Below are 115,343 nucleotides of genomic sequence, written 5' to 3'. Positions count from 1 at the left end.
AACAGCAGAAACACCGCATAGACCAGCACCGCTGGCAGAACATAGAGAAAATTACGCCAACCGCTTAAATTCAACATAACCGTACTCGTGGCTCAGAACGACGCTCAGGCCCGGCGGTGCGCCGGGCCACCGGCTTAGTGTTTCAGGGTTTTCAGGTAACGCTGATAGTTGTTATCGAAATTGGCGACCATCTGATCGGCAGTCTGACGCCCGGCCAGCAGCAACTGCACGTTCTGGTTCAGTTCGGCATTCATGGTCGGCGTCGCCCAGTCAACGTAGTGGCCTAAACCGTCATAGTCATTCAGCGTCAGCCACACCTGATACGCCTCCGCCAGCAGCGGATTGTCCGCCGGCATTTTGGCGGCTTTGTTGGTGCTGGCGGGCAGGAAGCCCACCTTCAGCCAGCGGTCTGCCATCGCATCCGACACCATATAGTTGATGAATTTTGCCGCCGCATCCTGCTGCTCTTTGCTCTTCGCGGTACTGGTCACCGAGAAAGCCAGATCGGTACCGCCGACCATCAGCGGTTGTTTCACGCCCTCACCCGCTGGCATCGCGGCAAAATGGATATCTTTGTTATCTTTAAACTGGCCGAGATACCAGGTACCGCTCACCAGGAACGCCGCCTGATTGTTCTGGAACAGCGTGGCGGCATCATCGTGTCCGATGCCCTGGAAGCCAGGGAAGAAGTAGCCATTATCGGTCCAGCTCTTCATCATGCTGGCGGCCTTAACCAGTTTGTCATCTTTGAAGCTGCCGCCGACGTCGTAGATCAGGTTATCCAGCGTCTTGCGGTCATGGCTTTCAATCTGCGCCTGCCACAGGGTGCTAAGCAGTTGCTGGCCCATGTTGCCATCCAGCAGGCCGAGCATCATCGGCGCGGTGCCCTGCTGCTTCAGCTTCGCCATCGCGCGCTCGAGTTCAGCCAGGGTTTTCGGTACCGCAATGCCGGCTTTATCCAGCAACGCTTTGTTGTAGTAGAGTCCGACCATTTCGCCGAGGCTGGCAACGCCGTACAGTTTGCCGCTGCCGAACTCGCCGCTGTCTGACCAGCGGTTGCGTTTGAGGATCGAGTCGGGGAAGCGGGTAGTCCAGCCATCTGCGCTGGCGTAACTATCCAGCGGCACCAGCAGCTTATCTTTGACCAGCGATCCCATATCGCCACCGCCCTGATTCACTTGGGCGATCTGGGGACCGTCGCCTGCGGTCAGTGCCAGCTTGAGCGGAATACGCGTATCTTCAAACGAGTGAACCGAGCGGTTGATCACGATGCCCGGATTCTGCTGCGTGAACGCTTTGATACCCTCATCCACTGCCGCGGTCTGCTGCGGATAGTTATAGATATCCCACTCATTCAGGGTAACGGCGGCCTGCGCGGCGTGGGCAACGCTGCCCGCCAGCAAGCCCGCCGCCAAAAGCCGACCCAGACTGCAAACCCGGAACAAACCAACTGAGGAAACAGACATTATGCTCACCTTCTCCAGACCAGGATCGGCATCCCTTCATCTCACCGCCTGCCATCCCGCAGACTGAAGCCGCATAGAAAATGCACTCACTCATACTTACTTTAATAAAAAAATAAAGTCAAACAGCCGGCCGGTGAAATTGCAACCCTGTGAGCGCGCGCAAATAAACAGCAGTCTGCGCGTAAAATCAGCCGTTTGCGCTGGCCGGGTGAAGGATTGCCACGTTGAGTGCCGCTGAAGAAGCCTTGACGCAGCATGATATACCAGGGCCATGCTGACAAAATAACTGACTGATAAAGCATATGAAAATCCTATCACGCTCACAGTTTACTGTTTTTTTCAGCCGTCGGCGCACAGACAAGCGCCGTGCACCGGGCGTGTTGGCGATCACAGTTGTGAAGCGAGAAACGGGTAAAGTTTGCTGAACCAGGGGGGTTAGTGCGATAAGGTAATTATTCTATCTTGAAAACTAAGTCCACTTTCATTAACGTAACTTTCATCGGCGGGCAGCCTCTGTCACTGTCCCCTTCATCCACTCATGAGAACTCACCATGGCGAATCAAGGTGTCATTCGTCCGGCGACCCCGGCGGACTATCCGGCGCTCTACCGCATCTGCCTGGAAACCGCGGATGCGGGCGGAGATGCCCGGGCGCTCTACTCCGATCCCGACTATCCCGGCCAGCGGTTTGCCGTGCCCTATGCGCGCTTCGCACCCGATTTTGCATTTGTGCTGGAGATCGGCGGTGAGGTGCGGGGCTATGTGGTCGCCGCGCCCGATACCCGCGCCTTCGAGGCGCAGCTGGAGGCGCAATGGTGGCCGCTGCTACAGCAGCATTATCAGCAACGCCACGCCGATGCCCCGCTCGACGGCAAAATACTCGACGCCATTCGCCATCCCGATCGCGCGGCTGACGCGCTGGTCACTCAGTGGCCTGCTCACCTGCATATCAATCTGTTACCGGCGGCGCAAAAAGGCGGCTGGGGCCGCAAAATGATTGAGCATCAACTGGCGGCGCTGCGGGCAGCGGGCGTCAGCGGCGTACATCTTGGCGTCAGCCTGCAAAACGAGCAGGTCTGCGCCTTCTATCAGCGCATGGGATTCACCCCGATTATGCGCAGCAATGCCATCTACATGGGCCAGTTACTCTGAGTGAGGTAGCCGATGACCAGCCTGCGCTTGCAGAATGTGAAGAAGTCTTACGAACACGTTAATGTGATTCATGGCATCGATCTGACGATCAACAGCGGGGAGTTTGTGGTCTTTGTCGGGCCATCCGGCTGCGGTAAATCGACGCTGCTGCGGATGATCGCCGGGCTGGAAGAGATCAGCAGCGGGCAGTTGCTGATTGAGGAAAAAGACATGACGCAACAGCCCGCCACCGAGCGCGGCATTGCGATGGTGTTTCAGTCCTATGCGCTCTACCCCAACATGACGGTGCGCGGTAACCTGGCCTATCCGCTTGAGGTGATGAAGAAATCAAAGGCGGAGATTAACCAGGCCATTGAGCAGACCGCCGCCCGTCTGCACCTGACCGAACTGCTTGACCGGCTGCCCCGCGCCCTCTCCGGCGGGCAGCGCCAGCGCGTGGCGATTGGCCGGGCGATTATTCGTCATCCGCGCATCTTCCTGTTCGATGAACCGCTCTCAAATCTTGATGCCGAGCTGCGTCTGCAGATGCGGATTGAGATCGCCCGGCTGCACGCCTCGCTGGGTAATACCATGATCTATGTGACTCACGACCAGCTGGAAGCGATGACGCTGGCGGACCGGATCGTGGTGCTGCGGCAGGGCCGGATTGAGCAGGTTGGCGCGCCGCTGACGCTCTATCATGATCCGGATAACCTGTTTGTCGCCGGTTTTATCGGCTCGCCGAAGATGAACTTCCTGTCGGCGGAGATCGCGGCGGTCGGAGACGGTAAAGTGCAGCTGCGGCTGCCGGAACTGAAGCTGGATGGCCTGGTGCTGAACATCGCCGCGCCGTGCCAGGAAGGGCAAATCGTGACGCTCGGCATCCGTCCGGAACACTTTCAGCCCGCCGCGCAGACGCCGGATGCACACCGCTTTCACGGCGAGCTGGCCTATGGCGAGAGGCTGGGACACACCAACTATCTCTATCTCGATATTGGCCGGGAACAGATGCTGGTGGTGGAAGAGCGTGAGGCGCATCAGCGTGAACTGGGGGCGCAGGTTGAACTGGGGATTTCCGCCGCGCACTGCCTGCTGTTTGATCAGCAGGGATTACGCCTGCGTTAAGGCGAACAGGTTGCAATCAGCGGGCGCTTCGGCGCCCGTTTTGCTGGCAGGCCATCTCAGGTGACCGGCTCTTCATCCGCCTGGGCGGCCAGCAGGTCCAGCAGACGATTCACCGCAAAGCCGGCTGCGCCGAGTGCCCACATCCGGTTTGATTCGGTGAGAAACTGCAGCGGCGTCATGTGCGGCGTCAGTTTCAGCCGGTAAGCCTGAAAGCTCTGGGTGATGTGATCGAGCAGAATGCGTGACGCCATATGCGGCTCCATCGCCAGATAGACCACATCCGGATCGTAGGCCACCGACAGGTTCGCCAGCGAAATCCCTAATTCGCGTCCCGCCTCTTCCAGCGCCGCCAGTACCTCAGGCGTCGGGCGCTGATCCAGCGCCTGTAAGGTCAGCGTGGTCAGTTCGTCTTCCGCTACCCGTTGTAAAATCGCGCGTGAGGAGGCCACATCTTCCAGCAGGCGCAGCGAGCCATCCCCGACCAGCCCGTTACCGATCTCGCCCGCTTTGCCGTGGCGACCGCGATAGAGCTGGCGATTGAGGATGATCCCGGCACCAATTCCTTTGCCGTAAGTGGCGATTACCGCCGACTGGGCAGTGCCAAGCTGGCCAAACACCAGTGCCGCCATTGCCATCGCATTGGCATCATTCTCGATAAACACCGGCAGCGAGAAGCGTTCCTCCAGCTGGCGGGCAATCGGAACGTTATCCCAGTCGAGCACCTTCGAGCGGATGCAGTAGCCATTTTCGGCGTCCACCAGTCCCGATAACGCCAGCCCGATGGCCCCGACCCGCTTCTCTTCCACCCCGCGCAGAAATTTCGCCAGCGCATCACCGAGCTGGCGTGGCGTCATAGTGCCCGGCGGCATCTGCTGTTCACCCAGTAAATTGCCACTGAGATCGGTCATGACGATCAGGTTACGCTCCGCGTTGAGCTGGATACCGATGACGCTGGCCCGATCGGGATTGAGTCCGAGCAGCGTCTTTGGCCGCCCCATCGACACGCGACGCAGTCCCAGCTCCTGCACAATCTCTTGTGCCAGCAGGCGATTGGTCGCTTGCGAAACCGTCGACATGCTCAGCCCGCTGCGGACTTTCAGGTCGGACTGGCTAATCGGCGCGTTTTCAACAATCAACCGCAGGATGCGTGCAGTCACGTTGGGAGCGGTCATAAATTCCTCGGATTGACGCACTGACGCTGGGGAACCGGCTTCAGGTCAGTGATGGGATAAAGGGAGCGGGCTGGTCGCCGGCAGCCTGCGTCCGGGCGAGCGTTAAGGCTCCGCTCAGCGCGTCACCCAGCGGCGTGACCAGCCGGGTCTGAATATCGGTCGCCAGCCAGCGGTGAACCGGCACGGCCAGGCCGCCCATCAGTGCGACCCGTCCATTGCTCAGCGCGGTGAGACGACGCACCATCATGCCGATATCGGCCGCAGTCTGCTGCAGCAACGCCTGCGCATGGTCATCACCGGCACTGGCCGCCGCAAAAATCTGCGGGACCACGTGCGCCCAGTCGGCAGGCGCGGCGGTACGGGTCCACAGCAGCATGGCTTCCGGACTGTGATCAAACTGTGCCATCAGCTGCTGCGTCAGGGCGCTGTGTTCAACCATCGCCTCATGGGCCAGCAGTGCCAGACGCAGCGCCCGGCGACCCAGCTCCGCGCCGGAACCCTGATCGGAAAGCGCAAAGCCCCAGCCACCCAGCAGCGTGAAGCGCTCGCCATCCCAGGCGGCGCCCTGACTGCCGGTGCCGATAATAAACACCGCGCCAGGCTGCCCGGCGTGCGCGCCCGCACAGGCGATTTCCACATCGCTGACCACCTGCAATGCGGCACAGGCAGGCTGCCAGCCGGAGAGGCGCGCCTGTACCGACGCGACGTTAGCACCGGCTAATCCGGCTACCAGTGAGGTCTGTGCCAGCGCCTGCGGCGTTAATCCGGCCAGCGAAAATATCCGGTCAATCAGCTGTTCAACGCAGGCCAGCGCCGCCTCATACTGCGACCAGACGTTGGCGGGTCCGCCCGTGGCTTCCGCCAGCACCGTACCCTGAAGGTCGGTTAACCGCGCACGGCACTGGGTGCCGCCGCCATCAATACCAAGGAGATAGTGTGATTGCACGCGCTTCCTCCCGCCTCCACTGATTAAGAGTTGTTGCCATCATCAGCGAACGATAGGGTAAAAAAACTTAAATCGCAATAACAAATAAATATGGCAATAAAATTCTGGATGTTTTTTGTTAATTTACATAAAGATAACAAAAAACCACCTCGCAAAACGCGCAGGCAGATATTGACATTAGTTTTTCTGTCGTAATAAGTTGATGGTCAGATTATCAACAGCCGCGCCGGGCGACGGGCGGGCTCTGCGTCATCCGAATTCAGCATCAGGGGTTTAACATGAAAGTAGGCATTATCGGTCTCGGCTTTCGTCTGTCCCACGTGATTAAAGAGTTTAACAACGCCGACGACGCCTTCTCGGTAGTGGGTTATTACGACCCGGCACCTGCCGGACTGCCTAATCTGCACAGCTTCGCTATCAATCCTGGCCAGTCGTTTGACTCGATTGAGGCACTGTTGCAGCACGGCGGAATGGATGTAGTGCTGGTCGGCTCACCCAATTTTCTGCACCTTGAGCATGTCGGCCAGGCGCTGGCAGCGGGCTACACCGTGTTTACTGAAAAGCCGGTGGTGATCAACGAACAGCAGACCATGGAGATGGCGAAGCTGGTGCGGCAGTATGGCGAGGCGCGCATTCTGGTCGGTCTGGTGCTGCGCTATTCCCCGCTCTATCACGATCTGCTGGCGGCGCGTGACGCCGGCCGGCTGGGCGAGATCACTTCGATTGAAGCCACGGAACATATCAAGCCGTATCACGGTGCCTTCTTCCAGCGCGACTGGCGGCGGCTGGAAAAGTACGCTGGCCCCTATATTCTGGAAAAATGCTGCCACGACATCGACCTCTATCAGGGCTTAATGCAGCAGCGTCCGGTGCGGGTCGCCAGCTTTGGTGGCCGCAAATCCTTTACGCCGGCCCATGCGCCACAGGGTGCGGTAACCGCCGACGCAGAGGTTTACCACATCAAGCCCAGTGGCTGGTCCAGCACCGATGCGGTATTCGACAGTGATGCCGACATTGTCGATTACCAGACCGCGCTGATTGAATATGCCGGCGGTGCCACCCTCGCCTTTCACGCCAACCTCAACGTGCCGGATGAGTTCCGCCGTTTCTGCGTGATCGGCACTGACGGCATGGCAGAAGGTGATTTCGTCCGTAACTACTTCCGCGTTCACAACGCGCGCAGCGGCGAGAAAGAGATCGATACCGCCTACAGCGGCAATGCTTACGATGGCCACTACGGCGCTGACGCGCTGATGGCGGAAGAGATCGTCAAACACATTAAACAGGGAACACCGCTGAAAGTTTCAGTGGTGGACGCGCTGGAAGCGGGCCTCACCGCCATAAAAATCGATGAGGCGCGCAAAACCCGCAGCGTAGTGGACATGCGTGAAAGCTGGCAAACATTTGACGCCAACCTGGGAAAAACCGGGGCCTGATGGCCCCACCTGCGGGTCGGCCTCCCCCGTCGCCCCACAGGCTGTGACTAGTGGTATGACTGGATCCAGATTGTAACCGGCCTTTGGGCCGGTTTTTTTATGCCGGATCGACCTCGTTCTCCAGCTTCTGACGCCGCCGTAAATGCGGAAACAGCTTCATCCACAGCGCCACCACCACCAGCGTACCGATGCCGCCAATCGCTACTGCCGGTACCGCACCCAGCCAGGCCGCCAGCAGCCCCGACTCAAACTCCCCCAGCTGATTGGAAGTGTTGATGAAAATGGCGTTCACCGCATTGACCCGCCCGCGCATCGCATCCGGCGTATCGAGCTGCACCAGCGCGCCGCGAATCACCATGCTGACCATATCAAACCCGCCCAGCGCGGCCAGCGCCAGCAGCGATAGCCAGAGCTGGCTGGAGAGTGCGAACACCAGCGTCGCGACACCAAAACCGGCCACCGATCCGAACATAATCATGCCGACATGCTTGTCCAGTTTGTGACGACTCAGCCAGATACCCACCAGCAGCGCGCCCACCGACGGCGCACCGCGCAGCATCCCTAATCCCCAGGGGCCGGTGTGCAGAATATCTTTTGCAAAGATCGGCAGCAGCGCAGTGGCGCCGCCCAGCAGCACCGCAAACAGGTCAAGCGAGATTACCCCCAGCACATCTTTGCGCTCACGGATGAAGTGAATCCCGGCAAACAGGTTCTTCATATTCATCGGCAGCCGTGGCTGGCTGGGTCGCTGATAGCGCAGCAGGGCGACCAGCGTCAGCGAGATAAAATAGAACAGCCCGGAGACGCCATAGACCACCTCAGGACCGGCCACGTAGAGCAGTCCGCCAAGGGTCGGTCCGACAATCACCGCCGCCTGCCCGCCTACCGAGTTCATTGCCATCGCGCGCGCCAGAATCGACGGCGGCACCAGTGATGGCAGCATCGAGGACATGGCGGGCCACTCCAGCGCTTTGGCGACCGCAATCATAAACACCAGCCCCCACAAGGCGGTTTTATCGACCGAATGAAACAGCGTCAGTACCACCAGCCCCAGTAACGCGGCAAACTCCACCAGCTGACCGAGCAGCACGATACGCCGCCGATCGTATTGATCAGCCAGATGTCCGGCCGGCAGTGCCAGCAACACTGAGGGAAGAAATTGCATCAAACCGATCATGCCTAACGCCAGCGCACTGTTGGTCAGTGCGTAAATCTGCCAGCTGATCGCTACTGAAAACATCTGAAACCCAAACGACGAGCAGGTGCGTGCCAGCCAGAATGCGACAAACGTCCGGTGTCGCCACAGCGACTCTTCTGCTGCCGGTGCCATCAATCCCATGTTCTATCCCATATTAAGTGATGATTCCCGCGTTGTTGCGCGGTGTTACTGGTGCAGTCTGACGGCATGATGAGGGTCAGGATGCGCGAACCGGCCGTGCCAGCCTTGCCTGCCCACACGGCCAGCGGGTCTCATCGGGATCTGCCCTGATAATTACCAGCCTATTGGTCCTTACTGTTGAATGTATTCCAGGTGATCATCAGATGCCAAAGGAATAATTTTCTCTTTTATATCGGCTTTATTTACTTTTTCCGGCAACAAAGGGGTGATTTGGAATAAGCAGTTGATCTATATTTATTCACGCATTCAGAAAAATGCGACTTTTTATATCAATAATTATCAACATCACCTTTTATATTGCATTTCATAGAGATAATGAAAAACAGTTTATATAACCCCTATGTGACTGAACCTATCCATCATGTTGAGCGGCAAGTCGCTGGCATTTGCTATAGTGTTCCCTATCTTCAACACACTCAGGACAGCAGTAATATACTTAATACACACAACATTATTTCACTACACAATCACATTGCTACTGAAGCAGCATTAATGATTATTCCGGTTGAGGATATTCGTTTACAGGGAATGATTGCCCTGCCGGAGGCCTATATGCATTTACAGGACCCGCGTGTACGGGTAGGGATTAACTATCGCAGTTTAGTGGCGCACGGCGCGTCACTGCTTGAATTAACCGAGAAATTTAATTTCTGGCTGTATGATTTCGCCCCCCCCGGTGCCGACTGGCGATTACTGGAATCGTTCCCCTTTTCCGGTATTGTTTTAAGCGAACCGTTCTTTAAAGATAATTATCAAAAATTCACCTTCCCTTATTTTATGGCTTCGTTTCGGGCAAAAGGGGCAGAAGTCATTGTACGCAGTCAGTCGCCGGGTTTAACGGCGGAGCAATTCGCTGAGATTAATATCAGCGGCTGGCAACAACAACGCTCGGATGGCGAACTTATTAGCTGCTGATTCACTAATCCTGCCTTCCGGCGTTAAGGGCACATGGTGGTGCGCTTAACGTCTCATAACCCCCCATAAAATGTCGTATGGCTTCGTATGTAAAGCGATTTAAGCTAAAAAAGTCAAACCTTGATCTAATTTTGCTATAACATTTAACACAAAGGGATCGTCTGACTTAGCGGAAGAGAGATTTAAGAACACCCTTCATCATTTGTACTTGATAACTGAAGACAACCTATCTGGTTGTTTTCGTGTGTTTTATGGCAACGAAACGAGGTCGATATTATGGGGAAAAACTCCTCATCTTTTGGCGTAATTCGTTTCCTGACGGTACTGTTCGCAGTGCTGACGGGTGCGTTTATGCTGATTGGCGGTATTTGGTTAGCCGCCATTGGTGGTTCCTGGTATTACATCGTCGGCGGGGCAGCAATGCTGATCACCGCTTTCCTGCTGTGGCGTCGTAACAGCGCCGCGCTGGTGGTATACGCTTTGCTGCTGCTGGCTACGCTGGCATGGGGCGTCTGGGAAGTCGGTACTGACTTCTGGGCGCTGGCACCGCGTACCGATGTGCTGGTGATCTTTGGCGTCTGGCTGGTACTGCCTTTTGTCTGGCGCAGCCTGCACAATGTTGGCAAGGGTCCGCTGGGTGCTATGGCCGTGGCGCTGATCGCCAGCGCGGTGGTACTGGCTTACGCCGTGTTCAACGATCCGCAGGTCATCAACGGGACGCTGCCGGAAACCGCTGACAATGCCCCGCAGGCACAACCGCTGAGCAACATTCCTGACGGTGACTGGCCGGCTTATGCACGCGATCAGCAGGGAACCCGCTTCTCTCCGCTCAAGCAGATTAATCATCAGAACGTTAAAGAGCTGCAGGTTGCCTGGCAGTTCCAGACCGGTGATTTAAAAACCGCCAACGATCCGGGTGAAATCACCGATGAAGTGACGCCAATTAAAATCCGCGACACCCTCTACCTCTGCTCGCCACACCAGATCCTGTTTGCACTGGACGCGGCCACCGGCAAACAGAAGTGGAAATTTGATCCGGGCATGAAGGTCAATCCAACCTTCCAGCACGTCACCTGTCGCGGCGTCTCTTATCATGAAGTGCCGGCCGCGGCCGATGCAGCCAACAGCCAGCCTGCGCTCTGCTCACGTCGCATCTACCTGCCGGTCAACGATGGTCGTCTGTTTGCGCTGGATGCGGAAACCGGCGAACGCTGCCCGTCATTCGGCGTCAACGGCGAGCTGGATCTGCAACACAAACAACCCGTGACCACGCCTGGTCAGTATGAGCCGACTTCACCGCCGGTGATTACCAACACCACTATCGTGATGGCGGGTGCGGTGACCGATAACTACTCAACCCGCGAGCCGTCAGGCGTGATTCGTGGTTTTGATGTGAATACCGGTAAACTGCTGTGGGTGTTCGATCCGGGCGCGAAAGATCCTAACGCGATTCCGGCCGATGAACACACCTTCACCATGAATTCCCCGAACTCATGGGCACCGGCGGTCTACGATCCGAAACTGGATACGGTCTATCTGCCGATGGGTGTTACTACGCCAGATATCTGGGGCGGTAACCGCACGCCAGAACAGGAACGTTATGCCAGCAGCGTGCTGGCGCTGAACGCCACGACCGGCAAGCTGGTCTGGGCCTATCAGACCGTTCACCACGATCTGTGGGATATGGACCTGCCGTCACAGCCGACGCTGGCTGATATCACCGACAAAGAGGGCAATACCGTACCGGTGATTTATGCGCCGGCGAAAACCGGTAACATCTTTGTGCTGGATCGTCGTACCGGCAAGCCAGTGGTTCCGGCTCCTGAAACGCCTGTTCCGCAGGGTGCGGCGAAAGGTGATCACGTATCCGCCACACAGCCCTACTCTGAGCTGACCTTCCGTCCGAAACAGAACCTGACGGATAAGGATATGTGGGGCGCGACGATGTACGATCAGCTGGTGTGCCGCGTGATCTTCAAGCGTCTGCGCTATGAAGGTCCGTTCACCCCGCCATCTGAGCAGGGTACGCTGGTGTTCCCGGGTAACCTCGGTATGTTCGAATGGGGCGGCATCGCCGTCGATCCACATCGTCAGATCGCGATTGCTAACCCAATGGCGCTGCCGTTTGTCTCGAAGCTGATTCCCCGTGGTCCAGGCAACCCGATTGAGCCGCCGAAAGGCGCTGAAGGCGGATCCGGCACCGAAACCGGTATTCAGCCGCAGTATGGCGTACCTTACGGTGTTGAATTGAACCCGTTCCTGTCACCGTTTGGTCTGCCGTGTAAACAGCCAGCGTGGGGTTACGTCTCTGCGGTGGATCTGAAGACCAACAACGTGGTGTGGAAACAGCGTATTGGTACCACCCGCGACAGCGCGCCAGTACCGGTACCGTTCAAAATGGGTATGCCGATGCTGGGCGGTCCGATCACCACCGCCGGTAAAGTGTTCTTTATCGGTGCGACTGCCGATAACTACCTGCGTGCTTACAGCACCGATACCGGTGAGCTGTTGTGGCAGGCACGTCTGCCAGCCGGTGGTCAGGCGACGCCAATGACCTATGAAGCGAATGGCAAGCAGTACGTTGTCATCGCGGCCGGTGGTCACGGCTCGTTTGGCACCAAACTGGGCGATTATGTGATTGCTTACGCGCTGCCAGACCAGAAATAACCCTGTCATCAGCGGTTAACATCAGGCGGACTCCGGTCCGCCTTTTTTGATCGCGCTATTTTTCATCGCCCGCCCGTTCAGCCATCCGCACAGCAGCATCACCACGCTGGTCGCCAGAAACACCGGCCGCATCCCAAACGTTCCCCCGACCAGACCGCCGAACAGCGGGCCCGTCACCTGGCCGATATACTGGGCCGACGTCGAATAGCCCAGCATCCGTCCGACCTGCGAGCCCGGCACGCTGTGCCGGATAATGGCGGTGATGCACGGCAACAGTCCGCCCAGCGCCATTCCCATCAGAAAACGCAGCAACACCAGTTGCCAGGCGGCGGTAATAAAAGCCTGCGGGATCAGCAGCAGCGCACTCACCACTAAACCCGCCGTCAGCACCCGCCAGTGACCAATGCGGTCAGCCAGCCGTCCAAGCCGCGGCGCGGCGATCACCGTCCCCAGCGCGGCAGCCGACATCACCAGCCCGGCGACCTGCGTTATCTGGTGGTTACCCGAGACAAACTCGCCGACATAAAGGGTGATAATCGGTTCAATCGACATCGTGGCGAAGATCAGCAACATGCCCGACAGCCACATCAGCCGGACCCGCCGCTGATTGACCGGAGTTGCGGCTGGCGCTGGGGCAGAATCTTCCCGTGGCGAGGCAGCGGCGCGTGGCTGCTCTTTCAGCAGAAAAGTGGTCGCCAGGAAGGCGATAAAAATCACCGCGCCGGTTAACCAGAAGGTCTGGCGAATACCGATCAGCGGCGGCAGCACGCCGCCCAGCAGCGGACCGACCACGTTGCCCGCCATAATACCAGAGGATAATACCCCCAGCGCCCAGCCGGTCTGGCCTTTGGGCGTTTGCGCCGCCACCAGAATGGTCGAACCGGAGGCGTAACCGCCCAGCAAACCCGCCAGCAGACGCAGCGCCACCAGCTGCCAGGGCGCGGTCGCCATGCCGATCAGTGACATAGCGATAGCCATCCCGAGGCTGGCGCGGATCAGCATCAGCTTACGACCATAACGGTCAGCCAGTCTGCCCCAGAGTGGCGCGGTCAGCGCCGCGCTGAAAAACGTGGCACCATAGGCCAGCCCCGACCAGCGCGCAATGGCGGCGGGTTGCTGCACGCCAAGCTGCTGGACATAGAGCGGTAAAAACGGCAGCAGCAGCGTCATCGCCACGATGGTGCTGAACGAGCCCAGCACACAGACCCATAAGTTGCGCTTCCAGTGCTGAAATTCTGCTTTTTCTGCTGGCTGTTGCATAAAGATATCCCGTCATTGATCAGGGATACAGGCTAACCAGGCGCGTCAGATAACAACAGTAGCGGTGCGATAGTTACTTTGTGGCGCTGACTGTTGCGATACAGCAACAATCAGCCGCTGACCAGCGCGGCGATCAGCGTGTCGCATAATAAGCTGACCGGTGAAGCGGGCTGCAGCGTGTCATGCAGCAACAAATAGCTCTGCAGCCGATCCATCTGCCACTCCGGCAGCAGTTGCTGAATATCACCACGGGCGACCGCCTCCTGCGCCATATAGGAGGGCAGATAGGCGATGCCGCTGCCCGCCAGTGCCGCGTTCAGCAGCGCCATGCTGTTATTGGCACGAAAACGGCTGCGGACATCCAGTGCCAGCCGCTGCTTGTCGCGGCGAAACGGCAGCGCGGCGGTGTGCGCCGGTCCATGAAACAGCAGCAGGTCATGGCGAGGCAGCATCTCAGGATGATCGATAGCAGGCCGCTGCGCCAGATAACCCGGTGCCGCATACAATCCCCACTCAATGTCGCTTATCACCCGAAAATGCCCCTGCTGCGGTGGCCGGGATCGAATCACGATGGCCACATCCACCTGCTCATCCAGCCGATCGTGGTTACGGTCGGTCAGTTCGAGGTCGACGTTAATGTGCAGATGGCGGCGCAGAAAGCGATTAAGCACCGGCACCACGCACTGACAGCCGTAGGTCACCGGAGCCTGCAGACGTACATTGCCGGCCGGTTGCTGATGCAGTTGCTGGACAAAGGCATCTGCCCGCTGCACTTCCGCCAGCATCCGGACGCAATAGGGATAGTAAGCCTGACCGAGCTCCGTCAGCGCCAGTCGCCGGGTGGTGCGCTGCAACAGCCGGATGCCGAGTCGCAGCTCAAGACGGGAGATTTCCCGGCTGACGTGGGATTTAGACCAGCCGAGCGCCCGCGCTGCTTCACTGAAACTCTGGAGTTCCACCACCCGCGCAAACACCAGCATGGCGGTTAAATTAGCACTGTTTTCCATGCGTTACCGCTCCGATACCCTGAGGATTCTGGCATCAAACTAGCATGTTCGGGGCAGCTTACGGCGGCAGATCAGCAAAAAGAGGGGACTGAATCAGACAACGGAGCAGTACGTATCGTACCTTCCCGCACTTTTCTCTGGCGGGAAGGCCATCACAGGCATCAACTGGCCATGGCCAGCGGAAACAGTAACCGATCCGGCTCGACCCGGCGCTGGCGGCGTAACTGGCCTGGCGTCATCATAAAATAGTTTTTAAAGGTGCGGGTGTAGGCTTGTTGGGTGTCGAACCCGTAGTTCATGGCGACCTGCAATATCGCTTCATTGCTGCTCAGCAACGACAGCGCAGATTCGGTTAACCTTCGCTGCCGGATATATTCCGCCAGTGAAAATCCGGTATGCTGGCGAAACAGCCGTTGCAGATGCCAGCGGGAATAGCCAGAGCGACGTGCCACCTCATCCAGATGCAGATCGTGTCCCAGATTGTTTTCTATCCATTCCAGCAAACTCCGAATAAACTCGCGCTGATTCATGGGTTCCTCCTGATATACGCTGATGTGCAGTGAACCCACTTTACCCGGTTAAATTTATCCCTTAATTAGCAGAAAATTAGCGCAGAATTAGCAACCGCCAGATTCAGGCCTGCGGCCCCCTTAATCGGTCAGATAACGGCAGCAACTTACCTGAATAATAAGCATTAAGTGATCCCGGCAGTCCGGTAAAATAATTTGCGTTAAGTCCCTGGCAAATCCGCCAGGCTAATTTGTGTTAAGTAACACCCGATTCGCCAAAATAATGCGTGCTACAGCAAGGCGGCGAGTCGCAGCCAACGCCGCTGTAGTACGAAGTATGACGGCGGAATGACGGCGGATAATTCTGGCCTAACAATTGATGGATAAACTCTCTCCCATCTTTACGAAGGAGATCAGCCATGCGGGTATTATTGGTTGAAGATGATGAAATGATCGGCGCAAACCTGCAGCAGGCTTTAGAGGGCGCGGGCTGGTCGGTGGATTGGGTACGCGATGGCGTTTATGCCCATAACGCCTGGAGCGAAGGCGGCTACAGCTGCGTATTGCTGGATCTCGGCTTACCGCGTGATGACGGATTACAGGTGTTGCGCCGGGCACGCGGGCGCGGCGATTCTACGCCGGTGCTGATCCTGACTGCGCGCGATACGGTGGCGCAGCGGATACAGGGGCTCGACAGCGGCGCTGACGATTACCTGCTTAAACCTTTTGATCTGCAGGAAGTGCTGGCGCGGATGCGGGCGATTACCCGACGTCGCCACGGCGCGGCGGATTCGGTGCTGGGCAGCGGCGATGTGCAACTGGATATGATGACGCGCGAAGTGCTCTATAAGGGCCAGCGCGAACAGCTGACCGCGCGCGAATACGCTCTGCTTTATGCCTTACTGGAGCGTCCCGGCGCGATTCTGTCTCGCGAACAGCTGGAGAATCGCATCTACGGCTGGGGCGATGAGGTGAGCAGTAACGCGGTTGATGTGCTGATCCACGGGATGCGCCGCAAGCTGGATAACGACGCGATTCGCAATGTGCGCGGGCTGGGCTGGCGGGTGCCGGCGATATGACACCTTTCCCCTTTATGCGTTCATTACGCAACAAATTACTCAGTACGCTGCTGATTATTCATCTGCTGATGATTGGCGGCGTCACCTGGTATTTCTTCAGCTGCTATGGCGATATGGTTGGCACCATGAAAGACGATCAGCTGTCGAAAATTGCTGATGCCTGGTCGACTAATAAGCAGATGCCGGCATTGATGCCGATGCTCATTCCGCCTGACAAGGCGAAGAGCGATTTTGTGGTGCAGCTGTGGGACAACCAGGGCCGGCTGCGTGCCAGCTCGTGGCCGGAGCTGCACGCGCCGCTGCAAGCCCAGCGCGGTTACCGTGATGTCGATGTGGGACATTGTGATGACTGCGAATGGCGTATCTACACCCGACCGGGTCAGCCTGGCAGTGAGATCAAGACCATTCAGGTGATGCACAACCTCAGCTACATGAAAGCACTGATGGTGAAACGGGCGCTGTCGGCGATCATTCCGTTGATCCTGATGATGCCGCTGTCGCTGCTGGTGATCTGGCTGGTGGTGCGGAAGATCACCCGCGATCTGCAGGTCGCCTCGCGGCAGATCGCGGCGCAGGAGACGCATCATCCGCACAATGTCTCACCGGAAGGCTTGCCGGATGAGATCCTGCCGCTGGTCGCCGCTTATAACTCGTTGCTGAATAAGCTGCGCGAGGCCTGGTCATCCCAGCGGCAGTTCCTGGAGGATGCCGCTCACGAACTGCGTACCCCGGTCACCGCTGTCACGCTGCAGCTGGAGAATCTGCGTCAGCATATTCAGCCGGGCGAGGCCAGCCGGCAGTTCAGTCAGCTCGAAGCGGGCGTGACGCGTACCCGTCATCTGGTGACCCAGTTGCTGAACGTCTCCCGTCAGGAGGATCAAAGCGTGGTGGCCAGCATTGAGCAGATTGAACTGGAAGATCTGCTGAAAGAGAGCATTGAGCAGTTAATGGTGGTGGCGGATAAACGCGGCATCGATATCGGCTTTAACGGCTCGACCCAGTACCGGCTGCAGGCCAGCCGCTCTGAACTGCGTAGCCTGTTCGACAACCTGATTGGTAATGCCATGTTGCACACGCCGGAAGGGAGCCTGGTGGATGTTCTGCTGCATCGGGTCGCAGGCCAGACGGTAGTGGATATCGTCGATAACGGACCGGGTATGCCGGAATCCTTTATTGAACGCGCCTTTGACCGTTTCACCCGTTCACCGGATGTAAAAGCGCAGGGCAGCGGTCTGGGTTTATCGATTGTGCGCAGCGTTGCGCAGAAGCATCAGATTCATGTTGCCCTTTCCAACTGCCTGACGCCACAGGGTGCTATCTGTGGTTTGCAGGTCCGCGTCACTTTTCCCTGATCCCACACGTTTGATCGCGAACCAGACAACGTAAACGGTTGCCTGGTTCCGTTCGATCACCGCCATTATTGTGAAGTGCATCACATTTTCACTGAATTGTAATGCAACACTTTTTGACAAACGTGAGCAAAATCTATTTTCTATCGCTATGTTGCAGGCACGCTACGCGAGCTGAAAACTGGCTGTTATGTCCTGAATAACTCACTCCCCTCCCCGGGATCGACTTCTCTCTGACTGCGCCTGCTGTGCAGCGGTCAAAAGCATGTGGTTAATGATAATGAAATTCAAAACGTTGATAGCAGGTGCCGTACTGGCATGTTCCTGGACGGGTGTTGCGCAAGCCGCTGATAGCGATCCGCAATATCTGTCCGACTGGTGGCATCAGAGCGTAAACGTGGTGGGCAGCTACCACACGCGCTTCGGGCCGCAGTTTAACAACGACGTTTATCTGGAATATGAAGCGTTTGCCAAAAAAGACTGGTTCGATTTCTACGGTTATCTCGATCTGACCAACTTCTTCGGCGCGGGTAACAGCAACGCCAACGGTATCTTTGACCACGGTTCCCCGATGTTTATGGAGATTGAACCGCGCTTCTCCATCGACAAACTGACCGGCACCAGTCTGGCGTTTGGTCCGTTCAAAGAGTGGTATTTCGCCAACAACTACATCTACGACATGGGCCGCAACAGCGACAACCGCCAGAATACCTGGTATATGGGTCTGGGCACCGATATCGATACCCACAGCGATGTAGGCCTGTCACTGAACGTCTATGCCAAATACCAGTGGGAAAACTACGGTGCGGCGAATGAGAACAGCTGGGATGGCTATCGCTTCAAGGTGAAATACTTTGTGCCGATCACCACACTGTGGGGCGGTAACCTTGGCTATGTCGGCTTCACCAACTTTGACTGGGGTTCCGATCTCAACGAGAAAGGCGGTTCGTCGCGCACCAGCAACTCTATCGCCTCCAGCCATATTCTGTCGCTGGGTTACGATCACTGGCACTTCTCAGCCGTGGCGCGTTACTTCCACAATGGCGGTCAGTGGGCGGATGGGCAGGAGCTGAACTTCGGTAACGGTCCGTTTGAAGTGAAATCGACCGGCTGGGGTTACTACCTGGTGGCGGGTTACAACTTCTGATAAGCGGGCGGCTGGCTGCAAGGCTGGCCGTGCTCAGACGACGAATAAAATGGCGCCGCAATGACCGGCGCCGATCCTGCATCCTGCCTTTATTCCTGCGGCTTCACTACGTTAATGCGCCATGGAATGCCGAACTGATCGATAAACATCGCAAATCCATTCGACCAGAACGTCTCCTGCCACGGGGTCGTCACTTTGCCGCCCACTGACAGTTTCTCAAACCAGGTTTTGCCCTGCTCTGCATCCGTGGTGGCGAGACTCACCGCATAGCCAGCATGATCAGAGGCGGGCGGCTTCTGCGTGTTGCCGTCGCTCAGCATCAACTCTCCCTGACCGATACGCAGATGTGCGTGCATGATTTTTTCCGGCGGCTGTGGCGGCGCGGATTGATCGCCAACCTGCTCGCCCTGCTCTGGCATATCGCCAAAGGTCATTTTCTCCAGCAGTTTCCCGCCTGTGGCCTGCAGGTAAAACTCGATTGCCTCTTCACAGCGACCATAGAGAAACAGATATGGACAGACTTGCATCGTCACCTCCGATTGTGGGTTGAACTCACATTTACGCGAATACACCAAGTGTAGACGATGAGAGAACGCTGCCCGTCAGCACTGACAATAACGGCGAAATAACTGCGCCATGTAACTGCTCATCGGCGTCAGTGCAGTGTCCTTACGCTGAATCAGATAAAAGATCGCTTTCGGCAGCGGCTCGTCCAGCGACAGCGACACCAGCGAGCGGCCGAGAATCGGATCGTCGATCACATCCACCGATAAAATACTGATGAAATCGCTTTGCGCCACCAGACTGGTGCAGGCCATAAAGGTTTCGCAGGTCACCACAATTTTCGGTGCCATGCCGCGCTCGTCAAACAGATCGTGCAGTAAACGATAGTAGCTGCCTTTGGGGGTCGGCATGGTCCAGTCCGCCTGCTGTAACTCGGCCAGCGAGCGGGCTTTCTCCAGCGGATGGCCCTTGCGCACCACCACTTTGTACTCGCGCTCCATCATTCGCTCATACATCAGCTCCTGATCGAGATGACTTTGATCGTAGGTATTGATGGTGAAATCGAGCGCGCCCTGCCGCAACTCATGCACCATCGACACCAGTTGCCCTTCGACAATGCGCACCTTCACCAGCGGGTATTCACGATGAAACTGGTTAATCACCTGCGGCATGATGGTGCGCGCCACGCTGCCGCCGACGCCGATGTTCACCTGACCACCGCCCAGCCCCAGCCGCTGCTGGATATCTTCCTGCGCCACCCGCAGCTCTGCCAGCACCAGGCTGGCATGTCGAAAAAAGTTATCACCGATATCGGTTAAGACCACGCCCTGCTGACGGCGGATAAACAATCGCGCGCCGAGTTCACGCTCCAGTTCCTGAATCGATTTGGTTAATGCTGGCTGCGAAAGCCCGGAAAGACGGCTCGCGGCCCGGATACTGCCCTGGCGCGCCACGTCAACAAAGGCGCGCAACTGGTGAAGTTTGAGGTTGGCCGTCATAGATTTTGTGATAACCGTTGTTTATCAGTCACAAGATATTCGCATCTTATGCCGGCTAATACCATTGTGTAGATTCGAGGCAGTGCATAAAAAACCAACAGTAAGGACAGTGCCGATGAACACCCTTTCCGACCTTATCAGCGCCCGGCTGGCGCAGCTCAAAAGCTGGCGCCGGGAGTTCCATCACTATGCAGAATCTGGCTGGCTGGAGTTCCGCACCGCCACCCGGGTAGCCGACGAACTGCATAAGCTGGGTTATCAGTTGCAGCTGGGCCGTGAGGTGATCGATGCCGATGCGCGTATGGGCTTACCCAGCGAGACCGTGCTGAAGCAGCAGGAGGCGCGGGCGCTGCAGCAGGGCGCGTTACCGCAGTGGATCAGCCACTTCTCCGGCGGTTTTTGCGGCATCGTCGCCACGCTGGAGACCGGCCGTCCCGGCCCGGTGATCGGCTTCCGTGTCGATATGGACGCGCTCGATCTCAATGAGAGTCAGGCGGAAGATCACCTGCCACAGCGTGAAGGCTTTGCCTCCTGCAATCCCGGCATGATGCACGCCTGCGGCCACGACGGCCACACCACCATCGGCCTCGGCCTCGCCTCGGTGCTGATGGCGATGAAAGACCAGCTGAGCGGCACGATTAAAATCATTTTCCAGCCCGCCGAAGAGGGCGTGCGCGGTGCCAGAGCGATGGTGGCGGCTGGCGTGGTGGATGATGTTGACCTGTTCACCGCCATTCATCTCGGCACCGGCGTGCCGGCGGGCGAACTGGTGTGCGGCAGCGACAGTTTCCTCGCCACCACCAAACTCGACGTCAATTTTACTGGCGTCGGCGCCCATGCCGGTGGCCGGCCGGAAGAGGGTCGCAATGCCCTGCTGGCGGCGGCTCAGGCAACGCTGGCGCTGCACGGTCTTACCCAGCACAGCGGCGGTGTGGCGCGCGTTAACGTTGGCGTACTGCAGGCCGGTACCGGGCGTAACGTGGTGCCCGACTGTGCGCTGCTGAAAGTCGAAACCCGTGGCGTCACCAATCAGGTTAACGATGACATCTATCAGCAGGCGCTGCGGGTCATCGCTGGCGCGGCGGCGATGTATGGCGTTGAACATCAGGTCACGCTGATGGGCGCCGCCCGCAGCTGCACCCCAACCCAGCCCTGGGTCGATTTTATCCATCAGCAGGCGGAGGCGCTGGGGGTCTTCGATTCGGTGGTTGATCGTAAGGCTCAGGCGGCCGGTTCGGAAGATGCCACTTACATGATGGAGCGGGTGAAACAGCGAGGCGGTCAGGCTTCCTATGCCATTTTCGGCTGCGATCTGGCGGCGGGACACCATAACGCGAAGTTCGACTTTGATGAGCAGGTGATGCCGGTGGCGATCGCGATGCTGGCAACTCTGGCGCTGAATCAGGCGCAGTTTGGCGGTGACCAATGATGGAAGCGTTCATTGCAGAGTATATCGACCGTCATCAGGCGCGCTTCAGCGCCCTGAGTGATGCTATCTGGGATACACCGGAGACCCGCTTTGCCGAGATCCGATCGTCCGCACTGCTGGCCGATGCGCTGGCGGAGGAGGGCTTCACGGTAGAACGCGGCGTGGGCGGCCTGGATACCGCCTTTATCGCCAGCTTCGGCAGCGGTAAACCGGTGATTGCCATTCTTGGCGAGTTTGATGCGCTGGCGGGCCTGAGCCAGCAGGCGGGATGCGCCCGCCCCCAACCGCTGGAAGCCAACGGCAATGGTCACGGCTGCGGCCATAACCTGCTCGGTACCGCAGGCGTGGCGGCGGCCAGTGCGGTAAAAGCCTGGATGCAGCAACATCATACCGGCGGAACGGTGCGCTTTTACGGCTGTCCCGGTGAAGAAGGTGGCTCCGGCAAAACCTTTATGGTGCGCGAAGGGCTGTTTGACGATGTCGATGCTGCGGTAACCTGGCATCCCGAAGGCTTCAGCGGGATGTTTAATCTGCGCACCCTCGCCAATATCCAGGCGGCGTTCAGCTTCAAAGGGATCGCGGCACATGCCGCTAACTCACCGCACCTCGGTCGCAGCGCACTGGATGCGGTTACCCTGATGAACACCGGGGCCAACTTTCTGCGTGAACACATCGTACAGGAAGCGCGGCTGCACTATGCAGTCACTAACAGCGGCGGCGTCTCGCCGAATGTGGTGCAGGCTGATGCGGAAGTACTCTACCTGATCCGCGCGCCGGAACTGCAGCAGGCGCAGGATATTTACCAGCGGGTGATCAATATCGCCCGCGGCGCGGCGCTGATGACCGACACCACTCTGACGGTGCGTTTTGACAAAGCCTGCTCTGACTACGTGCCCAATCGCGCGCTGGAAGCGGTGATGGAGCGTTATTTGCATCAGTTTGGTCTGCCCGACTACAGCGACGAGGAGCGGGCATTCGCGGCAGAGATACGTGCCACCCTGACCGACGACGATCTGCGCAATGCGCGGCTCAACGCAGCCCGAACCGGCGGCGAAGCAGGCCAGGCCTGGGTTGAGCAGCTGGGTGACAGGCTGTTTATGGATCAGGTCGCGCCCTATGCAGTGACCCGCGAGCTGCTGTATGGCTCCACGGATGTCGGGGATGTCAGCTGGGTGACGCCGACCGCCCAGTGCTTTGCACCCTGCTTCACCTTCGGTACGCCACTGCATACCTGGCAGCTGGTGGCGCAGGGTCGCACCAGCATCGGGCATAAGGGGATGTTTCTGGCGGGCAAAGTGATGGCCGCCACCGTCGTTACGCTGTTGCAGGATCCGGCGGCGCTGGCCCGCTGTCAGGCAGAGTTCGACCGGGTTCGCGCCTCACAGCCCTATCACTGCCCGATCCCGGCGGGGATCACACCCACAAAACTGGCCGAATGAGCCAACGGCCGCGTCACCGGCGCGGACCGCTATAAAAAATATTATTGCAAACACCTTCCCGGATTCCGCTGTGCCGTTTGTAACCTATCGCCGGACGTCTCACTCAGCGACCGGCGACAGCGAACGCGACCACGGATGACGGGACACAAGACGAGACCAGAAACTATGGAAGCAACATCAGAGAACCGCAGCCCCGGGCGAATTTTTAGCTGGGTTGAGCGGGTGGGAAATAAAGTTCCTAATCCGTTTTTACTGTTTGTCTATTTGATTGTGGTGCTGATGGTCGCCACTGCCATTATCAGTGCGCTGGATCTGGCGGTTAAAAACCCCAGCAACGGTGAAATAGTGCGGGTGAATAACCTGCTGAGCGTCGCCGGTATTCAGTGGATCCTGCCCAACATCATTAAAAACTTCAGCAGCTTTACCCCGCTGGGATCGATTCTGGCGCTGGTGATTGGTGCCGGTCTGGCGGAAAAAGTGGGCTTATTGCAGTCGCTGATGGTGAAGATGGCGTCGCGCGTCAACCGTCGCTACGCCAGTTACATGGTGCTGTTTATCGCCTTTTTCAGTCATATCTCTTCCGACGCGGCGCTGGTGGTGATGCCGCCGCTGGGCGCGCTGATCTTCCTGGCGGTCGGCCGTCATCCGGTGGCGGGATTGCTGGCGGCGATTGCCGGTGTCGCATCGGGCTTTACCGCCAATCTACTGATCGTGACCACCGACGTGCTGCTTTCCGGCATCAGTACCGAAGCGGCCAAAGCGGTCAGCGACACGGTGCATGTCAGCGTCATCGATAACTGGTTTTTTATGGCGACCTCGGTGATTGTACTGACCTTTGTCGGGGCGCTGCTGACCGATAAATTTGTTGAGCCGCGCCTGCCGCAGTGGCAGGGCAGCGGTGAAAAGCTGGCCGCCCTTACGCCGCTGGAGAACCGTGGCCTGCGGGCCGCCGGGATTGCTGCGCTGCTGTTCATCGCTCTGATGGCGCTGCTGGTGGTACCGGAGAATGCGCCGCTGCGTAATCCCACCAGCGGGGCCATTATTCCCTCGCCGTTTATTCAGGGTATCGTGCCGATCATCATCCTGTTTTTCTTTGTGGTGGCGATTGCCTATGGCGTGGTGACCCGTCAGATCCGCCGTCCGGACGATATTCCCCAGTTGCTGGTCGATCCGATGAAGGGGATGGCAGGCTTTATCGTGATGGTGTTTCCGCTGTCGCAGTTCGTGGCGTTCTTTAACTGGAGCAACATGGGCAAGTTTATGGCGATCGGCCTGACCGACGTGCTGGAAAGCGCAGGCATCAGCGGTGCGCCCGCCTTTCTCGGGCTGATGTTCCTGTCGGCGTTTCTCTGCATGTTTATCGCCAGCGGCTCGGCGATCTGGTCAATTCTGGCACCGGTATTTGTGCCGATGTTTATGCTGCTCGGCTTTCATCCCGCCTTTGCGCAGATGATTTTCCGTATTGCCGATTCAGCGGTGCTGCCGCTGGCGCCGATGTCGCCGTTCCTGCCGCTGTTCCTCGCCTTTTTGCAGCGATACCAGAAAGATGCGCAGCTCGGCACCTACTATGTGCTGATCTTCCCCTATCCGCTGGTGTTCTTTATCAGCTGGATTGCGCTGCTGGTAGTGTGGTACTGGCTGGGACTGCCGATCGGACCGGGCATCTATCCGCATCTGCCGTAATGCATAACGCCACCGATGGAGGCTTCATCGGTGGCGCGTATTAGATTTTCTGTGGCACCAGTACTCTTTGAACGGCTCCGCCTGTCTTTTAACAGCGCTTCAGTGCGCCGCCAGTTCCTGAAAAAATTCCGGGTTTGCCTGAATAGCCGCCAGCACCTTCGCTGCCAGTCCGGTCGGATAACGGCGTCCGGTTTCCCAGCTCTTTATGGTATCAAGGCTGGTTCCCAGTGCCGCCGCCATCTCGCTCTGTGAGACGTTCAGCTGTGCCCTGATAGCCTTCACATCAGCCAGCGTGTGGCGGGTAACGCGGGCGGGCTCTCTGATACCGTTTTTGATCTCTACGGCTTCTTCCAGCGATGCTTTCAGCTCGTCAAAAAAACTCATCGTTCACCTCATTTTTCAGTCGTTGTGTCAGCTTCTTCAGCTCGGCTTTTTCCGCGTCAGTGAGACTGTCTTTGATGCTCTTCGGGTAAGCCATCACCAGGTAAATCACCTCAGCGGTGGCCAGAAAGTAAATCACCCTCGCGCTGCCGCTTTTCCCCTGATGACCCGTCGCCATCCTGATTTTACGCAGCCCGCCGGTTTTCTGGATGAGATCACCTTTATCTGGTGACGCAATAAGCACCTTCTGAAGCTCCCGGAGTTCTTCATCCGTAGCAATCTGATTGATTTGCCGGGTAAACATCGGGGTCTCGATAAATTCAATCGCCTGACTCATCCTGTACTCCTCTCTTCCATGAGGAGTACATAGTACACCATAATTAGTGCCGGAAAAATAGGCAACAAAAAGTAGCTGGGAGCGCGTATCTCTTTTTTGCAGCCGGACGGGTCATGTTACAGCGTTACCAGAAAGAGATATCGCCGGAACTTACCGCATGCCGATCGTACCCTGGCCGCATCTGCCGTAAGGCACAACGCCACGGACGGCGAAAAGTGCAACGTACGTTGCTAAAAACTCACCAACATGCCTCTCGGCAACCGCCGGCGAATTGATTATTCTGCTATTTCTTCGCGTGCTAAGGGTTAACTATTTTAATAAACATCTGCCCTGCGATTCCTGCAAACACTGCCCGAGGTCTGCCCTGACATGACAACCACTGTTACCACCGGGATCACGCCGATGCCTGCCGCATCGGCCTCCCGTTCCAGCTTAGCTGGCCGTATTGATGCACTGCCCTCGTCCGCCGGATTATGGCGCTTTATCACCCTGCTGGCGCTGGGCGGATTTTTCGAACTCTACGATCTGTTTGAAACCGGCTATATCAGCTCCGGCCTGCTGGCGGCCGGACTGTTTCATACCGGCGGCGCTGGCGTGTTCGGATTCTCCGATCAGGCAGCGTTTGCTTCTGCCACCTTTCTCGGTCTGTTTATCGGTGCCAGCCTGCTGGCTCCTTACGCTGACCGTTTTGGCCGCCGTCTGACTTTTATGTGCGCGCTGTTGTGGTACGGCCTGTTTTCACTGCTGATGGCGTTTCAGCAGAGCGCAGAGATGATTATCCTGTTCCGCCTGCTGGTGGGTATCGGCCTTGGGGTCGAGCTGGTCACCATCGACACCTATCTGTCAGAGTGGGTGCCCAGTCATCTGCGCAGCCGGGCGTTCGCCTTCGCCTTTTTCGTGCAGTTTCTGTCGGTGCCGGCTGTGGCGCTGATGTCCTGGTGGCTGGTGCCACAAACGCTGCTCAGCCTCGAAGGCTGGCGCTGGGTGGTGATCGCCGGTGCGGTCTGTTCACTGGTGATCTGGCTGATCCGCAAAAACCTGCCGGAATCGGCGCGCTGGCTGGCGCAACAGGGCCGTCATCAGCAGGCACACCAGGTGCTTTCTACCATGGAGCAACGCTGCGGCCTGACGCCCGGTGCGCCCTTTCCGCCCGATGACGCCGCCGCACAGCTGCCAAAGCAGGGGCGTTTCCGTGAAATCTGGTCACCCGCCTGGCGCCAGCGCACCCTGATGCTGGTGGTGATGAACTTCTTCCAGGCGATCGGCTTTTTTGGTTTTGGTAACTGGCTGCCTGCGCTGCTGTCGGGCAGCGGCACCACGGTGACCCACAGTCTGCTGTACGCCTTTTTTATCACCCTGGCCTATCCGCTCGGTTCGCTGATCTCCAGCCGCTACGCGGATAAGCTGGAGAATAAATGGCAGATCGTGTTGTCGTCGCTGATGACCGTGGTGTTCGGCACGCTGTTCGCCTTCCAGACCCAGCCGCTGATGCTGATCGCCTGTGGTTTTCTGATCACCTGGTCCAACGCCTGGCTGACCTTCAGCTATCACGCCTATCAGACCGAGATCTTCCCGACCCACATTCGCGCCCGTGCTGTTGGCTTCTGCTATTCATTCAGCCGTCTCTCTACCGTATTCAGCAGTATTCTGATCGGCGTGATTTTGCAGTACGCCGGTACCCCTGGCGTGATCGCCTTTATCGTACTGAGTATGTTGATTGTGATGCTGTCGGTGGGCGTGTACGGACCGAAGACCCGCGGCATTGATCTGGAGAATATTTAGCGGAAAAGAAGCGGCCGGTACTTCAGGGTACCGGCCCGCTTTATTGCAGTTTACTTGCCTTCCAGTACCCGGATATCGGCACTGCCCAGGCGATCTTTCTCATCTTTACGCAGCTCTGCGACCTGCTTTGCGCTGACCGGTTCAGACGCCTTGTTGCCCCAGCTGTTCCGCACGAAGTTCACCACGTCAGCAACCTGCTGATCGTCGAGCCGCCAGCCGAACGCCGGCATGGTAATGGTCGACGGTGCGCCCTTCACGCCAGGCAGTTGTCCACCCACCAGCACGATATGGATCAGCGAGGTCGGATCATCGGCCTGCACCACCGGATTGCCACGTAGCGCCGGGAAGAAGCGCTGATAGCCGCTGCCGTCGGTTTTATGACAGGCGGCGCAGCTGTCGACATAGACCGACGCGCCGGTTGCGCTGTCGTCGCCTTTCCACAGCGCTTTGGCGGTAGCGTCATCAACGCTGAAGACGGTCTGGTGTGGATCTTTCGCGCCCAGCGACTTCAGATAGCGCGCAATGGCGGTGATATCCGCGTCACTCAGATGCTGCAGGCTGTGCTCAACCACCTCGGTCATACCACCAAAGGCGGCGGTCTGATCGTTACGGCCATAGCGCAGGAACTGGCGCAAATCCTCCTCACTCCAGCGGCCCAGGCCGTCGCGGTTATCGCCACGCAGGTTGCTGGCGGTCCAGCCATCAATCGGCGCGCTGCTGCCGGCCAGATAGTCACTGCCTTCCTCGTTGGTCAGCGCCTTCTCCTGCATGGTGATGCTGCGCGGCGTGTGGCAGGCGCCACAGTGGCCCAGACCTTCCACCAGGTAACGACCCCGCGCCAGCACCGGATCTTCCTGTTCCGCGGGCTGGAACGCCTTCACTTCCGGCGCAAATACCGTACGCCAGATCGCCAGCGGCCAGCGCATCGACAGCGGCCACGGAATGTCGCTCTCTTTATTCGGCTGCTTCACCGCCGCCACGCCGTGCATGAAGTAGGCATACAGCGCCTTCATGTCTTCATCGCTGACCACCGCGTAAGAGGGAAACGGCATCGCCGGATAGAGCGTATCGCCATTTTTCGCCACGCCGTGACGTACCGCCTTCTGGAAGTCGTCGTAGCTGTAGTCGCCAATGCCGGTCGCCGCATCGGGCGTGATATTGGTGGAGTAGATAGTGCCAATCGGCGTCGCCATCGGCAGGCCGCCCGCAAACGCCGCGCCGTCTTTCGCAGTGTGACAGGCCACACAGTCACCGGCTCGCGCCAGATACTCGCCCCGCTTCACCAGCTCGTCCTGGTTGTCATCCGCCAGTGCGGCGAAGGTCAGGGTGCCCAGAATCAGGGCCAGAATGCCATTTTTCATCGCCATGTTCCTTATGCCTGCACCAGTGGACCTGGGTTTTTCAGGTACTGCTCACGAATCGCTCTGGCTGACCAGTAAGTCAGCGCTGCCACCATACCGGTCGGGTTGTAGCCCAGTCCCTGCGGGAACGCGGAAGCCCCTGGCACGAACACATTTGGCACATCCCAGCTTTGCAGGTAGCGGTTGACCGCACTGGTTTTCGGGTCCTCGCCCATGATCGCGCCACCGCTGATGTGGGTGGTCTGATAGACGGTAGTGTCGAAATGGGCACCTGGCTTTTTCGCGCCGCCAATGATCATTTTCGGGTTCATCGCTTCGGCGATTTTATGCATCTTGCCGACCATGAACTGCGCCATTTTGATGTCGTTCTCCTGCCAGTCAAAGGTCATGCGCAGCAGCGGCTGGCCATAGGCATCTTTGTAGTTCGGATCGAGATCAAGGTAGTTCGCGCGATAGGACTGGTGCGCACCGTGGGCATCCATCGACAGGTGATGGGTGTAGGTATCTGCCACCGCGGCTTTCCACTGGCTGCCCCAGCCCGGCGTACCCGTTGGCACCGGCAGGCCGGAGACCGGTTTGGTGCCCGCCTGGTTGACCCAGAATGGCGAACCGCCGACAAAGCCATGCGGACCGTGATCGAAGTTATCGGCGTTGAAATCATCAATGCCGACGCCCGCGCCACCCGCACCGATAAACGGATTAGTGGTGGTGTTTTTGTCGAACAGCGCTTTCAGCGTCGAGAGGTTCTGATAGGCGAAGTTACGGCCGACGGTACCTTCGTTGGTGATCGGGTTGTAAGGCTTGCCGATACCCGACAGCAGCATCAGATGCACATTGTGGAACTGGAAGGCGGAGAGGATCACCAGATCTGCCGGCTGCACCTGCTCGCGACCCTGGCCATCAACATAGGTCACGCCGGTGGCGCGCTTTTTGTCGTCGGTGAGGTTAACGCGCAGCACATAGGCATTGTTGCGCAGCTCAAACTTCGGTTCCTGGCGCAGCGCGGGCAGAATATTGACGTTCGGCGAGGCTTTGGAATACATGTAGCAGGCATAGCCACTGCAAAAACCGCAGAAGTTGCACGGGCCCATCTGCGCGCCATACGGATTGGTGTAAGGGCCGGAGGTGTTCGCCGACGGCAGATCGTAAGGGTGATAGCCCACTGATTCCGCCGCCTGAGCGAACAGCTGCGCCGAATACGTGCGCTTCTGCGCGGGCAGCGGGAAATTATCTGAGCGATCGGGCGCAAACGGGTTACCGCCCTTCTCTTTCCCCACCACTTTACCTTTGATGCTCCAGGCGCTGCCTGAAGTACCAAACACCTTTTCCGCCTTGTCGAAGAACGGCTCCAGTTCGTCGTAGCTGACGCCGAAGTCCTGAATCGTCATGCCTTCCGGAATGAAGTTCTTGCCGTAGCGCTCTTCGTAATGGCTGCGCATCTGCAGTTCAATCGGATCGACGCGGAAATGGACGCCGGACCAGTGCAGGCCCGCACCGCCGGTGCCGGTACCCGGCAGAAACGCCGCCAGCTGGCGATAAGGGACCGCGGTCTGCGAAGCATCATGTCGGATAGTGACGGTGCTCTTAGAGAGGTCCTGGAACAGTTTTTTGCGAACGTTATAGGTCAGCTCGTCAATTGACTGCGGATAAGCGCCGTCAGGATAGGTATCGCGATGCGGTCCGCGCTCCAGCGCCAGCACGTTGAGGCCCGCCTCGGTCAGCTCTTTCGCCATGATCGCGCCTGCCCAGCCGAAGCCGACAATTACCGCATCCACTTTTTTCATTTCGTTTGCCATGCTTACGCTCTCTCCCCGCGAATCGACACTGACGGGAACGGATAACGTTCACCGCGCTCTACCCAGTCCATAAAGTCGGCGCGTGCGCCAGGGAAGTTGATCAGTTTCCAGCCCACCATCCCCTGATTGCCGCCGTGGATGGGATCGCTGAAGAAGCCTTCGCGGGTGTTTTGCAGCAGAAACGCAAAGAAGGTGTTGGCCGGTAACTGGCTGAATTGCGCGCTGCCGCTTTCCATCGCCTGCAGTAAGGCATCCTGCTGCTCGCCGCTGAGCTGTGCGAACACCTTGCCGTGCTGCTGTTGGCTGTAGCGATCGGCGTCAGCAATGCCGAGGCGATAGATCTGCTGCGGTACCAGCGGCAGCTGGTAGCCCAGCTCTTTGGGCAGGTCGGGATTAAACGGTCCCTGCATATACCAGTTGGAGCCGGTGGCGTACGGGGTGTTCATCTGACGATCGATAAACTCAGGTACGCCAGCCTCCAGCGCGCCAGGACCGCGTTCATCGTTTGGGATCAGACGCGCAACGGCAGCGGTGATAAACGCAAACTCTTCGGCGGTGAACCAGGCTGGCTGGTAGTCCCGTGCCTGTTGCGGCGCGACCGGGGTCTCAGCCGCCTGTGCCGCCAGCGGCAGCGACAGTGCGCCCATCGCCGTGGTGCCTACCGCCATTGCTGGCGCCAGGGTAATAGTCTTCAGCAAAAAATCCCTGCGTGAATGACCCTTTTTTTGTTCTGACATGACATTGCCTCATTCCCGCCGTTTAAGCGGTATGAAAGGATAAATGGTTGCGTTGTTATGGTTTTTATTAGCGGATTAAGGGTTACAGCTTCATTGTTACCGGTAACAGTGGGCGCTAGTGTAACACTGCTATCGAGAAAGATTTAGGTCTCCGAAACAAAACCGCACAATTTCATTAACATCCATCTCCTTACTGAAATGAGCAGAAACAACAGACTGCAGACATCAGGCAGGCAAAACGTTATAACAGGCAACACACAACAGCGGAGTGCCTATGTTTAAGTCTTTTTTTCCGCGGCCAGCGCTGTTTTTCAGCTCAGCGGCCATCTGGAGTTTGTTAGCGATTTTTGCCTGGTTTGGCTTTGCCGCGCATTTGCCTGGTATGTGGCCGACGTTAGAAGCTGCAATGAAACAGCCATTGCCGACCACTGCCACGCGGTTTATCGCCGCCAGCCAGCTGTGGTTTTATCTTTATTACTGGGTAATGGTGACCCTTTTTGCCCTCGCCTGGCGGCTGATTGATAATCATCCGTGGCAGCGCTGGTCGGTGTGGGGCTCGGCGCTGATTATCTTTGTCACCTGGTTTGGCGTGCAGGTCGGCGTAGCGGTCAACGCCTGGTATGGTCCATTTTATGATCTGATTCAGAAAGCGCTGACCAAGGCGGGTTCGGTGCAAATTGCCGAGTTTTATCATGAAGTTCGGGCATTTCTCGGCATTGCGCTGATTGCTGTGGTGATTGGGGTGCTCAACTCCTTCTTTGTCAGCCACTGGGTTTTCCGCTGGCGTACCGCCATGAACAATTACTACATGCACAACTGGCAGCGGTTGCGTCACGTTGAAGGGGCCGCCCAGCGTGTGCAGGAAGACACTATGCGGTTCGCCTCCACGCTGGAGGACTGGGGTGTCAGCTTTATTCAGGCGATCATGACGCTGGTGGCCTTTTTACCGGTGCTGGTGGCGCTGTCACACCATGTCAAAGATATACCGTTCCTCGGTAACATTCCTTATGCGCTGGTGATTGCGGCGGTGTTGTGGTCGGTGTTTGGTACCGGATTACTGGCAATCGTCGGGATTAAATTACCCGGACTGGAGTTTCGTAATCAGCGGGTGGAGGCGGCTTACCGTAAAGAGCTGGTGTATGGTGAAGATAATGCTGACCGTGCCCGGCCACAGACGGTGCAGGAGCTGTTCAGCCGGGTACGGGTTAACTACTTCCGTCTCTACTTCCACTACCTTTACTTCAATATCACCCGCATCCTTTACCTGCAGGTCGATAATGTGTTTGGTCTGTTTCTGCTGTTTCCATCGATTGTGGCGGGCACCATCACGCTGGGCCTGCTGAACCAGATCACCAACGTGTTTGACCAGGTACGCGGCTCATTCCAGTACCTGATCGCTTCATGGTCAACGCTGGTTGAACTGATGTCGATCTACAAGCGTCTGCGCAGTTTTGAGCAGATTCTGGATGATATCCCGCACGATGAGATGATGCGCGAAGCGTCAGAAGAGGTCTGATCGATTAAGGATAGCGACACTGTAGCTAGCGTGATCGGCTTCACGCCTCGGTCGGGAATAACCTCAGCTTCTGGCCCGCGTCAGCGGGCTTTTTTATAGCAAAAAGCTATCCGGCAGGATGATTAGCTGGCTTGCATTTATAAGCTACAGCTTATATTGTTTAACGCATACGTCATGACGCATACAGGGAGGTATGTCATGTGGACGGTACTTTTAAGCCAGCGGTTTGAAATCTGGTTAAGCGAGCAAGAGCAAGCGCTACAGGAAAAGATGTTAGCGGACCTGGGAAAGTTAAAAGTCTACGGTCCTGACTTGCCTCGGCCCTATGCCGATACGCTGAAAGGCTCCCGGTACAGGAATATGAAGGAACTGCGTGTCCAGTTTTCAGGTAAGCCGATCCGTGCATTTTATGCCTTTGATCCGATCCGCCAGGCTATCGTGCTGTGTGCAGGCGATAAAACGCAGAACAAACACTTCTATAACAGAATGATACGCATCGCTGATGATGAATTCTCAGCCTGGCTCGCTGAACAGGAGAAGGAAAGTAAAAAATGAGAACCCTGGATGAGATTATTGCTGACTTCTCACCGGAGAGTCAGGCCCGAATCAAAAAAATGTCTGATGAGATGGTGTTAGAAGTCGGGCTGCAGATGATACGTGAAGAGCTTCAGTTATCGCAAAAGACCCTTGCCGAGGCAATGGGTGTGCGTCAGCCGGCAATTGCTCAGATTGAGCAGCGCGGCAACGAAATTAAGGTTGCCACGCTTAAACGCTACATTGAGTCAATGGGAGGAAAACTCAGTCTGAGTGTGGAACTGCCGACCGGAAAAAGCGTTGCCTTTCGCATCTGAACAGTCAAGCCCGCAACTGCGGGCTTTTTTACGGCAAAAAGCCACTCGTCAGAGTGGCTTCAGAGTACACAACGCCGGGGTTAAACGGCTTCTCCGTGCCGATAAGCGGCGATCACCTTTTACAGTGCAATCCGCATTACGCTGTCAGGATCTTTTGGTGGCGCTTTACGCGAACCCGGCTGCTTCACGCTGACATACAACGCTTTGCCGTCAGCAGAGAGCGCCAGGCTGTTGGGTAAACCGGGGGTTTTCACGCTGCGCTTCACATTGTAGCTGCTGGCATCGATGATGCTGACTTCACCCGCTTTACGATGGGTGACATAGAGCTCATTACGATCCGGATTGAACAGCACCGCCAGCGACTCCGGCACAGCGATCCGCTGGATCACCTGCTGTGTGCGTAGATCCACCACCAGCACCTGCGCCTGCTTCGAATCGCTGAGGAAGGCACGCTGACCGCGCGTATCCAGCGCAATGTTCAGGAAAAAGTGCGCTTTATCGCCATCGATCTTCTGCTTTTTCTCCACGGCATGGGTGCGGGCGTTGATGGTGACCAGTTCACCGTCGCCGTTGGTCACGTAGACTTTCTGCGCCGCCGAATCGACCGCCAGACCGGTTCCCATTTTGCCGGTATTCGGCACGGTGCTGATCAATTGCAGGGTACTGCCATCCACCACCCAGACCACACTCTGCGGTCCCAGCCCGGTAACATAGACGCGATTGGTTTTGACATCGACCGCCACCTGACGCGGCTGGAGCGGACGCACCGTTTCACTGCGCTTACGGCTATCCAGTACCAGAGTGTTCAGCACTTTTCCGCTGCTGGCATCGATGGCGGTCAGCGAACCCTCAACGGTGTTGCCGACGTAAAGCACATTTGTCTGCGGATTGATCGCCGCGCCAAATGCCTTTAGTTCGGTATTGATCGACTGCTGTACCGCCAGCGTGGTGGGATCGAGACGGAACACTGTGCCGCCGTTGCCGCTGCTGTTCTGCGATGAGGCGACAAACAGGGCGTTATCCTTTGGACTGACGGCCAGTTCATATACGCCTTTGCCGATCGGCTGATTGATATCGTCTGCCTGCGCGATCACTAATCCTGACGCAGAAAACAGCGCGGTTGCCAACATCAGAGGACGCAACGCCCAGCGGGTATTGATTAACGCTTTCATAACTTCTCCATAGTTAATTCACCGCAAACGCGATGAAAAGAAAGCCCGACAGTGCAACCAGAAAGCATCTGAACGATCAGATGAGAATGTTTTTGAGAATAATAATTATTTCGGAGGGAAAGAGACAGGATTATTATTGATCAGCGGACAACGCCGCCAGGACGCCCGGGGGCGTCCTGTCAGCACAAGAGGGTAACGCGCAGTTTATTTCAGCAGCTCAGCGGTCATGTGAACGCCGTTGTTGGTGTAAGCTTCGGTGATTTTATACGAAGCACCATGTTCCTGCGCCTGAGCAGCGATTTTCGCTTCAGCACCGTCGAGCGTAGAGTCGATAGCGGTCACAGACTGGGCGAAGCTGGCGAATGGAAGAACAGAGAGCGCGATAACTGCTGCAAAAGTTTTGATAGATTTCATGGTCAATTCCTCGATTAAGTTTTATCTGATAAGGCATGCTGCCTTGTTGATAGATATACTAGGCCGAATCTTGATCAGTAAAAAGCGGAGACTTTTGCTCATCTCATTCAATAAAACTGATGATAAAAAGCACGTATCGCACAGTTATCGCTCAAAAGGTTAATAATCCACTATGAAAAATAAAGGCAGCATAAAACGCTGCCTTATGCTGATTAGCCGTGGTGCCGTACCCGGCTGAAGATCGTCAGCGCCGCCAGCAGCATCAGTACCCCGCTGGCGAGGAACACTCCGCCTGCGCCGCGCAGGTCAAACATCCAGCCGCCTGCCGCTGCCCCAACGGTGATCGCCAGCTGGATGGTTGCCACCAGTAAGCCGCCGCCGGATTCGGCATCATCCGGCACCGCGCGTGAAATCCAGGTCGACCAGCCGGTCGGCATCGAACCAAACGCCATGCCCCATACCGCCACACCGACGCCAACCAGCCAGCTGACGTCGCCGAAGCTCACCAGCAACAGCGCGGTGAGGCTCATCAGCAGCGCCATGCCGCTCAGGGTCAGCGATACGCTGCGGGTCACCAGATAGCCGGCCAGCGAGGTGCCAAAAAAGTTCGCCACGCCAAAGGCCAGCAGCGCCAGCGACAGCTGGTTGAGATTCAGCTGGGCAACGCTTTCCAGGAACGGACGCAGATAGGTAAAGAAGGCGAAGTGACCGGTAAACATCATGATGACGGCCAGCATACCCCAGCGCATCACGCCGATCCGCAGCAGATCCAGTACCCCGCCACTGCGTGCCTTGTTCTCTGCCGGCATCGCGGGCAGGGTAAAGAACTGCCACAGCAGCGCCACCGCGCCTAAGCCGGCGGTCAGCATAAAGATGTTACGCCAGCCGACCAGACCACCGAGGTAACTGCCGAGCGGCGTTGCAATGATCGTTGCCAGCGAGATGCCGCTGAAGACAATCGATAACGCACGCGGCACCTGATCGGCCGGTACCAGTCGCATGGTAATGGCAGTCGATAGCGTCCAGAAGCCGCCAATCGCCATCCCCAGCAGCACGCGCGCCAGCAGGATCGTCGTCAGGTCACCGGCCAGCGCCACCATCAGCGCTGAAGCGATCAGCAGCAGCGAAAACACCAGCATCACGATGCGGCGGTCAATCCGTCGGGTGACGCTGGCGGTGATCAGACTGGTGAACAGCGCAACCAGCGCGGTGATGGTGACGGTCTGGCCCGCCTGGCCTTCGGAGACGCCGAGGCTGTGGGCCATTGGCGTCAGTAAACTGACCGGTAAAAATTCGGCGGTAATCAGGCTGAATACGCCAAACGCCATAGCAAATACCGCGCCCCACGCGGGGCGGGCGGGCGAGGAAACCTCATCAGCCACTTCGGTTGTCAGACTCATGCTGCTTCTCCGGATGGAAAAAAAAGTAAGTGTGAGCATAGAGGGCAGACGCAAGACGATCTATGATGCTTACACCGTCATTTTTGATAATTCGTCTGGATTCACATGAGCCATTATGAAGATCTGACCAGTGAACTGCTGATGGGAATGCGGCTGTACGGCGTGAACTATCAGCGCATCGCGGTCAGCGCCCCGTTTGGATTGCGCTTCGAAAATTCGCCAGGCCGGGCGCAGTTTCACTTTGTCGGACGCGGCTCGCTGCTGGTGCGCAGCGCCTCAGGCGAGGTGTTTCAGCTTAATAGTGGCGATGCGCTGCTGGTGCCACACGGTAAACCGCATAGCCTGATCTCCAGCGAAGAGGCGGATTGCCAGTGCATCGCCTCTATGACCAGCAAGCCGATCTGCGACAGCGTCTGCGCCATTAATGCGCCAGCCGATGCCGGCGACGATGCGCACAGCGTGCTGCTGTTCAGTGCCTGTATGGCGTTTGAACTCGGAGGGATGCAGCCGCTGATCAATACCATGCCGGATGTGATGCTGGTCAGCACCCTGCTGTCGCAATATCCGGAGATCCGGCCGATTCTGGAAGCGATGGAGCGCGAGTCGCGTACCCGCCAGGCGGGCTTTGCCGGCATCCTTTCGCGGCTGGCGGACGTGGTGGCGGCGCTGATTGTGCGCGGCTGGGTGGAAAACGGCTGCGGCAAAAGTAGCGGGCTGGTACAGGCGATGCGCGACCCACGGCTCAGTCAGGCCATTGCCGCCATGCACCGCGAACCGGGTGAGAACTGGACGGTAGCGCGACTGGCGCGCGTGGCGGGCTGCTCGCGTTCGGTGTTTGCCGAACGCTTTCTTAACGCCACGGGCATGACGCCGCTGCGTTACCTGACCGAGTTGCGGATGCGGCTGGCGGTGCAGCGCATTGTGAATAACGGTGAAGCGGTGGAAGCTGTCGCCTTTCATCTCGGCTACGGCTCGATTGCCGCCTTCAGTCGCGCCTTTAAGCGTATCGTCGGTCAGTCACCGGGTGCGCTGCGCGCCGGACGCGAGAACGCCCAGGCGCTGGCCTCTTAGCGAAAGACGCTGATCGCCTCCACCAGGCGGTTAGCCTGATGCGTCATCCGGCCAGAGGCTTCAGCGCTTTCGGCCACGCGGGCGGCGTTCTGGTGGGTGATGTCATCGAGATCTTCTACCGCGCTGCTGACTTCGCTCAACGCCGTCGCCTGTTCAGCGGTGGCCGCGCTGATCTGTGCAATCAGTGCCGTGACGTTCTGCACCTGCGACACGATATCCTCCATGGTCCGGCCGGCCTCACTGGCGTGATCATTACCGGATTGCACCCGGCTGGCGCTGGTTTCCACCAGGGATTTAATTTCACTGGCGGCTTTGGCGCTGCGCTGCGCCAGGCTACGCACTTCACCTGCCACCACCGCAAACCCTTTGCCCTGCTCACCAGCGCGCGCCGCTTCAACCGCCGCGTTAAGTGCCAGGATATTAGTCTGGAAGGCAATGCCGTCGATCACGCTGGTAATGTTGGCGATACGCTTTGAGCTGTCAGCAATTTCGCCCATCATCTCCATCATCTCTTTCATCACATCGCCGCCTTTCATCGCCGCGCTGCTGGTATCTGACGACAGGGTATTCACTTCATGAGCGGTTTCGGTGTTGCTTTTCACCGTCGCGGTCATTTCATTCATGGTGGCGGCGGTTTGCTGCACGTTGGCCGCCGCCTGCTCAGTGCGGCGACTCAGTTCGTTATTGCTGCGGGCAATAGCATCGCTGGCGCTGAGCACGTTGATGGCCTGTCCGCTGACGTCATCGACCAGCCAGCGGAACATAAGTCCGAGCTGGCCGATGGCGCGCAGCGTCACGCCGACTTCATCCACCCGATCCATCTGCTCGACTTTATGACTGGCACCGGTTGCCACGCTCAGCGCCTGTTTGCACATTCGCTCGATAGGCCGCGAGATCTGCTGCTCCAGCCACAGGCTGGCTAGCGCCAGCAGCGCCGCCATGCCTGCGGTGAAGCCGCCCAGCGCGGTCGGCGTCACGCCCAGCGCCCAGACCCCTGCCACCGACAGCGGCAATAAGGTCAACAGCGTGCTGCGGATGCGCCAGCGAAGCGGCAGGGTTTTCAGGAGTGAGGCGGGACGACGCCAGCCGCTGCGCACCACCAGACCCTTGTAAAAACGTCGCCCTTTCGCGCGTCCTGCCTGAAAATCCTGATACAACGCTTCGGCCTGACGTACCTCGTCCGCGCCCGGTTTGGTGCGTACCGACATATAGCCCTGCACACTGCCGTCACGGACCACCGGAATGGCGTTGGCGCGTACCCAATAGTGATCGCCATTTTTACGGCGGTTTTTCACCAGCGCGGTCCAGGGCTCGCCCTGTTTCAGGGTCGCCCACATATCGGCAAAAGCCTCGGGCGGCATATCGGGGTGACGCACCATATTATGTGGCTGACCATTGATCTCTTCGGTGGTAAATCCGCTCGCCTCAATAAACGCATCATTGGCATAGGTGATGTAGCTGTTGAGATCGGTGGTCGACATCAGGGTCGCATGATCATCGAACAGATATTCACGCTGGGAAACGGGCTGGTTGTTACGCATCACAAGAGTCCTTGAGTACCCATGCCCTGCACGCTGCCAGTCAATGCCAGCGTGGAAAGATTGGGGAGAGAAATAACGATTATCTTTTTTTATGTTTTCGGCACGCCTCATCACTCTCTTTAGCGTTTTCACTTAATTGTCGGCAATAAAAAAGCCGCTTTGCAGCGGCTTTCACCATTTTTCATTTATTCATTCGTTAGCACGTCTGGAGGATAACTGAGCGACGGGCCACAACTTCAGCTGAGATCTACATTGCGGGTGCCAAACCACCAGGTGAGAAGAAATCCCCCGACCCACGCCACCAGCAGCCCCGCCAGATAGACCGCCATGCCGGCAAAAATGCCCTGGCTGGAAGTCATCAGCGGCAGCGTCACCAGTCCGGACGGGCCAAACACAGTATTCATGCCGACCGGTAGGCCCAGCCACGCCACCAGGCCAATGAAGAAACCACCCAGCGCGCCGCCGCCACAGGCGGTGATAAACGGCTTGAGGCGCGGCAGCGTGACGCCATAAATCAGCGGTTCGCCGACGCCAAGCAGCCCCGGCACAATCGCCCCTTTGATTTGCGCCCGCAGCAGCGCCCCTTTTTCCGCCTTACACCATAACGCCAGTGAGGCACCGACCTGACCCGCACCTGCCATCGCCAGGATCGGGAACAGCGAATTGAATCCCTGGGTTTCCATCAGCGCAAAATAGACCGGAATGAAGCCCTGATGAATACCGAACATCACGGCGATCAGAAACAGTCCGGCCAGCAACGCACAGCCAAAAGGGTTGTTATTGAGGTGAATAAACAGCCAGGACATTCCTTTAAACAGCTCGCCACCCAGCGGCATAATCAGCAGGTAGGTGATCGCACCGGTGATCAGCAGCGTAAACAGTGAAGTGAGGATCATATCCAGATTATCCGGGATGATTTTGCGGATCTGCTTTTCAATACCCGCCCCGATGATCGCCGCCAGCAGCACGCCAATAATATTGCCGCGCGGGTCGATGGTCAGGCCAAAAAAGCTCTCCATTCCGCTGTAATAGCCGACGGTTGCGGTCGGGATATAGCCGAGCACAAACAGTGAGGCGATGATCGCGCCATTCACCCCGCTGCCGCCAAACGCCTTCTGCGCGTTATAGCCAATCAGGATGCTGAGAAAGGTGAACAACCCTTTGCCGAACACCTTCATGTAGGCCACGCTGTGCAGCAGCCACGGCGCATGGTCGCCCGGCGTATTCAGGTGCAGGCTCTGTTCAATCAGGGTGGCAAAACCCAGCAGTAAGCCCGCGCCGATAAAGCCCGGAATAAGCGGAGTAAAGATAGTGGCGAAGCGCGACAGGAACTGATGCAGGCCGCTGGTCTGTTTCGCCTTTAATTGTTGCTTGTGCTGTGCGGCCAGTTCGCCGAGCGCCGGCGTGTCGCCCTGTGCCAGTAAGGTCTGCATCCTTTCGGCGGCGGTCTGCGCTTTACCGGGACCCAGCACAATCTGCAGCTGGGCGTCACTGTCGATCACCCCCAGTACGCCCGGCAGGCTTTTCAGCCGGGAGAGATCGACCCGTTCGGGCTGGCTGAGCGTCAGCCGCAGCCGGGTCATGCAGTTGCCGCAGGCCGCGATATTTTGCGCGCCGCCGACCGCCTGCAGGATGTCGTGCAACAGTGCGTCGGTGATTTTCGCCATCAGCGTGCTCCCGCTGCCTGCAGGGCCTGGCGGATAAAGCCCTGATGTTGTCCCAGCAGCGTCTTCGCTTCATCTGCCGTCAGTCCGGCCAGCACCATCAGGATCGCCGTTTTGCAGTGGCCACCACAGGCGTTCAGCGCATTGCTGGCTCTCGCATCATCACAGTCGGTTGCCTGCTTCACGATGTTGACCTGCCGCTGCACCAGCTTCTGATTGGTCGCTTCCACATCCACCATCAGGTTGCCGTAGACTTTACCGCTGCGGATCATCGCGCCGGTGGTCAGCATGTTAAGTACCAGTTTCTGGGCGGTTCCCGCTTTCATACGCGACGAGCCGGTGACCACTTCCGGCCCCACCACCGGTGTCAGGGCAATGGCGGCGGCCTGCGACATCGGACTGCCGGGATTACAGGTCAGCGCGACGGTGGTGGCACCGAGCTCATCAGCATAGGCCAGCGCACCCAGCACGTAAGGGGTGCGGCCGCTGGCGGCGATGCCGACCAGCACATCCTGGCGGCTGAAGTGGATATCGCGCAGATCCTGCGCGCCCTGCTCCCGGTTATCTTCGGCGTTTTCTACCGCCTGCAGAATGGCCTTATGACCCCCGGCGATCAGCCCTGTCACCTGTTCCCGTGGCGTACCAAAGGTTGGCGGGCACTCACTGGCATCCAGAATGCCCAGCCGTCCCGAGGTACCTGCGCCGCAATAGATCAGGCGTCCACCGGCCTGAAACGCCGCGCAGATGGCGTCAACCGCCGTGGCGATCTGCGGAATAATCGCTTCCACCGCCAGAGCCACTTTTTTATCTTCATCATTAATGACGCGCAACATCGCTTCGGTCGACAGTTCGTCAATGTTCTGGCTGGCAGGATTACGGCCTTCGGTGATCATCTGGCTGAGGTCAATTTTCATAGCAGACTCCGTACAGGAATAAATTATTCAATAGATGGACTATCATAACGAATGATTAATTCATGGGGTGAGATCTTTTTTTATTGCTGCGAGAGGAGATCAAATAAAACGGGAATCTTAGCGGGTAGGTGTTCGCTTCTGAGCGGGTGCCGGAAGCGCGCTTCAGGTCGGGTGCCGGGTCAGAAAAGATTCACCCGATCGTAAAGACGCCTTCATCATCCATGACGCTCGGCCCGCGCCTTCCCTGGCGCGGGACGCTGTACTCTTCGGGTGAACCTTTTCTTCCCGCAGGCTTTTGTGTTGCTTCAAAAAAGCATCGGCGGCTGAAACGCGTGGATATCGTTTTCTCAAACGTCAGACACAAAAAAGGCCCAACCTTCGTTGAGCCTTTTTATTAAACCGCGCAATTAACTGGCGGTCTGGGTCCGCAGTTGCAGTTCGTACTCTTTCGCCTGCTCAGCATCGAACTGGTTTTCCCAGCGGGCAATCACCAGCACCGCCAGGGCGTTACCAATGACGTTCAGGGCGGTACGCGCCATATCCATAATACGGTCGACACCGGCGATAAACGCCAGCCCTTCCAGCGGAATACCGACGCTGCCCAGCGTCGCCAGCAGCACCACGAAGGAGACACCCGGGACGCCAGCGATGCCTTTCGAGGTCACCATCAGCGTCAGCACCAGAATAATCTCGTCGCTCAGCGACAGATCAATGCCATACAGCTGCGCAATAAAGATCGCAGCGATACTCTGATACAGGGTTGAGCCATCCAGGTTAAACGAATACCCGGTCGGCACCACAAAGCTGGTGATCGCTTTCGGCGCGCCATAGGCTTCCATCTTCTGCATGATGCGTGGCAGCACAGTCTCTGAGCTGGAGGTGGAGTAAGAGAGAATCAGCTCATCTTTAAGGATGCGCATCAGCGTGGTGATACGCAGCTTACAGAAACGCGCCACTCCACCCAGCACCACAAAGGCGAAGAACAGTATCGCCGCGTAGACCAGCAGCACCAGCTTAGCCAGCGGCCACAACGAGGCGAAGCCGAAGTTAGCGATGGTGACGGCAATCAGCGCAAACACACCGACCGGCGCATAGCGCATAATCATGTGCGTTACTTTAAACATCGCTTCCGAGATGCCACGGAACAGGTTCACCAGCGGATCGCGCTGCTCTGATGGCAGCGATGAGAGGCCTAAGCCAAACAGCACCGAGAAGAAGATAATCGGCAGCATGTCACCTTTCGCCATTGAGGCGAAAATGTTCTGCGGGATCAGCGACAGGATAGTGGCGACCAGGCTGTGCGGCCCGCCCTGCACTTCTGCCGTGGTGGCTTCATATTTAGAGATGTCCACCGTTGCCAGCGTTGACATATCGATGCCAGTGCCGGGTTGAAATACGTTAGCCAGGGTAATCCCGACCACAATGGCAAGGGTGGTAATCACTTCAAAGTAGAGAATCGTTTTGACGCCGATGCGCCCCAACTTTTTGGCATCGCCGACGCCGGCAATGCCGACAATCAGTGATGAGATCACGATCGGTACCACAATCATCTTAATCAGGTGGATAAAGATGTCGCCCGCCGGGCTGAGAATATTGGTGACTAACCATTCACGATTGTCTGGCTGATTATGCAGCACGGCACCCACAACGATGCCAAGCACCAGGGCTATCAGAATCTGCCAGGCCAGGCTGATTTTAAAACCTTTCATAACGCGTAATTTCCTCAGTCAAAACCCGTTTCTCTCTACTGCGAAGGTGCAGAAGACAATACACACAGGGAAGTGAGCAAAAAGCCCGGTAAATTAGAGGGTGTTTGGAGACAGCGCCTCGCACGAAAATCTGATGATTCCCATACCCATTTTCAGACGCGGTCTGAGTTGATACCTGCAGAACAGGGGCGAGATAAGTATCATTTTCACTGTGGTAAATGCAACCCTTGGCGTCTTCGTTTAAAAGTTCACCACCTGAGTAGCATAAAATGCTGTGCCAGTCATAAATCCGTAACCTGCTGTTATGAAAAGTATTAGTTCGATGAATTAACGCATAGCTATGCAGAATTGCGCAAAAACTCACCCGGCGCGTTTGCTCGCTTTTTAAACAGGATAAAACACAAAAGGTTACACCTTAATTCCCTATTACCCGCAGGGAGTTAGGCGCAATTCGGACCTCAGCGACGCGCTGTAGCACGCAGGGTTTATCGCGTGATCTACGGCGCAAAAAAGAAACAAAGCCTCGGGGCGGGCTTCAATTAACCATTGATTAACATATCATTAACATCTTCAAGGAGATCCGCCATGAGCCAAATACATAAACATCCCGTTCCAGAGAATATTGCAGCAAACACCCTGATTACCGCTGAACAGTATCAGACGATGTATCAGCAATCTGTCACTGATCCGGATGCGTTCTGGGGCGAACAGGGCAAAATCCTCGACTGGATCAAGCCCTACAGCAAAGTGAAAAACTGCTCGTTTGCGCCGGGTACCATTGACATTCGCTGGTACGAAGATGGCACGCTCAATCTGGCGGCAAACTGCCTTGACCGGCATTTGCCGACCCGCGGCGACCACCCGGCGATTATCTGGGAAGGCGACGACGCCAGCGAAAGTCAAACCCTGACCTTCCGCCAGTTGCACGCTGAAGTCTGTCGCTTCGCCAACGTACTGGAATTACTCAAGGTGAAGAAAGGCGATGTGGTGGCGATCTACATGCCGATGGTGCCGGAAGCGGCGGTGGCGATGCTGGCCTGTGCGCGTATCGGTGCTGTTCATTCGGTGATTTTTGGCGGCTTCTCACCCGAGGCGGTGGCGGGCCGGATCGTCGATTCCAGTGCTTCGCTGGTGATTACCGCCGATGAAGGGATCCGTGCCGGACGCAGCATCCCGCTGAAGAAGAACGTCGATGATGCGTTAAAAAATCCTAACGTTACCAGCGTGAAAAACGTGGTGGTGTTTCAGCGCACCGGCAGCGATATCGGCTGGGTGGAGGGGCGCGACCGCTGGTGGCATGAGCTGATGCTGAATGCCAGTACCAATCACTCTCCGGCTGAAGTCGGGGCGGAAGATCCGCTGTTTATCCTTTATACCTCCGGTTCGACTGGCAAGCCGAAAGGGGTACTGCACACCACCGGCGGTTATCTGGTTTACGCTGCAACTACTTTTAAATTTGTCTTTGATTATCATCAGGATGACGTCTACTGGTGTACCGCTGACGTCGGCTGGATCACCGGTCACAGCTACCTGCTTTACGGCCCGCTGGCCTGTGGCGCGACCACGCTGATGTTTGAAGGCGTGCCGAACTGGCCGACCCCGAGCCGCATGGCGGAAGTGGTGGATAAGCACAAGGTGACGCTGCTCTACACCGCCCCGACTGCGATCCGCGCTCTGATGGCAGAAGGCGACAAAGCGATTCAGGGCACCGACCGCAGCAGCCTGCGCATTATGGGTTCGGTCGGTGAACCGATTAACCCGGAAGCCTGGGAGTGGTACTACAAGAAAATCGGCAACAGCCGCTGCCCAATCGTGGATACCTGGTGGCAGACTGAAACCGGCGGTTTTATGATCACACCGCTGCCGGGTGCCACCGAACTCAAGGCGGGATCGGCCACTAAACCTTTCTTCGGCGTACAGCCGGCGCTGGTCGATAATGAAGGCCAGCCGCAGCACGGGGCCTGTGAAGGTAATCTGGTGATCACCGACTCCTGGCCGGGTCAGGCCCGTACGCTGTATGGCGACCATGAGCGCTTTGAACAGACCTACTTCTCTACCTTTAAAAATGTCTACTTCAGCGGCGACGGCGCGCGTCGTGACGAGGATGGCTATTACTGGATCACCGGGCGGGTGGATGACGTGCTTAACGTCTCCGGCCACCGACTCGGCACCGCTGAGATTGAGTCGGCGCTGGTGTCGCACCCGAAAATTGCCGAAGCCGCGGTGGTGGGCATCCCGCACAGCATCAAGGGCCAGGCAATTTACGCTTATATCACCCTGAACCACGGTGAAGAGCCGTCGCCGGAGTTGTACACCGAAGTGCGTAACTGGGTACGTAAAGAGATCGGCCCGATTGCCACCCCGGATGTGCTGCACTGGACCGACTCGCTGCCGAAGACCCGCTCAGGGAAGATCATGCGCCGTATTCTGCGCAAAATCGCCACCGGTGATACCACCAATCTTGGCGATACCTCGACCCTCGCCGATCCTGGCGTAGTGGAAAAACTGCTTGAGGAGAAACAGTCGATCAAAATGCCGTAAGCGCACCTTATCCGGCGGGAAGATCATTTCCCGCCATGCCCGCCCTACGCAGTGTGTTTCTGTAGTCACAAATAAAATTACCAGCCGAACCCGCGCCCAGGCGTGAGGTTTACGCCTGCAAGACCTCTGGAGAAAATGTGATGAATGACGCCCTTTCGAAACAGGATGCAATCTACCAACAGATTGAACGTAACCCCCGGTTTCATGAATTAGTCCGTAAGCGCCAGGCATTTGCCACGCTGCTGTCGCTGATCATATTGGTGCTGTATGTCGGGTTTATCCTGCTGATCGCCTTCGCGCCAGGCTGGCTCGGCACGCCGCTGCACCCTGGCACTAACGTTACCCGCGGTATTCCCATTGGCGTCGGACTGATTGTGATGTCATTTGTGCTGACCGGCATTTACGTCTGGCGCGCCAACGGCGAGTTTGATCGCCTGACCAAAGCGATCCTGAGCGAGGTGAAATCATGATGCGTCTCTGCTTATGGATGCTGGCGGCGCTGCTGCCGTTTTCGGCGCTGGCCGCCGATGCGATTACCGGCGCAGTTCAGCAGCAGGCGGTTAACTACCAGGCGATCATCATGTTTGTGATTTTCGTTGGTGCCACACTGGGCATTACTTACTGGGCGTCGAAGCGCACCCGATCCCGTAGCGATTACTACACCGCTGGCGGCAATATTACCGGCTTTCAGAATGGCCTGGCGATGGCAGGCGACTTTATGTCTGCCGCCTCGTTTCTCGGCATTTCGGCGCTGGTCTATACCTCCGGTTATGACGGTCTGATCTACTCGCTCGGCTTTTTAGTCGGCTGGCCGATGATTCTGTTCCTGATCGCCGAACGGCTGCGTAACCTCGGGCGCTACACCTTCGCCGACGTCGCTTCGTATCGCCTGAAGCAGAAACCGATCCGTACCCTCTCCGCCTGCGGCTCGCTGGTGGTGGTGGCGCTCTATCTGATCGCTCAGATGGTCGGTGCCGGCAAACTGATTCAGCTGCTGTTTGGCCTGAATTATCATGTGGCGGTGGTGCTGGTCGGCATTCTGATGGTGATGTATGTGCTGTTCGGCGGCATGCTGGCCACTACCTGGGTGCAGATTATCAAAGCGGTGCTGCTGCTGTTTGGTGCCACCTTTATGGCGGTGATGGTGATGAAAACCACCGGCTTCAGCTTCAATACGCTGTTTACCGAAGCGATGGCGGTCCACCCGAAAGGCATCGCGATTATGCAGCCAGGGGGACTGGTGAAAGATCCGATCTCAGCGTTGTCGCTTGGGCTGGGATTAATGTTTGGTACCGCCGGCCTGCCGCATATCCTGATGCGCTTCTTTACCGTGGCCGATGCCAAAGAGGCGCGTAAAAGTGTTTTCTGGGCCACCGGCTTTATGGGCTACTTCTACTTCCTGACCTTTATTATCGGCTTCGGGGCGATCCTGCTGGTCGGTGCCAATCCGGCGTTTAAAGATGCCAGCGGCGCGCTGATTGGCGGCACCAATATGGCGGCGGTGCATCTGGCCAACGCGGTGGGCGGCAGTACCTTCCTCGGCTTTATCTCGGCAGTGGCTTTCGCCACCATTCTGGCGGTCGTAGCTGGCTTAACCCTGGCCGGTGCCTCAGCGGTCTCGCACGATCTCTACGCCAGCGTCTACCGTAAAGGCCAGGCGAGTGAGCGTGATGAGCTGCGAGTCTCTAAGATCACCGTGCTGGTATTGGGGATTGTGGCGATTGCGCTGGGCATTCTGTTTGAGAAGCAGAACATCGCGTTCATGGTTGGCCTGGCCTTCTCGATTGCCGCCAGCTGTAACTTCCCGATCATTCTGCTGTCGATGTACTGGTCAAAACTGACCACGCGCGGCGCGATGGTCGGTGGCTGGCTGGGGCTGATTACCGCCGTGGTGCTGATGATCCTCGGCCCGACCGTCTGGGTGCAGGTGCTGGGTCATGCTAAACCGATCTATCCGTATGAGTATCCGGCGCTGTTCTCGATGGCGATTGCCTTTATCGGCACCTGGCTATTTTCGATCACCGATCACTCACAGCAGGGAGCAGAGGAGCGTTCACGCTTCCGGATGCAGTTTATCCGTTCGCAGACTGGCTCCGGTATCGATCAGGGCAGAGCGCACTAGTTTTCGGTTAAGCGTGGTATAAAAAAAGGCGGCACCCCTCAGGGTGCCGCCTTTTTTTCTGGATCGGCAGAATCAGAAACGCAGCGATGCGCCGACGTAAGGACCGTCGACCAGCACGTTATCTTTACGGCCATCTTTGTTGTTCAGCTCGATGTACTGATAACCGACGCGCAGGTTAAGCAGTGAAATTGGGGTGAAGCTCAGGCCACCGCCCACTTCCTGGTAGCTGTCGAGCTGATCGGTGAACGATTCTGGCGCGTAGTAATATTCGCCATACAGACCCCACATGCTGTTGAAGTTGTATTGCGCTGCGCCACCCAGCGCCACCGCAAATCCATCTTTTCCATCTTCAGGATGGGTGAAGATCGCTTTTGCGGTCGGCGCCAGACGCAGGGGTCCGAAATCAACGTTGTAACCCAGACCGGCACCGTAGGTGCTGCCGTCATGGTCGCTGCGCAGCCAGTTGCCTTTCAGAAACAGGCCTGGGGTTGTGGTGCCGAGACCCACATTCAGGTTGGTGTTATGCTCGCTGACGTCAACACTGCCTTCGATTGCCTGTGCTGCACCGCTCAGTAAAACGAGGCCAAGTGCGCTCCCGGTAACAAGTTGCTTAAACATGATTCCACTCCGTGAAGGACAATTAATTCGGCGGCAAGGTTAACAGTCTGAAACGCGGAGACAACATTATTTAGCAAGCTTTACGTAAAAATACGTGTCACCGGCCCGGCATCCCGCCACCGCCGACAGCCCCACCCGCCGATTACGCCGGTATCGCCCACATCAGGTGGCCGATCAGCGGGGCCAGCACCACAGTCACCACCCCGGACAGCATCATCACCAGACTGGCGACCACGCCCTCCTGCTGACCGAGCTGATAGGCACGTGCGGTACCGGCACCGTGCGAGGCCGCGCCAAATCCCGCCCCTTTTGCCACGCCCTGCTTAATCGCTATCCGCAGAAACAGCACATCGCCAACCGCCATGCCAAACACGCCGGTAATGACCACAAACAGCGCCACCAGATCCGGCTGACCGCCAATCGGCCCGGCTGCCGCCAGCGCAAACGGCGTGGTGATGGATCGCACCGCCAGGCTGCGCTGAATCGACTCCGGCAGCGTTAACAGACGCGCCAGCCACACTGAACTGCAGACGGCGACCAGCGTAGCGGTTAAGACGCCCGCGCTAAGCGACAGCCAGTGGCGTTTGATGATGGCCACGTTCTCATATACCGGTACTGCAAACGCCAGCGTCGCCGGTCCCAGCAGCCACAACAGCCAGTGGTTTTCGGCAATATAATCCTGCCAGCTGATGTGGGTCAGCAACAGCAGCGCCACCAGCACCACGGGGGTCATCACCAGCGGCATCAGCAGCAGTGTGCGCCAGCGGCGATAAAGCCGTTTATTCAGCGCGTAAACCAGCAGCGTGACCGCCACGCACAGCAGGCTGACCATCAGATCACGCATCGTCGCCCTGCTTACGCGCGGCACGCGCGACTTCATAACGGTAAAGCCGATCGACCACCAGCGCGGTCGAGGCCAGCACCAGCAGCGTACTGACGCCAATGACCACGCAGATGCGCCAGCCATCGACCCGTAGCAGATCACCGTAGTTCACCACCGCCACCACCGCCGGTATAAAGAACAGCAGCATCTCCGCCAGCAGCCAGCGGGAACCGGCTTTAACCCAGCTAAGCGGCAGTACCCGCGTAACAATTAACGCCAGCATCAGCAGCATGCCAACAATATTGGCGGGCAGCGGCAGATGCAGCCAGTTGACCAGTTGCTGGCAGGCAACAAACACACCGATATACAACCCCAGCTGTAACGGCAGGCTGAGCCAGTGCAATCGGCCAGGCCTGTGTGAACTGAGTGCGAGTGCCATCACCTTTTCTCCCCCTTTTAAATTCAGGGGAATAGTATAAAACGCCGACAGAAGGTGAAAAAAATGAATTAATATTATTGAAATCATGCCTGAAAGGAATAGTTATGGACGTTCGTGCCCTGCGTTACTTTACCGAGGTGGTACGCCAGCAGAGTTTTACCCGCGCCGCGCAAAAGCTGTTTGTCACCCAGCCGACCATCAGCAAAATGTTACGCCAGCTGGAAGAGGAGCTGGGCTGCACCCTGATTCTGCGTGACGGTCGTCGGCTGCACCTGACCGACAGTGGTCAGGCGGTCTACCAGCGTGGCGTGGCGATTCTGCAGGAGTTTCATCAACTGGAGGCGGAGATTGGCGACATTAACCAGCTGAAGACCGGTGAACTTCGGCTCGGTATTCCGCCGATGGTCGGCATGCAGATTGCCGGTTCGATCTCCGCCTTTCGTCGTCGTTATCCCGGCGTAAAGCTGAAAATCTCTGAGTTTGGCGGCCTGACGGTGCAGCAGGCAGTGCTGGCCGGCAGCCTGGACATCGCCCTGACGGCGCTGCCGGTCGATGCCGAACTGCCGCTGAATACCCTGCCCCTGATGCACCACCCGTTGTGCGTACTCCTGCCGCGCCGGCAGGAATGGCTGAGCCGCAGCCAGATTGGTCTGGCCGAACTGGCGCAGCATCCGCTGCTGATTTTCAATGAGGAGTTTTCGCTTAATCGCCAGCTGATGCAGGCCTTCCAGCGGCAAAATCTGACGCCAACAGTGGCGGTGCGCAGCGGTCAGTGGGATTTTCTGGCAGCGATGGTGCAGGCGGAAATGGGGCTGGCGATTCTGCCGGAGCCTATCTGTCAGCGGCTGGATAAACAGTCACTGCTGTGGCTGCCGCTGGAATCGGAGCTGAAATGGAGTCTGGGATTGATCTGGCGTGAAGGCAACTATCTGTCGCGCAGTGCCCAGGCGTGGATTGATTGCTGCCGCGAACACTGGCCCGATCGGGTACCGCGCCTGTCAGTGTGAGTCAGCGGCACGCTGCAACGGCTGCGCAGCGTGCCGGCCGGGTATTACTCTTGTTTTTCGATCAGTAACGCTTCAAGCAGGTCGAGATCGTGCAGCAGCTTCTGCATCGTCTCGTTGGAGATCTGCTGGGTCGCGCGCAGGTGATAGACCTCGGCCCGTTCGGCACGCAGTCCGGTCAGACGGAAGCGACGCTCCAGATTTTCTGCAAACAGCGCGTGCTCAAGGTCATTCTTGCCTTCGGCCCGGCGACGTAAGTTGCCAATCACCCGCAGGCTCACCTCTTTCAACAATTCAGGATCGATGTTCTCCTCCGACTCCTTTTCCAGCCGCGCTTCCATCTTGTGCAGGCTTTCAATCGCCACGCTGGCCATCACTGCGCGGGCACTCTGTAATTCACGGCGATGGGCACTTTTATCCACGGTGTCGATGCCACGCAGCAGTATCGGCAGGATCACCACCCCGATCAGCAGTGAAAACAGAATGACCCCGGTAGCGATAAATACCAGCTCATAGCGCGCCGGGAATGGGTCACCATTGCTGAGGAACAGCGGAATCGACAGCACACCGGCGAGAGTAATCGCCCCGCGTACCCCGGCAAACGAGGCGATAAGCAGTTCACGCAGCGAGTAGTTGGAGAACTCCAGTGGTTTTTTCTTCAGCAGACGTTTGCTGAAGCGCTGCATGATATACAGCCAGCCAAAACGCACCAGCATCAGCGCCAGATAGACCAGACCGATGTCGGCGAACAGCATCCACAGCTCAACATTAGGATCGGCATTGGCCTGATCCACCGAGGTTTGCAGGATATCCGGCAGCTGCAGGCCCAGCATCAGGAACACCATGCCGTTGAACACGAACTCCAGCATCTGCCAGACGCTGTTGGCGCGCAGACGCATCGCCAGCGGAGCCTGACGAATAATGCCGGAACGGGTGATGGTCATCCCCGCTGCGACTGCGGCCAGGATACCCGACACGCCGAGGTGTTCAGCAATCAGATAGGAGGCGAACGGCAGTAACAGCAACAGCACGGTCTGGGTGGCCGGATCGTCACCGCTCCAGCGGCTGAGAATGCGCAGTGATTTGCCGTACAGCCAGCAGACCGCCACACCGGCGATCAGCCCGCCAATCGCCACTTTCAGGAACTCGACGCTGGCCCCACCCCAGGTGAACACCATAGTGCCCATTGCCACCGCAACAGCGAACTTGAGAGACACCAGGCCAGATGCGTCGTTCATCAGGGCTTCACCCTGCACAATCGACATGATTTTCTTGGGAATGCGCCCTTCGCCGACGATCCCGGAGAGCGCTACGGCATCGGTCGGTGACAGCACCGCCGCCAGCGCAAAGGCCGGGATCAGCGGAATGCCCGGTACCATCCAGTAGATCAGATAGCCAATTCCGACCACGGTGATCAAGACCAGCACCAGCGCTAAGCCAATAATCTCCCGGCCATGATGCAGGAATTCGCTGATGGGCGTTTTCCAGCCGTCAGCAAACAGCAGCGGCGGGATAAACAGCACCAGAAACAGTTCCGGGTCAAAATCAACATGCAGACCAAAGGTTGGCCAGGCCATCAGCGCACCAGCGGCGATCTGTACCAGCGGCAACGGGATCTGAAAAGGCAGAATGCGGGCCGCGACGCCAGAGAGCGACACGACCAGCGTCATGATGAGAATAGTAAAAAAGATTTCCATGCTTTCCTTAGGCGTCGTTATCTTTCAATCATTGTTTGAGCGCTAAAGTGTAAAACAAACCGAAGTCTGAAGGGTCAGCTACGCGTGCGGCGGCGGGGAAAAAAGTGAAAAATACCGGACGCACGCCTGCACGTCCGGTTGATCAGTCAGATCGCCCAGCCTCCGGCGTAAAAGGCCACTAACGCCACGGCAATCACCACCGTGCCGACATTCAGCTTGCGCCACTCACCGGCAAAAATACGGCCCACCACCAGCGAGGCAAAACCGATCATGATGCCGGTAACGATGTTGCAGGTCAGCACGATAAGCACCGCCGTTAACAGACCCGACATCGCATCGACAAAATCATTAAAGTCGATTTTCGCCACGTTACTCAGCATCAGCAGACCGACATACATCAGCGCTGGTGCGGTGGCGTAGGCCGGGACCAGCCAGGCGAGCGGCGACATAAACAGAATCACCATGAACAGCAGGCCAACCACGATGGCGGTCAGGCCGGTTTTACCGCCCGCCGCCGTCCCGGCTGCCGATTCGATATAGACCGCCGCAGGGGATGCGCCGACCAGGCCTGCGAACAGGCTGCTGACCGAATCGGTCGTCAATGCGCGACCGCCATTGATAATCTGCCCCTGCTTATCCAGCAGGTTAGCCTGACCGGCGACGGCGCGAATGGTGCCGGTGGCGTCAAACACTGCGGTCATCACCAGTGCCAGTACGCTCGGTAGCACCACCGGTTGCAACGCGCCCATAATATCCAGACTGAACACCAGCGACTGACCGCTGGCGTCACGCAGGCTCGGCAGCGCAAACAATCCTTTGTAGCTCACCGTCGGGTCAAAGATCAGTCCGAGCAGCGAAATGGCAATAATCGTCATCAGAATGCCGCCTGGCACCCGCCGTTTTTCCAGGCCAAAAATCGCCGCCAGCCCGAGCAGTGACATGATCACCGGAAACGTGGCGAACTGGCCCAGCGCCACCGGCAAGCCAGGCGCCGGATTTTTTACCACCAGACCCACGCCATCCGCCGCAATCAGCAGCAGAAACAGGCCAATCCCGACCCCGGTACCATGCGCCACGCCCATTGGCAGGTTGCGCAGGATCCACGCGCGGATGCCGGTGACCGAAATCAGGGTAAACAGCAGCCCCATCAGGAATACCGCGCCGAGCGCGACCGGTACGCTGATGTGCTGGCCCAGCACCAGGCTGAAAGCGGTAAAGGCGGTCAGTGAGATCGCACAGCCAATCGCCATCGGCAGATTCGCCCACAGCCCCATCAGGATTGAGCCGAAGCTGGCGACCAGACAGGTGGCGACAAACACCGCCGTCGGGGGGAAACCGGCTTTACCGAGCATCCCTGGTACCACAATCACTGAATAGACCATCGCCAGAAAGGTGGTCAGTCCGGCCAGAATTTCCTGCCGCACGCTGCTGCCGCGCGCCGAGATCGCGAACCAGGCGTCCAGTTTTCCACTGGCCGGGCGTGATTCAATTGACATAGTTAAGCCTCAAAGATTTTTTGTTGTGTGGATCGCTCTGCGACCGCCGCTGTCCCTGAAATAAGCGGGTAATCCGGGCGCGCTGAGGGAATAAGTCCGTCAGGCAATCGTTTACCTTGCCGCAGATAGTTGGCAGTCAAAGGACCGCCAGATAAAAAGGCAAACGATTATCCGGCGTTTAGCGGCACATTTTCAACTGGCTGGGAGACATTATTCAGCACAAAGATCAGGTTATAGCCGCACTGCCGGGCCGGGCAAGCGCCGACACGATCGGCTGACACCTTGAAGTTACAGACATTTTTTACCGCGGAGAGGCTGGCGTCACTGTGCAAAAAACGGTGCGCCAGCAAAGAGGATTAACCTGGCAGGGAAAGCTCACCGCCCTGATCGATAGCCCGCTGCCAGGCGGCACGCTGCTGGACGGTTTGCAGCCATTTCTCACTGGCGGGCATCTGCTCCAGTCCGGCGCGTTGCGCCAGTGCCAGCAGCGGGAAGCTCATCTGAATGTCGGCAATGCTGAAGCGCTGCCCGGCAAACCACCGATTGGCCGCCAGATGCTGCTCAATCATCTTCTTATGCGGTTGCAACTGCTTATCCAGCCAGGCTTTCTGCACCCCTTTGCCAAATGCTGCCCCCACCGGGCGCAGCAACCACGGCACTGGCGCTTTCCCCATCTGACCGAAGATCAGTTTCATCACCAGCAGCGGCATCAGCGATCCCTCGGCATAGTGCAGCCAGTAGCGTGACTGCAGCCGTGACTCTTCATCACTGAGCTTCAGCCGGAATTCGTGATCATATTTCTCTTCCAGGTATTCAAGAATGGCACCCGATTCGGCCACTACCCGGTTTTCATCGGTAATCACCGGCGATTTACCCAGCGGATGCACTTTTTTCAGCGCCTCGGGCGCCAGCATGGTTGGCTCACGTTGATAACGTTTGATCTGATACGGCACTTCCAGCTCTTCCAGCAGCCACAGCACCCGATGCGAGCGCGATTGCTCAAGATGGTGAACGGTGATCATCATGATTCCCTGTGTATTGACCTCCCACCAGTATAGACGTCACCCAGTGTCCGGATGTTTATCATCCTGTTCCGGGTCGAGCAGCACCGCGCCCGAACCTTGCTGTCCGAGTCGGTCGCCAGGATTGCGCAGTGGACAGTCGCGCATCGACAGACAGCCACAGCCGATGCAGCCATCCAGATCGTTACGCAGTCGGGTCAGGGTTTCGATGCGCTTGTCCAGTTCCTCACGCCAGTGCTGGGTCAGCGCATCCCACTCCGGGGCCGACATCCGCTTATTAGCCGGAATATGCTCCAGGCTGTCGCTGACCGTCGCCAGTGGAATACCAATGCGTTGCGCAATCTTGATGATGGCGACGCGGCGCAATACATCACGGCTGTAGCGCCGCTGATTACCGCCGTTGCGGGTGCTGAAAATCAGTCCTTTGGTTTCATAAAAATGCAGCGCAGATACTGCGACACCGCTGCGGCGCGCCACTTCTCCCGGCGTTAATACCGGTTTGGGGTAGTTGCGATCTTTTTTCATCTGGCTCTTTACCTCAAGTTAACTTGAGGAATTATACTCGCATCCCATCAAAACAACTAAACTCCCATTATCGCTAATTAAGCACCAGAAGGATGAGGCCATGATGCAAGAAGAGATCATTCATTCCCTGACGCACTGGATTGACCAGAATCTGGACAAAAGCCTGTCCATTGATGAAGTGGCCGCAAAATCGGGCTATTCGAAATGGCACCTGCAGCGTATGTTCCGTACCGTTACGAAACAGACGCTGGGTGGCTATATTCGTGAACGTCGCCTGACGCTGGCTGCCGAGGCGCTCTCTCAGACCCAGCGCCCGGTGTTTGATATTGCCATGCAGTATGGTTATGACTCGCAACAGACTTTCTCGCGGGTGTTCCGCCGTCAGTTTTCCCAGACCCCAACCGCCTACCGCCATACCATGCGCCGCCAGGCGATCCAGCGCCCTCGCCTGCTGAGCTTTGACTGCAAAGAGAGCATGGCCAGCTTTACCCAGCGTACTACCGGCGAGTGCTGCCCGGTCCGCTAATTCACAGGCACGCCCGGGACCGGGCGTGCCTGATCGCCTCTGCTTTCCCCCTTCTGATCAAATCTGCAACGCTTTCCTGCCATACCAGTGTCAAATTTTGTTCAAAATTTCAAATCGGGTGATATAATGTGACCCAAGTCACACTATGAACCTGGGTTGACGGCGCTAAAGCACTTCCTGACACGCTTTTCCGCCGCCGGTGATGTCCGCAGATTGTCAGGAATACTTACTGATATTGAGGTCCGGCCGATGGCTACGTTAACCACCAGTTTTCTTGTTATGCGTTGGGAATTGTTGAGCGCCGTTATGATGTTTTTCGCCAGCACCCTGAAAACCAAACTGCGTCAGGATAGTCATCATGTGATGGCGTTCATGTGTGGCGGCATTGGTTTGGGCATGACCTGCTGGTTTGTTACCGGTCTGATGGGAATTACCCTCAGCATGGAAAACGTGCACAACTTTATGGAAATCTCTAAGCACGCCTTTATCGACGTGATGAGCCAGGCGCCCGCTGAGTGGCCAATGCCCTGACAGATGATGCGCGTTAACGCCTGATTTTTCCCAATAAAAAACCCCGCTTAGCGGGGTTTTTTACATTGCTGTGTGCTTAAACTTTTTTCAACATGGCAGGGATATTAACATCCTGCACTGTGACGCCCGGTCTCTGCGTTCCGCGGCGGTCCTGAATCCACATATCTCCCATCATCTGATTTAAACCCCGATCCAATCCGGTCACCAGGCCTGCGCCCGGCGTGAAAGTGAGTTCGCCGAAATAGATCTGTTCGTCATGGATATACCAGTCCACCCGCACGTAGTCGAAGTCACTGGCCAGCTTTTTGCTCAGATCGAGCGCATGTTGCAGTGACGGCAGAATCGGCGAGACATCCAGACCGGTGTCGCGAATCTTGTGAAACGCCTCGTTGAGGTTATTCACGTAGAAGTTCATCGACAGCAGCGGCTGGCAGCGGTTGTAGATCACCTGCAACACATATTCGAACTTGCCATCACGCTTGTTGAACATGTGAAACTTGTAATCTATTGGCGCGCTTTTACCATCACCAATGTACTTCTCCACCAGGATGCGCGGCTTGATGTAGCGATAGTGAATTTCACGCGCTTCGTTAGCGAAATCTGTCTTCAGCCAGCGATAACAATCGTGAATAATCTGCTGCTTGCGTAACGCGTCTGGCTCTTCCAGCAGAATCTCCACCATGTTGGAGGCGTGGTTCGGCTTGATCACCGTCCCTTTCCAGCACGGTAAGCTGTTCAGCGTGGTCGGGTCAGTGGTTTCGTGTACCAGCGGAATCAGGTACTCATTACCGATTTTTTCAGCAATGAATTCACGTACCGAATATTTGTCCGACAGACGACCGTAGTTCTGGTAATCGCCATAGACAAACTTACGGTACAGCACCTTTTCGTTGAACACTTTCGGCTGACGCAGATTGGGCAGCTTTCTGAACTTATGGAAGTAGTAGATGCGGTCCTGGTACGCCCAGGGCATCTTCTTAATAAAATACTGCACACTTCTTCTGAGTTCTTCTTTCAACTTGAGCATATCTGACCTCATTTGTAGGTTTTGTAGTTGAGTGAGGAAACCTGAATCTTTTGAATGACGCCGTTTTTAAAGAAGTAATTCATTACGGTCAGGGACAAAAGCTCGGAAAGGAAAACGCTCCACGCGGCGCCCATGATGCCGTGGCTTTGGATCAACCACCATGAGAGCGGCAAACTGATGACCATCAGACAAATGATTTTCTTCAGCAGGTAGTTAAACCCTCCTTCCTTGACCATGTAGCGATAAGCCACTGTCCCCATTGCCGAAAAGCTGGTCGCTATCGACAGCAACGTAATAAGACTTCCTGACTGTGTAAATTCCGGACCGTACAACGCAATAATGATCTGCTCGCCATACAACGAGATAACCAGCAGCATCAGCAATGAAACACCCATCACGTAACCATTGAGTCGGGCAGCCAGCCGGATGGCTACCTCGCCACGCTCTCTGAAGATTTCAGTGAAGCAGGAGGTGATCAGCGCCACCGGGATAAAAATCCAGGAGGCAGAAATGGTATTGGCGGCGGCAAACAGCCCGAGATCACGTGCCGGCGCGGTGCCCGCCAGAAACATCTGTGCTGCTTTGACCTGCACGGAAATAAAGATGCTGGAGATCGCCAGCGGCAGACCGGCATACATCAGGTAACGCAGATAAGCCGTGCGCTTTTCACGCGGCGGCATTTGATCCTGATGTTCCTGATAAAAGTTGTGACGTTTGATCAGATAAGGCACCAGCGTCACCGCCACAATCGACAACGTCAGCCACAGCGGATTGAGCCGCAGCCAGGCGACGGTGAAGCTGATAGCGAAACTCAGCAGCATACCGACCGCATTGGCGAGGGTATTCAGCCGCGAAGCGAGACGCGCATTGTTATAAACGCTGAACGTATCCTGGGTGACGAAAACCGAGGCAACAAATGAGGCCAGTGCAAATGCCAGGAAATTTTCCTGCATGTTGTACCAGACCCAGATTAAGACTGGCACCGAGGTGAGCAGCAATAACACCATCCGCAGGGTGCGCGCGATGGTCATCAGGCGTAAGCCTTTCGACGCATTTTTACTGACGCGCTTAAACAGAATGGTTTCGGTGCCAAAGATTGCCACGGTTTGCACCATCGCAAATAGTGAGGTTGAAAACGCCATCTGGCCAAACACCGTTGGGCCAAAGGATTTTGCCACGTAAGAAGTCACAAAGATGACGCCAAATACGGAGATGATCTTCTCAGACATCATCCAGGCGGCATTCGACATTACGCTCAATTTCATCGACTCTTCCTTAGTATTACTCAACTACAACCGCTTCGGTACAACATCCCTGTAACGAATAAATAAGCGCTCAGTGGGCCTGGCAAAAATGTAAGACTTCAAACCAAGCTGGTCCGAAAATTGAGAATCAAATCATGATCCGGAGAATGAATTCAGGATAATTCTTATTATTTCTGGCGCGAATCACTTCTGTTGAAAACGATTTCAGGCTGAAAATAGTGCAATCTTCAAAAGACATAACTGCTGAATTAATCAAGGCGGTTATGCTAAATATCCAATGTACGTAGAATTTTTTCGTATTTGGGATGCGATGAATTTATAACAAAAAACCGCCACCAGGAAGGCGCGCCCCCCGGATCGGAATAAAATAAGATTTATCCCATGATGATATTTATTCTAAATATCTTAATTTAACCTTCGCAATTCAATACGCACACTTTAATACTGCATTAATAGAAACTTACAGTGCCAGGAATTATTAAAGTCATTCTCATCCATTAATCGATAAGAAAGGTAAGAGCATTTATGAGAAAGTCACGATACAGCGAAGATCAAATCACAAATGCCATTAAAGCTTCTGAATCGGGCGTAAAAGTCAGAGAGATTTGTGAAGAGCTAGGCATCTCTGAAGCAACATTCTACAGCTGGAAGAAGAAGTTTTCTGGGTTGTCTTCAGAAGAAGGCAGAAAAATCAAAGAGCTGGAGGAAAAACTGCAGAATCTTACTCGTGAGCTGCAAATCCTGAACTCTGACAAGGAGATGCTGCAAAGCGTACTGAAGAACTTCTTTACCACGAATGAAAAAACGCCAGGCGGTCAACTTTCTGCAGAGTACTTTTGACATTGGCACCCGTCGCAGCTGCCGTTTATTAGATATCAGCCGCAGTGTATATCACTATCCGTCAGGCACCGAGAATCGCTAAACCCAATGCTACCGCGCTTTTTAGACTTAACGCTGAGATTTGTTCTTACCAGAAGAGATGAAGATCATTTAACAGGACAATTGCGGCACCCTTTTCCGCTCCATTTATAACTAATGAATGGCTTCACAGCTAAGCTTCTTTTTTTGCGGTAAAATTGATTCACAACAGCAAAAGTCTCGCACTCCACGCCCCTTTCCCCTCTCCCAATCTCGTTTCGACGGGATTGGGATCTCCTTTTCTTTAGGTAAGTCTGGCTAATCATCGGAACTGAATTCACCCCATTCCGTTAAGCCACTTTAAACATCGCCTCAGAAAGAGTCATGTCACCTTTAAGTTAATGATGGATCTAATCGACATTTTTGCGGTTACGCTTTAATTAGTGAGTAGTCTGATTTGGTAAACTTTCTCCAGGATTAATCCAGGATAAATAGTTTATTGCTCCTTATCACTAATGTTATGCAGCGATGCATTTCCTCATCGCAAAGCGCATCAATGATGCCAAACATTAACCTTTAAATAAAAACGCAGCGGCGGAATTTTCTTACTCTTTAATCAATGAATGAAGTTAATGGTGGTTTTTAGCCCCCATTCATCAGGGCCAGAGAGCAATTACAGTGCGCCGACAAAAGCATAATTGCTCTGATTCGCCTGGAATCCGCCTGATGAGTGGATGATTTTCAATCAACGTCGCGGCGTTAAACCGGTAAAAGGACCGGATTCTCTCTCTGACTGACTTTTTTTTTGCCTGGTCTGACCGTCTGAGAAACCGGATGAGGGGAATAGCGCGGGGTCAACCTGGCGTATGAAATCGATTACGCGCCGGAAAAGCGCGCAAAAGGGCCAGAGTCGGGATGCGACTTAATCTTAAAAAGCCGCGTGGGCCGCTAACCGCGCGATACGGGAAAAAGGATTAGCGGGAAACATTACTCCTTAATCGCCACAACCTGCGGCTGCGGTTTTATCCGCATCGCCCACAGTACGCCCGCCATCAGAAAAATAATGCCGGTTACCGTAAGCAGCGGCGGCCAGCTTTGATGCCAGAGGAAAGTCCATAAAAGGCCAAAGAGGATTTCAAAAACGATCAGCGGCCCCATCAGGACAGTGGGCAAACGCTGGCTGGCTGCATTCCAGCACAGTGTACCCAGCCAGGAGCAGAGCAGGCCAATCGCCAGCATTAACGGAATGAACACCTGAGGATGCGGCCCAAACGGCAGCGCGAATGCGGGCTGTTGCCAGGCGAGCTGGATGCTGACCAGCGCATAGAGAATTAACGCCATCGGAGCGTGACCAGCCCTTGCGCCGTCGCCCAGGTTGAGGGTCGGAGTTCAGGATGGGTGCGCAGCCAGCGCGCGTTACGCAGCGGATACCAGGTCCAGCACACCACCGCCAGCATCGCCAGCCCGATACCGGTGAGGTAACGGCTGAGATCCAGCGTCGCGCCCTGGCTGCGTAATTCTGCGGCATTCACACACAGCAGCCCGGCCGCCATCATGATCAAAGCAGGAAAGAGTCGCCGCCACGGCAGCCGCCCTTCAAGATGTCCGTAACAGAGGTTGGCGGTGACCGCGATCACCACCGGCAGCGTCCCGATGATCATGGTTGAGACCGGCGCGCCGGTGCGCTGGATCGCATTGGCGAGAAAGGCGTAATAAAGAAGGTTTCCCACCAGCGAGAGTTTTACCGCCTCGCGCCAGGCCGCCGGTGCCAGCTGCCGCAGTCGGCGACGATCGTGCCAGGCCAGCGGCAGCGCAATCAGACCAAAGGCGACATAGCGGCCAGCCGATTGCAATGCGCCGGGATAGTCAGGCACCAGCAAGGGACCAACAAAAATCAGTCCCCACATCAGACCTGCAGTAACAGCAAACAGTACGCCAGCGAGCATGATTTCTTTCCTTAATAACTTTTTGGCGCAGTGTGACGAAATGAGGCGGGAAAGGCTTGTAGCAGATTGCGATTATCAGGGCTGCTGTACCTGTTTCTGATAACGCACCGGGGTAATGCCATAGCGGTTGGCGAACGCGCGGGTCAGATGCGCCTGATCGGTGAGTCCTACCGCAGCCGCCACGCTGGCCGCGCGCTCCCCCTGCGCCAGCCGTAGCTTGGCGTCATACAGCCGGAATGCCATCAGCATCTGATGGGGTGTCACATGATAGTACTGGCGGAAAGCGCGTAAGAAATGCCAGGGCGATAACGATACCAGCGCGGCCAGTTCCTCCAGCCGTACCGGTTCTGCCAGATTAGCCCGCAGATAATCGCGCACTGGTTCGAAACGATGCTGCGCCTGCCGCGGCTGCGGCGATGACATCCGCGCCAGTGGCCGCATCTGCGACAGCAGTTCCAACAGCAATCCCTGGCGTGCCAGCGCCGTGTCCGCCTGCCACAGCGCCGCCAGGGTCTGTGACAACGGCTGCGCCACACGGGGATCGGTCAGCAGCGCATCATTAAACCACCAGCCGCGGTCGCCGGTCAGCTCATCCATTAATTGCGGCTGAATATAGATCATCTGATAACGCCAGCCTTCGGTACATGCCGACTCACCGGTATGCAGTTCGTCCGGGTTCATCATCACCAGCGAATCTTTTGGCGCGGTGTATTGGGTGCCGCGATAGCGAAAGCGCTGAGCGCCCGCTTCAATAGTGCCGATACCAAAGGCTTCATGGGTATGCGGTTCAAAGGCGTAGCGTGAGATGTGCGCCTGATAGAGCTCCACGCCGGGTAACTCCGACAACTGCTGAAACTGCGCGCGATCTTTCTCACAGGGAAAAATAGCCGGAACGCCCTCCACATCACTCTCCTCAACTCACCAATATGTGGTTTAGCATGCCTCTGATGGGCGATAAAATGCAAAACATTGCTATCCGACCTGCGCCAGGCAACACTGTTTTTTTCACTCCCCAGGATAAAGCATGGCACAGCGAGTGGTATTGGTTATCGATATGCAAAATGGCGTGTTCGCTACGCCCCGTTTTGACCGGCCAGGCCGGGTGGCGCAGATAAACCGCCTGACTGAACGCGCCGACGTCACGGTGTTTATTCAGCACACCGAAGAAGAGAGCCTGCCTGAAGGCAGCGAAGCCTTTGCGCTGTTGCCCGACATCCGGCAGCCTGCCGGCGCCTGCTTTATCACTAAAACCGCCTGCGATAGCTTCTGGCAAACCGGCCTGGCGGCACTGCTTGAGACGCTGGCGGTAGAGGAATTTGTAGTGTGCGGCTGTGCCACGGACTACTGCCTGGATACCACGATTAAAGTCGGGGCCAGTGCGGGCTATCGCATCACCGTGGCGTCGGATGCGCATACCACCGCCGACCGCCGCTGGGCGAGCGCCGAACAGCTGATAGGTCAGCATAATGAGGTGTGGTCATCGCTGCTGATACCTGGCAACGTGCCGCGCGTACTGAGCTGCGACGCAATACTGGCCGAATGGTCGTCAGACGTCTGAGTTGTAATGGGTGAGTTCTGAGTTCTGAGTTCTGAGTTCTGAGTTCTGAGTTCTGAGTTCTGAGTTCTGAGTTCTGAGTTCTGAGTTCTGAGTTCTGAGTTCTGACAGGATTTCCTGTTTCAGCCGTTACGGACATAAAAAAAGGCCCGGTATGCCGGGCCTGATTGCAACTGATGTCACGCGATGACAGGGATCAGAACGGAATATCGTCGTCAAAATCCATTGGCGGTTCGTTGTTGTTGCTGGCCGGTGCGCTTTGTGGCTGCTGCTGCGGGCGAGACTGCGCGCCGCCGCTGAACTGATTGTTGCTGCCCTGCGGCTGCTGCGGCTGACCCCAGCCATTGTTGTTGCCGCCGCCCTGCGCGCCGCCTGCCGGTGCACCAGCATTACCGCCCTGCTGACGGCCGCCCAGCATCTGCATGGTACCGCCGACGTTAACCACCACTTCCGTGGTGTAACGTTCCTGGCCGCCCTGGTCCTGCCATTTGCGGGTACGCAGCTGACCTTCGATATAGACCTGAGAACCTTTACGCAGATACTCGCCCGCCACTTCGGCCAGCTTGCCAAACAACACCACACGGTGCCATTCAGTGATCTCTTTGTTTTCACCGGTCTGCTTGTCGCGCCAGCTTTCCGACGTAGCCAGCGTAATGTTGGCAACAGCGCCACCATTTGGCATATAACGTACTTCCGGATCCTGACCCAGATTCCCGACAAGAATCACTTTGTTAACGCCACGACTGGCCATGTTGCTGTCTCCCGATGAGTTAATGCATACAGTCTAATCCATCAATTCTAACACGTCCTGCTGTCTGTTTCCCACTTTAGAGCGGGGTTCCGATTTTAATCCTCCCGCCCCAAAAGGCAAAGAGTACTGGATATTTATTCAGTCTATTTTTTGTGCCATAATGACACGTTTATTCTGGCCGTGTCGGCAAGGCGCGGTGAGTGCTGCTAATCCGGGAAAGGTGAATGGATAAGATCGAAGTTCGTGGTGCCCGCACCCATAATTTGAAAAACATCAACCTGACCATCCCACGCGACAAACTCATTGTGGTTACCGGCCTCTCTGGCTCCGGTAAATCCTCACTGGCGTTTGATACGCTGTATGCGGAAGGTCAGCGCCGCTATGTGGAGTCGCTCTCTGCGTATGCGCGCCAGTTTCTTTCGCTAATGGAGAAACCGGACGTCGATCATATCGAAGGTTTGTCGCCCGCCATCTCCATTGAGCAGAAATCAACCTCACATAACCCGCGATCAACGGTGGGAACCATCACCGAGATCCACGACTATCTGCGCCTGCTGTTTGCCCGCGTCGGTGAGCCACGCTGCCCGGACCACGATGTGCCGCTGGCGGCGCAGACCGTCAGCCAGATGGTCGATCAGGTGCTCTCCCAGCCGGAAGGCCGCCGCTTAATGCTGCTGGCACCGGTGGTGAAAGACCGTAAAGGCGAGCACACCAAAACGCTGGAGAATCTGGCGTCGCAGGGCTACATCCGGGCGCGTATCGACGGGGAAGTGTGCGATCTCTCCGATCCGCCGAAGCTTGAGCTGCAGAAGAAGCACACCATTGAGGTGGTCATCGATCGCTTTAAGGTGCGCGCCGATCTGGCCACCCGTCTGGCCGAGTCGTTTGAAACCACACTGGATCTCTCCGGCGGCACGGCGATCGTGGCGGATATGGATGATAGCGCGGCCGAAGAGTTGCTGTTCTCCGCCAACTTTGCCTGCCCGATTTGTGGCTACAGCATGAGTGAACTGGAACCGCGCCTGTTCTCGTTTAACAACCCGGCGGGCGCCTGCCCGACCTGTGACGGACTGGGCGTGCAGCAATATTTTGACCCGGACCGCGTGGTGCAGAATCCCGAACTCTCGCTGGCGGGCGGCGCGATTCGCGGCTGGGATCGCCGCAACTTCTACTATTTCCAGATGCTGCGCTCGCTGGCGGAACATCTCGATTTTGATATCGAAGCTTCGTTCGGCAGCCTGCCAGATAATGTTCAGAAAGTGATTCTTTACGGTTCAGGTAAAGAGAGCATTGAGTTTAAGTACATCAACGATCGCGGTGATACCTCTGTGCGTCGCCATCCGTTTGAAGGCGTACTGAACAACATGGAACGCCGTTACAAAGAGACCGAGTCATCAGCGGTGCGCGAAGAGCTGGCGAAATTTATCAGCAACCGCGCCTGTGCCACCTGCGAAGGAACACGTCTGCGCCGTGAAGCGCGCCACGTCTTCGTGGAAAACACCACGCTGCCGACCATCTCTGAGATGAGTATCGGCCACGCGATGTCGTTCTTTGAAAACCTGAAACTCAGTGGTCAGCGAGCACAAATTGCCGAAAAAGTGCTGAAAGAGATCAGCGATCGTCTGAGCTTCCTGGTGAATGTTGGCCTGAACTACCTGTCGATGTCACGTTCTGCGGAAACCCTTTCCGGTGGTGAAGCGCAGCGTATCCGTCTGGCCAGCCAGATCGGTGCCGGTCTGGTGGGCGTTATGTACGTGCTGGATGAGCCCTCTATCGGCCTGCACCAGCGTGATAACGAGCGGTTGCTCGGTACACTGATTCACCTGCGCGATCTCGGTAACACGGTGATCGTGGTTGAGCATGATGAAGATGCGATTCGCGCGGCTGACCATGTGATCGATATCGGCCCTGGTGCCGGCGTGCATGGCGGCCAGGTGGTCGCAGAAGGCACCGTGGATGAGATCATGGCGCAGGAAGCGTCGCTGACCGGTCAGTTCCTCAGCGGCAAGCGTGAGATCGCCGTACCGCCGCAGCGGGTCAAAGGCGATCCGGCCAAAGTGCTGAAGGTGACCGGCGCCCGCGGTAACAACCTCAAGGATGTGACGCTGACACTGCCGGTGGGTCTGTTTACCTGCATCACCGGCGTGTCAGGTTCAGGTAAATCGACGCTGATCAACGATACCCTGTTCCCGATTGCCCAGCGTGCCCTGAACGGCGCGACTATCGCGGAGCCAGCAGCCTATCGCGAAGTGACCGGCCTGGAGCATTTCGATAAGGTGATCGACATCGACCAGAGCCCGATTGGCCGTACACCGCGATCCAACCCGGCCACCTACACCGGCATTTTCACCCCGGTGCGTGAACTGTTTGCCGGCGTGCCGGAAGCGCGTTCGCGCGGCTACAATCCGGGCCGTTTCAGTTTTAACGTGCGCGGCGGACGCTGTGAAGCCTGTCAGGGCGATGGCGTGCTGAAAGTCGAAATGCACTTTTTGCCGGACATTTATGTGCCGTGCGATCAGTGCAAAGGCAAACGCTATAACCGCGAAACGCTGGAAGTAAAGTACAAAGGCAAGAGCATCCACGAAGTGCTGGAGATGACCATTGAAGAAGCGCGTGAGTTCTTTGATGTGGTACCGGCGCTGGCGCGTAAGTTGCAGACACTGATCGATGTCGGCCTCTCTTACATTCGCCTCGGCCAGTCAGCAACCACCCTTTCCGGCGGTGAAGCACAGCGCGTTAAGCTGGCGCGTGAGCTGTCGAAGCGCGGTACTGGTCAGACGCTCTATATCCTGGATGAGCCGACCACCGGTCTGCACTTTGCCGATATCCAGCAGCTGCTGGAAGTGCTGCATCAGCTGCGCGACCAGGGCAATACCATCGTGGTGATTGAGCACAACCTTGACGTGATCAAGACCGCCGACTGGATTGTCGATCTCGGTCCGGAAGGCGGCAGCGGTGGCGGCGAGATACTGGTTGCCGGCACACCAGAAACGGTGGCGGAGTGTGAACAATCACACACGGCTCGCTTCCTCAAACCGTTGCTGAACAAGTAATCCTCAGGCCCGCCGCGTGCGGGCCTTTTTTTTCTGCTGCTCATTCAGCCAGAGAAATGCAGGATCAGGCAAGATTCAGACATCTATAGGCATATACGCTTTCCGCTACGCTGACTATCCTTAATCGGTTCCTCTCTGGCACGCCCTGCGCGTCGCCCTGTTTTCGCCGCAGCCGTTCGCTGCCGCGCTTCAACGAAAAACACTCACGACACATCGAAACTGGAGACACCATGAATATTACGCATGCGTATGCTGCTCAGGATGCAAAATCCAAACTGGCACCGTTCGATTATCAGCCGCGTGAGCTTCGCGCTCATGACGTACAGCTTGAGGTCCTGTTCTGTGGCGTCTGCCACTCAGACCTGCATCAGGCACGTAATGAGTGGAAGAACACCATTTTCCCGGTTGTGCCTGGCCATGAAATCGTCGGTCGCGTCACCGCCGTGGGTCCGCAGACCCAGAAATACAAAGTCGGCGATCTGGTCGGCGTAGGCTGCATGGTTGACTCCTGCCGCAGCTGTCCCAGCTGTCAGGAAGGTTTAGAGCAGTATTGCGAAAACGGCTTTGTCGGCACTTATAACGGCGAAGATCGCGAAACCGGCGCGATTACCTACGGCGGCTACTCAACCGCGATGGTCGTCGATGAGAGCTTTGTGCTGCGCATTCCTGAAAATCTGGAGCTGGCTGGCGTTGCCCCGCTGCTGTGTGCCGGTATCACCACTTACTCTCCACTGCGTCACTGGAATGTCGGTCCCGGCAAAAAAGTGGGTATCGTAGGGCTGGGCGGTCTCGGCCATATGGGCGTTAAAATTGCCCATGCGATGGGCGCGCATGTGGTGCTGTTCACCACCTCGCCATCTAAAATTGAGGACGGTAAACGTCTGGGTGCCGATGAAGTGGTGATTTCGAAAGATCCGGAGCAGATGGCACAGCACACCAACAGCTTCGACTTCATTCTGAATACCGTGGCGGCGCAGCACGATCTTAACCCGTTCATCACCCTGCTGAAGCGCGATGGCAACATGACGCTGGTCGGCGCACCGGAACATGATCACCCGGCACCGCAGGTGTTTAACCTGATCTTTAAGCGTCGCAGCATTGCCGGTTCACTGATTGGCGGCATCGCGGAAACGCAGGAGATGCTCGATTTCTGTGGTCAGCACGGCATCACCTCGGACATTGAACTGATCGCGATGGATCAGATCAATGAAGCCTACGAGCGTATGCTGAAGAGTGATGTGAAATATCGCTTCGTAATCGATATCAACACGTTACGTAATCAGTCTGCCGCGTAAACGCGATTCCCGCTCGCCCTCTTCCTGCCGGAAGAGGGTTTTTATTACCGCTTATTTGGCGGTGGCAACCTGATCAAATGAGGCATCAACCAGATAATAGATCTGCGAATCTTTTAGCGAGCCATCCAGAAACAGGGTGCTCCAGTGTGATTTGTTAAGATGTTCGCTGGGAAAAATATCGTTATGTTCTTCGCGCAGCAGTTCCGCCAGCGCTGGCGTCGATTTCAGCGAGACCGCGGGCCGGCCTTTTACCTCATGCACCATCGCAAACAACACGCCGTTGCTTTTAATCTGGGTCGCTTTCCAGTCACTGTGGACGCTCTGTTCCGCGCCCGGCTTGCTCATGCAGTAGGTCAGTAAGTCTGAATTAGTCATTAGATTCCCCTTGTAAAGTGGCGACAATCCGCCGCGCACCGCCATCAATGCGGTGTTCGCCCAGCCAGATCCCCTGCCAGGTGCCGAGCACCAGACGTCCGCGCTGAACCGGTAACAGTAATGATACCCCTAAGGTCGACGATTTAATGTGCGCGGGCATATCGTCACGCCCTTCGTAGTCGTGCTGATAAGGCGCATCTTCCGGAACGTGCCGCATGAAGTGCTGCTCCATATCGCTGCGCACCGTCGGGTCGCAATTCTCGTTTAAGGTTAACGAAGCCGAGGTGTGCTGCAACAGCAGATGCAACAGGCCAGTGTTGATGTTACGCAGTGCGGAAAGCGCATCGACGATCTCATCGGTGACCAGATGAAATCCGCGTGGTTTCGCGCTAAGCGTCAGAATTTGTTGATGCCACATAATTTTTCCTGAAACGATGACCCCGTTTAAGTGTGCAGCATGTCGGCAAAAGGTAAACCCTGAGGACAAATAAAAAACCGTCGGAAAGAGTGGTAGTGATCGTCAGTTGAGCGACAGGTGGTAATGCAGTCTGGTGCCGCTCCGGGGCTGGCGGTCCTCGCGCCGCTGCGCGGTTCCTTCACTTCATTCCTCTGCCTGACGGACCGGCGGGGATGGCACATCCTGTGCCGCCCCGCCTTTCGCCCGCGTCCTGCGGGCTCTCCTGGCAGACTCATTCTGTTCAGCGCTGCGGATTGCCGCCCCTGATCGGCCCCAGCCTGCTCTGAAACTTCAGTGCGTGCAATTTAAAGGGCACGAGAGCAGAGCCGCTCAGGCCCGCACTGCGGCCCGCTCGCCCAAAAAAAAGCTGCCACGCTTGACCGTGGCAGCCTTTGCAAATCTAACCTTCACTGACCAGCATTACGGACAGGGTCGGCGGTTTTTTGCAGAACAGAGCGGCCGTTACATCACCGCGGCAAAGGCTTCCGCCACCTGATGCACATTCCTGCTGTTCAGGCCGGCAACACACATCCGGCCGCTGCCGACCAGATAGATGCCGAACTCATTGCGCAGGCGATCAACCTGCTGCGCGCTCAGGCCGGTATAGCTGAACATGCCGCGCTGTTTCAGCAGGTAGTCAAAGTTTTTACCCGGCAGTGCGGTGCTCAGCACATCCACCAGCGACTGACGCATGGCCAGAATGCGCAGGCGCATCGCTTCCACTTCCGCCAGCCAGTTCGCTTTCAGGGCATCATCGTTCAGCACCCGCGCCACCACCTGCGCACCGAAATTTGGTGGGCTGGAGTAGTTGCGGCGTACGGTAGCTTTCAGCTGGCCCAGCACCCGAGCCGACTCTTCGGCGCTGTCGCAGACGATCGACAGTCCACCAACGCGTTCGCCGTAGAGGGAGAAGATTTTGGAGAAGGAGTTGCTGACCAGCGCAGGCAGTCCCGCTGCCGCTACCGCGCGCAGGGCATACGCATCCTGTTCCATACCCGCACCGAAGCCCTGATAGGCGATGTCGAGGAACGGAATCAGCTGCTGTGCCTTCAGTACCTCAACGGTCTGATCCCACTGCGCATCAGTCAGATCGGCACCGGTCGGGTTATGGCAGCACGGATGCAGCAAGACGATGCTCTGCGCGGGCAACGCTTTCAGCGCGCTGATGAAGGCGTCAAACCGCACGCCGTGGGTCTCCGCGTCATACCACGGATAGCTATTTACCTCGAAACCGGCACCATTAAAAATCGCGATGTGGTTTTCCCAGGTCGGATCGCTGACCCAGACCGCAGACTGCGGGAAATAGCGCTTCAGGAAATCTGCACCGACTTTCAGCGCGCCAGAGCCGCCCAGCGTCTGAATAGAGGCGATCCGGCCCGCCTGCAGCATCGGATGGTCGGCACCAAACAGTAACGGCGCAATCGCGCTGCGGTAGTTGTTCAGCCCTTCCATAGGCAGATAGAGCGATGCCTGATGCGGCTCAGCATAGAGTTGCTCTTCGGCAGCCGCTACAGCCTTCAGCTGTGGGATGATGTTCTGTTCGTCGTAATAGAGCCCGATACTAAGGTTCACTTTGTGTTCGCGTGGGTCCTGTTTAAAGGCTTCCATCAACGACAGAATCGGATCGCCAGCATAGGCATCAACGTTTTGAAACACGGTGTAGGTCTCCATGAGTGGTCTTCGGGTAACAGTGTGTCATTAAACCAGATAGCGTCCTGGACGGTGGTTCATCGCGATAATCAGGTTCAGGATAATCGCACCGCCAATCGAGGCGAGCAGAATCGGCACGCTCACCACAAACAGTGACGCCAGCACTACGCAGGTATCCACCGCCATTTGCAGCTTGCCGGCGCGAATACCAAAGCGATCCTGTAGCCACAGCGCCAGAATATTGATGCCGCCCAGGCTGGCTTTGTGACGAAACAACACTATAAACCCGATCCCCATGATGACGTTACCGAACAATGTCGCATAAAACGGATCGAGGGCGGAAAAATGAACGAACAGCGGATGCAGGTGGGTAAACAGTGATACCAGCCCGACGGCGCAGAAGGTTTTCAGAGTAAATTCCCAGCCCATGCGTTTTACCGCCAGCCAGTAGAACGGAATATTGATCAGAAAGAAGGCACTGCCGAAAGATAGCGGCGACAAATAGCTGATCAGGAACGCGATGCCTGCGGTACTGCCGGTCAGCGCGCCTGCCTGTTTCAGCATAATAACGCCGAACGAGACCATCAGTGTGCCAAGCACAATCGCCAGCGCATCTTCAATACGTGAGTGGGGAATGCGGGAAGGTTCTGCAACGTTATCCATAGGGTTATCTCAATGCAAATGATGCGGTTCAGATGCAAAAAACGCACCATACCGGTGGCATGAAGCGGCCACCGGCAGGGTGCCAGCGATTATCCCATTGATATCTAAGGCGCTTTATTGCAGGGTTTGATGCAAAAGTTAACGGATAAACCATCAACTCATGCACAAATATCTGTTCTGGTGCGCGTTCTTTGCATTATTAGCCGCAATTTTGCACCAAAACAGCACAGTACGCACCTTTTTAGCGCGCCTTGTGCTCAGAAATCATCATCAGCCCGTTTTCTTTCAGTCGTCCCAGCACCACCGAAGTTTTAACGTGGGACACACTTTGATGACCCGCCACCAGCTGGCTGATCAACGCGCTGAGTGAATTGAGATCGGCCACCGCCACTTTCAACAAATAATCGGCATCGCCGGTGGTTTTGTAGGCATCAACAATCGCCTCTTCCTGCTCCACCATCCGATGAAAACTGTCGACATATTCGGCAGTGTGATTTATCAGCCGCACCTCAATTAACCCGACCATTCCCAGTCCAATCGCATCCGGCGACAGCCGGGCGTGATAGCCAAGAATCAGATTGGCCTGTTCGAGATTGATCCGGCGGCGTGAGCATTGCGACGCCGACAGGCCGACCAAATCACTCAACTCCTGATTGGTCAGGCGGCCGTTGGATTGTAATAAAGTCAGGAGTTTAAGATCGTAATCGTCTACGTGAGTCATTCCGTTTCCACAGCGTTATTGGCATCGCTTTGTTACAGATAACCCGATAATCGGCGGGGTTGTCCAACACTATTTTCTGATGATGGGGGCTGTCATGCACAGATCGTGCATGACAGCACAAAGATGAGACTATTCGTCGTCGTATTGCGGACCAGCGTAGTTATCGAAACGCGACCACTGTCCGTTAAAGGTCAGGCGCACCGTGCCGATGGGGCCGTTACGCTGTTTACCGAGGATGATCTCGGCGATCCCTTTAAGATCGCTGTTTTCGTGATAGACCTCATCGCGATAGATAAACATGATCAGGTCCGCATCCTGCTCGATCGAGCCGGATTCACGCAGATCCGAGTTGACCGGTCGCTTATCAGCACGCTGCTCCAGCGAGCGGTTCAGCTGCGACAGCGCGACGACCGGCACATTCAGCTCTTTGGCCAGGGCTTTCAGCGAGCGCGAGATCTCGGCGATCTCCAGCGTACGGTTGTCCGATAAGGAAGGCACACGCATCAGCTGCAGGTAGTCGATCATGATCATGCTTAATCCCCCGTTTTCACGGTAGATGCGGCGGGCACGCGAGCGCACTTCGGTCGGCGTCAGACCCGAAGAGTCATCGATGAACATGTTCTTCTTCTCCAGCAGGATACCCATGGTACCGGAGATACGCGCCCAGTCCTCATCATCCAGCTGGCCGGTACGAATACGGGTCTGATCCACCCGCGACAATGAGGCCAGCATACGCATCATGATCTGCTCGCTGGGCATTTCGAGGCTGAATATCAGCACCGGTTTATCCTGCAGCATGGCGGCGTTTTCGCACAGGTTCATCGCGAAGGTGGTTTTACCCATTGAGGGACGCGCCGCGACGATAATCAGATCCGAGCGCTGCAGACCGGCGGTTTTCTTGTTCAGATCCTGATAACCGGTATCGACGCCGGTGACGCCATCGTGCGGCGTCTGATAAAGCGATTCGATACGTGAAACAGTCGCCTCAAGGATCTGCTCGATGTTTTTCGGGCCGACATCCTTATTGGCGCGCGCTTCGGCAATTTTAAATACGTTCGATTCGGCGAAATCCAGCAGCTCTTCACTGTTGCGGCCCTGCGGATCGTAACCCGCATCAGCAATCTGGTTGGCGACCGAAATCATCTCACGTACTACTGCACGTTCACGCACGATGTCGGCATAGGCGCCGATGTTCGCTGCGCTGGGGGTGTTTTTCGCCAGCTCAGCAAGGTAGGCAAAGCCGCCAGCCATCTCCAGCTCGCCGCGGGTTTCCAGCGACTCAGAAAGCGTGATTAGGTCGATTGGCTTGCTGTTTTCCAGCAGCCGCTGCATCTCGGAAAAAATCAGCCGGTGCGAGCGGTTGAAGAAATCACCAGCAACCACACGCTCGGAGACGTTGTCCCAGCGCTCATTATCCAGCATTAACCCACCGAGCACCGATTGCTCCGCTTCCAGCGAATGCGGGGGCATTTTCACGCCTTCCAGCTGGCGATCCTGCGTTTCGTTCGATTTGTTGGTGGGTTTATTTCCTGCCATAGTGAATGCATTACCGATCTTCTGTGGGGACGCGCAAGTATACCTCAGTTGGGGTGCGCGCCTCACCCTCATGATGAAACAATCACAGGAGTAAGCATGGCAAAGCGTATTCAGTTCAACGCGCACGGCGGTCCGGAAGTTCTGCAGTGGGCTGATTTTGAACTTGCCGACCCTGCCGGAAATGAAGTTCAGGTAGAAAATCGCGCCATCGGCATTAACTACATCGATATTTATCTGCGCAGCGGGCTCTATCCGGTCGGCGATTTCCCCTCGGGTCTCGGCACCGAAGCGGCTGGTGTGGTGACGCGGGTAGGCCATGACGTCACCCTGTTTAAACCGGGCGATCGGGTCGTCTATTGCCAGGCCGCCCCTGGCGCCTACAGTGAAGAGCATAACGTGGCAGAAGATCGCCTGATGCATCTGCCGGACGCGATCAGCTTTGAGCAGGGCGCGGCCAGTTTCCTTAAAGGGCTGACCACCCAGTATCTGCTACGCCAGACCTATAAAGTCAAAGCGGACGAAACCTTTCTGTTTCACGCCGCCGCGGGCGGTGTCGGCCTGATCGCCTGCCAGTGGGCCAAAGCGTTGGGTGCGCACCTGATTGGTACCGTGGGCTCGGCAGAAAAGGCGGCGCTGGCCAAAAATGCCGGGGCCTGGGCCACCATTAACTATCGCGAAGAGAATATTGCCCAGCGCGTCAGTGAACTCACTCAGGGGAAAAAAGTCGGCGTAGTCTATGACTCGGTCGGGAAAGATACCTGGGAAGCATCGCTGGACTCACTGCGCCGCCACGGTCTGATGGTCAGTTTTGGCAACGCTTCCGGCCCGGTGACCGGCGTCGATTTGGGCATACTGAATAAGAAAGGCTCGCTGTTTGTAACCCGCCCTTCATTGTTCGGTTACATCACGAATCGTCAGGAGCTGGAAACCGCCAGTGCCGAGCTTTTTTCACTGCTGGCCAGCGGCGCCATCAAGGTAGAGGTGCCAGAACAGCAGAAGTTTGCGTTGAAGGAGGCGGGTAAAGCGCATCAGATGCTGGAAAGTCGTGCCACCCAGGGATCGAGCCTGCTGATCCCCTGACAGGCAGCAAATCGTAATAAACAAAAAGGGCTTCCCGCAGGAAGCCCTTCTCTATTTTTTTATTTTCGTTCGCGCTGGTGTAGGGACAGCGGCGATGAATGCGTTTCGACTCAACGGCGACTATCCTGCCAGAAAACATAAGTAAAAAATATGTTTAATTGCAGATAAGGTCTGAGCAAAGCTTCACTCTGTGATCATCCCCGCATTTATCGCCAGCCTTTTTTATCTAACTTATTGATCTTACGCTTTAGTTTACGCCATTCGCGTGTATTGCGATCGCCGAAAAAAGCGCGATGCAGCCAGACTGCGACCACCGCCAGCACCAGCCATGGCAACACTTTGATAACAATTGCAAACAGCCCGCCAACGAACATCACCAGGGTGGCGACCACCAGCGCAGCCAGCACGCCGAGCAGTGACACTCCCGTTACTAACAGCATCAGGAAAAAACCCAATACAAACAAAATTTCCACGTTAGCGCTCCTTATTGAGACTCGTTGTGACGATCTTTACAAGAAACGTGCCAACCTGTAAGTGATTGTTTTACGCGGCTACAGCACAGATAACAAACTTATTATTCGTCAAAAAAACCAACTTGTGGCGTAAAAAAAAACCAGCCATTGCGGGCTGGTCTCTTTTCTTTAGCTCGATCAGGCTTCTTGCGGAATTTTATCCGCGACCAGCGCCAGCGCAGCTTCCAGCACGCGCACGTCTGCGCCCGGTTTATGGGCATTTTCACTGAGGTAGCGTCGCCATTGTCGGGCGCCAGGGATTCCCTGGAACAGACCGAGCATATGACGCGTCACATGTCCCAGGTAAGTGCCCTTTGCCAGTTCCGCTTCAATGTAAGGATACATGGCGCGAACCACCGCCACCGGGTCGGCCGCCGGATGCTGACGTCCAAACAGTTGCTGATCCACCTGCGCCAGAATGCCCGGATTCTGATAGGCTTCGCGGCCCATCATCACGCCATCAAGGTGCTGCAGATGAGTCTGCGCCTCTTCCAGCGTTTTCACGCCGCCGTTAATCGCCAGCGTCAGGTGCGGGAAATCCCGTTTCAACTGATAGACCCGAGGGTAATCCAGCGGCGGAATTTCGCGGTTCTCTTTCGGACTCAGGCCCGACAGCCAGGCTTTACGGGCATGGATGATAAACGTCTCACATCCGCCGCGCTCGGCCACCGTGCCGACAAAATCGGTCAGGAACGGATAGCTGTCCTGCTCGTCAATCCCGATACGCGTTTTCACCGTCACCGGAATCGATACCACGTCGCGCATCGCCTTGATGGCGTCAGCCACCAGATCCGCTTCCGCCATCAGACAGGCGCCGAAGCGGCCGTTCTGCACCCGGTCAGAGGGACAACCGACATTGAGGTTCACTTCATCATAGCCGCGTTGCTCGGCCAGCTTCGCGCAGTGCGCCAGCGCGGCGGGATCGCTGCCACCCAGTTGCAGAGCGACCGGATGTTCATCCTCGCTGTACGCCAGATAATCGCCTTTACCATGAATGATCGCGCCGGTAGTGACCATTTCGGTATAGAGCAGCGTATCGCCGGTAAGCTGGCGATGAAAATAGCGGCAATGGCGATCGGTCCAGTCGAGCATCGGGGCAATCGAGAAACGTTGCGAAGAAAATGTATCCATGAAGCGCAGGCAATCCGGTATTTAAGAGTGATGGAATTCTGTGCAAGGATAACACAAGGGCGGGCGATAGTGCATCGCCCGCCCCGAACCGCGGCTAAAAGAAGGTTAGAAATTGAAGCCGAGCTGCATCATCGCGCCCCAGGTATTGTTAGCGCCCACCGAGCCAGCCAGATCCAGATGTACCGCCTTGTTAAACGGTGACAGGCCAAAACCGGCGGTCGCGACGTTCTCATCATTTGAACGCATATCCGCACGATAACCCGCACGTAACTGTAACCAGTCGAGTACCCGATATTCCGCACCCACTGCTGCATACTGGCTGTTATCCTGGGTTTTAAACCGTTTGGTTTCGGTCAGGTCAACATCACCGGTGACGGTAAACGGCCCTTTATCCCAGGCCAGACCGGTGGTGACCAGCGGACGGATCTGATAGGTATCGCGGAAGCCGTTGACCTCTTTAGTCTGCAGATCGCGGGAAACCAGGTTTTGTCCGGTAATACCCAGCGTCCAGTTTTCAGCAAAGGTGGTGGCCAGACCGGCATCGACGTTAAAGCCGGTATCCGTGCTGCGATACTGGCTATTGTTGATGTCACTTTTGTCGTAGTTGTAGATGCTGGCGGTGTAGTTATAGAGCCAGGTTTTTTGCAATTTCGGCGTGACGCCCACTGACACCGGCTGACCGGCAATGGTGAATTCATGCGCCAGCGCAACGCCGTAATCGGTCACCAGCGCCGCTAAGCCGTTGGCGCTGGAGCGCAGGTTGTTCTGGTCGCCCGGACGAGGGAGCACCGTCCCGTCAGCCACGCCGCGCAGATAATCGATATCGCTCTGGACCACGTTGGCACGCACATGTGCCGAGCCGTAGGCTTTGGTAATAAAGGCGAAAGGCAGCGTCTCATTTGGAATAGTCACCGCCAGCGCCACCCCGGCACTGCCGTCTGCTTTGTTGCCGCGCAGATCGTTTAACTTGTTGGCGACATCGCCTGAGGCGGCGCGCACTTCAGGATAGCCACGCAGATAATCGGCAAAAGTCAGATTACCGATAACATCGCGGTAGCGATCGACGGTATCGGTGATGTCATCCACTTTGTCGATCAGATGATCTTTGTCGGTGACCTGAATACCGGCTGAAGGAAAAATAATACTGACGCTGTCGTCGGGTTTTGCTCGCGTCATTAAAGCCGGGTTGGCCAGCACGGCGGAGCCATAAAGAGAAGATGCGACACCGGTACCGCCCATAGCGTCGTTACGTGCATCATACCAGGTACCTGCCGCCATGGCGGAAGAAGAAAGGAAAAGCGCATTCAATACAGCGGTGTACACCAGCGCTGAGCGTTGAGCGGATTTTTTCACCATTTGCCTGCTATCACCTGAGAAAGTGCCGTTGAAACATTCAACGACTGAATAGTTTGTTAGCTCTATTGTGAACGTTGGCTAACGCGTTATTGCTGTGAATTCAAAGGAAACAGTCTCTTAATTCGAAGGATTGGATGTTTTCCAATCAGAAAATTATAATTTTTATTCAAAATACACGGGAAAAAATAAAATAATACCAGACATTTCTTAAGTCTTTCTGAACAGTACGTCTTAACTCCGTGAGATGCAAAGCAAAAGTGTTAAACGGCGCATCCCGGCTCCCCGTCACGTGGATCTGTTTTTATGCCGATAACAGGCAATCCCGATGCCGGCATGCTCTTTCCTGCTGTTTTTGCCCGCAAAATAGCCGCTTTTCCGCCCGAAAACCAACCTCTGCGCGGCTAAATTTTGTGTGATAAAATAACATCACTTATCCAGCGGAGAACTTTCATGTCAAACATGACGTCACAGCAAATAATGACCCAGGCGGAAAAACTGTGCCTGCAGCGCGGTGTGCGTCTGACGTCGCAACGGGCGGAAGTGTTGCGATTAATGGCTGAGCAGCCGGGTTCAATTAGCGCCTATGATCTGCTGGATCAACTCCGGGTCAGCGAACCGCAGGCCAAGCCGCCCACCGTTTATCGGGCGCTTGATTTCCTGCTGGAACAGGGGTTTATCCACCGGGTAGAGTCCAATAATAGCTATGTGATGTGTCATCATTTTGAGGCACCGGCACATACGTCGGTAATGCTGGTATGCGACCGCTGTGCCGCTGTCACTGAGAAGCAGGCGCAGGGCGTCGAAAAGATCATCGCGACGCTGGCTGGCGAGGCACAATTTGCCCTGCGTCACAGCGTGATTGAAGCGCATGGATTATGTGAGAGTTGTGTTGCAGTAGAAGCCTGCACGCATCATGAAAGTTGCGAACACGATCATCAGAGTGAGGGTAAGAAGCGGGGAAAACGCGGGTAGTGTGCACATCCTTGTGCGGTTGCCGGTATGAGCCGTACCGGCGGGTAGGAGCTTTATCCGTAAATCTGCGTGATTACCAACGGTAATCTTTGTTCTGGCCTTCCCAGTCCGTTACTTCGCGCTCTGCATCTTCTTTTGCATAGCCATAACGTTCCTGAATTTTACCGACCAGCTGATCGCGTTTGCCTTCAATAACCTGCATGTCATCGTCGGTCAGCTTGCCCCATTTCTCTTTCACATTACCTTTAAACTGCTTCCAGTTGCCGCTCGCTTGATCTTTATTCATGGCAGACCTCTATGTCATCCTTTGGTTGCATCATTTATCTTGAAAGAAAACAAAATGACGATATAAAGCGCTGGTTAACCGCGCTGCTTACGGTTAATTGTAGTAGAAGATTTTAGAGTTGCTGGAATAATACAGAATAATCTGTAGCGAACCGGCTAGAGCAGCCCGCTATCAGGCGTCGAACCAGCTGTTCTGCTGCCAGTGTTTACGCCAGATCAGCCACAGCGACAGTCCGCGCAGCGCCAGAAAAACCGTTACCGCCAGCCACAATCCGTGGTTGCCCAGTATCGGGACGCTGAGCAGCGTCAGGAAGTAGCCGAGTGCCGCTACCATCATGCTATTACGCATCTCCCGGCCGCGGGTCGCGCCGATAAACATGCCATCGAGCAGATAACACCAGACGCCAATCAGCGGCAGGATGACCTGCCATATCAGATAGCGATCGGCAGCCTGTTGCAGCGGTTCAAGGGAGGTCAGCAGCGCCACGATGTGCGGGCCGGAGAGCGCATAGAGCAGCGAAAAACCGATCGCCACCACCACCGCCTGTCGACAGGCGGCGTGCCAGACGCGCAGCAATTTGCTGCCATCTTTTGCGCCGTGTGCCTCGCCAGCAAAGGCTTCTACTGCATAGGCGAAACCGTCAAGCGCGTAGGCGGTAAAGGTGATAAACATCAACAGCACCGCGTTGACTGCCACCACCTGCGGACCGATGCGCGCGCCCAGTACCGTCAGTGAGGCAAAGCAGAGCTGCAGCAGTAACGAACGCAGCATGATGTCGCGATTAAGCCGCAGCAGGCGCTGAATATCACCGCGCCAGCTCTGCTTCAGTATTGCCGTGGTGATGCCGCGCAGTTTCAACACCCGCCAGACCATCACCGCACCGACGGCCAGCGTAATGTACTCTGCCAGTGCGGTCGCGGTTGCCGCACCCGCCACGCCCCCAATGCAGCCCCATCACCAGCCAGAGGTCGAGCACAATATTGACCAGATTACCCACCACCAGCAGGATGACCGGCGCCCGCGCATACTGCACACCGAGCAGCCAGCCAAGGATCACCAGGTTTGCCAGCGTGGCAGGCGCACTCAGCCAGCGAATCTGAATAAACAGCGCCGCCTGTTGTAAAACGTTGGGATCGCCGCCAATCAGAGGAGTTGCCAGGGTGATAATGGGAGAACGCAGGCAGATGAACAGCACGCCAGCCAGCAGCGCAATGATTAAAGGCTGGGTCAGCGCACGTGCCAGCGCCGTTTTATCGCCCGCGCCGAATGCCTGCGCCGTCAGGCCGGTGGTACTCATCCGCAGGAACAGCAGCAGCATGAAGAGAAAACTGGTGACTGTCGTGCCGACCGCAACCCCGCCGAGATAGACCGGGCTGTCGAGATGACCAATGACAGCGGTATCGACCACACCCAGTAAGGGAACGGTGATGTTAGAAAGGATCATCGGCAGCGCGAGCCGCCAGAGGTTTTTGTCGGTAGCCGTTAAAAAACGCATTCGCAGTTCCGTGCTCAGCGCTGCAGAGAGGGGAGCTGCAGCGACAAAATTAGGGCCGACAGAATAGCATCAGACGCTACGAATGCGCGGTTATGTCAGACTCAGAGCCACTCGCCGTTGCGAACCACACCCACCGCCAGACCTTCAACGGTCAGTGACTGGGCACGTGTATCGACGACGATCGGATCAAAGTCGCTGTTTTCCGGCAGGAGATGCACAATAGCACCCTGCTTTTTCCAGCGTTTTACCGTCACTTCATCATCAATGCGGGCCACGACAACCTGGCCATTACGCACGTCCTGGGTTTTATGTACCGCGAGCAGGTCGCCATCCATAATCCCGATATCTTTCATCGACATTCCGCTGACGCGCAGCAGGAAGTCGGCAGAGGGTTTGAACAGGCCCGGATCGACTTTGTAATGGGTTTCGATATGTTCCTGCGCCATGATCGGCTCACCGGCAGCAACCCGGCCAATTAACGGCAGACCTTCAGAGGCCTCTTCTTCCATTAACAGACGAATACCGCGCGAGGCGCCAGAGACAATCTCAATCACCCCTTTACGTGCCAGCGCTTTAAGATGCTCTTCTGCCGCATTCGGCGAGCGGAAACCCAGCTGCGCGGCAATTTCTGCACGCGTAGGCGGCATGCCCGTTTGAGTAATATGGTCGCGAATCAGGTCATAGACCTGCTGCTGCCTGCTGGTTAATGCTTTCATCCCGCCCCCTGGTTGTTTATACAGTCGCTGTGAGTATATACAGGTATTGGCGAAATGGAAACCGATTCTCAGGCAAAAACGCGCCAGATGGCGCGTTGTGGAAGGGTTATCGCAAATGCGCCCAGAGCAGCGCGATCCAGACAAACAGTGCCAGTAAAATAGTGATCAGCACCGCCGCCGAGCCCATATCTTTTGCCCGACCCGCTAACGGGTGGCGCTCCTGACCGATACGATCCACAACCGCCTCGATGGCGCTATTGAGGATTTCAACGATGACCACCAGCACCACTGCGCCGATCATCAGGATGCGCGAGACGATATCGACATCCAGCCAGCAGGCCACAATAATGGCGACCAGCGCGGCCAGCGCCTCCTGCCGGAAAGCCGCTTCATGCTGCCAGGCGGCACGCAGGCCCTGCCATGAGTAACCTGCGGCTTTTACAATTCTTACGAGACCGGTGGCATTATTTGCCATATTGGTGGAACCCTTTCAACGGATTGACGTCAATGTCTGGGCTGCGTGCAATTGGCACCACCACAGATCTTCGCTGCGCTTTCTGGTATGCTTGCGGCGCTTTGCTAACAAGAGGCTTCATGTTGTCTATGTCAGGTTGGCGTAAACTTTATTACAAATTACTGAATTTACCACTGTCGTTTTTGGTAAAGAGTAAGGCCATTCCGGCCGATCCCGTTTCTGAACATGGTCTGGACCCGACCCGGCCCATTATGTACGTTCTGCCTTACGATTCGAAGGCTGACTTACTGACTTTACGCGCGCAGTGCCTGCGGCATCATCTGCCCGATCCGCTCTCTCCCCTGGAGATTGATGGTTCGCTGCTGCCGCGCCACGTTTTTATCCACGATGGCCCGCGCGTCTTTCCCTATTTTGTGCCCAGCGTCGAATCGGTGAAGATTTTTCACGATTATCTCGACCTGCATCGCAACAACCCCAAGCTGGATATCCAGATGCTGCCGGTGACGGTGATGTTTGGTCGTGCGCCAGGCCGTGAGGTTCAGGGCGAAGATGCACCGCACCTGCGGGTACTGAACGGTGTGCAAAAGTTCTTTGCGGTGATCTGGCACGGACGCGACAGTTTTGTCCGTTTTTCACCGACCGTATCGCTGCGCCGCATGGCGACTGAACACGGCACTGACAAATCGATCGCCCAGAAACTGGCCCGGGTAGCGCGCATTCACTTTGCCCGTCAGCGTCTGGCGGCAGTGGGCCCACGCTTACCGGCACGTCAGGATCTGTTTAATCGCCTGTTGCAGTCCAAAGCGATTGAAAAAGCGGTCGAAGATGAAGCACGCAGCAAAAAAATCTCCCATGAAAAAGCGCAGCAAAATGCGGTTGAGATGATGGAAGAGATTGCGGCGAACTTCTCCTATGAAGCGATCCGCGTAACGGATCGCGTGATGGGCTGGCTCTGGAGCCGTCTCTATCAGGGCATCAACGTTAACGGCGGCGAAAAAGTGCGTCAGCTGGCGCAGGATGGACATGAAATCGTCTATGTGCCGTGCCATCGCAGTCACATGGATTACCTGCTGCTCTCTTACGTGCTCTATCATCAGGGACTGGTGCCGCCGCACATTGCCGCCGGTATCAACCTCAACTTCTGGCCAGCCGGACCTATTTTCCGTCGTCTGGGCGCGTTCTTCATTCGTCGTACCTTTAAAGGCAATAAGCTGTATGCCACGGTGTTCCGTGAATATCTCGGTGAGTTGTTCACCCGCGGCTATTCGGTGGAATACTTTGTTGAAGGCGGGCGTTCACGCACCGGCCGCCTGCTCGATCCGAAAACCGGGACCTTAGCGATGACCCTGCAAGCGATGCTGCGCGGCGGTAATCGTCCGATTACCCTGGTGCCGATTTACATCGGTTACGAGCACGTGATGGAAGTGGGTACTTACGCCAAAGAGCTACGCGGCGCGGCGAAAGAGAAAGAAGGCTTCATGCAGATGGTGCACGGCTTGCGTAAGCTGCGCAACCTCGGCCAGGGCTACGTTAACTTTGGCGAACCGCTGCCGCTGGTTAACTATCTTAACAAGCGCGTGCCGGAGTGGCGTGACGCCATCGATCCCATTGAGCCGCAGCGCCCTACCTGGTTAACGCCTACCGTCAATGACATCGCAGCGAGCCTGATGGTTCGCATCAATGAAGCGGGCGCGGCGAACGCCATGAACCTGTGCGTGACCGCGCTGCTCGCCTCACGTCAGCGCTCACTCACCCGCGAACAGCTGATTGAGCAGCTTGAATGCTATACCCAGCTGCTGCGTAATGTGCCTTACTCTGCCAATGCCACCGTCCCCGACCTCTCCGCTGAGGCGCTGCTGGATCACGCGATGGGCATGAATAAGTTTGAAAGCGAGAAAGACAGCATTGGCGACATCATCATTCTGCCGCGTGAGCAGGCCGTGCTGATGACCTACTATCGCAACAACATTCACCACATGCTGGTGATGCCGTCGCTGATCGCCGCCATTGTGCAACAGCACCAGACACTGAGCGAAGCCGAGCTGCTGCGCCAGGTGAGCCTGATTTACCCAATGCTGAAGAGCGAACTGTTCCTGCGCTGGCAGACCGATGAGCTGCCGCAGCTGCTGACTGAACTCAGTCAGGAACTGGCGCGTCAGGGTCTGATTACGCTGGATGACGGCCAGCTGCGCTTTACGGCGGCTCGTTACCGTACGCTGCAGCTGCTGGCTGCCGGGGTGCGTGAAACGCTCCAGCGTTATGCCATTACCTTCTCAATTCTCAGCGCCAAACCAGCGATTAACCGCGGGACGCTGGAAAAAGAGAGCCGCACACTGGCGCAACGTCTGTCCGTGCTGCACGGTATCAACGCGCCGGAGTTCTTCGACAAAGCGGTCTTTACCTCGCTGGTACTGACGCTGCGTGATGAAGGATATATCAGTGACAGCGGCGATGCCGATGTGGCGCAGACGCTGGCAACCTGGCACATTCTGGCCGACCTGGTCACCAGCGACGTCCGCATGACCATTGAAAGCGCCGTGGCACACGACTGACACAACAAGCGTACAGTAAAAAGGCGACCTCATGAGGTCGCCTTTTTTATAGGTCAGGTCTGGTCCGATTCGCTGTGAGACGGTGCCTGCTCAGGGAACACGGTCAGATCGGAAAGACGCAAAAGCGTCATCCCTGACTGCCCGGCTCGCGCCGTCCCTGCCGCAGGACGCTTTCCTCTTCTGCCCGTGTTCCCTGCGCGTTGAGCTTATCCATTGCTGTCGGATTCATCCTGCATCGGGTTTGGCGACCTCCCGAATCGCCTTTTTTGTGCCTGAATCCCCTATCAGAACAGCTGGCTGAACGGCGGCGTATTCATCAGTACGCCCAGGAACAGTACCAGCCCGACATAATTGTTGTTCAGGAAAGCCTTAAAGCAGGCGGGGCGCTCGCGCCGGGCAATCAGCTTCTGTTGATAAACGAACAGAGCAGCAGCCAGCATCAGCGTCCAGTAAAAGGCCGCGTTGAGTTGCAGCAGCATGCCGACCCACGCCATGAGCAGCAGCGTCGCCAGCTGCAGCAGACCAATGATCAACTTGTCGAAACGACCAAACAGAATTGCGGTCGATTTGACGCCAATCTTCAGATCATCGTCACGATCCACCATCGCATAGAGAGTGTCATAGGCCACCGTCCAGCAGATGTTGGCGAAGAATACCAGCCAGCAGACAAGAGGTAAGGACTCACTAACTGCAGCCCAGGCCATGGGGATCGACCAGCCAAATGCAGCACCCAGCACCACCTGCGGCAGATGGGTATAGCGCTTCATAAACGGATAAACCCAGGCGAGCGCCAGACCCACCACTGAGAGCAATATCGTCATCAGGTTCATGGTCAGCACCAGCGCAAACGCCACCAGTGCCAGCACCGCGAACAGCAGTCTGGCTTCCCGGCTGGTGACCGCACCACTGGCTAAGGGCCGATGTTTCGTTCGCTCAACGTGTCCATCCACCTTACGATCGGCGAAGTCATTAATGACGCAGCGGCTGCACGCATGACGAAAACACCGGCAACAAACACCAGTAGCACCGGCAGCGGCGGGATCGCCATGTCAGCCAGCCATAACGCCCACAGAGTGGGCCACAACAGCAGTAAGGTACCGATCGGTTTATCAATGCGCATCAGGCGGCTGTAGGCCTGCCATTTATTGATATGTAAGCTCTTTTCCACCACAGAATTCCTCAGGCCAGGTCGCGGTAAAGCGGCGAAGCCGGTAAAAACAGTTCCGTCAGCAGCAGCGGTTTGCCGGAGAGCCGCAGACGCGAGCGGCGTCCCCACAGTGCATTAACGTTGCCCGGTTCGATAAAATCACGGGTCAGGGTTGAAGAGGAGAACAGATAACGGCCCAGCGGGCGCGTACCCAGTTGCTGCAGCATCGCTTCCGGGCCATTCAGGGTGCTTTCCGGCACCAGGGTGCGGCCAGCCAGCCAGGGCACGCCGTCGCCGAACAGCAGCACTTCGCGCAGCCAGAAGCGTTTATCGTCCGGTAACAGGGCCCGTTCATCGTCTAACTCGCTGGCGTCAATAAAACCTTCACGTATCGGCTCTACCGTCACCTGCTGGCAATGCTGCTCGAAACGGCGGGTCATGGAATCTTCTTCCATCAGCCAGTCAAGCAATGACGGCGTAAGTGTGGCCTGCGTCGGTGAAAGCCAGTTGAGGGTACGTAATAAGCTGAGCGCGTCTTGCGACATAGCACCACTCCCAATAATTTTCAGGGCGTCAGTTTAACGCAGAGTCGCGCGATGAACACCTGCCGTCGTTGCAGACGGCAGCGTGTTTATTCGCGTTTCAGGCGGTTGCTGTTTGCCAGCCACAGCGTCACAACCAGAATCAGGATTGCGGCGGAATAGCAGAGGGTATCGAAGGGATTTTTATGATCGACAATAATCAGACGGATAATCGCGGTGATACCAATATAGACAAAATAGCGTAACGGGAAGTGGTAGCCAGACTGAAAATACTTAACAATCAACGCAATAAATTCAAAATAGAGGAAATAGATTACAATCCCCTCGATTAGCAGGTAGGAAGACGACTCTTCACCGGTACTGAAAAGTACGTTCGCCAGGTGAATGGTTTCTTTGCCGAGAAAGACGATCAGGATAATCGCCAGGCTAAGCAGGCCCAGATTCAGCACCCATTGCAGCACGGTCGCAAGGTGGCGGGCCAGCGGATTTTTGTCACTCATGTAGCGCCTCAGAAGAGAGTTATTAGCGGTCGCTATCATGCGTGAGTGTGACCTGAATCACAATATGGCGCTTATGCTTCGACATCAACACACAGCGCATCGTAGCGCCAGTATTCGCAGTCGCAATCTATAACCTGCTTTTGCCGATCGCGGTTAATCCGGGTAATCAGCAAACCCGGACTGCCAGGAGCGACATTCAGCGCTGGCGCAGCCACCTCTGGCAAAGGACCGGGCAGAATGGTAAAGCGCGCGCCGCCGTAGCGAATGCCGTAACGCTGGTCATAAAGATCGGTCAGTGAACGGGTGAGATCTTCATCGAGCAGGCCGGGGAAAAAACGCGGGTTAAGGTAGTGCTCCACATACAACACCGCGCGACCGTCAATGCGCCGCAACCGGCGAATGCGGTATACCGGAGTTCCGGGAGGCAGCAGCAGCGCTGTCGCTATCGCGCCCTGCACCCCGACCTGTTCAGCCGCAATCACCTCGGTGGTCGCCTGGCGCCCCTGCTCGCTCGCCATGGCATGAAAATGGCTGTGATGCAGCGGATTGTAGATCAGCCGTGGCGGCGCAATAAACCAGCCACGACGCAGCTCACGATAGATCACGCCCTGCGCCTCCAGCTTGCCTAAGGCTTCACGCAGGGTAATGCGGGTGGTACTGAACGCCTCGCTCAGGGCGCGTTCCGCAGGCAGCCGCCGGCCGCTGAACTCACCCGCCTGAATGCGGCTGAGTAAGGCGCTGGCGATCACGTCCGCCGTTTTGAGTGCTATCGACTCCACAACAGTAGCCTCATTTTGGTGCGATTCCGCACTGTGACCGTTCAGATACGCGTCTCAGCCCTTGCCAGCAACTGGCGGAGGGTGAGCGTCTGCCTTCCGTCATCCCCGCACGGCATCGCTTTGTCATAAATCGTTCATATACAGGGGCTACATTGGCTCGGTTCTTGCTGGACTAGTCCAGTCAGGCCCATCAACTTACACCCGGAGCAACTGAGATGAAAGCGTTTATCGCCTCTGTAGTAGCCAGTGCTGTAGTGCTCGCCCTGCCCGTTGCGCAGGCCGCCGATAACGACCTTGCCGCGCTGGAAAAAGCCGCACGCAGTGAAGGTCAGATTAACAGCGTCGGCATGCCGGACAGCTGGGCCAACTGGAAAGATACCTGGAACGATATCAGCAGCAAATATGGCCTTAAACACAGCGACACCGATATGTCATCGGCCCAGGAGCTGGCGAAATTTGATGCTGAGAAAGAGAACGCCAGCGCCGATATCGGCGATGTCGGCGCGGCATTCGGTCCGGTAGCGGTGGCGAAAGGCGTCGCTCAGCCTTATAAACCCACGCACTGGGATCAGATCCCCGACTGGGCCAAAGATAAAGAGGGGAACTGGGCGCTGGCCTATACCGGCACCATCGCCTTCCTGATCGACAAGCAGCAGGTGAAAGATATCCCGCACAGCTGGGCCGATCTGAAAAAAGGTAAGTATGTGGTTACTATCGGTGACGTGGGCGTGGCTGCTCAGGCGGCGAATGGCGTACTGGCAGCAAACTACGCGTTAGGCGGCGATGAGAAGAACCTGAAACCGGCGCTGGCCTTCTTTGCCGACCTGGCTAAACAGGGTCGTCTCGGCGTCACCGATCCGGTGATTGCCAACATCGAAAAAGGTGAAGTTCAGATGGCGGTAGTGTGGGACTTTAACGGCCTCAACTATCGCGACCAGATCGACAAAAATCGCTACGAAGTGGTGATCCCGTCAGACGGCTCTGTCACCTCCGGCTACACCACCATCATCAACAAATATGCGAAACACCCTAACGCCGCCAAACTGGCGCGCGAATATATTTTCTCAGACCAGGGTCAGATCAATCTGGCGAAGGGTTACGCCCGTCCGATTCGTGCTGAACATCTGACGCTGCCAGCCGACGTTCAGGCCCGTCTGCTGCCGCAGTCTGAATACAAAAATGCCCGTCCAATTCAGGATCAGGCCGCCTGGGATAAATCCTCGAAAATGCTGCCGCGTCTGTGGCAGGAAAACGTCGTTATCAATATGCAGCAGTAAAGCGCGGCAAGGAGAACGCAATGAAGACTATCCTGGTGGTGCTGGACGGGTTGAGCAATCAGGTGGCGCAATATGCCATGGGTTATCTGCACGCCGAGTGTGCCCAGGGCAACGGTCACTATTATCGTCTGACCTGTGAACTTCCTTCGCTGTCGCGCCCGCTATATGAGTGCATTCTGACCGGGGTTCCGCCGGTCAGAAGCGGCATTATTCATAACGGCGTCAACCGATTAAGCCGCGAGCGCAGCGTATTTCACTATGCGCGTGCTGCCGGGCTGACGACCGCGGCGGCGGCTTACCACTGGGTGAGTGAACTCTATAACCGGACGCCCTTTGTTCCGGCGCGCGATCGTCATACCGACGCGCCGGAACTGCCGATTCAGTATGGGCATTTCTACTCTGACGACAGCTATCCCGACTCCCATCTTTTTGAAGATGCCGAAAGCCTGCGGCTGCGCCATGACCCGGACTTTCTGCTGATTCATCCGATGAACATCGATGATGCCGGCCATCAATCCGGCCTCTCCTCCGCGCAATACCGCAACCGGGCGCGCATCGCCGACGGCCTGCTTTCGCTCTGGATGCCAGACTGGCTGGCTGCAGGCTATCAGGTGATTGTGACCGCCGATCATGGCATGAACGACGATCGCTCCCACGGCGGTATCCTGCCGGAAGAGACCCAGGTGCCGCTGTTTGTGTTTGGTGCGGCGTTCTCGCAGCAACCTGATCTGCTGCCGCAGCAGACTGACCTGTGTGGCACCCTGTGCGAACTGCTCGGCGTCGCGCACGATAAACCGCTCTGTCGCGGGCTGCTGGCGGAGCGGCGACTATGAAGGGAAGAGGACTAGCCCTGTTACTGCTGCTGCCTTTTATCCTGTTCTGGGTCGCCTTTCAGCTGGCACCGCTGTTGTGGATTGCCATCAACAGCTTCTGGAGCGAAATGAACACCCGCTGGGGCTGGGATAACTACTACGATATTCTGACTTCACCCTTCTATCTGCAGGCATTTCGCTTTTCGCTGGATATCTCTTTCTGGTCAAGCGTCTATGGCTTGCTGATTGCGCTGCTGACCGGCTATTCGCTGCATCAGCTCGGCGGCGGTCGCCTGCAGCGTTTCCTGATCTCGTTCACCAACATGACCAGCAACTTTGCCGGCGTGCCGCTGGCGTTCGCCTTTGTGATCCTGCTGGGGCTGAACGGTTTTCTGACCCTGCTGCTGCGCCACTATGGCGTCATTGACGCGTTCAGGCTGTTTTCGCGCAACGGCATGGTGCTGGTTTACACCTGGTTCCAGATCCCGCTGGGCGTGCTGCTGCTCTATCCGGCGTTTGACGGGCTGAAACGCGAGTGGCAGGAGTCCGCCGCCCTGCTGGGCGCCAGCCGCTGGCGCTACTGGTGGCACATCGGCCTGCCGATTCTGTTTCCGGCGCTGCTGGGAACCTTTGTCATTCTGCTGGCGAATGCGCTGGGGGCCTACGCCACCATTTATGCTCTCACCACCGGTAACTTTAACGTGGTGCCGGTGCGTATCGCTGCGCTGGTGTCAGGGGATATCTCGCTCGATCCCAACACCGGCAGCGCACTGGCGATGTTGCTGGTAGCCATTATGGCGCTGATCACGCTGGTACAGCAGTATCTGGTGCGCCGTAGCTACCTCAATGCGAAACAGCCATGAAAGGAGCCGTCATGTCCCGCGCCGAACATCTCTATCATCGGGTGATGGTCTGGTTACTGTTTATCGTGCTGGCCCTGCCACTGCTGGCGACGCTGCTCTATGCGCTGTCGTCTGACTGGAGTAATACCCTTCTGCCGCAAGGCTACACGCTGAAATGGTTTATCCAGCTGTGGGGCGATGGCCGGTTTCTGACGGCCCTGGGTCATTCCCTGCTGATCTGCTTTGGTGCCCTGCTGTTCTCGCTGATACTGGTGCTGCCTGCGATGTTTGTAATCGCTTACTACTATCCCCGGCTGGATGTAGTGATGAACATCCTGATCCTGATGCCGTTCGCTGTTCCGCCGGTGGTCTCCTCGGTGGGATTGCTGCAACTTTACTCTTCGTCTCCGCTGATGCTGACCGGCACGCCGTGGATCCTGATCGGCTGTTATTTCACTATCGCCCTGCCGTTTATTTACCGTGCGCTGGCCAACAATATGCAGGCGATCAACCTGAAAGAGCTGATCGATGCCGCCCAGTTGCTGGGAGCCAGTACCTGGCAGGCGGCGCTGTGGGTGGTGCTGCCGAATCTGCGTAAAGGGATGCTGATTGCGGTCCTGCTCTCTTTCTCCTTTCTGATCGGTGAATTTGTCTTTGCCAATCTGCTGGTCGGTAACCGCTACGAAACCCTGCAGGTTTACCTTTTTAATATGCGTAATGGCAGTGGTCACTTCACCAGCGCGCTGGTGATCTCCTACTTCTTTGTGGTGCTGCTGGTCACCTGGCTGGCCAATGCCCTGAATCCGGAACGAGGCTGAGAATGAGCTACCTTGAGGTCAGACAGCTGAATAAGCGCTATGGACCGACGACGATATTCGAACAGATCGATTTCAGTGCCGACGAAGGGGAATTTGTGACCCTGCTTGGCCCCAGCGGCTGCGGCAAATCGACGCTGCTGCGCTGTCTGGCCGGTTTAACCGGGGTCGACAGCGGCGAGATTGTTATCGCGGGCAAAGATATCGTGCCGCTGGCCCCGCAGAAGCGCGCCATCGGCATGGTATTTCAAAGCTATGCGCTGTTTCCCAATATGACGGTGGAGAAAAACGTCGCATTTGGCCTGAAGATGCAGAAGTTACCGGAAGCGCAAATCCGCCAGCGGGTGCAGGAGGTACTGGAACTGGTCGAACTGACCGATTATGCGCGCCGCTATCCGCATCAGCTGTCGGGGGGACAGTGTCAGCGTGTGGCGCTGGCACGATCGCTGGTGACCCGTCCGCGCCTGCTGCTGCTGGATGAGCCGCTATCAGCGCTGGATGCGCGCATCCGCCGTCATCTGCGCGATCAGATCCGGCGTATCCAGCGCGAGCTGAAGCTCACCACCCTGTTCGTCACCCACGATCAGGAGGAAGCGCTGACCTTATCGGACCGCATTGTGCTGATGAACCGCGGCAAAATTGTGCAGAATGGCGATGCCGAAGCGCTCTATACCCAGCCGGTCGATCTGTTTGCCGCGGGTTTTATTGGCAACTACAACCTGCTGAGCGCCGAACAGGCGACGCAGTTAACCGGCCAGCCGTACCACAGCCAGGTGGCTATTCGTCCTGAGTCGATGCAGTTCATCGCGCCGGGGCTTGGCATTCCGGCCGAAATCCTCAGCCACAGCCTGCTCGGTAATGTGATTCGCTATCGTATCCGGGCGCAGGGCGTGGAACTTGCTGTTGATGTGCTGAACCGATCTGCCGCCGATTTACACCCCGCTGGCCAGCAGATTGGTCTACAGTTAGAGATGTCGGCTTTGCGCCAGGTGGCTTAAAAAACAGGAAAAAATCACGCAAAGCCCGGCAATCCCCTTCACAGATTGCACTCTCCGTCAGGCTGGCAGTCTGTGCTGCTTAAAGCCTGATGGTCGAGGAGCATCGCGACGTGTTAACCCTGCTTAATTTACTCTCTGCGGTAGCCCTGCTGGTGTGGGGAACTCATATTGTGCGTACCGGCATTATGCGGGTCTACGGTGCCGATCTGCGTCGGGTACTGAGCCGCAGCGTAGAGAAAAAACCGATGGCGTTTCTGGCTGGCATCGGCGTCACCACGCTGGTACAGAGCAGTAATGCCACCACGCTGCTGGTGACCTCCTTTGTGGCGCAGAATCTCGTCAGTCTGACGCCCGCGCTGGTGGTGATACTCGGCGCGGATGTCGGCACCGCCATCATGGCGCGTATTCTGACCTTTGATCTCTCCTGGCTATCACCGCTGTTCATCTTCTTTGGCGTGGTCTTTTTTCTCAGCCGCAAGCAGACGCGGGCCGGTCAGCTTGGCCGGGCCAGTATCGGCCTGGGGTTGATCCTGCTGGCGCTGCAGCTGATTGTCGAAGCCGCCCGGCCGATTACCCAGGCCTCCGGCGTACAGGTGCTGTTCTCCAGTCTGACCGGCGATATTATGCTGGACGCGCTGATCGGCGCAGTCTTTGCCATTATCAGCTACTCCAGCCTGGCGGCCGTGCTGATTACCGCCACGCTCACCGCCACCGGCGTGATTTCGTTTAAAGTGGCGCTCTGTCTGGTGATAGGGGCCAATCTCGGTAGTGGCTTACTGGCGATGATTAACGCCAGCGGCTCTAACGCGGCGGGCAAGCGTGTGGCCCTTGGCAGTTTGCTGTTTAAGCTGATTGGCTGCGCGCTGATCCTGCCGTTCGTTAATCTGGTGGCGGACTGGCTGGATAAGCTGCCGGTCAACGACGAAGAGCTGGTGATCTTCTTCCACGTGTTTTACAACCTGATCCGCTGTGTGGCGATGGTGCCGTTTGCCGACCTGATGGCGCGCCTGTGCCGCCGGCTCATTTCTGACGACGTTGAAAACGATCTGCACCTGAAGCCGAAACATCTCGACCGCAGCGCACTCGATACCCCGGCGCTGGCGCTGGTCAACGCCGCCCGGGAGGCGTTGCGCATGGGTGATGTGCTGGAACAGATGCTGGAAGCCTTTAATAAAGTGGTGCACGGTGAGCCGCGCGAAGAGCGCACGGTGCGGCGGCTGGATGATGATGTCGATGTGCTCTACACCGCCATTAAACTCTACCTGGCGCGCATGCCGAAAGAGGATCTGCCAGCGGAAGATTCACGCCGCTGGAGCGAAATCATTGAGATGTCACTCAACCTGGAGCAGGCGGGTGACATCATTGAGCGGATGAGCGGCGATGTGGCCGACAAATCGCTGGCAGCGGGTCGCGCTTTTTCCCCTGAGGGATTAAAAGAGCTGGAGACGTTACAGGAGTTGCTGATCGCTAACCTGAGAATGAGCCTGTCGGTGTTTCTTTCGCATGACGTCACCAGTGCCAAACGCCTGCGCCGCGCCAAACATCGCTTCCGCCTGATGATTCGTCGCTATTCGCATGCCCACGTTGACCGTCTGCATCAGCAGAACGTGCAAAGCATTGAGACCAGTTCTTTGCATCTGGGCTTACTCGGCGATATGAAACGCCTGAATTCGCTGTTTTGCAGCGTCGCCTATACCGTGCTGGAGCAGCCGGACGATGAGCGCGATTACGAGTAATGGAGGTTCAGGCGACGGGTTGCGCCGGGAGATGAGCTTCCCGGCGCGGCATGATGCTAACCTGCGGCGCCTGACTTATTTCTTCTTAATCGGCTTGCCTGACCAGTAACCGGCCAGCAACGAGCCGGAGAGGTTGTGCCAGACCGAGAACAGTGCGCCAGGCAGCGCGGCCAGCGGCGAGAAGTAGAGTTTACCCAGCGTGGCTGCCAGGCCGGAGTTTTGCATCCCCACTTCCAGTGCCAGCGTGCGACAGGTTGACTCATCAAAGCCAAACAGCTTGCCGCCCCAGTAGCCGCCGAGCAGGCCAATCGCGTTGTGCAGGATCACTGCCGCGATCACCATTAATCCGACCGATCCGATAAAGCCCTGACTGCCCGCCACTACCGCGCTGATGATCAACAGAATGCAGACCATGGAGAACGCCGGTAGCCAGGGTTCGACCCGGCGTACCACGCTGTTCATGCTGTGGTGAATGATCAGACCGAGGCTGATGGGGATCACCACGATCTTCACGATACTCAGCAGCATCCCCACCACATCCACCTGAATATGGGTATCAACATAGAAACGGGTTAACAGCGGCGTCGCGAACACCCCGACCAGCGCGGAAACAGAGGAGATGGTGACCGACAACGCGACGTCGCCCTTCGCCAGATAGATCATCACGTTACTGGCAGTACCGCTGGCAACGCTGCCCACCAGAATCATGCCAGCGGCTAAATCGGGCGGCATATGAAACAGTTTCGCTAATCCCCATGCGGCCAGAGGCATCACCAGATAGTGCAGAAAAGTACCGGCAATTACCGGCGCAGGTCGGGTCAGCACCCGTTTAAAATCGTCGATATTTAACGTGACACCCATGCCGAACATGATCAGCATCAGCAGGTAAGTGACCCACGGACCGATACCAAGAAATGTCGCGGGAGAGAAATAGGCGGCGACAGATAACAGCACGGCCCACAGCGGGAACAGGCGGGTGACGGTGGCGAGCATGACCAGACTTCCTTATAAGAATGTTATGTTTTGCAGATTTGCCATAGAGTTACGCCAGACAGGAACGACTGCACAAGCGAAGGCGGGATCATAACATTTCGTTATCACGGCGTAAGGCGCAGATGGGGTCAGAGAGGAAAATGCGGATCGACTGCTGCCGATCCGCCAATAATTAAAGAAATTACGCTGCTTTTTCGTCTAAAACGCGGTAGATCACACCACCCATCACGGCACCGATAACCGGCATCAGCCAGAACATCCACAGCTGGGACAGCGCCCAGTCGCCCTGAAACAGCGCGACGGCGGTACTGCGCGCCGGGTTGACTGAGGTATTGGTCACCGGAATGCTGATCAGATGGATCAGAGTCAGCGCCAGACCGATGGCGATTGGGGCAAACCCTTTGGGCGCACGCTGGCTGGTCGCCCCCATAATGACAATCAGGAAAACCGCCGTCAGGATGCCTTCGGTGATCATACCTGCCATCAGGCTAAAGCCGCCAGGGGAGTGCTCACCGTAGCCATTCGCCGCAAATCCGCTGGCGGCAGCGTTAAAGTCGCCTTTGCCGCTGGCGATCAGATACAGCACGGCGCCTGCCGTAATGCCGCCCACCAGCTGGGCGATGATGTAAGGGATGACATGTGACGCCGGAAACCGTCCGCCCGCCAGCAGGCCCAGCGTCACCGCCGGATTAAAATGACCACCGGAAATATGCCCGACTGCACAGGCCATCACCAGCACGCTCAGCCCGAACGCCAGCGCCACGCCCATAAAACCGATACCCAGGCCGGGGAAGGCGGCCGACAGCACCGCACTACCACAACCGCCCAGTACCAGCACGAAGGTGCCCAGCGCCTCTGCCACTAACCTTTTCATGTTATTTCCTAAAAATGGGTGAATTGATTCAGCGGCGGGATTATAGATCTGCGAAATAGCAGCGCAACGGCAGTACACAAAATGCGCGGAGAAAGGCAGTTTCATTTGAGAACGAAGCGGGCTAACTCTTTATATTTTATCAGTTAAAATCAGGGGGGCTTATCGTGGGGAGGGGCTGGTTTGCCGATCGCACAGAAGCGGCCGGCAAACCGGTCAGCAATTATTCGAACAGATTGTGATGCAGGGTACGGACCACGCTTTCCGCGTCCGTGCCAGGCACCAGGAAGCAGAGGTTGTAGCTGCTGGCGCCGTAGCAAATCATCCGCAGGTTAAACGGCTCCAGCACGCCGAACACCTCTTTACCAACGCCACAGGCTTTCGACAACTGGTTGCCGATAATCGCCACCAGTGCCAGATCCTCTTCGACTTCAACCCGACACAGCGACGAAAGCTCAGTCAGCAGCGCCTGAGTCAGCAGGCTATCGCCGGTTGAGGTGGAACCGGTGGTGTCGAGCGTCAGCGCCACGCTGACTTCAGAGGTGGTAATCAGATCTACAGATATATTGTGGCGCGCCAGAATATTAAACAGTTCGGCGAGAAAGCCTGGGGTGTGCAGCATATTCAGGCTGTGCAGCGTTAACAGCGTCTGCTTGCGGCGTAACGCCAGCGCACGAAACAGCGGAGGATTGCGGGTTTCGTTGCAGACGCGAGTCCCGCCTGCTGCCGGATCTTTGCTGGAGCCGACAAACACCGGAATATCACAGCGCACCGCCGGCAGCAGCGTGGCCGGATGCAGCACTTTGGCACCAAATGTCGCCATTTCAGCGGCTTCTTCAAAAGTAATTTCATCAATACGTTTGGCGGTTGGTACCACGCGTGGATCGGTGGTATAGATGCCTGGCACGTCCGTCCAGATATCCACCCGTGCCGCCTTCAACGCTTCGCCCAGCAGCGCCGCGGTGTAATCACTGCCGCCACGCCCTAAGGTGGTGGTGCGGCCTTTACTTTCACTGCCGATAAAGCCCTGAGTAATCACCAGCGCCTGTTCTACGCGCGGCTGCAGCTGAGCAAGCGCCAGCTCCGCCAGCAACGTCACGTCCGGCTCTGCCCGGCCAAAACGGTCATCGGTGCGCAGCACTTTACGCACGTCGAACCACTCGGCATTGACCTGGCGCTCACGCAGAATTTCGACAAACAGCAGCGACGACATCAGCTCGCCATGGCTGACCAGCTCATCGGTCAGCGCATGGGAGGTCGCCAGCGAGGCGGCTTCAGACAGCATGGCGATGTTATCGATCATCCGATCGATTTCATCGCGGATCACGTCGGGGCGCTGCAGACGGTCGATAATGGCATACTGGATACGGCGGATATCATCCAGCAGGACGGCACGCTCTGGCAGCGGCTGACCTTCCGCCAGCGCCACCAGCAGATTGGTAATGCCGGCCGAAGCGGAGAGCACCACCAGACGGGTACCGGCATCCTTCAGCACCACGTCGGCGCTGCGGTTCATCGCATCAAAATCGGCAACGCTGGTGCCGCCAAATTTTGCCACAATCAGTGTTTGAGACATGTATGACCTCGTGTCAGGTTATCTTGTTCTCGCCGGCGATAATGCGGTCGGGAAACATTTTTTCAGCCAGGCACAAGGAAAGAGCAGAAACGGGCAGACCAGATCGGGTAGACGAGTCACCCAGAAGCGCCCCACCTTGCGAAACGTCCGACTGTGGACGTTTCTGGTGACAACCCAGAGGATTCAGCCTCTGTAGCCGACAGGCAACACACCGCGTGTTAACCCACCTCGGCGTCGCTCCCCATCATGTGTTTTCACCGGATACGGTTCCTCCAACACACTGCCTGGGCGACGCGCCTCTTCTGGCTTGCGCACGGGTGCGCAAGTAGCCGCATACATTTATCGGTTTCTGACCCTGCTGTCAATCTCAGCGGCCGTCAGATTTTTGTTTTACGGCGCACCGTAAAACAAATTTACCCGCCGCACAGCGACCAGAATGCTAAAAGGCTTCAGCCAGTGCAGCAATCCCTGATACGGCACAAGGATTTATTGCCGCCTTCACGCCACACTTTTGCTGGGTGAAACAACAGGCGATTCGCACCAGCCAATGCTGGCGTGCCGCACAGACGCGCCATCGCCCGGGTCCGGCTTACGCGACGGCGGGTGACAAAATTTTTCCTTTCAGTAGCAACTGTGGTCATACTGAAACGCTAACCGGGTACGATGTGCCCCCGATGGAATGACGGTTCTTAATATCAACAAGAGTGTTGCCATGAAAAATATCAATCCGACACAAACCGCAGCCTGGAAAGCGCTGCAACAGCATTTTGAGCAGATGAAATCGGTGGAAATTGCCGACCTGTTTGCCCAGGATGCCGATCGTTTTGCCAAATTCTCTGCCACCTTTGATGATCAGATGCTGGTGGATTTCTCCAAAAACCGCATTACCCAGGAAACCCTCGACAAATTACAGGCGCTGGCGAAAGAGACCGATTTAAGCGGCGCGATTAAGTCTATGTTCTCGGGTGAGAAAATTAACCGCACCGAAGAGCGTGCAGTGCTACACGTTGCACTGCGCAACCGCAGCAACACGCCGATTCTGGTTGATGGCAAAGATGTGATGCCCGACGTGAATGCGGTGCTGGACAAGATGAAGGGCTTTTCAGAACGCATCATCGGCGGTGAATGGAAAGGCTATACCGGTAAAGCGATCACCGACGTGGTGAACATCGGTATCGGCGGTTCTGACCTCGGTCCTTTCATGGTGACGGAAGCGCTGCGTCCTTACAAAAACCACCTGAACATGCACTTTGTCTCCAACGTTGACGGCACCCATATCGCCGAAACGCTGAAAGATCTCAGCCCGGAAACGACGCTGTTCCTGGTGGCGTCAAAAACCTTCACCACTCAGGAAACCATGACCAATGCGCACAGCGCGCGCGACTGGTTCCTGAAAACGGCCGGTGACCAGCAGCATGTGGCGAAGCATTTTGCGGCGCTTTCGACCAATGCCAAAGCGGTCGGCGAATTTGGTATCGACACCAACAACATGTTCGAATTCTGGGACTGGGTTGGCGGTCGTTACTCACTGTGGTCAGCGATTGGTCTGTCGATCATTCTCTCCATCGGTTTCGATAATTTCGAACAGCTGCTGAGCGGCGCGCATGCGATGGACCAGCATTTCGCCAACACGCCGGCCGAACAGAACCTGCCGGTGCTGCTGGCGCTGATTGGCATCTGGTACAACAATTTCTTCGGTGCTGAAACCGAAGCGATTCTGCCGTATGACCAGTACATGCACCGCTTTGCCGCCTATTTCCAGCAGGGAAATATGGAGTCGAACGGCAAGTATGTCGATCGCGACGGCAATCCAGTGGATTACCAGACCGGCCCGATTATCTGGGGCGAACCGGGCACCAACGGCCAGCACGCGTTTTATCAGCTGATCCATCAGGGGACCAAGCTGGTGCCGTGTGACTTTATCGCGCCAGCAATCACCCATAATGCGCTGGCAGATCACCATCCAAAACTGTTGTCTAACTTCTTTGCACAGACCGAAGCGCTGGCGTTTGGCAAGTCACGCGAAGTGGTAGAGAAAGAGTTTACTGATGCGGGTAAATCGGCCGAGTCGGTGGCGCATATCGTCCCGTTCAAGGTCTTTGAAGGTAACCGTCCGACTAACTCCATCCTGCTGCGTGAAATCACGCCATACAGCCTCGGCGCGCTGATTGCGCTGTATGAGCACAAAATCTTCACCCAGGGGGCAATCCTGAATATCTTCACCTTCGATCAGTGGGGCGTGGAATTAGGTAAGCAGTTGGCAAACCGTATTCTGCCGGAGCTGGAAAATGACGAGAAAATTACCAGTCACGACAGTTCCACCAATGCCTTAATTAACCGCTATAAATCCTGGCGTTAAAATATCCGGGCGGCAGTCATGCCGCCTTTTTTTATCCTTTCCAGCCCGGATCAGGCAATTTATTCATGCTGACACTCCCGCTCCGGTTGGATAATTCTTAAAAGCACCTAAGATAATTCTGAACATCATCGTGATGATCCGCCAGTAACTCAGTTTAAAATGGACCTGAATCATGCACCAGCCATGGGTTAATGCTTGATTATTAATGGTATTAAAATTTAGCAATCCTGAGTAAATTCTGATTATTCTTATTCCGTACCAAACATTAGTAAAAAAGAACAATACGCTTTGCATCCGTTTCGCTAATAGTGAAATATCCGGCATTGCGGCGAAATATTCTGATATAAAAAGTTATTAAACCCAAACTGGCTTAATATCCCGCCATTTTTCCCTGCCCTTTAGCCTGCTTTTTCCGCTGCTGAACTCTGGTATTTTGTTGCCCTATACTGAACGCGCCCGCAATGGGACTGCCTGTGGCGTTTGCCGCGTTCTGCTCTGCGCGGTGAGTGTTGCGGGTCAGAGATCCTTCATTCACTCAATGCAGGAAATGTTGTTATGAAAAAAACTCTGGTTGCCGGTGCAGCCTTGATTTTCGTTGCTGTCTCTTCCAGTGCTTTTGCAGCGCCGGAAGAAGCGGGTGCCGCAGCTGGCGCGCAGGCGGGAGCTATCTCCGCTGGCACGTCAACCGCTGTCGGTATCGGCGCACTTGGCGCGTTAGTCGGGCTCGGCATCGCTGCTTCTGGCGGCGGTGACGGCGCAAATACCGGTACAACAACCACGACCACGACGAGTACCACTCGTTGATGGATATCCAGGGCGTTCGGGGACCAGACAGAGGCTGACCGGTAGCGGCGGAACCACTGACCACGGTGAGTGATCCGCTAAGCCATGCGGCCCGCTGCGCTGGAACGCGAATTCTGTGGGTATAGGACCTTTAAACATAACCACACGCCTGTGTGGTTATTTTTACTTTGGCATGACTTATCAGGGACACACAGTGCGCCAACTTCCTCTGCTGCTCGCTTGCCTGTTGCTGCAGGCCTGCACACAAACGCAAAAAGGCCTTGAACAGACCCTCATACTGGCCGTTAACGGTCCGGATGACGTTACCGTCACCGACCAGCAGGTCAACGCCCTGCCCTACGCCAGCCTCTACGCCCGCCTCAATGACGGCCCGCGAATCTTCGTGGTGCTTGGCTACAACGAGGCAGGTCAGCAAAAATGGGTGACGCAGGATCAGGCGATGCTGGTGACACAGCATGGTCGGCTGGTTAAAACTCTGGGGCTCCCTGACAACCTGCTAAGCGTCACTAATCTGCAGCAGGATCCGCTGGCGGACAGCCTGCACCTCCGCAACGGTGCCAGCTGGACCCGCATCGTGCAGTGGACCGAGCAGGGCAACGTCCGCGGCGGGACGGTTCGCTCCACCTTCCAGCGCGGCACCGATGAAGTGCTGACCGTGGCGGGTAACCGCATCGCCTGTCGCGTCTGGCATGAGCAGGTGAGTCTCGACAGCAGCAACCGCGAGTGGGAAAACACCTTCTGGATCGATAACAGCAGCGGCGATGTGGTGCAGGCCCATCAGATGCTGGCGGCTGATGCCTTCCCCGTAGAGACCACCATTCTGAAGCCGGCGAAATCATGAAAAAAATAACCTTTCTGCTGGCCGGATTGAGTCTGTTCAGCACCCCAGGCGCGCAGGCCGCTGCGCAGGTCACGGTTCATGCGCCACACAACGGTGCGCAGGCAGAACTCCGCCAGGTCGCCGATCTGGCGCAACTGGTCAGCCAGCCCGCACTTCAGCAATCGATCGACTGGCGCAGCAGCGTCATTGCGGAACGCGGCGCCAGCGCCGTCGCGCAGCAGCAGTATCAGCAGACGCTGGGTCAGTTACGCGCCTGGCGAGCCGACAGCAGTGGCGATCGTGCCGCCGCGATTGATGAAGTGATCCACCAGCTCAGTACGATAAAGGTCACCGGCCGTCAGTTTACCCCGCTCGATCCCGACTGGGTGCGTCTGCATCCGGCCGACAATCGCCGCCTTGAAGGCAGCTACGACCTCTATCTGCAAACCCGATCGGATTCCGTGTTACTGCTGGGTGTCATCACCGGCGCGGGTAAGGTGAGCTGGCAACCGGGCCGGTCGGTACGCGACTATCTGGCCGATCACGCACGCCTGTCTGGCGCGGAACGAAATTTTGTCACGGTTATCGCACCTTCGGGTGCGACGCAGCAGGTGCCGGTTGCTTACTGGAACCACCGTCACGCCGAAGTGGAGCCTGGCAGCATTATCTGGCTTGGCTTCTCATCGTGGAGCCTGCCCGGCGCCTATGACGATCTGAATAACCGCATCCTTTCCGTTCTGACTCACCGGATACCAGACTGATGAAAAAACGTTATCTCTTCAGCCTGCTGGCTGTTTCTGTGGCGACAGCCTGTCAGGCGCAGGCGGAAACCTGGCCCGCGCCGGTGGGACCTTCACAATCTGACTTCGGCGGCGTCGGCCTGATGCAGGTGCCAACGGCACGCATGGCCAGAGAGGGTGAGTTCAGCCTGAACGCGCGCGACAACGACCAGTACCGTTATTACTCTGCGTCGCTGCAATTGTTCCCGTGGCTGGAAACCACCGTGCGCTACACCGACGTGCGCACCCGCCAGTACAGCGCCGTGTCAGACTTCAGTGGCAACCAGAGCTACAAAGATAAAGCCTTCGATCTGAAGCTGCGTCTGTGGCAGGAAGGTTTCTGGCTGCCGGAAGTGGCAGTGGGTACCCGCGATCTTGGCGGTACCGGCCTGTTCGACAGCGAATATCTGGTCGCCAGCAAAGCCTGGGGTCCGTTTGATTTTACGCTCGGCCTCGGCTGGGGTTATCTCGGCAACAGTGGCACGGTTAAGAACCCGTTCTGCTCCTACAGCGACAGCTACTGTCAGCGTCCGCGGGTCGGCGAAGCCGGCTCGATCAATGGCTCGCAGATGTTCCATGGCCCGACAGCCTTCTTTGGCGGCGTCGAATATCAGACGCCGTGGCAGCCGCTACGGCTGAAGATGGAGTACGAAGGCAACGATTATCAGGATGATTTCGCCGGCCGGCTGACGCAGAGCAGTAAGGTCAACGTCGGAGCGATCTATCGCGTCACCGACTGGGCAGACATCAATGCCAGCTACGAGCGCGGCAACACCTTTATGTTTGGTGTGACCATCCGTACCAACTTTAACGACTTGCGCCAAACGCACATCGACAGTGAGAAACCGGCCTATAACCCGCAGCCTCAGCCGAAGCTGCTGGAGCCGACCGTGGTCGGTAATCAGCTGACTGAGCTGAAGTACAATGCGGGACTCAACGGCCCACGTATTCAGACTAAAGGCCACACGCTGTATGTTTCCGGCGAACAGACCAAATATCGCGACACCCGGGAAGGGGTCGATCGCGCTAACCGCATCGTCATGAATCACCTGCCAGCGGACATCGATACCATCAGCGTCACCGAGTCCCGCTTCAATATGCCGCAGGTCACCACCGTGACGCCGGTTGCCAGCCTGCATAATACGCTGGCCGGTTATCCGCTGGGCCATGAAAAGCCGCTGCAGCAGACGCGTGAAAATCCGGTCGATCCCGGTCAGACCGAACAGGGGATGTTTATTCGTAAAGATCGCCTGAACTACAGTCTGTCGCCGGTGCTCAATCAGTCGGTGGGCGGCCCGGAAAGCTTCTACATGTATCAGGTTGGCGTAATGGCTAACGCTGATTACTGGCTGACCGATCACCTGCTGGTGGGAGGTAGCCTGTTCGGCAACCTTGCCAACAACTATGACAAGTTCAACTATAACGGCGCACCGGCGGATTCCAGCCTGCCTCGCGTACGCACCCATATCCGCGACTACGTTGAGAACAACGTCTACGTCAACGACCTGCAGGCCAACTATATGGGCCACCTCGGTAATGGCTTCTATGGTCAGCTATATGGCGGTTATCTTGAGACGATGTATGGCGGCGTGGGCGGCGAGCTGCTCTATCGTCCGGTCGATGCTAACTGGGCGGTGGGCGTTGATGCCAACTATGTCCGGCAGCGTGACTGGGACAACATGATGGAGTTTACCCGTTACAAAGCCTCAACCGGCAACCTGACCGCTTACTGGCGTCCGTGGTTCATGCAGGATGTGCTGGTGAAAACCAGCGTCGGTCAGTATCTGGCGAAAGATAAAGGCGTCACGGTCGATGTGTCGAAGCGCTTCGACAGCGGTGTAATGGTCGGTGTCTATGCCACCAAAACTAACGTGTCGTCTGAAGAGTATGGCGAAGGTGACTTTACCAAAGGGTTCTACATCTCCATCCCGATGGATCTGTTCACCGTGACCCCAACCCGCGGTCGTGCGCAGGTCAACTGGGTGCCGCTGACGCGTGATGGCGGTCAGATGCTGGGTCGTAAGTACCAGCTGTATGATTTGACCTCCGATCGCGATGCGCGATTCAACTAAGCAGGACGTGGCCTCAGGGCCGTTTCATGCGGTGGCCAGACGTATGCGCCCTGAGCCTGCTTAGGGAACCCGGTCAGATCGGGTTCCCTGCGGGTTGAGTTAGTTCATTGCGACCAGATTCACCCGGATTAGGGTTTGTCAGCAGTCTGAAGCGGCCATCGGGCCGCTTTTTTATTTAGTCCGCGTCGTAGCCGAGATTCGGTGCCAGCCAGCGCTCGACCTCGGTCACTGACATCCCTTTACGTGCCGCATAATCCTCCACCTGGTCGCGCTGAATCTGTGCAACAGCGAAGTAGCGGCTATCAGGATGGCTGAAATACCAGCCGGAGACCGCTGCGCCTGGCCACATGGCAAAGGATTCGGTCAGCTGCATACCGGTCTGCGTTTCCACATCCAGCAGGGTCCAGATCGCCGCTTTCTCGGTGTGCTCCGGACAGGCCGGATAGCCTGGTGCCGGACGTATGCCCTGATAATTTTCGCGAATCAGCTCTTCGTTACTGAGGTTTTCGTTGGGCGCGAAGCCCCAGATGACTTTACGCACCCGCTCATGCAGATATTCCGCAAAGGCTTCGGCCAGCCGGTCAGCCAGCGCTTTCACCATGATCTTGTTGTAGTCGTCATGCTGACGATCGTACGCCTCTGCCAGCGCATCCTCTTCCAGCCCGCCGGTCACCGCGAAGGCACCGAGATAGTCCGCTTTGCCGCTCGATTCAGGTGCCACAAAGTCCGCCAGGCAGTAGTTGGCGAAGTCGCTTTTTTCGGTCTGCTGACGTAAGTGATGACTCACGACCCGTACCTCGCTGCGGCGCTCATCGCGATAGATCTCGATGTCATCGCCAACCCGGTTAGCCGGGAAAATACCGACTACACCGCGCGGTTTGAGCAGCGCCTGCTGACTTAGCTGATCCAGCATTGCATTGGCATCGGCGAACAGACGCTGCGCCTCTTCTCCTACCACTTCATCCTCAAGGATGCGCGGGTATTTACCGGCCAGCGACCAGGTCATAAAGAATGGCGTCCAGTCAATGTAGTTACGCAGCGTTTCAATACTGGCCTCGACCTGACTCACCCCGAGACGATGCGGCACCGGCGGCGTATAGCTCTGCCAGTCAATCGAGGTGGCGTTGTCGCGGGCTGCCTGCAATGACACCGGCGGGGTCCGCGGTTTTTTACGCGCGTGCTGGATACGCACGGTTTCGTACTCTTTGCGGGTCCGCGCCACAAAATCCTCTTTCAGCGTGGCGGAAAGCAGTGAAGAGACCACGCCAACGGTGCGTGAGGCGTTCTGCACGTAGACCGTCGGCCCGCTGTAGTTCTGCTCAATCTTCACCGCCGTATGCGCTTTAGAGGTGGTTGCGCCGCCGATCAGCAGCGGTAAAGTGAAGCCCTGACGCTCCATCTCTTTCGCCATATTGACCATTTCATCCAGCGATGGGGTAATCAGGCCAGACAGACCAATGATGTCGGCATTCACTTCACGCGCCGTTTTCAGGATCTTCTCGCCCGGCACCATCACGCCGAGGTCAATAATTTCATAGTTGTTGCATTGCAGCACCACGCCAACGATATTCTTTCCGATGTCGTGGACATCACCTTTCACCGTGGCCAGCACGATTTTGCCGTTGCTGCGCCCCGCCTCTTTACTGGCTTCGATAAACGGCTCCAGATAGGCCACTGCCTGCTTCATGACGCGCGCCGATTTCACCACCTGCGGCAGGAACATCTTGCCTTCGCCAAACAGATCGCCGACCACGTTCATGCCGGACATCAGCGGGCCTTCAATTACTTCTATCGGACGTGGCACCTGCTGACGCGCCTCTTCGGTATCCTGCTCAATAAATTCGGTAATGCCTTTAACCAGCGAATATTCCAGCCGCTTCACCACGTCCCAGCTGCGCCACTCCGCCAGCTGTTTCTCCTGGGAGCCGTCACTTTTGCCGCCGCGGTATTTTTCCGCCAGATCCAGTAACCGCTCGGTGCCGTCATCACGCCGGTTAAGAATCACATCCTCTACCGCGTCGCGCAGTTCCGCCGGCAGATCGTCATAAATCGCCAGCTGACCGGCGTTGACGATACCCATATCCATGCCTTTACGGATGGCGTAGTAGAGGAATACCGCGTGTATCGCTTCGCGCACCGGATCGTTGCCGCGGAACGAAAATGACACGTTGGAGACGCCGCCGGAGATCATCGCATGGGGCAGTTCGCGCTTGATATCCTCACAGGCACCGATGAAATCCATCGCGTAGTTGTTGTGTTCATCAATGCCGGTCGCCACCGCAAAAATGTTGGGATCGAAGATGATATCTTCCGGCCGGAAACCGACCTGCTCGGTCAGGATGCGGTAGGCGCGGCGACAAATCTCAATCTTGCGGGCGCGGGTATCCGCCTGGCCCACCTCATCAAATGCCATCACCACCATCGCCGCGCCGTAGCGGCGAACCTGCCGCGCATGATGAATAAAGGCCGCTTCACCCTCTTTCATCGAGATGGAGTTAACGATGCCTTTACCCTGAATGCACTGCAGCCCTTTTTCGATCACCTCCCACTTTGAGGAGTCGATCATGATCGGGACGCGGGCAATATCTGGCTCACCGGCAATCAGATTGAGGAAGCGTACCATCGCCGCTTCGGCGTCGAGCATCCCCTCATCCATATTGATGTCGATGATCTGCGCACCGCTTTCAACCTGCTGCAGCGCCACTTCCAGCGCTTCGTTATATTTCTCTTCTTTAATCAGCCGCTTGAATTTTGCCGAACCGGTGACGTTGGTCCGTTCGCCGACGTTAACAAACAGCGATTCTGCGGTAATGTTGAGCGGCTCAAGGCCCGCCAGACGACAGGCAACCGGGATCGTCGGCAGTTTACGCGGAGCAACGCCCTCAACGGCCGCCACCATGGCGGCGATGTGCTGCGGAGTAGTGCCGCAACAGCCACCGATAATATTCAGAAAACCCGAGGTCGCCCATTCACCTATCTGCTGCGCCATCAGCTCCGCATCCAGATCGTATTCGCCAAAAGCATTGGGTAAACCAGCGTTGGGGTGCGCCGTGACATAGCCTTCAGCAATGCGTGACAGCTCCGCCACATATTGACGCAGCTCGTCCGGCCCGAGGGCACAGTTCAGGCCAAAGGAGAGCGGCTCAGCGTGCCGCAGCGAGTTGTAAAAGGCCTCGGTGGTCTGGCCGGAGAGCGTCCGGCCGGAGGCATCGGTGATGGTGCCGGAGATCATCAGCGGTAGCGCTACGCCGAGCGCTTCCATCTCGGTCTGAACCGCATAGATCGCTGCTTTGGCGTTCAGGGTATCAAACACCGTTTCAATCATGATGAGGTCGCAACCACCTTCCACCAGCGCGCGGGTCGATTCGCGGTAGGCCTCCACCAGCTGATTAAAGGTGACGTTACGGTAGGCAGGATCGTTAACATCGGGTGAGATCGAGCAGGTACGGTTTGTTGGCCCCAGCACGCCGGCGACGTAGCGCGGGCGATCCGGCGTTTTTGCCGTCCATTCATCGGCGCAGGCGCGCGCCAGACGGGCAGCCTCGTAGTTGATCTCCGCCGATAACGCTTCCATCTGGTAATCCGCCATCGCAATGGTGGTGGCGTTAAAGGTATTGGTTTCGAAAATATCGGCACCGGCAGCCAGATAGGCGTCGTGGATCTCGCGGATCACCGCTGGTTTAGTCAATACCAGCAGATCATTGTTGCCCTGAAGATCGCAGGGCCAGTCGGCAAAACGGCTGCCGCGAAAATCCTGCTCATCCAGCTTATAGCTCTGGATCATGGTCCCCATACCGCCGTCCAACACCATAATGCGTTGTGCGAGCTGCTGATGTAGCGCTTCGATTTTATTGCTCACTGATGGCCCACCCACGTCAATCTGCTGGCTGAAATAGCTGTTAGTCATTCTGTCATAAGCGGGTTAACCGACAAAGCAACCTTAGCTGAGACATTTTCAGGTCGGCCGTAGACAGGTCTGACCAGAAAACCAGCGTTTGCAAAGCGCGTGATTAAAACGAAAATGATTTCCACATTCCTAAGGAGATTTGATCATGGTGACGCCTGTTCCCGTTAAGCGCGGTAAAAAACCTCGTGGCACTGCCGCCAATACCGCACCCGTGGGCGGCCAGGTGCAATCCCTGACCCGCGGCCTGACGCTGCTGGAGCTGATTGCCGACTCGCACGGCAGCGTGGCGCTGACTGAACTGGCGCAGCAGGCCGGGTTACCCAACTCCACCACCCATCGTCTGCTGAGCACCATGCAGCAGCAGGGCTTTGTCCGTCAGGTGGGAGATCTGGGATTATGGACCATCGGCGCACACGCTTTTGTGGTGGGCAGCAGTTTCCTGCAAAGTCGCAACCTGCTGGCGCTGGTGCATCCAGTGCTGCGCAGCCTGATGGAGGCCTCAGGCGAAACGGTTAATCTGGCGGTGCTGGATCTCAGCGATCATCAGGCGGTAATCATCGATCAGGTGCAATGTTCCCAGCTGATGCGCATGTCCGCGCCGATTGGCGGCAAGCTGCCGATGCACGCGTCGGGCGCCGGTAAAGCGTTTCTGGCCCATCTCAGCGATGAGCAGGTCACGGCGCTGCTGCATCAGAAAGGATTGCATTACTACACGCCGAAGACCCTGATGTCGCCGCAGAGCCTGAAAGAGAATCTGGCACAGGTGCGTAAAGCGGGCTTCTCGTTTGATGATGAAGAGCATGCACTTGGACTGCGCTGTGTTGCGGCACCGATCTATGACGAGCACGGCGAGGCGTTTGCCGCCCTCTCTATCTCCGGTCCAATCGCCCGGATGACCGACGATCGCATTACCGAACTGGGTGCGCTGGTGATCCGTGAAGCGCGCCAGGTCACGCTGGCGTACAGTGGTCGCTGACCGCCTCCGTCGCATAGCGAACGCAGAAGCGCTGCGCCTGCCGCCAGGCAATCACCTCTTCCACGTGGCCCCCGGCAATGCGCTGTTGCTGGGCTCGCCACCAGCGGGCGTCAAAGATCTCCGGATGCAGCTCCAGCAGCAAGGCCCCGATAGCGGCATCGCTGCATAGGGCATAGCGGAAGGTCTCCGGAAATACATCGTCCGGCCCGACGCTGTACCAGGGCTCAGCGCTGAGCTCATCTTCTTCGTAGCGTGCGGCCGGTACCTCACGGAAGTGCAGTTCATGCATCGGTCGGATCTCATCGTAGTCGTAAAACACCACCCGGCCATGGCGGGTTATGCCGAAGTTTTTAAATAGCATGTCGCCCGGGAAGATATTGGCTGCCGCCAGCTGCCGGATGGCATTGCCATACTCCTCAATCGCCTGACGCCGTTGTGCGGCACTGGCCTGCGCCAGATAGAGGTTAAGCGGCTGCATGCGACGCTCGAGCCACAGATGGCGAATGATCAGCCGGTCGCCTTCAATCTTCAGCTTCTCCGCCGCGCAGGCGTTAAGCTCGGCCAGCAGTTCAGGCGAGATACGCGCCAGCGGCAGCGCGAACTGCTCAAACTCCTGAGTATCCGCCATTCGTCCGACGCGGTCGTGCTCTTTAACCTGCTGATAGCAGGCGCGCACCTGCGCTTCCGTTACCTCTTTTTGCGGCGCGAAGCGATCTTTAATCACTTTAAACACCCGATCAAAGCCAGGCAGCGTGAAGACCAGCATCACCATGCCGCGAATGCCAGGTGCGATCTCAAATTCAGCTTCACTCTGTTCCAGCGCCTGCAGGTATTCGCGGTAACTTTCGGTCTTGCCATGCTTCTGGCAGCCAATCGCCATATAACGTTCGGCCAGGGTTTTGGCGGGCAGAATCGGTTGCAGCCACGCCACCAGCGCTGCCGGCATCGGCGCATAGACCATGAAATAGGCGCGGGCGAAACCAAACACAATGCTGGCGTCATCCATCCCGGTCAGACAGGTATCGATCCATAGCTCGCCCGCGTCACTGCGCTGAATCGGCAACAGGAAAGGATAGATGGCGTCCGGCAGATGCAGACGTGCCACCAGCCAGGCGGTTTTATTGCGATAAAACAGTTCACAACAGACCTCAAGCCAGCCCCGATCGAGATGAGAAAAGTGCGCCTGCAGATGCCGCACAATCCATCCGGCATCCCGTTGGCGATGCTGCCACGGCAGCGTTAACGGCAAATCGCGCAGCACCTGATCGATCAACATCTGCCAGCCCTGCTGCGGCTGATAGCCGCGCGCCAGCGGACGCGACGGGCTTATCTGTGCCGAAGGCGATTGAGAGCTGAAAATAAACAGCCGTTCCGGCTGCAGATCGTTATGGCCGTGCAGCCGGCAATAGACCGAATTAAAGAAGCTCTCGGCAATTTCATAACGTGGGTAACCCGGCAATAGACTTTCATAGCGGCTTTTCACTCGCAGCCAGAACGCTTCATCCCAGCAGGCTGCACCGTTCAGCACCCGCAGCTGATCGGCAACCAGCCCGACATGGTGATCGTAGAGATGAATTCTCGCTTTCATGGCCTGCTGCACCGCCTGCCATTCAGCCTGCTCAAAGCGCTGCTGAGCCCCGGCCGTGATGTCGAGAAAGCGGCCATATTGTGCATCGAAGCCCTGCAGGATGGTGTGGGCAATCAGCGATTCGCGTGGCGGCATAATCAGCTCCGGTAAAGCCCGCCCGCGGCATGCCGGGCGGGAGTCAGTCTGTCAGGGATTCACTCAGAACTGGTGCTCTTCGGTCGAACCGGTTAGCGCCGTTACCGACGATTTACCGCCCTGAATGGTGGTGGTGACCCGGTCAAAATAGCCGGTGCCCACTTCCTGCTGATGCGATGAGAAGCTGTAACCGCGATCGCGGGCGGCAAATTCAGGCTGCTGCACTTTCTCAACGTAGTGGCGCATACCTTCGCCCTGCGCATAGGCATGGGCCAGGTCAAACATGTTGAACCACATGCTGTGAATACCGGCCAGCGTGATGAACTGGAAGCGATAGCCCATCTCGCTGAGCGCCTGCTGAAACCGGGCGATGGTGCGATCGTCGAGATTCTTTTTCCAGTTGAATGACGGTGAACAGTTGTAGGCCAACAGCTTACCGGGATAACGGGCGTGAATGGCATCGGCAAAACGCTGCGCCATAGCCAGATCGGGGGTTGAGGTTTCACACCACAGAATGTCAGCGTACGGGGCATAGGCCAGTCCGCGACTGATCGCCTGCTCAATTCCGGCATTGGTGCGGAAGAACCCTTCGGCGGTACGGTCGCCACAGATAAAGGGACGATCGTACTCATCGCAGTCTGAGGTAATCAGATCGGCCGCATCGGCATCGGTGCGCGCCAGCAGCAGCGTGGGGACGCCCATGACATCGGCCGCCAGCCGTGCCGCCACCAGTTTTTGTATCGCTTCCTGGGTCGGCACCAGCACTTTACCGCCCATATGGCCGCATTTTTTCACCGCCGCCAGCTGATCTTCAAAGTGGACGGCCGCCGCGCCCGCCTGAATCATCGCCTTCATCAGCTCAAACGCATTCAGCACCCCGCCGAAACCGGCTTCCGCATCGGCAACGATCGGCAGAAAGAAGTCGGTATAGCGACTGTCACCCGCTTCAATCCCGCTGGACCACTGAATCTGGTCGGCGCGCTGAAAGGTCTGATTGATGCGCGTCACCACTTCAGGTACCGAGTTAACCGGATAGAGCGACTGATCCGGGTACATCTGTCCCGCCACGTTGGCGTCGGCAGCCACCTGCCAGCCAGAGAGATAGATCGCCTCTATACCGGCCTTTGCCTGCTGTAATGCCTGCCCGCCGCTTAACGCGCCCAGACTATTGATGTAACCCTTCTTCGCGTCTCCGTTGAGCAGCGCCCACAGTTTTTCCGCACCGCGCTGGGCCAGAGTGCAGGCGGGCTGTACCGAGCCGCGCAAATTTACCACCTCTGCCGCACTATAAGGACGGGTGATGCCTTCCCAGCGCGGGTGCTGCCAGTGCTGCTCGAGTTGCTGAATTTGTTGAGTACGTGTCATGGCAATGTCTCCGTGAGTCAGGGGATCAGGCGATAGCCCGGCAGAGTAAGGAATGAGACCAGCTCGCGTTCGATGGTGATTTGCGCCATCAGCTGTGCCGCTTCGCCATAGCGACCGGCACTGAACCGGGTTTCGCCCAGGCTCTGCTGCAACAGGTGGAGCTCTTCGTTCAGCCAGCGCAGGAACAGTTCAGCGGTAACCTGCTGACCACTGCTCAGGGTTTGCTGATGACGTATCCACTGCCAGATTGAGGTACGGGCTATCTCTGCCGTGGCGGCATCCTCCATCAGGCCATCAATCGGCACGCAGCCGTTGCCGCTGATCCAGGCTTCAAGGTATTGCAATGCCACGCGGATATTGGCGCGCATGCCCGCCTCAGTGCGTTCACCGGTACAGGGTGCCAGCAGCAGTGTCGCCTCGATCGGCGCATCCTCTTCCCGAGTGACGGATAACTGATTAGACTGATTGCCCAGCACCGCATCAAATACCGCCATTGCGGTATCCGCCAGCCCGGGATGCGCAATCCAGGTGCCATCATGGCCGTTATCCGCTTCCCGCTGCTTATCCTCCGTAACACGTTGTAGCACCCAGGCATTACGCGCCGGATCTTTACTCGGGATCAGCGCTGACATGCCGCCCATCGCAAACGCACCTCGCCGATGACAGGTTTTAATCAGCAGGCGTGAGTAGGCATCCAGGAAAGGCTGAGACATAGTGACGGACTGGCGATCCGGCAGTACCCGATCCGCATGCTGTTTCAGCGTTTTGATATAGCTAAAGATGTAATCCCAGCGGCCACAGTTAAGGCCGACGATATGATCACGCAGATTCCACAGGATCTCATCCATCTGGAAAACTGCCGGCAGGGTTTCAATCAGTACCGTGGCTTTGATGGTGCCGCGCGGCAGATCGAATCGATCTTCACTGAAACTGAAGATCTCACGCCACCAGGCGACCTCCTGCCAGCTTTCGGTTTTGGGCAGATAAAAATAGGGGCCGCTGCCTTTTGCCAGCAATGGACGAACGTTGTGAAAAAAGTAGAGCGCGAAATCAAACAAGCCGGCGGGAATCGGATTGCCCTGCCAGCTGACATGCTTTTCTGAAAGATGCAGTCCGCGCACCCGGCACATCAGCACGGCCGGATCGGCGCGTAGCTGGTAAATTTTGCCGGTATCGCTGGTATAGCTGAGGCTGCCCTGTACCGCTTCACGCAAGTTCAGCTGTCCCTCAATCAGCTTATTCCACTCGGGTGACAGTGAGTCTTCGAAATCTGCCATAAAGACTTTTACGTTCGCATTCAGGGCGTTAATAACCATTTTGCGATCCGGCGGACCGGTAATTTCGACCCGACGATCCTTTAAATCTTGAGGAATCGAACGGATCTCCCACGCACTAGCACGAATGGAAGCCGTTTCCATATCGAAGTCTGGCAGATAACCCCGATCATACTGTTGCTGTCGCTGCTGGCGGGCCATCAGTAATGCGTCGCGCTGTGTGGCAAAGCGCGTCACCAGCGCATCTAAAAAGAGAATCGCCTCGGCGGTGAGGAGCTGCTGTTCGGCGTGGCTAAAGGGCTGGCTGAAAGTCAGGGTATGGCTGATCACAGAATCTGTCATGCTGGCGCTCTCCTGTATTCAGAGGATCGAATAACGTGGATCCCCGGATCGACTGTTTTGTGCACTACAGGATCAGAGCATATGCATTTAATTTTCTAAATCAAAAACTATTTCCATTTTATTGGTTAAATACATCTACCCCCTTGTTTTCAATGTAATTAAAGTTAAAACTTTTAAGGGATCTATTTTCACCCACTATTTCAGGCGTAAAAAAACCGTGTCGCCAGCGGCTAACACGGTTCAGTTGAGGATGATCCCGGCCCTATTCGAGGGTAGGATTCATGCGGCGTAAATCAAACGGTGTGATCTGATAGACGTAATAGTTGAGCCAGTTGGAGAACAGCAGATTGCCATGACTACGCCAGGCGGCACGCGGTGGCAATGCCGGATTATCCTGAGGGAAGTAGTTATAAGGCACCTCTGGATTCAGGCCAGCTTCATAGTCACGGTGATATTCACCCGATAAGGTCAGCGCGTCATATTCCGGATGACCGGTAACAAACACCAGTCGTTTGTCTTTACTCGCCATCAGATAAGCACCGGTTTGTTCCGATTCAGCAAACAGCTCGAGATCGGTGTAATCCGTGATTAGCTGAGTAGGAAAATCAGCATAGCGTGAGTGCGGCGCGAGGAAATTATCATCAAAACCCCGTGTCAGTAAGGCATGAGGATGAAGGATCTGATGCTCATAGACACCAGATAGTTTGTTATGCCGGGTTTGCTTGGGAATGCCATACAGAATATTAAGCGCAGCCTGCACTGCCCAACAGACAAACAGGGTTGAGGTGACGTGCTCATTTGCCCAGTGCAGTACGCGCTGAATCTGCGGCCAGTAGGCGACATCATTAAAATCAACCAGCCCGAGCGGCGCACCTGTCACGATTAAGCCATCGTAGTTGTCATGCTGGATATCTTCAAAATTGCAGTAGAAGTTATTGAGGTGCTCAGTCGGCGTGTTACGTGACTCCCGGCTGTCGATACGCAGCAGCTGAATATCGATCTGTAGAGGCGAGTTGGAAAGCAGACGCAGAAACTGATTCTCTGTTTCGATCTTTTTCGGCATCAGATTCAGTATGAGCACTTTAAGCGGGCGGATCTCCTGAACACTGGCGCGCGACGAGGTCATCACAAAGACATTTTCGTCACGCAAAAAATTTACTGCCGGTAATTCGTCGGGAACCCTGATTGGCATAACCTGCTCACCTCTTACAACCATATAAACGTTTAGACATCCAGATGCCCAACATTAGCCTGGTGGCTGTGTAATGTCGAGGTTTCATGCGGAAAATGAAAATGTTTCAGCTTAGAGTGGCAAATCGCAGACGTAAAAAAGCCCCGCACTTCCGTGCGGGGCTTCTTCACTTATATAATGCCTGGCAGTTCCCTACTCTCGCATGGGGAGACCCCACACTACCATCGGCGCTACGGCGTTTCACTTCTGAGTTCGGCATGGGGTCAGGTGGGACCACCGCGCTAAAGCCGCCAGGCAAATTCTTTGTGCTCTGTCCTGTGTCTTTTGTGCTGATGCTGCGCTGGCCGCCCTCGCGCTACGCCGTCACATACTTCAGTATGCTCCTTCGTACCGGTCGGTTGCCGCCCTGCCTCAGCGCAGAATCCTTCGGACTTCAGTCCGCAGGACACAACTTTATCCGTTATG

Annotated in this window: 97 protein-coding genes, 1 rRNA gene, 3 pseudogenes and 1 riboswitch (1 of these 102 running past the window's edge); of the genes and pseudogenes, 41 read left to right on the top strand and 60 right to left on the bottom strand. The window is 56.6% G+C overall.

Going from position 1 to position 115,343, the window contains the following annotated elements:
* Together HA41_RS20000 and HA41_RS19995 are read right to left on the bottom strand one after the other, a co-directional pair.
* Positions 1-77, bottom strand: the 5' end (the start) of a protein-coding gene (locus HA41_RS20000; RefSeq protein WP_094122208.1) for a carbohydrate ABC transporter permease. Its footprint begins 796 nt before the window's first position; only the first 77 of its 873 coding nucleotides appear in the window; its start codon is at positions 75-77; its stop codon lies beyond the left edge, outside the window.
* Between the two features lie 57 nt (positions 78-134).
* Positions 135-1,466: an extracellular solute-binding protein gene (locus HA41_RS19995; RefSeq protein WP_094122207.1), complete on the bottom strand. Its 1,332-nt coding sequence runs from the start codon at positions 1,464-1,466 to the stop codon at positions 135-137.
* A 551-nt stretch (positions 1,467-2,017) separates the two neighbouring features.
* On the opposite strand from HA41_RS19995, the gene HA41_RS19990 reads away from it, so the two are divergent.
* Both HA41_RS19990 and HA41_RS19985 read left to right on the top strand, forming a co-directional pair.
* Positions 2,018-2,617, top strand: coding sequence for a GNAT family N-acetyltransferase (locus tag HA41_RS19990; protein WP_094122206.1), 600 nt, complete (start codon positions 2,018-2,020; stop codon positions 2,615-2,617).
* Positions 2,618-2,629: 12 nt separating this feature from the next.
* A complete protein-coding gene (locus HA41_RS19985; RefSeq protein ID WP_094122205.1) occupies positions 2,630-3,721 on the top strand; it encodes an ABC transporter ATP-binding protein in 1,092 nt (363 codons plus the stop codon).
* Positions 3,722-3,777: 56 nt separating this feature from the next.
* On the opposite strand, the gene HA41_RS19980 is transcribed toward HA41_RS19985, so the two are convergent.
* Positions 3,778-4,893, bottom strand: coding sequence for an ROK family transcriptional regulator (locus HA41_RS19980; protein WP_094122204.1), 1,116 nt, complete (start codon positions 4,891-4,893; stop codon positions 3,778-3,780).
* A gap of 40 nt (positions 4,894-4,933) precedes the next feature.
* On the bottom strand, positions 4,934-5,839 hold the full coding sequence (locus tag HA41_RS19975) for a glucosamine kinase nucleotide-binding domain-containing protein (RefSeq protein ID WP_094122203.1): 906 nt from the start codon (positions 5,837-5,839) through the stop codon (positions 4,934-4,936).
* 278 nt (positions 5,840-6,117) lie between these two features.
* Here HA41_RS19975 and HA41_RS19970 point away from each other — a divergent pair, with 278 nt between their 5' ends.
* Positions 6,118-7,275 (top strand): Gfo/Idh/MocA family protein, encoded by a 1,158-nt coding sequence (locus HA41_RS19970; RefSeq protein ID WP_094122202.1) that lies wholly within the window; start codon positions 6,118-6,120, stop codon positions 7,273-7,275.
* A gap of 97 nt (positions 7,276-7,372) precedes the next feature.
* Here the strand turns inward: HA41_RS19970 and HA41_RS19965 are convergent, their stop codons facing one another.
* On the bottom strand, positions 7,373-8,614 hold the full coding sequence (locus HA41_RS19965) for an MFS transporter (protein ID WP_094122201.1): 1,242 nt from the start codon (positions 8,612-8,614) through the stop codon (positions 7,373-7,375).
* 375 nt (positions 8,615-8,989) lie between these two features.
* Between HA41_RS19965 and HA41_RS19960 the strand changes: the two genes are divergently transcribed.
* A complete protein-coding gene (locus HA41_RS19960; protein WP_094122200.1) occupies positions 8,990-9,589 on the top strand; it encodes a hypothetical protein in 600 nt (199 codons plus the stop codon).
* 276 nt (positions 9,590-9,865) lie between these two features.
* Entirely contained in the window at positions 9,866-12,256 is a 2,391-nt protein-coding gene (locus HA41_RS19955) for a glucose/quinate/shikimate family membrane-bound PQQ-dependent dehydrogenase (RefSeq protein WP_094122199.1), read from the top strand.
* Between the two features lie 21 nt (positions 12,257-12,277).
* Here HA41_RS19955 and HA41_RS19950 read toward each other — a convergent pair whose 3' ends face one another.
* From HA41_RS19950 to HA41_RS19940, 3 genes are all read right to left on the bottom strand, one after another.
* The gene (locus tag HA41_RS19950) at positions 12,278-13,516 is read right to left on the bottom strand and encodes an MFS transporter (protein WP_094122198.1); all 1,239 of its coding nucleotides are present in this window, start codon (positions 13,514-13,516) and stop codon (positions 12,278-12,280) included.
* Between the two features lie 110 nt (positions 13,517-13,626).
* Complete coding sequence (locus tag HA41_RS19945) at positions 13,627-14,523, bottom strand: LysR family transcriptional regulator (RefSeq protein ID WP_094122197.1); 897 nt, start codon at positions 14,521-14,523, stop codon at positions 13,627-13,629.
* A gap of 161 nt (positions 14,524-14,684) precedes the next feature.
* Positions 14,685-15,053, bottom strand: coding sequence for a helix-turn-helix domain-containing protein (locus tag HA41_RS19940; protein ID WP_094122196.1), 369 nt, complete (start codon positions 15,051-15,053; stop codon positions 14,685-14,687).
* Between the two features lie 398 nt (positions 15,054-15,451).
* Between HA41_RS19940 and HA41_RS19935 the strand changes: the two genes are divergently transcribed.
* The 3 genes from HA41_RS19935 (at position 15,452) to HA41_RS19925 (ending at position 18,607) form a co-directional block, all read left to right on the top strand.
* Positions 15,452-16,111, top strand: coding sequence for a response regulator (locus tag HA41_RS19935; protein WP_094122195.1), 660 nt, complete (start codon positions 15,452-15,454; stop codon positions 16,109-16,111).
* Positions 16,108-17,463, top strand: coding sequence for a sensor histidine kinase (locus HA41_RS19930; protein ID WP_094122194.1), 1,356 nt, complete (start codon positions 16,108-16,110; stop codon positions 17,461-17,463). Before HA41_RS19935 ends, HA41_RS19930 begins: the two co-directional genes overlap by 4 nt.
* 277 nt (positions 17,464-17,740) lie before the next feature.
* Positions 17,741-18,607, top strand: a complete 867-nt coding sequence (locus tag HA41_RS19925; RefSeq protein WP_094122298.1) for a nucleoside-specific channel-forming protein Tsx — start codon at positions 17,741-17,743, stop codon at positions 18,605-18,607.
* A gap of 89 nt (positions 18,608-18,696) precedes the next feature.
* Here the strand turns inward: HA41_RS19925 and yjdN are convergent, their stop codons facing one another.
* Positions 18,697-19,134 (bottom strand): VOC family metalloprotein YjdN, encoded by a 438-nt coding sequence (gene yjdN / locus HA41_RS19920; RefSeq protein WP_094122193.1) that lies wholly within the window; start codon positions 19,132-19,134, stop codon positions 18,697-18,699.
* 75 nt (positions 19,135-19,209) lie between these two features.
* A complete protein-coding gene (locus HA41_RS19915; protein ID WP_094122192.1) occupies positions 19,210-20,109 on the bottom strand; it encodes a LysR family transcriptional regulator in 900 nt (299 codons plus the stop codon).
* A gap of 115 nt (positions 20,110-20,224) precedes the next feature.
* Here HA41_RS19915 and HA41_RS19910 point away from each other — a divergent pair, with 115 nt between their 5' ends.
* From HA41_RS19910 to abgT, 3 genes are all read left to right on the top strand, one after another.
* Positions 20,225-21,538 (top strand): amidohydrolase, encoded by a 1,314-nt coding sequence (locus tag HA41_RS19910; protein WP_094122191.1) that lies wholly within the window; start codon positions 20,225-20,227, stop codon positions 21,536-21,538.
* Positions 21,535-22,977: a M20 family metallopeptidase gene (locus tag HA41_RS19905; RefSeq protein ID WP_094122190.1), complete on the top strand. Its 1,443-nt coding sequence runs from the start codon at positions 21,535-21,537 to the stop codon at positions 22,975-22,977. Before HA41_RS19910 ends, HA41_RS19905 begins: the two co-directional genes overlap by 4 nt.
* A 165-nt stretch (positions 22,978-23,142) precedes the next feature.
* Positions 23,143-24,660 (top strand): p-aminobenzoyl-glutamate transporter, encoded by a 1,518-nt coding sequence (gene abgT, locus HA41_RS19900; protein WP_094122189.1) that lies wholly within the window; start codon positions 23,143-23,145, stop codon positions 24,658-24,660.
* 99 nt (positions 24,661-24,759) lie between these two features.
* On the opposite strand, the gene nadS is transcribed toward abgT, so the two are convergent.
* Positions 24,760-25,044 (bottom strand): NadS family protein, encoded by a 285-nt coding sequence (gene nadS / locus HA41_RS19895; protein ID WP_094122188.1) that lies wholly within the window; start codon positions 25,042-25,044, stop codon positions 24,760-24,762.
* Complete coding sequence (locus HA41_RS19890; protein WP_094122187.1) at positions 25,031-25,378, bottom strand: type II toxin-antitoxin system RelE/ParE family toxin; 348 nt, start codon at positions 25,376-25,378, stop codon at positions 25,031-25,033. Before HA41_RS19890 ends, nadS begins: the two co-directional genes overlap by 14 nt.
* A gap of 369 nt (positions 25,379-25,747) precedes the next feature.
* On the opposite strand from HA41_RS19890, the gene HA41_RS19885 reads away from it, so the two are divergent.
* Positions 25,748-27,160, top strand: coding sequence for an MFS transporter (locus tag HA41_RS19885; protein WP_094122186.1), 1,413 nt, complete (start codon positions 25,748-25,750; stop codon positions 27,158-27,160).
* Between the two features lie 50 nt (positions 27,161-27,210).
* Here HA41_RS19885 and HA41_RS19880 read toward each other — a convergent pair whose 3' ends face one another.
* From HA41_RS19880 to HA41_RS19870, 3 genes are read right to left on the bottom strand one after another with little or no spacing between them, the layout of a single operon-like run.
* Positions 27,211-28,521 carry a c-type cytochrome gene (locus HA41_RS19880; protein WP_094122185.1) on the bottom strand — a complete coding sequence of 437 codons (1,311 nt, stop codon included), beginning with the start codon at positions 28,519-28,521 and terminating at the stop codon, positions 27,211-27,213.
* An 11-nt stretch (positions 28,522-28,532) separates the two neighbouring features.
* Positions 28,533-30,317, bottom strand: a complete 1,785-nt coding sequence (locus HA41_RS19875; RefSeq protein ID WP_094122184.1) for a GMC family oxidoreductase — start codon at positions 30,315-30,317, stop codon at positions 28,533-28,535.
* 2 nt (positions 30,318-30,319) lie between these two features.
* A complete protein-coding gene (locus HA41_RS19870) occupies positions 30,320-31,054 on the bottom strand; it encodes a gluconate 2-dehydrogenase subunit 3 family protein (protein ID WP_094122183.1) in 735 nt (244 codons plus the stop codon).
* Positions 31,055-31,328: 274 nt separating this feature from the next.
* Here HA41_RS19870 and sbmA point away from each other — a divergent pair, with 274 nt between their 5' ends.
* From sbmA to HA41_RS19855, 3 genes are all read left to right on the top strand, one after another.
* The gene (gene sbmA / locus HA41_RS19865; protein WP_094122182.1) at positions 31,329-32,570 is read left to right on the top strand and encodes a peptide antibiotic transporter SbmA; all 1,242 of its coding nucleotides are present in this window, start codon (positions 31,329-31,331) and stop codon (positions 32,568-32,570) included.
* Positions 32,571-32,768: 198 nt separating this feature from the next.
* A complete protein-coding gene (locus tag HA41_RS19860) occupies positions 32,769-33,125 on the top strand; it encodes a type II toxin-antitoxin system RelE/ParE family toxin (RefSeq protein WP_094122181.1) in 357 nt (118 codons plus the stop codon).
* Complete coding sequence (locus HA41_RS19855) at positions 33,122-33,421, top strand: helix-turn-helix domain-containing protein (protein ID WP_094122180.1); 300 nt, start codon at positions 33,122-33,124, stop codon at positions 33,419-33,421. Before HA41_RS19860 ends, HA41_RS19855 begins: the two co-directional genes overlap by 4 nt.
* A 119-nt stretch (positions 33,422-33,540) precedes the next feature.
* Here the strand turns inward: HA41_RS19855 and yncE are convergent, their stop codons facing one another.
* The 3 genes from yncE to HA41_RS19840 form a co-directional block, all read right to left on the bottom strand.
* Positions 33,541-34,593, bottom strand: coding sequence for a 7-bladed beta-propeller protein YncE (yncE, locus tag HA41_RS19850; protein WP_094122179.1), 1,053 nt, complete (start codon positions 34,591-34,593; stop codon positions 33,541-33,543).
* A 204-nt stretch (positions 34,594-34,797) separates the two neighbouring features.
* The gene (locus HA41_RS19845) at positions 34,798-35,007 is read right to left on the bottom strand and encodes a YdgH/BhsA/McbA family protein (RefSeq protein WP_094122178.1); all 210 of its coding nucleotides are present in this window, start codon (positions 35,005-35,007) and stop codon (positions 34,798-34,800) included.
* 212 nt (positions 35,008-35,219) lie between these two features.
* The gene (locus HA41_RS19840; RefSeq protein ID WP_094122177.1) at positions 35,220-36,407 is read right to left on the bottom strand and encodes an MFS transporter; all 1,188 of its coding nucleotides are present in this window, start codon (positions 36,405-36,407) and stop codon (positions 35,220-35,222) included.
* Positions 36,408-36,512: 105 nt separating this feature from the next.
* On the opposite strand from HA41_RS19840, the gene HA41_RS19835 reads away from it, so the two are divergent.
* Positions 36,513-37,478, top strand: a complete 966-nt coding sequence (locus HA41_RS19835; protein ID WP_094122176.1) for an AraC family transcriptional regulator — start codon at positions 36,513-36,515, stop codon at positions 37,476-37,478.
* Here HA41_RS19835 and HA41_RS19830 read toward each other — a convergent pair.
* The 4 genes from HA41_RS19830 to gltP form a co-directional block, all read right to left on the bottom strand.
* On the bottom strand, positions 37,475-39,019 hold the full coding sequence (locus HA41_RS19830) for a methyl-accepting chemotaxis protein (protein WP_094122175.1): 1,545 nt from the start codon (positions 39,017-39,019) through the stop codon (positions 37,475-37,477). The genes HA41_RS19835 and HA41_RS19830 overlap by 4 nt on opposite strands.
* 236 nt (positions 39,020-39,255) lie before the next feature.
* Entirely contained in the window at positions 39,256-40,686 is a 1,431-nt protein-coding gene (gene murP / locus HA41_RS19825) for a PTS N-acetylmuramic acid transporter subunit IIBC (protein WP_094122174.1), read from the bottom strand.
* On the bottom strand, positions 40,686-41,597 hold the full coding sequence (gene murQ, locus HA41_RS19820) for an N-acetylmuramic acid 6-phosphate etherase (protein ID WP_094122173.1): 912 nt from the start codon (positions 41,595-41,597) through the stop codon (positions 40,686-40,688). The genes murP and murQ overlap by 1 nt, the downstream gene beginning before the upstream one ends.
* Positions 41,598-42,004: 407 nt before the next feature.
* Positions 42,005-43,306: a glutamate/aspartate:proton symporter GltP gene (gltP, locus tag HA41_RS19815; protein WP_094122172.1), complete on the bottom strand. Its 1,302-nt coding sequence runs from the start codon at positions 43,304-43,306 to the stop codon at positions 42,005-42,007.
* 585 nt (positions 43,307-43,891) lie between these two features.
* Between gltP and acs the strand changes: the two genes are divergently transcribed.
* From acs to actP, 3 genes are all read left to right on the top strand, one after another.
* Positions 43,892-45,847 carry an acetate--CoA ligase gene (acs, locus tag HA41_RS19810; protein ID WP_094122171.1) on the top strand — a complete coding sequence of 652 codons (1,956 nt, stop codon included), beginning with the start codon at positions 43,892-43,894 and terminating at the stop codon, positions 45,845-45,847.
* Between the two features lie 140 nt (positions 45,848-45,987).
* On the top strand, positions 45,988-46,317 hold the full coding sequence (locus tag HA41_RS19805; RefSeq protein WP_094122170.1) for a DUF485 domain-containing protein: 330 nt from the start codon (positions 45,988-45,990) through the stop codon (positions 46,315-46,317).
* Positions 46,314-47,969, top strand: a complete 1,656-nt coding sequence (gene actP / locus HA41_RS19800) for a cation/acetate symporter ActP (RefSeq protein ID WP_143807388.1) — start codon at positions 46,314-46,316, stop codon at positions 47,967-47,969. Before HA41_RS19805 ends, actP begins: the two co-directional genes overlap by 4 nt.
* Before the next feature lie 72 nt (positions 47,970-48,041).
* Here actP and HA41_RS19795 read toward each other — a convergent pair whose 3' ends face one another.
* From HA41_RS19795 to HA41_RS19785, 3 genes are all read right to left on the bottom strand, one after another.
* Positions 48,042-48,587: a YfaZ family outer membrane protein gene (locus tag HA41_RS19795; protein ID WP_094122169.1), complete on the bottom strand. Its 546-nt coding sequence runs from the start codon at positions 48,585-48,587 to the stop codon at positions 48,042-48,044.
* A 142-nt stretch (positions 48,588-48,729) separates the two neighbouring features.
* Positions 48,730-49,431, bottom strand: coding sequence for an LrgB family protein (locus HA41_RS19790; RefSeq protein ID WP_094122168.1), 702 nt, complete (start codon positions 49,429-49,431; stop codon positions 48,730-48,732).
* A complete protein-coding gene (locus HA41_RS19785) occupies positions 49,424-49,849 on the bottom strand; it encodes a CidA/LrgA family protein (protein ID WP_094122167.1) in 426 nt (141 codons plus the stop codon). Before HA41_RS19785 ends, HA41_RS19790 begins: the two co-directional genes overlap by 8 nt.
* Before the next feature lie 104 nt (positions 49,850-49,953).
* Here HA41_RS19785 and HA41_RS19780 point away from each other — a divergent pair, with 104 nt between their 5' ends.
* Positions 49,954-50,856 (top strand): LysR family transcriptional regulator, encoded by a 903-nt coding sequence (locus HA41_RS19780; protein WP_094122166.1) that lies wholly within the window; start codon positions 49,954-49,956, stop codon positions 50,854-50,856.
* 44 nt (positions 50,857-50,900) lie between these two features.
* Here HA41_RS19780 and HA41_RS19775 read toward each other — a convergent pair whose 3' ends face one another.
* The 4 genes from HA41_RS19775 to soxR all read right to left on the bottom strand — a co-directional run bounded on the left by HA41_RS19775 (position 50,901) and on the right by soxR (position 55,593).
* Positions 50,901-52,550 carry a Na+/H+ antiporter gene (locus HA41_RS19775; RefSeq protein WP_094122165.1) on the bottom strand — a complete coding sequence of 550 codons (1,650 nt, stop codon included), beginning with the start codon at positions 52,548-52,550 and terminating at the stop codon, positions 50,901-50,903.
* 146 nt (positions 52,551-52,696) lie between these two features.
* Positions 52,697-54,046, bottom strand: coding sequence for an NCS2 family permease (locus tag HA41_RS19770; protein WP_094122164.1), 1,350 nt, complete (start codon positions 54,044-54,046; stop codon positions 52,697-52,699).
* A gap of 356 nt (positions 54,047-54,402) precedes the next feature.
* Positions 54,403-55,068, bottom strand: a complete 666-nt coding sequence (locus HA41_RS19760; RefSeq protein WP_094122162.1) for a glutathione S-transferase family protein — start codon at positions 55,066-55,068, stop codon at positions 54,403-54,405.
* A gap of 39 nt (positions 55,069-55,107) precedes the next feature.
* On the bottom strand, positions 55,108-55,593 hold the full coding sequence (gene soxR / locus HA41_RS19755) for a redox-sensitive transcriptional activator SoxR (RefSeq protein ID WP_094122161.1): 486 nt from the start codon (positions 55,591-55,593) through the stop codon (positions 55,108-55,110).
* Between the two features lie 100 nt (positions 55,594-55,693).
* Here soxR and soxS point away from each other — a divergent pair, with 100 nt between their 5' ends.
* Both soxS and HA41_RS19745 read left to right on the top strand, forming a co-directional pair.
* Complete coding sequence (gene soxS, locus HA41_RS19750) at positions 55,694-56,119, top strand: superoxide response transcriptional regulator SoxS (protein ID WP_094122160.1); 426 nt, start codon at positions 55,694-55,696, stop codon at positions 56,117-56,119.
* A gap of 249 nt (positions 56,120-56,368) precedes the next feature.
* Positions 56,369-56,650, top strand: coding sequence for a YjcB family protein (locus tag HA41_RS19745; protein ID WP_094122159.1), 282 nt, complete (start codon positions 56,369-56,371; stop codon positions 56,648-56,650).
* A gap of 76 nt (positions 56,651-56,726) precedes the next feature.
* Here the strand turns inward: HA41_RS19745 and HA41_RS19740 are convergent, their stop codons facing one another.
* Both HA41_RS19740 and HA41_RS19735 read right to left on the bottom strand, forming a co-directional pair.
* Positions 56,727-57,677: an ATP-grasp fold amidoligase family protein gene (locus HA41_RS19740; protein ID WP_094122158.1), complete on the bottom strand. Its 951-nt coding sequence runs from the start codon at positions 57,675-57,677 to the stop codon at positions 56,727-56,729.
* Between the two features lie 8 nt (positions 57,678-57,685).
* The gene (locus tag HA41_RS19735) at positions 57,686-58,942 is read right to left on the bottom strand and encodes an oligosaccharide flippase family protein (RefSeq protein WP_094122157.1); all 1,257 of its coding nucleotides are present in this window, start codon (positions 58,940-58,942) and stop codon (positions 57,686-57,688) included.
* A gap of 525 nt (positions 58,943-59,467) precedes the next feature.
* Here HA41_RS19735 and HA41_RS19730 point away from each other — a divergent pair.
* Positions 59,468-59,782 (top strand): transposase, encoded by a 315-nt coding sequence (locus HA41_RS19730; protein WP_143807387.1) that lies wholly within the window; start codon positions 59,468-59,470, stop codon positions 59,780-59,782.
* A 1,005-nt stretch (positions 59,783-60,787) separates the two neighbouring features.
* Here the strand turns inward: HA41_RS19730 and HA41_RS19725 are convergent.
* Together HA41_RS19725 and HA41_RS19720 are read right to left on the bottom strand one after the other, a co-directional pair.
* Positions 60,788-61,746 (bottom strand): annotated as a pseudogene (locus HA41_RS19725) (DMT family transporter).
* A gap of 75 nt (positions 61,747-61,821) precedes the next feature.
* Positions 61,822-62,649 (bottom strand): AraC family transcriptional regulator, encoded by an 828-nt coding sequence (locus HA41_RS19720; RefSeq protein WP_094122156.1) that lies wholly within the window; start codon positions 62,647-62,649, stop codon positions 61,822-61,824.
* Between the two features lie 121 nt (positions 62,650-62,770).
* Between HA41_RS19720 and HA41_RS19715 the strand changes: the two genes are divergently transcribed.
* Positions 62,771-63,304 carry an isochorismatase family protein gene (locus HA41_RS19715; RefSeq protein WP_094122155.1) on the top strand — a complete coding sequence of 178 codons (534 nt, stop codon included), beginning with the start codon at positions 62,771-62,773 and terminating at the stop codon, positions 63,302-63,304.
* 193 nt (positions 63,305-63,497) lie between these two features.
* On the opposite strand, the gene ssb1 is transcribed toward HA41_RS19715, so the two are convergent.
* A complete protein-coding gene (gene ssb1, locus HA41_RS19710) occupies positions 63,498-64,052 on the bottom strand; it encodes a single-stranded DNA-binding protein SSB1 (protein WP_094122154.1) in 555 nt (184 codons plus the stop codon).
* A 224-nt stretch (positions 64,053-64,276) separates the two neighbouring features.
* On the opposite strand from ssb1, the gene uvrA reads away from it, so the two are divergent.
* Positions 64,277-67,105, top strand: a complete 2,829-nt coding sequence (gene uvrA, locus HA41_RS19705) for an excinuclease ABC subunit UvrA (protein ID WP_094122153.1) — start codon at positions 64,277-64,279, stop codon at positions 67,103-67,105.
* Between the two features lie 230 nt (positions 67,106-67,335).
* On the top strand, positions 67,336-68,400 hold the full coding sequence (locus tag HA41_RS19700; RefSeq protein ID WP_094122152.1) for an NAD(P)-dependent alcohol dehydrogenase: 1,065 nt from the start codon (positions 67,336-67,338) through the stop codon (positions 68,398-68,400).
* A gap of 51 nt (positions 68,401-68,451) precedes the next feature.
* Here the strand turns inward: HA41_RS19700 and HA41_RS19695 are convergent, their stop codons facing one another.
* The 6 genes from HA41_RS19695 to dnaB form a co-directional block, all read right to left on the bottom strand.
* The gene (locus HA41_RS19695; RefSeq protein ID WP_094122151.1) at positions 68,452-68,775 is read right to left on the bottom strand and encodes an MmcQ/YjbR family DNA-binding protein; all 324 of its coding nucleotides are present in this window, start codon (positions 68,773-68,775) and stop codon (positions 68,452-68,454) included.
* Positions 68,768-69,193, bottom strand: a complete 426-nt coding sequence (locus tag HA41_RS19690) for a secondary thiamine-phosphate synthase enzyme YjbQ (RefSeq protein ID WP_094122150.1) — start codon at positions 69,191-69,193, stop codon at positions 68,768-68,770. The genes HA41_RS19695 and HA41_RS19690 overlap by 8 nt, the downstream gene beginning before the upstream one ends.
* A gap of 501 nt (positions 69,194-69,694) precedes the next feature.
* The gene (locus HA41_RS19680; protein WP_143807393.1) at positions 69,695-70,888 is read right to left on the bottom strand and encodes an amino acid aminotransferase; all 1,194 of its coding nucleotides are present in this window, start codon (positions 70,886-70,888) and stop codon (positions 69,695-69,697) included.
* Positions 70,889-70,930: 42 nt separating this feature from the next.
* Complete coding sequence (locus HA41_RS19675) at positions 70,931-71,545, bottom strand: YitT family protein (RefSeq protein WP_094122148.1); 615 nt, start codon at positions 71,543-71,545, stop codon at positions 70,931-70,933.
* A 241-nt stretch (positions 71,546-71,786) separates the two neighbouring features.
* The gene (locus HA41_RS19670; RefSeq protein WP_094122147.1) at positions 71,787-72,266 is read right to left on the bottom strand and encodes an Lrp/AsnC family transcriptional regulator; all 480 of its coding nucleotides are present in this window, start codon (positions 72,264-72,266) and stop codon (positions 71,787-71,789) included.
* Between the two features lie 129 nt (positions 72,267-72,395).
* Positions 72,396-73,802 carry a replicative DNA helicase gene (gene dnaB / locus HA41_RS19665; protein WP_094122146.1) on the bottom strand — a complete coding sequence of 469 codons (1,407 nt, stop codon included), beginning with the start codon at positions 73,800-73,802 and terminating at the stop codon, positions 72,396-72,398.
* Positions 73,803-73,898: 96 nt separating this feature from the next.
* Here dnaB and HA41_RS19660 point away from each other — a divergent pair, with 96 nt between their 5' ends.
* On the top strand, positions 73,899-74,882 hold the full coding sequence (locus HA41_RS19660; RefSeq protein WP_094122145.1) for a quinone oxidoreductase: 984 nt from the start codon (positions 73,899-73,901) through the stop codon (positions 74,880-74,882).
* Between the two features lie 206 nt (positions 74,883-75,088).
* Here HA41_RS19660 and pspG read toward each other — a convergent pair whose 3' ends face one another.
* The 3 genes from pspG to HA41_RS19645 all read right to left on the bottom strand — a co-directional run bounded on the left by pspG (position 75,089) and on the right by HA41_RS19645 (position 77,881).
* Entirely contained in the window at positions 75,089-75,355 is a 267-nt protein-coding gene (pspG, locus tag HA41_RS19655; RefSeq protein ID WP_094122144.1) for an envelope stress response protein PspG, read from the bottom strand.
* A 177-nt stretch (positions 75,356-75,532) separates the two neighbouring features.
* Positions 75,533-76,525: a tRNA dihydrouridine(20/20a) synthase DusA gene (gene dusA / locus HA41_RS19650; RefSeq protein WP_094122143.1), complete on the bottom strand. Its 993-nt coding sequence runs from the start codon at positions 76,523-76,525 to the stop codon at positions 75,533-75,535.
* A 105-nt stretch (positions 76,526-76,630) separates the two neighbouring features.
* The gene (locus HA41_RS19645) at positions 76,631-77,881 is read right to left on the bottom strand and encodes a conjugal transfer protein TraF (protein WP_094122142.1); all 1,251 of its coding nucleotides are present in this window, start codon (positions 77,879-77,881) and stop codon (positions 76,631-76,633) included.
* Positions 77,882-78,331: 450 nt separating this feature from the next.
* Here HA41_RS19645 and zur point away from each other — a divergent pair, with 450 nt between their 5' ends.
* Positions 78,332-78,853, top strand: a complete 522-nt coding sequence (gene zur, locus HA41_RS19640) for a zinc uptake transcriptional repressor Zur (protein WP_094122141.1) — start codon at positions 78,332-78,334, stop codon at positions 78,851-78,853.
* Positions 78,854-78,926: 73 nt separating this feature from the next.
* Here the strand turns inward: zur and HA41_RS19635 are convergent, their stop codons facing one another.
* From HA41_RS19635 to HA41_RS19620, 4 genes and pseudogenes are all read right to left on the bottom strand, one after another.
* On the bottom strand, positions 78,927-79,139 hold the full coding sequence (locus HA41_RS19635) for a CsbD family protein (protein WP_094122140.1): 213 nt from the start codon (positions 79,137-79,139) through the stop codon (positions 78,927-78,929).
* Positions 79,140-79,310: 171 nt separating this feature from the next.
* A pseudogene (gene dinF / locus HA41_RS19630) lies at positions 79,311-80,634 on the bottom strand (MATE family efflux transporter DinF).
* Positions 80,635-80,735: 101 nt separating this feature from the next.
* Positions 80,736-81,350 (bottom strand): transcriptional repressor LexA, encoded by a 615-nt coding sequence (gene lexA / locus HA41_RS19625; RefSeq protein ID WP_094122139.1) that lies wholly within the window; start codon positions 81,348-81,350, stop codon positions 80,736-80,738.
* A 106-nt stretch (positions 81,351-81,456) separates the two neighbouring features.
* Entirely contained in the window at positions 81,457-81,825 is a 369-nt protein-coding gene (locus HA41_RS19620) for a diacylglycerol kinase (protein ID WP_094122138.1), read from the bottom strand.
* A 128-nt stretch (positions 81,826-81,953) separates the two neighbouring features.
* Here HA41_RS19620 and plsB point away from each other — a divergent pair, with 128 nt between their 5' ends.
* The gene (plsB, locus tag HA41_RS19615) at positions 81,954-84,377 is read left to right on the top strand and encodes a glycerol-3-phosphate 1-O-acyltransferase PlsB (RefSeq protein ID WP_094122137.1); all 2,424 of its coding nucleotides are present in this window, start codon (positions 81,954-81,956) and stop codon (positions 84,375-84,377) included.
* Positions 84,378-84,661: 284 nt separating this feature from the next.
* On the opposite strand, the pseudogene ubiA reads toward plsB, so the two are convergent.
* The 4 genes and pseudogenes from ubiA to HA41_RS19595 form a co-directional block, all read right to left on the bottom strand.
* A pseudogene (gene ubiA, locus HA41_RS19610) lies at positions 84,662-85,497 on the bottom strand (4-hydroxybenzoate octaprenyltransferase).
* A 59-nt stretch (positions 85,498-85,556) separates the two neighbouring features.
* Positions 85,557-86,069: a chorismate lyase gene (ubiC, locus tag HA41_RS19605; RefSeq protein WP_094122136.1), complete on the bottom strand. Its 513-nt coding sequence runs from the start codon at positions 86,067-86,069 to the stop codon at positions 85,557-85,559.
* Positions 86,070-86,155: 86 nt separating this feature from the next.
* On the bottom strand, positions 86,156-86,566 hold the full coding sequence (gene psiE / locus HA41_RS19600) for a phosphate-starvation-inducible protein PsiE (protein ID WP_094122135.1): 411 nt from the start codon (positions 86,564-86,566) through the stop codon (positions 86,156-86,158).
* A 71-nt stretch (positions 86,567-86,637) separates the two neighbouring features.
* Positions 86,638-87,345, bottom strand: a complete 708-nt coding sequence (locus HA41_RS19595) for a UTRA domain-containing protein (RefSeq protein WP_094122134.1) — start codon at positions 87,343-87,345, stop codon at positions 86,638-86,640.
* A 215-nt stretch (positions 87,346-87,560) separates the two neighbouring features.
* Between HA41_RS19595 and HA41_RS19590 the strand changes: the two genes are divergently transcribed.
* From HA41_RS19590 to HA41_RS19565, 6 genes are all read left to right on the top strand, one after another.
* On the top strand, positions 87,561-88,622 hold the full coding sequence (locus HA41_RS19590) for an ABC transporter substrate-binding protein (protein WP_094122133.1): 1,062 nt from the start codon (positions 87,561-87,563) through the stop codon (positions 88,620-88,622).
* 20 nt (positions 88,623-88,642) lie between these two features.
* Positions 88,643-89,455, top strand: coding sequence for an alkaline phosphatase family protein (locus tag HA41_RS19585; protein WP_094122132.1), 813 nt, complete (start codon positions 88,643-88,645; stop codon positions 89,453-89,455).
* Positions 89,452-90,297 (top strand): ABC transporter permease, encoded by an 846-nt coding sequence (locus tag HA41_RS19580; protein WP_094122131.1) that lies wholly within the window; start codon positions 89,452-89,454, stop codon positions 90,295-90,297. The genes HA41_RS19585 and HA41_RS19580 overlap by 4 nt, the downstream gene beginning before the upstream one ends.
* An 11-nt stretch (positions 90,298-90,308) precedes the next feature.
* Positions 90,309-91,094, top strand: a complete 786-nt coding sequence (locus HA41_RS19575; RefSeq protein WP_094122130.1) for an ABC transporter permease — start codon at positions 90,309-90,311, stop codon at positions 91,092-91,094.
* Positions 91,095-91,096: 2 nt separating this feature from the next.
* Positions 91,097-92,089, top strand: a complete 993-nt coding sequence (locus HA41_RS19570) for an ABC transporter ATP-binding protein (protein WP_094122129.1) — start codon at positions 91,097-91,099, stop codon at positions 92,087-92,089.
* 110 nt (positions 92,090-92,199) lie between these two features.
* Positions 92,200-93,825 carry a Na/Pi cotransporter family protein gene (locus HA41_RS19565; RefSeq protein ID WP_094122296.1) on the top strand — a complete coding sequence of 542 codons (1,626 nt, stop codon included), beginning with the start codon at positions 92,200-92,202 and terminating at the stop codon, positions 93,823-93,825.
* Positions 93,826-93,900: 75 nt separating this feature from the next.
* On the opposite strand, the gene panS is transcribed toward HA41_RS19565, so the two are convergent.
* From panS to lysC, 3 genes are all read right to left on the bottom strand, one after another.
* A complete protein-coding gene (gene panS / locus HA41_RS19560) occupies positions 93,901-94,818 on the bottom strand; it encodes a ketopantoate/pantoate/pantothenate transporter PanS (protein ID WP_094122128.1) in 918 nt (305 codons plus the stop codon).
* A gap of 181 nt (positions 94,819-94,999) precedes the next feature.
* Entirely contained in the window at positions 95,000-95,692 is a 693-nt protein-coding gene (aqpZ, locus tag HA41_RS19555) for an aquaporin Z (RefSeq protein ID WP_094122127.1), read from the bottom strand.
* A gap of 220 nt (positions 95,693-95,912) precedes the next feature.
* Complete coding sequence (gene lysC / locus HA41_RS19550; RefSeq protein ID WP_094122126.1) at positions 95,913-97,265, bottom strand: lysine-sensitive aspartokinase 3; 1,353 nt, start codon at positions 97,263-97,265, stop codon at positions 95,913-95,915.
* Positions 97,266-97,381: 116 nt separating this feature from the next.
* A riboswitch (Lysine riboswitch) is annotated at positions 97,382-97,575 on the bottom strand.
* A gap of 402 nt (positions 97,576-97,977) precedes the next feature.
* Here lysC and pgi point away from each other — a divergent pair.
* From pgi to HA41_RS19525, 5 genes are all read left to right on the top strand, one after another.
* Positions 97,978-99,624, top strand: a complete 1,647-nt coding sequence (gene pgi, locus HA41_RS19545; RefSeq protein WP_094122125.1) for a glucose-6-phosphate isomerase — start codon at positions 97,978-97,980, stop codon at positions 99,622-99,624.
* A gap of 555 nt (positions 99,625-100,179) precedes the next feature.
* Positions 100,180-100,428, top strand: a complete 249-nt coding sequence (gene yjbE / locus HA41_RS19540; protein WP_094122124.1) for an exopolysaccharide production protein YjbE — start codon at positions 100,180-100,182, stop codon at positions 100,426-100,428.
* A gap of 193 nt (positions 100,429-100,621) precedes the next feature.
* Entirely contained in the window at positions 100,622-101,269 is a 648-nt protein-coding gene (locus tag HA41_RS19535) for a YjbF family lipoprotein (protein WP_094122123.1), read from the top strand.
* The gene (locus HA41_RS19530) at positions 101,266-102,009 is read left to right on the top strand and encodes a capsule biosynthesis GfcC family protein (RefSeq protein ID WP_094122122.1); all 744 of its coding nucleotides are present in this window, start codon (positions 101,266-101,268) and stop codon (positions 102,007-102,009) included. The genes HA41_RS19535 and HA41_RS19530 overlap by 4 nt, the downstream gene beginning before the upstream one ends.
* Positions 102,009-104,099 carry a YjbH domain-containing protein gene (locus HA41_RS19525; protein ID WP_094122121.1) on the top strand — a complete coding sequence of 697 codons (2,091 nt, stop codon included), beginning with the start codon at positions 102,009-102,011 and terminating at the stop codon, positions 104,097-104,099. The genes HA41_RS19530 and HA41_RS19525 overlap by 1 nt, the downstream gene beginning before the upstream one ends.
* A gap of 175 nt (positions 104,100-104,274) precedes the next feature.
* Here the strand turns inward: HA41_RS19525 and metH are convergent, their stop codons facing one another.
* Positions 104,275-107,958 (bottom strand): methionine synthase, encoded by a 3,684-nt coding sequence (gene metH, locus HA41_RS19520; protein WP_143807391.1) that lies wholly within the window; start codon positions 107,956-107,958, stop codon positions 104,275-104,277.
* A gap of 193 nt (positions 107,959-108,151) precedes the next feature.
* On the opposite strand from metH, the gene iclR reads away from it, so the two are divergent.
* The gene (gene iclR / locus HA41_RS19515) at positions 108,152-108,982 is read left to right on the top strand and encodes a glyoxylate bypass operon transcriptional repressor IclR (RefSeq protein WP_094122119.1); all 831 of its coding nucleotides are present in this window, start codon (positions 108,152-108,154) and stop codon (positions 108,980-108,982) included.
* Here iclR and aceK read toward each other — a convergent pair.
* The 5 genes from aceK to rrf all read right to left on the bottom strand — a co-directional run bounded on the left by aceK (position 108,957) and on the right by rrf (position 115,173).
* On the bottom strand, positions 108,957-110,705 hold the full coding sequence (gene aceK / locus HA41_RS19510) for a bifunctional isocitrate dehydrogenase kinase/phosphatase (RefSeq protein ID WP_094122118.1): 1,749 nt from the start codon (positions 110,703-110,705) through the stop codon (positions 108,957-108,959). The genes iclR and aceK overlap by 26 nt on opposite strands.
* A gap of 63 nt (positions 110,706-110,768) precedes the next feature.
* Positions 110,769-112,070, bottom strand: coding sequence for an isocitrate lyase (aceA, locus tag HA41_RS19505; protein ID WP_094122117.1), 1,302 nt, complete (start codon positions 112,068-112,070; stop codon positions 110,769-110,771).
* A gap of 17 nt (positions 112,071-112,087) precedes the next feature.
* Positions 112,088-113,686, bottom strand: coding sequence for a malate synthase A (gene aceB, locus HA41_RS19500; RefSeq protein ID WP_094122116.1), 1,599 nt, complete (start codon positions 113,684-113,686; stop codon positions 112,088-112,090).
* 262 nt (positions 113,687-113,948) lie between these two features.
* On the bottom strand, positions 113,949-114,878 hold the full coding sequence (gene metA, locus HA41_RS19495) for a homoserine O-acetyltransferase MetA (RefSeq protein WP_094122115.1): 930 nt from the start codon (positions 114,876-114,878) through the stop codon (positions 113,949-113,951).
* Positions 114,879-115,057: 179 nt separating this feature from the next.
* Positions 115,058-115,173: ribosomal RNA gene (gene rrf / locus HA41_RS19490) — 5S ribosomal RNA — on the bottom strand.
* Positions 115,174-115,343: the final 170 nt, after the last annotated feature.

This window comes from Pantoea conspicua (assembly GCF_002095315.1).
GTDB lineage: Bacteria > Pseudomonadota > Gammaproteobacteria > Enterobacterales > Enterobacteriaceae > Pantoea > Pantoea conspicua.
The sequence above is the reverse complement of the archived record's forward strand: the minus strand, read 5'-3'. Positions and strand labels throughout refer to the sequence as shown.

What these genes read in the sequence shown, in the direction of transcription:
- HA41_RS19670 (WP_094122147.1), bottom strand. Translation starts at nt 72,266, where the DNA reads ATGACTCACGTAGACGATTACGATCTTAAACTCCTGACTTTATTACAA.
- HA41_RS19735 (WP_094122157.1), bottom strand. Translation starts at nt 58,942, where the DNA reads ATGAAATTGAGCGTAATGTCGAATGCCGCCTGGATGATGTCTGAGAAG.
- dusA (WP_094122143.1), bottom strand. Translation starts at nt 76,525, where the DNA reads ATGGATACATTTTCTTCGCAACGTTTCTCGATTGCCCCGATGCTCGAC.
- HA41_RS19635 (WP_094122140.1), bottom strand. Translation starts at nt 79,139, where the DNA reads ATGAATAAAGATCAAGCGAGCGGCAACTGGAAGCAGTTTAAAGGTAAT.
- HA41_RS19980 (WP_094122204.1), bottom strand. Translation starts at nt 4,893, where the DNA reads ATGACCGCTCCCAACGTGACTGCACGCATCCTGCGGTTGATTGTTGAA.
- zur (WP_094122141.1), top strand. Translation starts at nt 78,332, where the DNA reads ATGTCAAACATGACGTCACAGCAAATAATGACCCAGGCGGAAAAACTG.
- sbmA (WP_094122182.1), top strand. Translation starts at nt 31,329, where the DNA reads ATGTTTAAGTCTTTTTTTCCGCGGCCAGCGCTGTTTTTCAGCTCAGCG.
- gltP (WP_094122172.1), bottom strand. Translation starts at nt 43,306, where the DNA reads ATGAAAGGTTTTAAAATCAGCCTGGCCTGGCAGATTCTGATAGCCCTG.
- HA41_RS19870 (WP_094122183.1), bottom strand. Translation starts at nt 31,054, where the DNA reads ATGTCAGAACAAAAAAAGGGTCATTCACGCAGGGATTTTTTGCTGAAG.
- yjbE (WP_094122124.1), top strand. Translation starts at nt 100,180, where the DNA reads ATGAAAAAAACTCTGGTTGCCGGTGCAGCCTTGATTTTCGTTGCTGTC.
- psiE (WP_094122135.1), bottom strand. Translation starts at nt 86,566, where the DNA reads ATGAGTGACAAAAATCCGCTGGCCCGCCACCTTGCGACCGTGCTGCAA.
- aqpZ (WP_094122127.1), bottom strand. Translation starts at nt 95,692, where the DNA reads ATGAAAAGGTTAGTGGCAGAGGCGCTGGGCACCTTCGTGCTGGTACTG.
- HA41_RS19835 (WP_094122176.1), top strand. Translation starts at nt 36,513, where the DNA reads ATGAGCCATTATGAAGATCTGACCAGTGAACTGCTGATGGGAATGCGG.
- HA41_RS19740 (WP_094122158.1), bottom strand. Translation starts at nt 57,677, where the DNA reads ATGCTCAAGTTGAAAGAAGAACTCAGAAGAAGTGTGCAGTATTTTATT.
- HA41_RS19950 (WP_094122198.1), bottom strand. Translation starts at nt 13,516, where the DNA reads ATGCAACAGCCAGCAGAAAAAGCAGAATTTCAGCACTGGAAGCGCAAC.
- HA41_RS19970 (WP_094122202.1), top strand. Translation starts at nt 6,118, where the DNA reads ATGAAAGTAGGCATTATCGGTCTCGGCTTTCGTCTGTCCCACGTGATT.
- HA41_RS19995 (WP_094122207.1), bottom strand. Translation starts at nt 1,466, where the DNA reads ATGTCTGTTTCCTCAGTTGGTTTGTTCCGGGTTTGCAGTCTGGGTCGG.
- actP (WP_143807388.1), top strand. Translation starts at nt 46,314, where the DNA reads ATGATGCGTCTCTGCTTATGGATGCTGGCGGCGCTGCTGCCGTTTTCG.
- ubiC (WP_094122136.1), bottom strand. Translation starts at nt 86,069, where the DNA reads ATGTCGCAAGACGCGCTCAGCTTATTACGTACCCTCAACTGGCTTTCA.
- HA41_RS19885 (WP_094122186.1), top strand. Translation starts at nt 25,748, where the DNA reads ATGACAACCACTGTTACCACCGGGATCACGCCGATGCCTGCCGCATCG.
- metA (WP_094122115.1), bottom strand. Translation starts at nt 114,878, where the DNA reads ATGCCAATCAGGGTTCCCGACGAATTACCGGCAGTAAATTTTTTGCGT.
- aceA (WP_094122117.1), bottom strand. Translation starts at nt 112,070, where the DNA reads ATGACACGTACTCAACAAATTCAGCAACTCGAGCAGCACTGGCAGCAC.
- pgi (WP_094122125.1), top strand. Translation starts at nt 97,978, where the DNA reads ATGAAAAATATCAATCCGACACAAACCGCAGCCTGGAAAGCGCTGCAA.
- HA41_RS19690 (WP_094122150.1), bottom strand. Translation starts at nt 69,193, where the DNA reads ATGTGGCATCAACAAATTCTGACGCTTAGCGCGAAACCACGCGGATTT.
- HA41_RS19940 (WP_094122196.1), bottom strand. Translation starts at nt 15,053, where the DNA reads ATGAATCAGCGCGAGTTTATTCGGAGTTTGCTGGAATGGATAGAAAAC.
- uvrA (WP_094122153.1), top strand. Translation starts at nt 64,277, where the DNA reads ATGGATAAGATCGAAGTTCGTGGTGCCCGCACCCATAATTTGAAAAAC.
- soxR (WP_094122161.1), bottom strand. Translation starts at nt 55,593, where the DNA reads ATGAAAAAAGATCGCAACTACCCCAAACCGGTATTAACGCCGGGAGAA.
- HA41_RS19730 (WP_143807387.1), top strand. Translation starts at nt 59,468, where the DNA reads ATGAGAAAGTCACGATACAGCGAAGATCAAATCACAAATGCCATTAAA.
- HA41_RS19805 (WP_094122170.1), top strand. Translation starts at nt 45,988, where the DNA reads ATGAATGACGCCCTTTCGAAACAGGATGCAATCTACCAACAGATTGAA.
- nadS (WP_094122188.1), bottom strand. Translation starts at nt 25,044, where the DNA reads ATGAGTTTTTTTGACGAGCTGAAAGCATCGCTGGAAGAAGCCGTAGAG.
- plsB (WP_094122137.1), top strand. Translation starts at nt 81,954, where the DNA reads ATGTCAGGTTGGCGTAAACTTTATTACAAATTACTGAATTTACCACTG.
- HA41_RS19660 (WP_094122145.1), top strand. Translation starts at nt 73,899, where the DNA reads ATGGCAAAGCGTATTCAGTTCAACGCGCACGGCGGTCCGGAAGTTCTG.
- lexA (WP_094122139.1), bottom strand. Translation starts at nt 81,350, where the DNA reads ATGAAAGCATTAACCAGCAGGCAGCAGCAGGTCTATGACCTGATTCGC.
- panS (WP_094122128.1), bottom strand. Translation starts at nt 94,818, where the DNA reads ATGCTCGCCACCGTCACCCGCCTGTTCCCGCTGTGGGCCGTGCTGTTA.
- HA41_RS19930 (WP_094122194.1), top strand. Translation starts at nt 16,108, where the DNA reads ATGACACCTTTCCCCTTTATGCGTTCATTACGCAACAAATTACTCAGT.
- HA41_RS19775 (WP_094122165.1), bottom strand. Translation starts at nt 52,550, where the DNA reads ATGGAAATCTTTTTTACTATTCTCATCATGACGCTGGTCGTGTCGCTC.
- HA41_RS19760 (WP_094122162.1), bottom strand. Translation starts at nt 55,068, where the DNA reads ATGATCACCGTTCACCATCTTGAGCAATCGCGCTCGCATCGGGTGCTG.
- HA41_RS19890 (WP_094122187.1), bottom strand. Translation starts at nt 25,378, where the DNA reads ATGAGTCAGGCGATTGAATTTATCGAGACCCCGATGTTTACCCGGCAA.
- ssb1 (WP_094122154.1), bottom strand. Translation starts at nt 64,052, where the DNA reads ATGGCCAGTCGTGGCGTTAACAAAGTGATTCTTGTCGGGAATCTGGGT.
- yjdN (WP_094122193.1), bottom strand. Translation starts at nt 19,134, where the DNA reads ATGCAAGTCTGTCCATATCTGTTTCTCTATGGTCGCTGTGAAGAGGCA.
- iclR (WP_094122119.1), top strand. Translation starts at nt 108,152, where the DNA reads ATGGTGACGCCTGTTCCCGTTAAGCGCGGTAAAAAACCTCGTGGCACT.
- HA41_RS19960 (WP_094122200.1), top strand. Translation starts at nt 8,990, where the DNA reads ATGAAAAACAGTTTATATAACCCCTATGTGACTGAACCTATCCATCAT.
- abgT (WP_094122189.1), top strand. Translation starts at nt 23,143, where the DNA reads ATGGAAGCAACATCAGAGAACCGCAGCCCCGGGCGAATTTTTAGCTGG.
- HA41_RS19955 (WP_094122199.1), top strand. Translation starts at nt 9,866, where the DNA reads ATGGGGAAAAACTCCTCATCTTTTGGCGTAATTCGTTTCCTGACGGTA.
- HA41_RS19585 (WP_094122132.1), top strand. Translation starts at nt 88,643, where the DNA reads ATGAAGACTATCCTGGTGGTGCTGGACGGGTTGAGCAATCAGGTGGCG.
- HA41_RS19905 (WP_094122190.1), top strand. Translation starts at nt 21,535, where the DNA reads ATGATGGAAGCGTTCATTGCAGAGTATATCGACCGTCATCAGGCGCGC.
- HA41_RS19675 (WP_094122148.1), bottom strand. Translation starts at nt 71,545, where the DNA reads ATGGATAACGTTGCAGAACCTTCCCGCATTCCCCACTCACGTATTGAA.
- acs (WP_094122171.1), top strand. Translation starts at nt 43,892, where the DNA reads ATGAGCCAAATACATAAACATCCCGTTCCAGAGAATATTGCAGCAAAC.
- aceK (WP_094122118.1), bottom strand. Translation starts at nt 110,705, where the DNA reads ATGCCGCCACGCGAATCGCTGATTGCCCACACCATCCTGCAGGGCTTC.
- HA41_RS19860 (WP_094122181.1), top strand. Translation starts at nt 32,769, where the DNA reads ATGTGGACGGTACTTTTAAGCCAGCGGTTTGAAATCTGGTTAAGCGAG.
- HA41_RS19770 (WP_094122164.1), bottom strand. Translation starts at nt 54,046, where the DNA reads ATGTCAATTGAATCACGCCCGGCCAGTGGAAAACTGGACGCCTGGTTC.
- yncE (WP_094122179.1), bottom strand. Translation starts at nt 34,593, where the DNA reads ATGAAAGCGTTAATCAATACCCGCTGGGCGTTGCGTCCTCTGATGTTG.
- HA41_RS19990 (WP_094122206.1), top strand. Translation starts at nt 2,018, where the DNA reads ATGGCGAATCAAGGTGTCATTCGTCCGGCGACCCCGGCGGACTATCCG.
- HA41_RS19590 (WP_094122133.1), top strand. Translation starts at nt 87,561, where the DNA reads ATGAAAGCGTTTATCGCCTCTGTAGTAGCCAGTGCTGTAGTGCTCGCC.
- HA41_RS19795 (WP_094122169.1), bottom strand. Translation starts at nt 48,587, where the DNA reads ATGTTTAAGCAACTTGTTACCGGGAGCGCACTTGGCCTCGTTTTACTG.
- HA41_RS19845 (WP_094122178.1), bottom strand. Translation starts at nt 35,007, where the DNA reads ATGAAATCTATCAAAACTTTTGCAGCAGTTATCGCGCTCTCTGTTCTT.
- HA41_RS19785 (WP_094122167.1), bottom strand. Translation starts at nt 49,849, where the DNA reads ATGGCACTCGCACTCAGTTCACACAGGCCTGGCCGATTGCACTGGCTC.
- aceB (WP_094122116.1), bottom strand. Translation starts at nt 113,686, where the DNA reads ATGACAGATTCTGTGATCAGCCATACCCTGACTTTCAGCCAGCCCTTT.
- HA41_RS19840 (WP_094122177.1), bottom strand. Translation starts at nt 36,407, where the DNA reads ATGAGTCTGACAACCGAAGTGGCTGATGAGGTTTCCTCGCCCGCCCGC.
- HA41_RS19645 (WP_094122142.1), bottom strand. Translation starts at nt 77,881, where the DNA reads ATGGTGAAAAAATCCGCTCAACGCTCAGCGCTGGTGTACACCGCTGTA.
- HA41_RS19695 (WP_094122151.1), bottom strand. Translation starts at nt 68,775, where the DNA reads ATGACTAATTCAGACTTACTGACCTACTGCATGAGCAAGCCGGGCGCG.
- HA41_RS19525 (WP_094122121.1), top strand. Translation starts at nt 102,009, where the DNA reads ATGAAAAAACGTTATCTCTTCAGCCTGCTGGCTGTTTCTGTGGCGACA.
- HA41_RS19580 (WP_094122131.1), top strand. Translation starts at nt 89,452, where the DNA reads ATGAAGGGAAGAGGACTAGCCCTGTTACTGCTGCTGCCTTTTATCCTG.
- HA41_RS19985 (WP_094122205.1), top strand. Translation starts at nt 2,630, where the DNA reads ATGACCAGCCTGCGCTTGCAGAATGTGAAGAAGTCTTACGAACACGTT.
- HA41_RS19875 (WP_094122184.1), bottom strand. Translation starts at nt 30,317, where the DNA reads ATGGCAAACGAAATGAAAAAAGTGGATGCGGTAATTGTCGGCTTCGGC.
- HA41_RS19790 (WP_094122168.1), bottom strand. Translation starts at nt 49,431, where the DNA reads ATGCGTGATCTGATGGTCAGCCTGCTGTGCGTGGCGGTCACGCTGCTG.
- HA41_RS19780 (WP_094122166.1), top strand. Translation starts at nt 49,954, where the DNA reads ATGGACGTTCGTGCCCTGCGTTACTTTACCGAGGTGGTACGCCAGCAG.
- HA41_RS19715 (WP_094122155.1), top strand. Translation starts at nt 62,771, where the DNA reads ATGGCACAGCGAGTGGTATTGGTTATCGATATGCAAAATGGCGTGTTC.
- HA41_RS19830 (WP_094122175.1), bottom strand. Translation starts at nt 39,019, where the DNA reads ATGCGTAACAACCAGCCCGTTTCCCAGCGTGAATATCTGTTCGATGAT.
- dnaB (WP_094122146.1), bottom strand. Translation starts at nt 73,802, where the DNA reads ATGGCAGGAAATAAACCCACCAACAAATCGAACGAAACGCAGGATCGC.
- HA41_RS19945 (WP_094122197.1), bottom strand. Translation starts at nt 14,523, where the DNA reads ATGGAAAACAGTGCTAATTTAACCGCCATGCTGGTGTTTGCGCGGGTG.
- HA41_RS19700 (WP_094122152.1), top strand. Translation starts at nt 67,336, where the DNA reads ATGAATATTACGCATGCGTATGCTGCTCAGGATGCAAAATCCAAACTG.
- HA41_RS19575 (WP_094122130.1), top strand. Translation starts at nt 90,309, where the DNA reads ATGTCCCGCGCCGAACATCTCTATCATCGGGTGATGGTCTGGTTACTG.
- HA41_RS19530 (WP_094122122.1), top strand. Translation starts at nt 101,266, where the DNA reads ATGAAAAAAATAACCTTTCTGCTGGCCGGATTGAGTCTGTTCAGCACC.
- murQ (WP_094122173.1), bottom strand. Translation starts at nt 41,597, where the DNA reads ATGAAAATTGACCTCAGCCAGATGATCACCGAAGGCCGTAATCCTGCC.
- HA41_RS19855 (WP_094122180.1), top strand. Translation starts at nt 33,122, where the DNA reads ATGAGAACCCTGGATGAGATTATTGCTGACTTCTCACCGGAGAGTCAG.
- HA41_RS19620 (WP_094122138.1), bottom strand. Translation starts at nt 81,825, where the DNA reads ATGGCAAATAATGCCACCGGTCTCGTAAGAATTGTAAAAGCCGCAGGT.
- HA41_RS19935 (WP_094122195.1), top strand. Translation starts at nt 15,452, where the DNA reads ATGCGGGTATTATTGGTTGAAGATGATGAAATGATCGGCGCAAACCTG.
- HA41_RS19925 (WP_094122298.1), top strand. Translation starts at nt 17,741, where the DNA reads ATGAAATTCAAAACGTTGATAGCAGGTGCCGTACTGGCATGTTCCTGG.
- lysC (WP_094122126.1), bottom strand. Translation starts at nt 97,265, where the DNA reads ATGTCTCAAACACTGATTGTGGCAAAATTTGGCGGCACCAGCGTTGCC.
- soxS (WP_094122160.1), top strand. Translation starts at nt 55,694, where the DNA reads ATGATGCAAGAAGAGATCATTCATTCCCTGACGCACTGGATTGACCAG.
- murP (WP_094122174.1), bottom strand. Translation starts at nt 40,686, where the DNA reads ATGGCGAAAATCACCGACGCACTGTTGCACGACATCCTGCAGGCGGTC.
- HA41_RS19965 (WP_094122201.1), bottom strand. Translation starts at nt 8,614, where the DNA reads ATGGGATTGATGGCACCGGCAGCAGAAGAGTCGCTGTGGCGACACCGG.
- HA41_RS19570 (WP_094122129.1), top strand. Translation starts at nt 91,097, where the DNA reads ATGAGCTACCTTGAGGTCAGACAGCTGAATAAGCGCTATGGACCGACG.
- HA41_RS19915 (WP_094122192.1), bottom strand. Translation starts at nt 20,109, where the DNA reads ATGACGGCCAACCTCAAACTTCACCAGTTGCGCGCCTTTGTTGACGTG.
- HA41_RS19745 (WP_094122159.1), top strand. Translation starts at nt 56,369, where the DNA reads ATGGCTACGTTAACCACCAGTTTTCTTGTTATGCGTTGGGAATTGTTG.
- HA41_RS19880 (WP_094122185.1), bottom strand. Translation starts at nt 28,521, where the DNA reads ATGAAAAATGGCATTCTGGCCCTGATTCTGGGCACCCTGACCTTCGCC.
- HA41_RS19910 (WP_094122191.1), top strand. Translation starts at nt 20,225, where the DNA reads ATGAACACCCTTTCCGACCTTATCAGCGCCCGGCTGGCGCAGCTCAAA.